We start from the raw sequence: 114,488 nt of genomic DNA on the forward strand, positions 1-114,488 counted from the left end.
GGCGACACCCGTATTCGGGTGTCGCCAGCCCTTTTGCGCGTCACGGAACTATTTGCGCGTCGCCGGGGCCGCAGCCGGCTTCAGGTGAGCTGCCGGCCGGCCATCCGCTCCAGCCGGCCGATCCGCTCGGCCATCGGCGGGTGGGTGGAGAACATCTTGGCCACGCCTCCGGCGCGGAACGGGTTGGCGATCATCATGTGGGAGGCGTTGACCAGCCGCTGGTCCTGCGGCAGTGGCGCCAGCTGCACACCCTGCTCGATCTTGCGCAAGGCGGAGGCGAGCGCCAGCGGGTCTCCGGTGAGCGCGGATCCGTCCTCGTCGGCGTCGTACTCCCGCGTCCGTGAGATGGCCATCTGGATCAGGGACGCGGCGAACGGGGCCAGCAGCGCCATGGCGATCGCGGCGAACGGGTTCGCGTTGCGGCGGTCCCCGCCGCCGAAGAGCAGCATCATCTGCGCCACCGAAGTGATGACGCCGGCGACGGCGGCGGCCACCGACGCCGTCAGGATGTCCCGGTTGTAGACGTGCATCAGTTCATGGCCTAGGACGCCGCGGAGCTCGCGGGCGTCCAGCAGCCTCAGGATGCCCTCGGTGCAGCACACGGCCGCGGTCTGCGGATTCCGGCCGGTGGCGAAGGCGTTCGGCGCCATGGTGGGCGAGATGTAGATCCGCGGCATCGGCTGGTTGGCCCGGCCGGACAGTTCCCGGACGATCTGGTACAGCTGGGGCGCCTCGGCCTCCGTGACGGGATAGGCCTGCATGGACCGGATGGCGAGCTTGTCGCTGTTCCAGTACCCGTAGGCGGTGGTGCCCACGCCGATCAGGGCCATGATCCAGATCGGCGCGGCACTGCGGGTCCCGGCGGCGATGAACGCCCCCAGACCAAGCAGGACCGCCCACAGGACTCCGAACAGGGCCGCGGTTTTCAGTCCGTTGTGATGCTGGTGCACTGGTCCTCCTGATGCCCTTGACCTCGATGGGTACCAATAAAAACGAACCGCTAGGGTACCGGGTTCCGCGCGTCGTACCGCAGGAATCCGCACTGCAGGTGGGCCAGCGTCCAGGCCACGGCAATGCACATCGTGCCGCCGATCAGCAGAACCCACCCCTCGTTCAAAATTCTAGTCGTGCCGCCTGCCAGCATGTCACCGATCCGGGGTCCGCCGGCCACCACCACCACAAACACGCCCTGCAGCCGCCCGCGCAGGTGGTCCGGGGTGGAGGCCTGCAGGATGGTGGTCCGGAAGACGGCGCTCACGGAATCCGCGATCCCGGCCAGCGCGCAGCACACCGCCGCGGGCAGCAGCCACACCGTCACGCCGGCCTCTCCCGAGTGGCCAGCCAGGACCACCACCAGGCCGAAGGCCGCCACCGAGGCGCCCCAGCCCATCACGGACCACACCACCGCGGCACCCTGCCGGCGGACGCCGCCCAGCGGGCCGGAGAACAGCCCGGCCAAAAACGCCCCGACGGCCATCGAGGCCAACAGGATCCCCACCGTGGCCTCGCCGCCGCCGATCATCACCGCACCGATCGCAGGCAGCAGCGCCCGGGGCTGGGCGAAGATCATGGCCACGAGGTCAATCACGAATGTCATGCGGAGGTTGGGGCGGGTGCCAAGGAAACGGAATCCCTCCAGCACGGAACGCAGCCCGGCCGGCCTGGCGTGCTCCCCGGGTGGCATGGGCGGCAGCTTCAGGAGCGCCCAGAACGCAAACGCAAAGCTGACGACGTCGATCGTGTAGGTCCAGCCGAACCCGATCCACGCCACCAGCACCCCGGCCAGCAGCGGCCCGGCGGTCATGGTCAGCCCGAAACTCATCATGCTGAGGGCGTTTGCGGCCGGCAGCAGCTCCTTGCGCACCAGGACGGGGATGATCGCGCTGCGGGCCGGCTGGTTGATGGCCTGGGCGCCGCTCTGCACGGCCACGAGTGCGTAGAGCAGCCACACGTTGCCCAGCTGCATCCACGCCTGCAGGGCCAGCGCGGCCGTGGTCAGCCAGAGGACGGACGAGGCCAGGAGGGCCACCGTGCGGCGGTCGTGGGCGTCGGCGATCGAACCGCCCAGGAGGCCGCCGAACACCAGCGGCACTAGGGCGAAGAGGCTCAGCAGACCCACATAGAGGCTGTCCTGGGTCAGCCGGTAGATCTCCAGGCTGACCGCCACGAGGGTCAGCTGGCTGCCCAGTGCGGAAACGGCGGACCCCAGCCACAGACGGCGGAAGGCCGGACTTTCACGCAACGGCGTGATGTCCGCCAGAAATTTCCCCACCGGGCAACTCTAGTGGCGAACCGCGGGCGCCCTGGACGCGGCCGGAAAGTTAGCCGCGCCTTATTGTGAGACAGTCATAATAAGTGCTTCAATGAGGGTATGACGGATTCCTCGGGCACCCACGATGCATGGGCAGCCGCCCTGCGTGCCCACGGCCGCCGGGTGACCAAGCAGCGCCTGGCAGTGCTGGCCGCCGTCGAACATCACCCGCACTCGCCGGCAGAGGCGATCCTTGCCGCCGCCCGGCAGGAATTGCCGGACCTGACCGCGCAGTCCGTCTATGTGGTCCTGGGGGATCTCACCGATCTGCACATGCTGCGCCGATTCGAACCCCCGCACTCCCCCGCGCTGTACGAGACGCGGGTGGGAGACAACCACCACCATGCCGTGTGCATCAGCTGCGGCCGCGTGGAGGACGTCGACTGCGCCGTGGGCCACGCGCCCTGCCTGACCCCGCACTGGGACGCGAACGCCAAGCCGATGACCATCCAGATCGCGGACGTGCTGTACCAGGGCATCTGCCAGGACTGCCAGCGCACCCAACAACTTCCCTCCGAAAACTAAGAAACCCAACCAAAGGAGAACGATGACTGAGATCATCTCTGCGCCCGCCGTGTCCACAACACAGTCCGGTGCCCCCGTCACTTCCGATGCGCACTCGAAGTCCGTCGGCGCCGACGGCGCGATCATCCTGACCGATCACTACCTGATCGAGAAGCTCGCGCAGTTTAACCGCGAGCGTGTCCCGGAGCGGGTGGTGCACGCCAAGGGCGGCGGCGCCTTCGGCAGCTTCACGACCACCGAGGACGTCTCGAAGTACACCAAGGCCGCGCTGTTCCAGCCCGGCGTTGAGACGGACATGCTCATCCGTTTCTCCTCCGTTGCCGGCGAGGCAGGCTCCCCCGACACCTGGCGCGACCCCCGCGGTTTCGCCGTGAAGTTCTACACCACCGAGGGCAACTACGACCTCGTGGGCAACAACACCCCGGTGTTCTTCATCCGCGACGGCATCAAGTTCCCGGACTTCATCCACTCCCAGAAGCGCCTCCCGGGCACCCACCTGCGCGACGCCGACATGCAGTGGGACTTCTGGACCCTCTCCCCCGAGTCCGCCCACCAGGTCACCTGGCTCATGGGCGACCGCGGCCTGCCGGCCTCCTGGCGTGAAATGCAGGGCTACGGCTCGCACACCTACCAGTGGATCAACGCCGAAGGCGAGCGGTTCTGGGTCAAGTACCACTTCAGGTCCAACCAGGGCGTCAAGTCCATGTCCGGCGAGGAGGCCGAGGCCCTGGCCGGCGCCGACGGCGACTTCTACATCCGCGACCTGCAGGAAAACATTGCCGCCGGCAACTTCCCGTCCTGGGACCTGCACGTCCAGGTCATGCCGTACGAGGACGCCAAGACCTACCGCTTCAACCCCTTCGATCTGACCAAGGTGTGGCCGCACGCGGACTACCCGCTGATCAAGGTCGGCACCATGGAACTGACCAGGAACCCGGAGAACTACTTCGCGCAGATCGAGCAGGCCACCTTCGCGCCGTCGAACTTCGTGCCCGGCATCGCCGCTTCCCCGGACAAGATGCTGCAGGCCCGCATCTTCTCCTACGCGGACGCGCACCGCTACCGCGTCGGCACCAACCACGCCCAGCTCCCGGTGAACGCGCCCCAGAACCAGGTCAACAACTACAGCCAGGACGGCGCCGGACGGTACCACTTCAACGCCCCCTCCGTCCCGGTGTACGCACCGAACTCCGTGGGCGGCCCGGCCGCGGTGGAGCCCGGCATTGCCGGCGGCGGCTGGGAGAACGACGGCGCGCTCACCCACTCCGCGCACTCCCTGCACCCCGAGGACAACGACTTCGGCCAGGCCGGCACGCTGTACCGCGAGGTGTTCAACGACGGCGAGAAGGCCCGCCTGCTGGAGACCGTCACCGGCGCCGTCAGCGGCGTCAAGAACGCCGGCATCAAGGAACGCGCCATCCAGTACTGGACCAACGTCGACGCCGAGTTCGGCGCCAAGCTGCGCGCCGGCCTCGGCGCCGGCCAGGTCGAGTCGGACGCCGAGGCCGCCAACAAGGTCTGATCGCCGCGTCGAAGGTTGCCTGAACGGCCAGCCGCTTCAAAGGCCGGCCGAACCGGTGACCGTATGAGCCACTAGAACGCCCCGCCACGGACCTCCGTGGCGGGGCGTTCTGCCGTTTTCCACATGGGCGCGCGTGCACCTCGCCACCGTGTACTGCGGCTCCGTAGGATTTGGGCATGACCGCATTTGCAGGCATTCCGGATGACGCCTTCCGGTTCTACGCCGATCTTGAACAGAACAACAACCGGGACTGGTGGCTGGAGCACAAGCCGGTCTACGACGCCGCGGTGAAGGGGCCGCTCACCGAGCTGCTGGCCGAGCTGGAGCCACGCTTCGGCCCGGCCAAGCTCTTTCGCCCCAACCGGGATGTCCGGTTCTCGCCGGACAAGTCGCCCTACAAGACCGCGCAGGGGGCCTTCGCGGCGCAGGACGAAGGAGTGGGCTTCTACATCCAGCTCAGCGCCGACGGCCTGCTGATCGGCGGCGGCTGCCACACCCACACCCCGGCCCAGCTGGCACGCTTCCGCAGTGCCGTGGATGCTCCCGCCAGCGGCGAGGCCTTGCAGGAGATCGTGCGCAAGGTCGAGGCAGCGGGGTTCGCGGTGGAGGGCGAACGCCTGAAGACGGTGCCGCGGGGCTTCGAGAAGGACCATCCCCGTGCGGAGCTGCTCAAGCACAAGTCGCTCACGGCCGGGGTCAATGTGGGCCAGCCCGGCTGGCTTGCCGGACCCGGGGCGGTGGAGGAAGTGGCACGGCGCTGGGAGGATTTGCGCCCCCTCGTGGAGTGGGAGGACCGCTACGCCGCTCCCTGAGCTTCAGCTCAGATGTGCTGTCCGTCGGTGGCCAGACGCCTGTCGAGGTTGTTGAAGAAGACCAGCATCATCAGCTCAAAGGCCTTGGTGGCTTCCTCGGGCTGGTTGTTGACGACGAAATCGAACTGGAGCCCATAGAACGCTGCGGTGAACAGGCGGGCGTCGGTGTCCGCGAACTCCGGCAGGATGCCCTGGATGATGAGCCAGTCCCGGGCCTTCTCGTTCAGCATCCGGAAGTGCTCCGGGGCGGTGCCGCGCGGTGCCGCGGCGACAACGTCCTGCGCAGTCGCCTCGAATTCAAGCCGGGCCAGGTGCCGGTTGCGCTGTGCCATGGTCCACTGCCAGGACTCGAGGAAGAAGGCCCGCCACGCATCCCTGTCGATGTCCCTGACGTCGGTGGCACGGACGCTGTCCAGCCGGGATTCGATGCCGCGGATGATCTCGTTGATCAGCTGCTCGCGGCTGCCGAAGTGGTACACCAGGACGTAGCTGCTGACGCCCAGCCCCTCGGCTAGGCTGCGCAACGTCAGCTCCGCCAGCGTCTTGTCCATGAGGTAGTCGAGAATCGCCGACAACAACTCTGATTTACGTTCCGGTCTTGCTGGGCGGGCCATGTGTCCATCTTAGGGAGCGGTTAAACGCCGAAGTCGCCGGAACGGTGCGAGCACGCCGGAAATTTCCAGCGAATTCGCACGGTTCCGGCGACTTCGATAACTGAGGGCCGACGGCTCCCCGTTCAGGAGCCGGTCAGGAGCGGGTCAGCGCGTCCTCGTCGTTCTCCGCGGCCGGTGCGGCCGTGTTGACGGCGCTTGCCATCTCGGGGCCGTTCACGGAGGCGCGGGCCTCCGCAAACTTTTCGTTCAGCCTGGAGTGGCGCTGGCCGTAGGCGAAGTAGATCGCGACGCCGATCACCAGCCAGATCGCAAAGAAGATCCACGTCTCCACGGCGAGGTTCGTCATGAGGTACAAGCACAGGACGGCAGAGACGATCGGGAGCACCTTGCCGAACGGGACGCGGAAGGCCGGCTTCAGGTCGGGACGCTTTTTGCGGAGCACCAGGATGCCGAGGCTGACCATCACGAAGGCGGACAGGGTCCCGATGTTGATCATTTCCTCCAGCAGGTCCACGTTGGTCAATCCGGCAACGAGGGCCACGCCGGCGCCGCAGATGATCTGGAGGCGGGCCGGTGTTCCCCGCGCGGCGCTGGTCTTGGACAGGGAGCGCGGAAGCAGGCCGTCGCGGCTCATCGCGAGGACCACGCGGGACAGGCCCATGAGCAGCACCATGATCACAGTGGTAAGGCCCACCAGGGAGCCGAAGGCGATGACCTTGGCGGCATCGGTGTTGCCAACGGCCTCGAAGGCGGTGGTGAGCGTCGGGTTCTTGGCCTCAGCCAGCTTCGTGTAGGACACCATGCCGGTCAGTGCCAGCGACACCAGGATGTAGAGCACCGTAACGATCGCCAGGCCACCGAAGATGCCGCGGGGCAGCGTCTTCTGCGGGTTCTTGACCTCTTCGGCCGAGGTGGCGACGACGTCGAAGCCGATGAAGGCAAAGAAGACCAGGGCCGCGCCGGCGAAGATTCCGAGGGTTCCGTACTGGGCGGGGGCCGCTCCAGTCAGGAAGCCGAAGAAGGACTGCTTGAGGACATCCGCGGTTCCGGTGCCTCCCGTCGGCTCGGACGCCGGGACGAACGGGGTGTAGTTCTCGAACTTCATGTACGTGAAGCCGACGACGATCACGAAGAGGACCACCGCGATCTTGATAAGCGTGAAGATGTTGCCGACGCGGGCAGAGAGCTTGGTCCCGAGGACCAGCAACACCGTGAAGATGGCAACAATCAAGAAGGCGCCCCAGTAGAGGTCGACGCCGCCCAGGGAGATCGACGGCGGAATGTCCACGCCCATGAGCGCAAAGACCTTGCTGAGGTAGATGCCCCAGTACTTCGCGATCACGGCGCCTGCGGTGAAGAGTTCGAGGATCAGGTTCCAGCCGATAATCCACGCGAGGATCTCACCCATGGTCGCGTACGTGAAGACGTAGGCGGAGCCGGCCACCGGGATGGCCGTGGCAAACTCGGCGTAGCACATGATGGCGAGCGCGCAGGTGACGGCGGCGATCGCGAAGGAAATGGTCACGGCGGGGCCGGCGAAGTTCGCCGCGGCCTTGGCGCCGACCGAGAAGATCCCGGCGCCCACGGCAACCGCGACCCCCATGATCATGAGGTCCCACGTGCTTAGCGAGCGCTTCAGCTTGCGTCCGGGTTCATCGGCGTCGGACATGGACTGCTCGATGGATTTGGTCCGGAAAAGGTTCATAGGAAAGTCCGCAATCTCGATAACTGGTTTGGAAACAGACCTATCTATCGTAGTGTCCATCCACTGGACGGCCCGATTTGTCCCACATAGTGAGACTCAAGGCCGGGTGGGGGCGGCCACGGACCAGCCTCAGAAGCCGCCAGGAGGGCCCAGGAACGGGCCGCGGATACCCGTCAGATGAGCCTCAGGCGGGCCAGTCCATCAGCGTCGAGCGGATCAGGAACCGTTTGCCTTCCGGCGCTTCGACCGAGAACCCGCTCCCCCGGCCCGGAACGACGTCGACAGTCAGGTGCGTGTGGCTCCAGTAGTTGAACTGCTCCCGGGACATCCAGAATTCCAGCGGCTGGGGCTGCAGCCCGTCAGAGACGTCGAACAGGCCCAGCAGGACGTCCGAGTCTCCCGTGATGAACTCCCCTGCCGGATAGCACATCGGTGAGGAACCGTCGCAGCAGCCCCCGGACTGGTGGAACATCAGCGGGCCGTGCTGGAGCCACAGCTTGCGCAGCAGGTCCACGGCCTCGGGAGTGAGCGCCACCCGGGAGAAGTCCTCGCCGGGGCGGGTCACGGCGGCGTCGAGCCTGGTTTGGGTCATCGGGGGTCTCCCTGGCTGGTCCGGAAAATGGTGCGGGCGGGACGGATCACTGCCGATCCGCCCCGCCCGGGTCAATGCGGCTTAGAAGAAGCCGAGCTTGTTTTCGTTGTAGCTGACCAGGAGGTTCTTGGTCTGCTGGTAGTGGTCCAGCATCATCGAGTGGTTCTCGCGGCCGATGCCGGAGGACTTGTACCCGCCAAACGCCGCACCGGCCGGGTAGGCGTGGTAGTTGTTGACCCACACGCGACCGGCCTGGATCTCGCGGCCGGCACGGTAGGCAACATTGCCGTTGCGGGACCAGACGCCGGCGCCGAGGCCGTAGAGGGTGTCGTTGGCGATCCCCATGGCGTCGCTGTAGTCACTGAAGCGCGTCACGGACACCACCGGGCCGAAGATCTCCTCCTGGAAGATCCGCATCTTGTTGTGGCCCTCGAAGACGGTGGGCTGCACGTAGTAGCCGCCTGCCAGGTCGCCGGCCAGCTCGGCGCGGGCGCCGCCGGTGAGCAGCTTGGCGCCCTCCTGCTTGCCGATGTCGATGTAGGAGAGGATCTTTTCCAGCTGGTCGTTGGAGGCCTGGGCGCCGAGCTGCGTTTCGGTGTCCAGCGGGTTGCCCTGGATGATTTTCTGCACCCGGGCGATGGCGTCGGCCATGAAGGAGTCGTAGATGCCGTCCTGGACCAGGGCCCGGGACGGGCAGGTGCAGACCTCGCCTTGGTTGAAGGCGAAGAGCGTGAAGCCCTCCTGGGCCTTGTCGTAGAAGGCGTCGTTGGACTCGGCGACGTCGTTGAAGAAGATGTTCGGGCTCTTGCCGCCGAGCTCCAGGGTGACCGGGATCAGGTTCTGGCTGGCGTACTGGCTGATGAGGCGGCCCGTGGTGGTCTCGCCGGTAAAGGCGATCTTGCGGATCCGGGGGCTGGAGGCAAGCGGCTTGCCGGCTTCGACGCCGAAGCCGTTGACCACGTTGACCACGCCGGCGGGCAGGATGTCGCTGATGAGTTCCATCAGGACCAGGATCGAGGACGGTGTCTGCTCGGCGGGCTTGAGCACCACGGCGTTGCCGGCGGCGAGCGCCGGGGCGAGCTTCCAGACGGCCATGAGGATCGGGAAGTTCCAGGGAATGATCTGGCCCACGACGCCGAGCGGCTCATGGTAGTGGTAGGCGGTGGTGTCGTCGTCGAGCTGGGACAGCCGGCCCTCCTGGGCGCGGACGGCGGAAGCAAAGTAGCGGAAGTGGTCCGCGGCCAGCGGAATGTCGGCGTTGAGGGTCTCGCGGATCGGCTTGCCGTTGTCCCAGGATTCGGCGACGGCGAGCATCTCGGTGTTCTCATCGATGCGGTCGGCGATCTTGTTCAGAATCGCGGCGCGCTCGGCCACGGAGGTCTTGCCCCAGGACGGCGCGATCTTGTGGGCGGCGTCCAGGGCCAGTTCGATGTCCTCGGCGGTGCCGCGGGCCACCTCGCAGAACGCCTTGCCGGTCACCGGGGTGATGTTCTCGAAGTACTGGCCCTTGACCGGGGCAACCCATTCGCCGCCGATCCAGTTTTCGTAGCGGTCCTTGAACGTGATCTTCGAGCCCTCGGTACCGGGCTGGGCGTAAACAGTCATTGCTAGCTCCTTTGCTGTGCAAGATGGGGGCAGCAAGGCGCTTCCGGCCCCCGTTGCACCCAGCGTAGGCGCGCGAAGGTTGCAGTCAGGTTGCAACCGTGTGAGCCCCGTCACTGACCGGGCGTTCCGGGCTTGCATGACGGGTCAGGCGCTCAGTTCCCGGTCCAGCCGTTCCAGATCGGCGACGACGGCGGCACGCTTGGGCGAGCGCGGTGCCAGCAGCTTCAGCGCGGCGGTGCGGACCTCGACGTCGTCCCTGGCCTCGGGCAGCGCGGCGTACTTCAGGAGCGATTCGGCGCTGCCGTCCGTCAGCAGGGCCTCCCGCAACAGCGCGGATACCCTGCCCCGCAGCTCCACGATGCCGGGTGCCTCGGAGCGGGGCAGCACGGCGCCGCGGTAGATTTCCAGCGCTATCCGGTGCGCACCGCGCTGCAGGCAGTCCAGCACCTGTCCGGCGTCGGGAACCAGGTCCAGCGGCAAGCGGTACGGGCGTGATTCGGGGACGGTGCCGGGATGGAGCTGTTGAAGTACCTTGCGCAGCCGCACCATCTCCGCGCGCAGTGTCATGGTGGAGGCCTCCCCGGGGTAGAGGAGGGCGGACAGTTCCTCGGCATTCAGCCCCGCGGGGTGGGTGCTGAGCAGCGCCAGGATCTCACTGTGCCGGGCGGACAGGGCCACGGTACGGCCGTCAATGCTGAGCAGGGCCTGATCGCGGCCGAGTAGCTGGAGGCTGTTGCGGTAGAGGCTGTTGGCGGCCGGCGCCGCGGGCGTTTTCGATGCGGGGCCCCGTCGCCGGGACGGGGAGGACTGTCCTGCCGCGGCCAGCTGCAGCCGTTCCACCCGCAGGTGCGCCTGGGCCGCGGCGACCGTCGCTTCAACCAGCGACAACGTATGCGGGGCCACAGCCGACTCCGTGCCGGTGATGTCCACGACCCCCAGCAGGGCGCCGGAATCAGGATCGTGGAACGGCACAGCCGTGCAGCTCCACGGATGCACCGAGCGCTTGTAGTGTTCGGCGCCGGAAATCTGGATACCCCGGCCGAGAGCCAGTGCGGTGCCGGGGGCGCTGGTGCCGACCGTCGCCTCCGACCAGTCGGCGCCGGGAACGAACATCATGCCCTCAGCCCGGCGCTGCAGGACGGCGTCGCCTTCCACCCAGAGCAGCCTGCCGACCTCGTCCCCCACAGCTACCAGCATTCCGCTGTCATGGCTCGGCAGGACCAGGAGCTTATGGATCACGGGCATGATGGCGGCCAGCGGGTGCTGGCGGCGGTATTCCTCGAGTTCCTCGCGGTCCATGGCCAGCGGCGCCTCGGGGTTGTCCGGATTGGCGTGCAGCTGTGCGGAACGCCGCCACGATTCCTGGATCAGGCTGCTGAGCCCAGGCAGTTGCAGGTTCCCGGGGAAAGCGAGTCCGCGCGAGTCCAGTTCCTCGTGCCCGGTGCTGGCGTGCTGCTGGCGCAGCTCGGCGGTGACCCCGCCTGCGGGCGGTAACAGAGCTGCCTGCTGGACCAGATTCCTCATTGAACTCCCACTGGACGGGCTCGACGGCGTACCGAAGGCCGCCACGTCCGGCCCAGTCTAGTGGGCGTTCCGGACCCCCGCCAGAGCACCCGCCAGAGGATGCGCCGTCCTGCGCACACGATGCCCCCAGTGCCCGCCCTGCCGCGGCCGACGGCTCCGCGACGCGCACTTGCCTCCCCGACGCGCCAAAGTGCCCCCGCGGCCGGAATACCCAGCGCGCCAGGCATTTTGCGCAGCGTGGAAGCATTTGCGCGGCGCGGCTACTCGCGGGAAATCTCGATCATGTCCTCGCGCGGCACAACCTTGATGCGCTCCCGGCCGATCCCGTCGGCGGACTGCGCCGCGGTCCATTCGGCGCCGAGGGCGAGCTCGTGGGCGTCGAGCTTGATCCACCCTTCCCACGTGGTGTACTCGATGCCGCGCTCCTGAAGCAGCTCGATGATGGCCTGCGGGTCCGGGTTCTGCGCCGGGGGCAGCGTCAGCCGGTCCTCCAGCAGGAAGCCGATGGTTTCCAGCGCGTCGCCCTTGGTGTGGCCGATCAGCCCGACGGGCCCGCGCTTGATCCAGCCCGTGGCGTAGATTCCGGGCACGGCGTTCCCCTCGGCGTCGAGCACGCGGCCGCCTTCGTTCGGGACAATGCCGCGGCGGGCGTCGTATTCCAGCTCGTCCAGCGGCGAGCCGTGGTAGCCGATCGCACGGTAGACGGCCTGGACCGGGTAGTCGAGGAACTCCCCGGTGCCCTTGACATTCCCGGTGCCGTCCAGCTCCATGCGTTCGAACTTGATCCCGGCGACCTTGCCGGGGTTCGCGGCGTCGTCATGGATCTCGACGGGGCTGTGCAGGAAGTGCAGGTGAAGCCGGCGCGAGGACGGTTCCTCGGCCTCGGCGTGCTCCTCGACCAGCCAGTTCGTCAGGGTGTTGACCATGGTCCGGATCTGGTTGTTGCTGCGGATGGCCTCGTCCGAGGCCTCGTCGAACTCGAAATCCTCCGGATACAGGACGATGTCCACATCCTTGGCGTGGCTGAGTTCGCGCAGCTCCAGAGGCGTGAACTTCACCTGGGCCGGGCCGCGGCGGCCGAAAACGTGGACGTCGGTGACCGGCGAATCCTTCAGTGCCCGGTAGACGTTGTCCGGGATTTCCGTGACCAGGAGTTCATCGGCGTGCTTGACCAGCATGCGGGCCACATCGAGGGCCACGTTGCCGTTGCCGATCACCGCAATCTCCTTGGCCTCCAGCGGCCAGTCCCGCGGCACATCCGGGTGGCCGTCGTACCAGGAGACAAAGTCTGCCCCGCCGAAGGAACCCTCCAGGCCGATCCCGGGAATATCCAAGTCCGCGTCCTTGATGGCGCCGGTGGAGAAGATGACGGCGTCATAGAACGCCCGGAAGTCATGCAGCGTCAGATCCCGGCCATAGGTGACGTTGCCGAGGAACCGAATGTCGCCGCGGTCCAGGACTTTGTGCAGCGCGTTGACGATCCCCTTGATCCGCGGATGGTCAGGGGCCACCCCGTACCTGATAAGGCCGTACGGTGCCGGATAGGCCTCGAAGAGATCGATGCTGACCTTGAGGTCGCCGCCTTTGACCTCATTGGACTTCGTCAGGATGTCCGCGGCGTAGACGCCGGCCGGACCGGCGCCAACAATCGCGACACGGAGGGGACGAGTGGATGTGGATTCGGCCGAGTTGGACACCGGGAGCCCTTCTGAGTCTTAGGGACAGCGCCAGTAGATACAGCGCGCAGGCCCCTATTCTAAATGTCGCCGGCTGGCTCGTGCTCCGATTGGCAGGAATAGGCGCCGCGCAGGTGGTGTTATTGATCTTGTGCCTAAGCCGAACGGATCCTTCTCCCCCGCCCCACTGACAGCGCCGAGCGCCGCAGCCGCAGGATCTGCGCCGGCCCGGCCGGCAGTACTGGCACCGGTAGACAAGGACACGACGGCGGGGATCCTGTTCGGCATCGGCGCTTACGGGCTCTGGGGGCTGCTGCCCCTGTACTTCTTTGTGCTGGCACCCGCCGGCGCCGTCGAGATCGTGGCTAACCGTGTGGTCTGGTCGCTGATTTTCTGCACTCTGCTGATCACCGTGACCCGTTCCTGGCGGGTGCTCGGCGCCGCGTTCCGGAACCGCACGGTGATCGGCCCGCTGTCCATCGCCGCCGCTCTGATTGCGGTGAACTGGCTGACTTATACCTACGGCGTGACCACCGGCCAGGCCGTGGAGGCCTCCTTGGGCTACTTCATTAACCCGCTGGTCTCGGTGTTGCTGGGAGTCTTTGTCCTGAAGGAGAAGCTGCGGCCGCTGCAGTGGGCCGCCGTCGGCATCGGTTTCGTTGCCGTCGGGGTGCTGACGGTCTCCTACGGCAAGCTCCCCTGGATCGCGCTGACGCTTGCGCTGAGCTTCGGGCTGTACGGATTCGTCAAGAAGCGCGTCGGCCCGCGGGCGGATGCGATCACCAGCCTCACCGTGGAGACGATCGTTCTGGCGCCCGTGGCTGCGGCCACGATGATCTTCCTCGCGGTCAGCGGGGCGGCAAGCCTGGCCTCAAACGGTGCCGGGCATTTTTGGCTGCTGGTGGCGTCGGGCGTCATCACCGCCGTGCCACTGCTGTTCTTCGGCGCCTCTGCCCGCCGGCTGCCGATGACCACGATCGGCCTGCTGCAGTACTTCGCACCTGTCCTGCAGTTCATCGTGGCGCTCGTCGTGTTCAAGGAAGCCATGACGCCGGACCGCTGGGTCGGTTTCGGCGTCGTCTGGCTGGCCCTGCTGGTGCTGACTGTGGACATGCTGCTCGCTGCCCGGAAGAACTCCGTGACCCGGAAACTGGCCCGCGCCGCCGCATAGCACTACTGCCCTGCGTTACTGCCTTGAGGGGCTACTGCCTGCGCACCACGGCCGCTGTGCATTAGTGTCATCATGAATGCACACGTCGGGGCGAAATTGAGGATTGCTGGTGCCAGAAGAGGATCGTGAAACTCAGGGCGGGCGCGACATCTCGTCCCTGGACTTCGACAGCAACGGCATCCTGCGCCTCGAGTGGGCCCGGGGCGTCGTGATTGACGCCCCCAACGCCCAGCTGGCCATGGACCGTGTCAACGAATTGTGCGGCGGCCGGCCCACGCCGCTGCTGATCGACATGGCCACCACGCAGTCCGTCAGCCGGGCCGCCCGGGCCGTGTTCGCCAAGCGCTGCGACGCCTCGGCAATTGCGCTCCTCGGCTCCTCCGCCGTGGACCGGGTTCTCGCCAATTTCTTCCTGGGCGTCAATTCGGCGCCGGTTCCGACACGCTTTTTCACCAATGGCGATGAGGCGGTCCGCTGGCTGACCGCGCAGGGTCATGACAGGGCCTGAGGATGACCGCCGCCTCGAGGAACTCGTGGACGGCATCGTCGTACTGTCCTCGGGCGATCTGTCGAACCGCCTGCCAGTCTCACCGGCACGGGACGGCATTGACGCCGTCACCACGGGCATCAACCTGCTGGCTGAAGAGCTCCAAAGCATGTACGAGGACCTGGAAGTCCGGGTCGCCGAGCGGACCGCGCTCCTGGAGGCGGCCAAAGCCGAACTCCGCCGCGTCATCAACACCGACGAGCTGACCGGCCTGGCCAGCCGCTCGCTGTTGCGGGAAAAAGTGGCCGACGCCGTTGCCGGGGCCGGTACCGGACACCAGCCGGCCCTCATCCTGCTGGACCTCGATTCCTTCCGGCTCATCAACGACAGCCTTGGCCATGCCGCGGGGGACGCCGTGCTGCGCGAGGCGGCCCTGCGGCTACGCGCGGCGGCCGGGGCCGGCCACCTGATCGCACGCCTCAGCGGCGATGAGTTCGCCGTACTCGTCGCGGACCAGGACGCGGAGACCGTGCTGCAGATCGCGGCCCGGCTCGGCGAATCGCTGAAGGACAGAATCGTCGCCGGCGGTGTGGCGGTGGCCCTCACGGCCGGAACCGGGGTCAGGCTGGGGGAACCTGGCCTGCGCGGCGAGGAACTCATCCGCGATGCCGACATCGCCATGCACGAGGCCAAGAAACGCGGCCGGGACACTCTCCTGGTCTTTTCCGCGGCCATGCACGAGGCCGCCAAGCAGCGCGTCCACCAGGTGGCGGAGCTGAGGACGGCGCTGGCGATGGACCAGCTCGAGCTCGAATACCAGCCCATCATGGACCTGCGCACAGGAGCCATTGCCGGCGCCGAGGCCCTGATCCGCTGGCGCCACCCCGCCTTGGGCCTGCTGGCGCCGGATACCTTCCTCGATGCCGCCGACGAGGCCGGGCTCACCGTGGAAATCGGCCACTGGGTCCTCCGGAACGCCATCGCGCAAACCGGCCGCTGGAAGTCCTATCCCGGGCTTCCGGCGGACTTCAGCACGCACATCAATCTCTCCCCTGCTGACCTGCACCACGTTGATCTGGCGCCCTATGTCGAAAGCCTGCTGGCCCGGCACGGCGTGGACCCCTGCCACGTCTCAATCGAGATCACCGAAACCGCGATCATGCGCGGCGGCCCGGAGGTGGCAGCCACCATGCAGTCGCTCAATGACCTCGGCGTACGGATCGAGATCGATGACTTCGGCACGGGCTATTCGTCCATCAGCTACCTGCGCACCCTCCCGGCCGCGCACGCGAAGATCGACAAGTCCCTGCTCGACGGACTGACCACAGACCGGCAACAGGAGACATTCGTCGCCGCCATCCTGCAACTGATCCATTCGGCCGGACTGGGCGCCGTCGCCGAGGGCATCGAGGACAGGGAGCAGGCGAACAGGCTGCGGCAGCTGAACTGCGAATTCGGTCAGGGGTACTTCTTCAGCCGTCCGCTGTCGGTGCCGGACATGACGGATCTGCTCGCGCACAAAGACGGTGCCGTCGCGTGAGCGGACCCGTTCCGGCGGGCACCGACAAGGCGGCGGGTACGGACAAGGCGAGTACGCACAAAACAGACACACGCAGCACGGGCGTGCGCATACTGGGCATGGATAAGGCGGCGGACACGCTCCGGCTGGTGGCCAAGGTTGCGGCATTGTCCCTGCACCGTCCCCGCCGTCCGGACCGGCGCTGGGACGCCTTCTGGCGCGGAGTCTCCCTTGGCTCCCTGAGCGAACCGATCATCTGGGATTCCGCCCCCGACGCCGGGAACGAAGAGATCCGGCACCACCTGCAGGCCATGGCCAACACGATGGATGCCAGCCTCCCCTTGATCGATCTCGGTTGCGGGCACGGCGCCATCACGGGGACGCTCACCACCATCTTCCCTTCGGTCCTGGGCGTCGACGTCTCACCCGAAGCCGTGGCAGCCGCGCAGTCCGCGCACCGGCACGTCCCGGGCCTCAGGTTCCGGAGCCTGGATGCCACGCAGCCGGCTGCGGCGGCCGGGCTCTGGCGCGAAATCGGCGACGCCAACGTCTTTGTCCGCGGCGTGTTCCACGTCCTCAGCCGGCGGCGGCAGGCTCGCCTCGCAGGCTCCGTCGAAGCCCTCCTCGGCACCCAGGGACGGATCTACCTCGTCGAGACGAACGTCCCGGGCGGCGCGCTCAGCTACCTGCGGAGCCTGGGCGCCACGGGCGAGAAGATCCCCGGACCGCTCCGCCAAGCCATTTCTGCCCTGCCGAAACCGGGGCATTTCGGCGCGAGGCAACGCTCGCGCGTGTTCCCCACGGACCGCTGGACCCTCATCGCGGAGGGTGCCACCGTCCTGAAGAAAGTGCCGATGGAAACCGGCGGACCGCCCGGCAGCATTCCTGCATACTGGGCGGTCCTGGCCCCGCGGCCCCAGACCTCCGTGCCTCACACCTCCGGGAAGGTATCCACCCGCTGATAGTCGCGCGGGACCACAACCATCGGGACCGGGAGCGCCCGCAGCACCTTGAAGGCCGTGCTGCCGATGAACAGCTTGTATTTCTCCGCCAAGCGGGAAGACCCGACGATCATGACCTCGCCGTCGTCCCATTCCAGATCGTCGATTGCTTCCTCGATCGTGCGGCCGTGCGCGACCTCCACACTGACGTGGTGGCCCTCCGGCAGTCGCTGCGCGGCGGCGGCCAGAACGGTGTTGGCGTGGATATGCGCAGCGTTGACGTTTTCCCCGCCGTCCCCCTCGACGTCCAGTTCCACGAGGGAGACCAGCCGAAGCGGCACCCCGCGGCGCTCGGCGGATTCGATCGCGACGTCGATCGCCGCCTCTGCGCCGACGCGCTGGCCCACGGCGAGGGTCAGACGCGTGATGGCTTCGGTCCGGCGGTAGCCGTGCGGCGCCAGTGCCACCGGAACCTGGGCGGCGTGCAGCAGGGCGTTGGCCACGTTGCCCACGGTATGGCGCTTAAACAGGCCATGGCTTGCGGCACCCACCACAATCAGGCCGGCCCTGTACTCCAGGGCGGCGTCGATCAGGCCGGCTGCGAACGATTCCGCCTGGCGGACATGGAAGTGCGCCTCCAGCCCCTCAGGGACCAGCTCCATTCCCTGGCGCTCCGCGGTGAGGACCTGCTGCTCGGCGGCGCTGACCCGGTTTCCTTCCGGGTTCATCGCTACATAAGGCGTGTGCCGGTCCACCACATAGACCAGGTCGAGATGCGCTCCCTGCGCGCGGGCCATGGCCGACGCCAAGGCGACGGCGTCCGCGCCGCGTTCGGTGGGTGTATAGCCGACTACGTATCGCATGTGTGAACCCCTTATGGGTCTGTGGCAGACGCCAGCTGCGTCCCGGGGGTTCCGGGCGACGTCGGCCGGTCTGCGCTCCTGCAGTGGATAGGAACGACTCTAGTCCAGCGGGCCGCGAAATATGGTGACTATTGGCCCTGAGCAGCACAAACTTCCGGGCCTACGCTGGGATGGTCGAGGGGAGCCCGTCATGAACGCCATCCGCAACCGCAGGACCGGGTCGCGGACCGCGGTGGTGGGAACCCTGACGCTCCTGATGGTCCTGACCGCCTGCGCCCCGCCAGCCGCGCCGCCCACCGCCGGCAGCCAGCCGACGTCGCAGTCCCCACCCGTCAGCGCGGCGGCCAGCCTGTCCCCGTCGGCAGCCGGAGATGCTGACGAAACGGCGCCCCCGCAACCAGGCGACAAAGTGATCTCCTCCACCGTCACCCACAACTGGTCGGTGCCGGGGCCGGCCACCCCGTTCCACACGGACCACGAGAACCCGGTGCCGATCGCGCCTCCGCCGGCGCCGCCGCTGCCGACGCTGCACGCGATCGGCGCGGGCGAGCACGCTTCCGACACTCTGCCGTATGACCAGCTGAGCTTCCGGTTCACCGGCGGCTTCCCCAGCTACGACGTCCAGACGGTCCCCGAACTCGTCAATGACGGCAGCGGCCTGCCCATCCCGATGCCCGGCACGGGAAGCATCGTGGAGGTGACGTTCCGCGGCGCCCAATCGCACACTGCGGACGGCACGGCCAGCACCGTGACCAGCGCGCCGGCACCGGCCATCCGGTACCAGGCGCTCGCCAGCTACGCCCCGGCCGGGGACTTCGAGGGCGTGCTGAGCTACGGCATTGGCGTCGGCCGTCCGATGAGTACGGTCCCGGAGACAAAGGTGCGCGTCACTGAAGTAGAGAGGATCGAGCAGGGCCAGCACCTGTATGTGGTGGCGATCCAGCTGGACGCGACCGCCTGGAGGTAGGAGCGGCGCAAGCCGATACAAGACGGAACGGCGGAGCGGCGAAAGAACGGGAACACGGAAAAACGCAGGAGCCGCGGACTGTGTGTCCGCGGCTCCTGCGTTATTTCGCCCGCTGTTCGGCAGGGCCGGTCTCCGGGAAGGGATTGCCTTCCCGGCAGCTCATTTGGCCGTGTGCCAGTCGCTTGGCTAAGCGTTGGCCTTGATGGCCGCGGCCAGGACCGCGAGGCCGTCCAGCAGCAGCTCGTCGCTGATCACGAGCGGCGGCAGCAGCCGGATGACGTTGCCGTAGGTGCCGCAGGTGAGGATGATGACACCCTCCTTGAGGCAGGCTGCGGCGACGGCCTTGGTCAGCTCCGGGTTCGGCTCTTTGGAACCGGCCTGGACGAGTTCGATGGCCAGCATGGCGCCGCGGCCGCGGACGTCACCGATCACGGGCTGCTCAGTGGCGAGTTCGCGCAGCTTACCGAGCGCGATCTCCTCGATGTGCCTGGCACGGCCGTTGAGGTCATACTGCTCCATCGAACCGATCGAGGCCAGCGCGGCAGCGCACGCCACCGGGTTGCCGCCGTAGGTGCCGCCGAGGCCGCCCGGGTGCACGGCGTCCAGGAGGTCGGCACGGCCGGTGATGGCCGAGAGCGGCATGCCGCCGGCGATGCCCTTGGCCATGGTGATGATGTCCGGGACAACACCTTCGTGGTTCACGGCGAACCATTCGCCGGTGCGGCAGAAGCCGGACTGGACCTCATCGGCGATGAAGACGATGCCCTTGTCCTTGGCCCAGTCCGCCAGCGCGGGCAGGAACCCGTCGGCGGGGACAATGAAGCCGCCCTCGCCCTGGATGGGTTCGATGATGATCGCGGCGACCTGCTCGCCGCCAATCTGCTTCTCGATCATGGTGATGGCGCGCTTGGCGGCCTCGGCACCGGTGATCGCCGGGTTCTCCTCGCGGAACGGGTAGCTCATCGGCATGCGGTAGACCTCGGGCGCGAACGGGCCGAAGTTGGTCTTGTACGGCATGGCCTTGGCCGTCAGCGCCATGGTCAGGTTGGTGCGGCCATGGTACGCGTGGTCGAACGCGACGACGGCGTCCCGGCCGGTGGCCAGGCGGGCCACCTTCACGGCGTTTTCGACAGCCTCGGCGCCGGAGTTGAACAGCACCGTGCGCTTTTCGTGGTCGCCCGGGGTCAGGCGGTTCAGCTGCTCGGCCACGGCGACATAGCCTTCGTACGGGGTGACCATGAAGCAGGTGTGGGTGAAGTGCTCCACGGCTTCCTTCACGGCGCCGACGACGGCGGGGTCCGAGGCGCCGACGCTCGTCACCGCGATGCCGGAGCCGAGGTCGATGAAGGAGTTGCCGTCGACGTCGTGGATGATGCCGCCGTCGGCGTCGGCCACGAAGACCGGGACGCTGGACGCGACGCCGGCGGCGACGACCGCCTTGCGGCGCTCGGTCAGGGCAACGGACTTGGGGCCCGGGAAGTCGGCCTGGACGCGGCGTTTCTGCTCGAGCCGGTAGGTGATGTCATGTGCGGTGGTGGTCATGGGAAAGCCTTTCTAAGCGTGCGGTTGGGGCGCGCGAGTTATGCGTCAGGGTGAGCTGGGCGGCTGCGTATGCGGCTGCGTTACGCAGCCGCGTTATGCGTCGAGCGCACTCATGACGTGCTTGATGCGGGTGTAGTCCTCGACGCCGTACATCGACAGGTCCTTGCCGTAGCCGGACTGTTTGAAGCCGCCGTGCGGCATTTCGGCCGTGAGAAGAATGTGGGTGTTGATCCAGACGGCGCCGAAGTCGAGGTCCCGGCTCAGGCGCATGGCGGTGCCGTGGTTGGTCGTCCAGACGCTGGAGGCCAGGGCGTACTCGACGTCGTTGGCCAGTTCCACTGCCTCGTCCTCGGTGCTGAACTTCTGCACCGTGATGACCGGGCCGAACGTTTCCTTCTGGACAATGTCATCGGTCTGCTTGGCGCCGGTGACAATCGTGGGCTCGAAGAAGAAGCCCTTCTCGCCCGCGCGGTGGCCGCCGGTCTCGATCTTGCAGTTCGCCGGCAGGTGCTCGACAACCGAGGTGACCGCGTTGAAGTGGTTGACGTTGTTCAGCGGGCCGAAGTAGTTGTCTTCGTCGTTCTGCGAGCCCGTGTGCAGGGTCTTGGTGTGCTCCACCATGGCGGCGACGACGTCGTCGTGCACCGAATCCTGGACCAGGACCCTGGTGATTGCCGTGCAGTCCTGGCCGGCGTTGAAGAAGGCGAACTCGGCGATCGCCGCGGCGCTCTTCTTGATGTCGGCGTCGGCGAAGACAATGGCCGGAGCCTTGCCGCCGAGTTCAAGGTGGGCGCGCTTGAGTCCCTTGGCGGCGCCCGAGGCGACGGCGATGCCGGCGCGGACGGAACCGGTGATGGAGACCAGGCCGGGGACCTTGTGCTCCACCATCATGGCGCCGGTCTCGCCCGTGCCCAGGACAACGTTCAGGACGCCGGCCGGGAAGATCTCGCCAGCGAGCCGGGCCAGCACCAGGGTGGATTCCGGGGTGGTGTCCGAGGGCTTGAGGACCACGGTGTTGCCGGCGGCCAGGGCGGGACCGATCTTCCAGATGGCCATGAGGAACGGGTAGTTCCAGGGGGCAACCTGGGCGACGACGCCGATCGGCTCGCGGCGGACGTAGGAGGTGTGGCCTTCGAAGTACTCGCCGGCGGACTTGCCTTCCATGATGCGGGCGGCGCCGGCGAAGAAGCGCAGCTGGTCAGCGCCCGCGGCCACTTCCTCGGAGGCGATCAGGGAGCGGACCTGGCCGGTGTTGCGGTGCTGGGCGTCCACGAGCTCGTCGCTGTTGGCCTCGACTGCATCCGCGAGCTTGAGCAGCATGAGCTGCCGCTGCCCGGGCGTGGTGTGCTTCCAGGTCTTGAACGCGTTCTTGGCTGCCGTCATGGCGGCGTCGACGTCGGCCTGCACCGAGATCGGCGCCTGCGCCACCACGTCGCCGTTGGTGGGGTTCACGATGGGCAGCAACCCGGTGCCGGCGGGGGTGACAAACTCGCCGTTGATGAAGTTCTGCAAGGTTTGAACCACGGTGTACAACCTCTTTCTTACTGCCAAGGACGGATGTGTGACTGGTCACGAGCCTATGCCAGCAGTGCAAGTCAGGGAATAGGCACCTGCACACCATGTCCGCCACCCTTTAGTGCGCTTGACCAGCACCCGGCTATCCTGAATCCATGGCCATTTCACTCGCCGCCCTGCTGGGAGTTCCGTCCCTGAATCTCACCAAGGCCGGACTCGCCGAAACCACCTGGCACCAGGACATTCTCTGGGTTGCGGTCACCGAACAGGAGGATCCGCAGCGCTTCCTCAACGGCGGCGAACTGATCCTGACGACGGGGATGCGGCTCAAGAGCGCCGCGGAGCAGCGCCGGTTCGTGCGTCAGGTCCAGCGGGCAGGCGCGGTGGGCATCGGGTTCGGGGTCGGCCTGACGCACGACGCCGTGCCGCCGGCCCTAATCGCCGAGGCCAACCGCTGGGGCCTGCCGGTGGTGGAAGTGCCGTACGAAACGCCTTTCATCGCGATCGGAAAGCTCGTGGCCGACGCCCAGTCCGCGGACCACCTGGTCAAGCTCGAGCGGCTCATCGCGGGGCACCAGATCCTGGCCCGCGCCCTGCTGACCGGCGGCGGTCTCGCCGAACTCCTGAAACACCTGGGCTCGATGCTGCGCACCGAGATCGTCCTGACCCAGTTCACCGCCCAGCTCTACAACAGCGTGTCCGGCCACCCGGCGCCGAAGGCCGAGGGCTGGGCGTCCTATCCCATCCCCACGGGCCGCCGCGACGCCTGCACCCTGTGGGTGAAGCAGCCCTTCGAGGACTCGGGCATTGTGGGCTACGCCCAAAACCTCATCAGTGTCGAGCTCAATAACATGGTCAAGCAGCGGCAGGCCCAGCGGGCGCTGGCCGGCCAGGTCCTCGACGACGTCATCCACGGGACGCTGGAGGCGTCCGAAGCCACCCGGCGCCTCGCCGGGGTCGGTATCAACAGCACCCGCAAAAACGTGGTCCTGCTTGCCGAATCGGCCGCCCACCAGAAACAGCTAGGGAGTTCTTCGCTGCCCCAGCCGCTCGAGGCGGCGGTCAGCGCCGTCGTCGGGAAGGACCTCGTGGTGGTGGTGCCCGACGACGGCAGCGGCGCCAGCGCCCTCGCCCGCAGCCTCAGCGACCACCTGGCCGAGGCCGGGATCCACGCGACGATCGGCATCGGCGGGGCCTACACCAAGCCCAACGGCCTGCGCTGGAGCTACTTCGAGGCACGCGACGCGGCCAGCCACGGCCTGCCGGTCAACGAGCCCGAGCGGCTGAGCCTGACCTCGCTGCTGCTGGCCAGCGAGGATGTTCCGCTGGCGGACATGGCCAACGAATCGCTGAACCCGCTGCGGGCCTTTGACGTGGCGCATGGGGCCGAACTCATGGCCACACTGGAAAGCTACCTCGGCAACAACGGCTCGGTGGCGGCCGTCGCCGAGGAACTCACCCTGCACCGCAATACGGTCCGCTACCGGTTGGCGCAGATCACCGAACTCACCGGATACGACCCCGCCCAGACGGCGGACCGGGTACAGCTGTGGCTCGCGCTGGCAGTTCATCGGCTCAGCGCCCGGCATCCGCGCTGACAACCACCGCGCCGGCACCTCACCTTCCAGAACCTGTCATCCGCCGAGATATTCGCCACTAAAGGCTGAGTCCCAAACATCAAACGTCTAACCTTTAGGTATGGCTAGCAGCACGGCGGTTCCCGCACTTTCCCAGACAGCTCCACCCGGTGCGGGCCGCCCGCGCGGCGTGATCGTGGCCGGCGTCGTGGCGCTCGTGCTCATCGGGCTCAACCTGCGAGCGGGGATCACCGGCGCCGCCGCGCTCTTCCACGACCTGCAGACTGTCCTCGGCTACGGCCCTCTGATCGCAGCCCTGATCCCCTCGATCCCCACGCTGTGTTTCGCGGTGGCCGGTGCTGCCACGTCCTGGCTCACCCGGCAACTGGGACTGGAAAAAGCCATCCTGCTCTCCCTCGTGATGCTGGCGGCGGGGCTGCTGCTCCGCGGAGTACCGTCCACCGGGATGCTGCTGGCCGGCACAGTGGCCGGGATGTCCGGGCTGGCCATCTGCAATGTGGCCATGCCCTCCTTCATCAGGGTGCACTTCGCGGACCGCACGTCCCTCATGACGGCCGTCTACACGTTGACCATGACCACAGGCGCCACCGTCACTGCCGTGCTGATCGTTCCGGTGGCGCATGCCCTTGGCTCTCCCTCGGCGGGCGTCGGCTCAATCGGCCTCCTGGCCTTGGGCGCCTGCCTCGGCTTCATTCCGATCGCCGTGCACGCCCACCGCAACGCGTCCGCCGGCAAGGCCGCCCGGGTTTCGCCCTGGCCCCTGCTGCGGACCCGCACCGGGGCGCTGATCACCCTCGGCTTCACCGTGCAGGCACTCCTGGCCTATGCCGTGCTCAGCTGGTTCCCCTACATGCTGGCCACGATGGGCCTGACCGCCTCCGACAGCGGGCTCATGTTCGGACTCATGCAGCTGGTCTCCGTCCCCGCCGGCATGGTGCTGGTCGCCATCGGCTCACGCCCCCGGATGCTGCGGACGGCGTTCTACCTTGCCACCGTGACCATGGCCCTCGGCGTCTTGGCCATGCTGGTCCTGCCAGCTGCCTTGGCGCCACTGACCGCGGTGCTGCTGGGCTTCGGTCTCGGCATCTTCCCGCTGGTCATGGTGATGATCAGCCGCAGCGGCCGCACCACCGCCGAGACCACCGCACTGTCCACCGTGGCCCAGTCCGCCGGGTATCTGCTCGCGACCCTCGGGCCGTTCGGCATGGGCTTGCTGCACAGCGCCACAAACTCCTGGACGCTGCCCCTGGCGCTCCTGCTGGCCGTGGCCGTCGGCCAGATCGCGGTAGGCCACCTCCTGTCGGCGGGACCGAAGGAGCTGCGCGCCAAGGAACTGCGCGCCAAGGAACTGCGGGCCAAGGAGCTGCGGGCCAAGGAGCTGCGGGCCGCAGCGCACCCTTCAGAAGGAACTGTGCACACTTCAGAAGGAACTGGGCACTCTTCAGAAGGAACTGTGCACACTTCAGAAGGAACCCGGCGATGACCCTCACTGCCTCGCACCGGCCGCCGTTGGCGGAGGAAATCACGGCCAAGCTGCGGGCCCTGATCCACTCGGGCGAGTGGCCGCTGCAGCAGCGCATTCCGGCCGAACCTGAGTTGATGGCCGCGTTCGGGGTCTCCCGCGGTACGCTGCGCGAGGCCATCAAAGCGCTCGCCCACAGCGGCATGCTCGAGGTCCGCCGCGGGGACGGCACGTACGTCCGCGCCACGAGCGAGATCGCAGGCGCCACGCAGCGGATGTATGAGGACCACTCCCAGGAGCACATCCTCGAGGTCCGGATCGGGCTGGACACCCAGGCTGCCCGCCTCGCTGCCCGTCACGCGACGGCCGACGACCTCACTGCCCTGCGCGGTTTGCTCACCGCACGCCGTGCCGCCTGGTTGGCCGAGGACTATCCCGCGTGGGCCCGCGCCGATTGGGATTTCCATGTGCGCGTGGCGCAGGCGTCCGCCAACCCGCTGCTGCATGAGCTGTATGTCAGCTTCGGCAGCGTTTTCCACAATGATCTGCTCCGCCAACAGCGGCGGGGAGGTTTCAACGGCCTGCCGCTCGAGGGCCACGACGAACTCGTGGCCGCGATTGCTGCCCGGGACGAGGCTGCCGCCGTCGGGAGCGTCACCCGGAACCTGAACTCCTGCGCGGAGTGGCTCCAAGAGTAGTCCCTAGGGTTTTCCCAAGGTGGCCAGAAGATGCTCTGTCTCAGTGGCGGCCGCCACTCGCGCACTGGCCTCGCGGCCAGGCTCGCGATCATGCGGATTCCCGTCATCATCGGCGTTTACGCCGACTCCAGACGGCCGGCCCCTGCGCCCAGCAGCAGGGGCCGGCTCGGCTGTGGGGCGCGGTTCCGCGGGCACGCCAATAGGGTCTTAGTGCCGTAGACCGGGCTCCGACCTCGGTCAACACTAAGAGTGGTAGGACGCTATACGAAGGTGCCCGCGACAGGGTGCCTGCACTTCAGGCCCAGTCCGGGACGAAGGTGCTGGCCTCATCGAATGACAGTCTCATCGGGTGCCAGTCTTGCCGGGGGTTGCCAATTGCCCCAGCAAGCACGCCGCGAGGAGGTCAATGGTGGGCAAGAAGAAGAAAAAGACCAAGGGCGCCGACGGGCAGGACGAGCAAGCCGGCAAGAAGATGCCTCGCAAGGAGTACGAAGCGGAGATGGCCGTCCTGCAGGGTGAACTGGTCGCCATGCAGGAGTGGGTGAAGGCCACCGGAGCCAAGGTCTGCATCGTCTTCGAGGGCCGCGACACGGCCGGCAAGGGCGGAACGATCAAGCGCATCGTCGAGCGGGTGAGCCCCCGGGTGTTCCGTGTGGTGGCCCTCCCCACCCCGACCGAGCGGGAGAAATCCCAGATGTACCTCCAGCGCTATATGGCGCACTTCCCGGCGGCCGGCGAGGTAGTCATCTTCGATCGCAGCTGGTACAACCGTGCGGGTGTGGAGCGTGTGATGAATTTCTGCACCCCGGAGGAGACCCAGAGGTTCCTCAACATGGCGCCGATGGTCGAGAAGGCGATGGTCGACGCCGGAATCATCCTGATCAAGTACTGGCTCGAGGTCAGCGCTGACGAGCAGACACGGCGGCTCAAGAGCCGCATGGATGATCCCCGCAAAACCTGGAAATTGTCCCCGATGGATCTCCGGTCCTACAAACGGTGGTACGACTACTCCCGGGCCAGGGACGCCATGTTCGAAGCGACCGACACCGCCTGGGCTCCGTGGTACGTGGCCAACAACGACGTGAAGAAGCGCGGCCGGCTCAACATCATCAGCCACTTGCTCAGCCAGGTGCCTTACGAGCCGTTCCCGGGGCTCGACGTCGAACTCCCCGAGCGGCAGAAGGCCGGCGACTACCGTGAACCCACGCTGCCAGTCCGGCACATCCCCACACCATTCTGAGCAGCGCCCCGGCGATGAGGAGGAAGTCATGACCGACAATCCCGGAGCAGCGGCAGAGTTGGCTGCGACCGACGCGGACGCGACGTGGTACGCGCTGGCCCCCGCGGAGGTGGCGGCCGAGCTGCAGGTGGACCCGGCCACAGGGTTGAGCGCGGCAGAGGCGGAGCAGCGACTGCAGGAGTACGGCCCAAACGCCCTGGCCGCCGCAAAGCCGGAACCGGTCTGGAAGCGGTTCTTCAAGCACTACCGGGATTACATGCAGATCGTGCTCGTGGTTGCTGCCGTGGTCAGCCTGTTGATCGAGGAGTACGGGACCGCCATCGGGCTGGCCCTGCTGACGCTGTTCAACGCGTGGCTGGGCTACCACCAGGAAGGCAAGGCCGAGGCGGCCGCCGCTTCCTTGGGGCAGATGATGAAGTCGATGGCCAAGGTGCGCCGCGACGGTGACATGGCGGAGATCCCCGCCGAGCAGCTTGTGCCCGGCGACATCGTGGTGGTGGATGCCGGTGACCGTGTCCCTGCCGACGGCAGGATCATCCTGGCGGCGACACTCCAGATCGAGGAGGGAGCACTGACCGGCGAAAGCGTCGCCGTCGAAAAGGACACCGCGGCCATCAGCCGGCACGAGGTGGGCATCGGAGACCGGCTGAACATGGCGTTCATGAACACCAACGTGACCCGGGGCCACGGCGAGATCCTCGTGACCACCAGCGGCATGGGGTCAGAGGTCGGCCATATCGCCCACATGCTGTCCGGCCAAAAGGAGGAGAAAACCCCCCTCACGAAACAGGTGGACCGGCTGACGATTTTCATCATCATCGCGGCGCTTTTCGCGTTCCTCGCGATCGTGGTGATGGGCCTGGCCCAGGGCGAAACGTTCGCGGTGCTCTTCGGGATCGGCGTGGCCCTGGCGGTCGGCTCGATCCCGGATGCGCTGCCCGCCGTCGTTACCACCATCCTGTCGGTGGGCTCGGTCAACATGGCCAAGAAGAACGCCATCATGAAGGTCCTGCCGGCGGTCGAGACGCTGGGCTCCACGTCGGCCATCAATTCGGACAAGACCGGCACCCTGACGCTGAACCAGATGACGGTGCGCGAATTCGTGACTGTGCAGCACCACTACACGGTCAGCGGCGAGGGCTACAGCTTCAATGGCCAGATTCAACGGACCACCGGCGACGCCGAACGCGACCTGGACTACGTGATGTTCCCGTGCGCGCTGTGCAACGACTCCGACATCGAGGACGGCGCAGTGATCGGGGACCCCACGGAGGCGGCGCTGTACGTGCTCGCGCAGAAGGGCGGCGTGGACGTCCGGGAGTTCCGCAGGAACAATCCGCGGGTGGCGTCGGTGCCCTTTGACTCCGACTACAAGTTCATGGCCACCTTCCACCGGATGCCCGGTGCCGACGGCAGGTCCGTGATCCGGGCCTACGTGAAGGGCGCCCCCGACGTCGTGCTCAACCGGTCCTCGTCGGGGCGGATGCCGGGCGGACGCACCGAGACCCTCACCGAGGAAATGCGGGCGAAGGTACTGGCCGCGAACGAAGGCATCGCCAGCCAAGGCCGGCGGGTGCTTGCCCTGGCGCAGCGCGAGTTCGACCCCGCGACCTTCCGGCCGGAGGGCGATCTCATGGCGCTGATGCAGGACCTGGAGATTTCGGCGCTGATTGGCGAGGTAGACCCGCCGCGGGCCGAGGCCGTGGCCGCCATCGCCAAGGCGAAACACGCCGGCATCCGGGTCCGGATGATCACCGGCGACCACGCCATCACCGCGGCGGCAATCGCGGACGAGCTGGGCATCCGCGGGCGAGCGGTCACCGGCGCCGAGTTCGCGGCCTTGAGCGACGCCGAGGCCGACAGCCAGGTGGACGGGATCGGGGTGATCGCCCGGGTGGCGCCGGAGCACAAGGTCCGGCTGGTCGAGGTGCTCAAGCGCAAGGGCAACGTGGTCGCGATGACCGGCGACGGCGTGAACGACGCACCGGCCATCGCGGCGGCGGACATCGGGATCGCGATGGGCATCACGGGCACCGACGTCGCCAAGGGAGCGGCGAAGATGATCCTCGCCGACGACAACTTCGCCACGATCGTGGCCGCGGTCGAGCAGGGCCGGCTTGTGTATGACAACCTGCAGAAGTTCATCCGCATCCAGGTGGCCAACCTGTTCATGTTCATCCTGGCCTTCATCGGCTCGTCGGCGTTCGCGATCGCCGGCACGGCGCTGCTCAGCCCGGCTCAGGTGCTGTGGATTCACATGGCGATCGTGGCCCCCATTGGGGCCGTGATGGGCCTGGACCTCGCGACGCCGGGCATCATGGACCGCAAGCCGCGGCCGTTCAACCAGCCCATCATCGTCCGGTCGATGATGGTGCGCCTGTTCGTCGTCGGGCTGTTCATGGCGGCCGCCACACTGCTTCTCGTGCAGATCGGCAAGGTCAGTTACGGTTCACTCGAGGTCGGGCAGACCATGGCCATAGTTGGCCTGGGTCTGATGAACATTGCGGTCGCGCTCAACCTGCGTTTCCCCGAGGAAAGCGCCTTCGGGCCTTCCACCCTGACCAACCCGAAGCTGCTCTGGGCTTTCGCTTGGGCATTTGTCGGCTCGATGCTGATCACCCAGGTACGCGTACTGCAGGAACTGTTCGGCACCCTCCCGCTCACCGGGGCGCAATGGTTGATCTGCCTAGTGCCGGCCGTGGTGCTGCTGCTCCTGGGCGAACTGTTCAAGCTGATCCTGCGGGCCGTGCACGCGGGCGAACAGGCCAAACTCCAGGCTGCGCCCGTAGCCGCCTGAGCCCGTCTGCAGCATTGAGGGCCGGAAACAGCTGAGGGCCGGAACGCGACGTTCCGGCCCTCAACGCTATGTGGTGGTTCTGGGTGCGCTAGCGGATGAGGCCCATGAGGACGTTCTTGGGGCGCTGCATTTCGCCGTGCTTGGCGCCGAGAACAATCACCCAGCCGGCGAACACGGGGATGGTCCACTGCAGGATCTTCAACTGCTGCTGCGCGGAACGGAGTTCCTCTGAGGCGTCCGGCTTCGGCTCGGTGGCACCCTTGGCGCCCTCGGCGGCCAGCTTCTCCACCTTGGCTCCCTGCAGGCCGGCGTACAGGGTCACAGCGGCACCGGCGAGGGTGACGACGGACTTGTAGATGCTCAGCCGCGTGACGCCGTCCTGCCTGGCCATTCGCCCCTTGTTTTCCCAGATGATGGCCAGTCCCGAAAGAATGTGAGCACCGAAGGCCGCCGTCTGGTACGGCGCCCATTTCTTCCAGCCCAGGCTTGCGAGACGGGTACGTTCTGCCGGGTCTTTGGCCTCAGCCGTGGCACCGTTAAGTCCGATGGCACCCATCAGTGAACCGCCGAACCAGGCGGCTGCCGTCAGGTCGTGAATGGATCGGGCAACAAGATTACCTGCCATGTTGAGCTTCCTATCGTCTGTCTTCGAATCCGAATCGCGGGAACAGCGAGGCTGCCGGCCCGCGGCATGTCCACGAGCAGGACCATGACTCGGCTATGGTAAGCACACTTACCAACAACGTGATAGTCCGGGCAGTTGCCGCTTCGCACCGCGTAGAATCGGCGCAGCAGGCACGACACCCCGGGCTACGCCATGGGCACAAAACTGCTCACCGCGACCGGAGAAGGACTAACAGCATCGACATGGCAAAAGAAGACTTCGGGATCGAAGCCGCCCTCGGCGATGCGGCCGACGCCGCCGAGGCGGCGTCGGACAGCATCTGGCTCGACGTCGTCGCACGTTCGGGGTTCGCCGTGATGGCACTGCTTCATATCGTGATCGGGGCCATCGCCGTCGCGCTGGTCCTGGGCGCGCCCGGCCAGGCCGAACCTACCGGCGCCATCGAACAGCTCGCAGCCAACCCCTGGGGCCCGGCCGTGATGTGGGCGGCCTGCATCGCCTGTGCAGGGCTGGCGCTCTGGCAGCTAAGCGAAGCTACCCTCCGGGGCCGCCACCTGCCGCGCAAGGAACAGCTGGGAAAACTTATTTCCTCCGGCTTCCTCGCCATAGCGTACGGGAGCGTGGGGCTGAGCTTCGCGGGCTTCGCGCTCGGCCAGCGCGGCGATTCGGGCGACTCGACGCGGGACTTCAGCACGGCGCTGGTCCAGTCCCCGTTCGGGGCGCCGGCCCTGGTGGGCCTCGGGCTGACCATCATCGGGATCGGCGTGTACTTCATCGTCAAGGGCTTCGGCAAGAAGTTCAAGGAGGAACTGCACCACTTCGAGGGGACCCACCGCGGCAGGCTGATCAGCGTGCTCGGAGTCACCGGCCACGCCGCGAAAGGGCTGGCGCTGATCCTGACCGGGCTGTTGTTCGTCATCGCCGCGGCGACCAACAACCCCGGTTCTTCCACCGGGCTGGACGGCAGCCTCAAGGCACTCCGGGACCACCCCTTCGGCCCGTACCTGCTCCTGGCGATCGGGGCGGGGTTCATCGCCTACGGCGTGTTCGCCTTGGTCCGGGCGCGCTTCGGCCGGATGTAGCGGCGCAGGCGTAGCGGCCACCGATATGGCGGCGCGCGGAACGGGCGTGCTAGCCTGCGGCCTTCCGCAGCGGAACCACATCGCCTTCCTGGTACAGCAGGGCGCGGATCTCGGACTCGGCGGAATCCGGCCGCTTCGGGTCGATCGTCTCCCCCGCCGCGAAGTGGTCCAGCAACCGCGGATCCACATAGCTTTTCCGGGCGATCGACGGCGTGTTGCCCAGCACCGCGGCCGCGTCCTGCATGGCGCGGCTCACCGCGCTCTTGCGGGCCGAGACTTTCGGCTGCGGGCCGCTCTGCGCCAGGCTGACGGCTGCCGCCGCCGTCCCCCGCAGGGTTCGGAAGTCCTTGGCAGTGAAGTCCTCCCCTGTGCGCTCCTTGACGTACTCGTTGATGTCAGCGCTGGACACCGGATGCCAGCTGCGGCCGTCCTTGTACGCCAGCAGCCGGGCCTTGCCGCCGCGCCGCTTGAGCTGGCGCACGACGGCGGCGAGGTCGGCGTCGTCGATCCGCGACTCCCAGGTCTTGCCGCTCTTGGCCGGGAAACTGAGCCGGAGTTCGTCCTTGCGCACCTTGACGTGGGCACAGAGCAGGGTGGCGAGGCCGTGGCTGCCGTTTTCGTTCGTGTAGCGCTCCGAGCCGACCCGCAGCGACCCGCTGTCGAGCATCCGGAAGGCGGCAGCCAGCACCCGTTCCCGGGTCAGCCCCTCGGAGCGCAGGTCCATGGTCACCAGACGGCGAGCGGCCGGCAGGGTCTCGGCCAGCTGGAGCGAACGGTCGAACTTCAGCCGGTCCTTCCGCTCCCGCCAGCTCGGATGGTAGATGTACTGCCGCCGGCCCACCGCGTCGACTCCCGTGGCCTGGATGTGCCCGTTGTCGTACGGGGCAATCCACACGTCCGTCCAGGCCGGCGGGATCCCAATGCCTTCCAGCCGCTCCCGGACGGGGCCGGGCGGCAGGGTGGACCCGTCCAGGTCCTTGTAGCTGAACCCGGTCCCGGCGGGGACCCGGCGGTATCCGCGGCCGGAGGCGTTGCTGTGACGGAGCCTCATTGGCCGGCCCCGGGCGAATCGTGCTCATCCATGACGGTAAGCCTACTGACTACCGCCCGGGTTTCCACGCACAGCCCACAAAAACGGGGCCACTTCGCGCCCATGATCCCTCCGGCGGGGATGGGCGCGAGGTGACCCCGCGTTGATCTGCGCGCGGAGGCTAGACCTCGACGGCGGCGCCGCGGGAGATCTCCACCATGTCCTCGCGGGGCACCACCTTGATGCGCTCACGCTGGACGGTGACACCGTGCGATTCGCCGGCCGCGGTGGCCTTCTCGCCGAGGGCGCGCTCGTGCTCGTCCAGGGCAAGCCAGCCTTCCCAGCTGGTGTATTCGACGCCGCGGCCCGCCAGCAGTTCGACGATCGCCTCGGGGGCGGGTGTGGCGGCCTGCGGCAGGTTTTCGCGGTCCTCGAGCAGGTAGGTCACGGTTTCGAGGGCGTCGCCCTTGGTGTGGCCGATCAGTCCCACCGGCCCGCGCTTGATCCAGCCGGTCGCGTAGATTCCCGGCACGTGGGTGCCGGCGGCGTCAAGGACGCGGCCGCCGTCGTTCGGGACGACACCCTTGCTGTGGTCGAACTCGACCTCGGGGAGGGCGGAACCAAAGTAGCCGATGGCGCGGTACACGGCCTGGACCGGGTAGTCGACAAACTCGCCGGTGCCGCGGGCGTTGCCGGTGCCGTCCAGTTCGGTGCGCTCGAATTTGATCCCGGCGACGCGGCCGGGAGCCTCGGCGCCGTCGTACACCTCCACCGGGCTGTGCAGGAAGTGCAGGTGCAGGCGGCGGGACGCAGTGAGCTCGGAGAGGTCCTCGGGCTGTTCGGCGATCCAGTTGGTGAGCGTGCCCACCATGGTCTTGGTCTGGTTGTTGCTCTGGATCTGCCGGTCGGACTCGGCGTCGAACTCGAAGTCCTCGGCGTAGAGGATGATGTCGACGTCCTTGGAGTGCGAGAGTTCGCGCAGCTCCAGGGGCGTGAACTTGACCTGGGCCGGGCCGCGGCGGCCGAACACGTGCACGTCCGTGACGGGCGAGGACTTCAGCCCGGCGTAGACGTTGTCCGGGATTTCGGAGACCAGGAGGTCGTCGGCGTGCTTGGAGAGCATGCGGGCCACGTCCAGGGCCACGTTGCCGTTGCCGATCACGGCGATTTCCTTGGCCTCCAGCGGCCAGTCGCGGGACACGTCGGGGTGGCCGTCGTACCAGGACACGAAGTCGGCGCCGCCGTAGGAACCCTCGAGCTCGATGCCGGGGATGTTGAGGTCCGCGTCCTTGATGGCGCCGGTGGCGAAGATGACGGCGTCGTAGTGGGTGCGGAGGTCATCGATGGACAGGTCCGTGCCGTAGTCCACGTTGCCGAAGAACCGGATGTCGCCGCGGTCCAGGACCTTGTGCAGGGCGTTGACGATGCCCTTGATGCGGGGGTGGTCGGGGGCCACGCCGTAGCGGATCAGTCCGTAGGGCGCCGGATAGCGGTCGAAGAGGTCGATGCTGACGGTGAGCTCGCCACTCTTGACGGCCTCGCTCTTGGTCAGGATGTCCGCGGCGTAGACGCCGGCGGGACCGGAGCCGACGACGGCGACGCGCAGCGGGCGGGCGGCGGTTCCTACAGGGGTGTTCGTTGACACGGCTGTGTTCCTTTTTCTTCTGCATCCGTTGCTCCACAACCGCCCTTTTGAGGCTTGATAACGGCAGTTATGGAGCAATCGACGGGCTTTACGGGGTCAGTACGCGGGTCTTGGTGATGCGCGGAGCGTTCGGGGTGGTGGTGCTGTAGTCCGCGGTCTTGAAGTGCGACGGCGCGAACGGGCTGACGCGGACCACGTCGCCGATCACGATCACGGCGGGGTTCGCGACGCCGACGGCCTCCGATTGGTCCGCGATGGTCCCGAGGGTTCCGATGGTCACCCGCTGGTTCGGCAGGTAGCCATTCTCTACGATGCCAACAGGCGTCCCCAGAGGCAAACCGGCGCGGGCCAGGGAGGCTGCGGAATCGCGCAGCTGGCCCACGCCCATGAGCAGGATCACAGTGTGGTCCGCACGGGCGGGGACCTCGGAGAGTTCCTCGTGGCCGGTGACCACGCTGAAGCCCTTGGCGAGCCCGCGGTGTGTGACCGGGATGCCGGCGGCGGCCGGGACGGAAATGGCCGACGTGACGCCGGGAACCACTTCGACCTCGACGCCGTGCTGGCGGCAGAATTCGGCTTCCTCGCCGCCGCGGCCCAGGACGTACGGGTCGCCGCCCTTGAGCCGGACCACTCGCTGGCCCTGCAGGGCTTCGTCGACCAGGATTTGGTTGATCTCGGCCTGCGGCACCGGATGCTGGCCGGGCGTCTTGCCGACCTCGATCACGCGGACGTCGGGGGCCAGTTCGGCCAGAAGTTCACGGGGGCCGAGCCGGTCCGCCACCACCACGTCGGCCTGGCCCAGGAGCCGGCGGCCGCGGACGGTGATGAGTCCGGTGTCGCCGGGACCGCCGCCTACGAGGGCCACCGATCCGGCGGTTGCGCCTGTGCCGGAAACACGGTGCCGGCGCAGCGGCAGGTCTCCGGTGTCCAGGGCGGTGGCGACGGCGTCGCGCAGGGCCATGGCGCGGCGCGGGTCTCCGCCGGCGTTGACGGCGATCTTGACGTCGTCCACCACGGCGACGGCGGGGGTCCAGGCGGCGGAGGCTTCGTGGTCGGAGGCATTGACGCACCAGATGCGCTGCGCCTCGGCGTCGGCCGAGACCTGCGCGTCCACGGCGGCGTCGCCGGTGGCGGTCTGGACGAACCAGACGCCGTCGACGTCGGAGGGAAGGTACGGGCGGGGCTCCCAGTTCAGGAGTCCTGCGGTGGCAAGTTCAGCCAGCGCCGGGCAGGCGAGCGGTGCCACGACGGTGACGCGGGCTCCGGCGTCGAGCAGCCCCTTGGTGCGCCGGGCGGCCACCGGTCCGCCGCCAACCACCAGCACGGGACGGCCGAGGAGGCGCAGCGCCGTGGGGTAAATGTCCTGAATTGCCATGCATCGACGATAGGGCGGCGTCACAGAGCGGAACAACGGTGCGGAAACACCAGTTCACGCAAGGTAACGCCACGTCACATTATTGGCGGGCTCATGTGGGCACACCCGGAAGCGGTCCGGGGGCACCTTGACGGCCGGAGCAGTCATCTCGGGCCAGAATGACGGTGTATCCGTGTCAATGTCCCCGCTCCGCAGGAGCAGAGGCCGCGGTCTACTTCACGGCGATGAGTTCAATCGGCCGGATGTCGGGATCCTTGGCGAGCAGGGACGGACCGTGTTGGCCGAGGGCGGCAGGAATGGCCCCGTTGAGGTGGGCCTGCCGGTCCTCCTCGGTGTCAAAAGTGTCGAAAATGCCGAAGGTGTTCTCGTTGACCCGGAACGCGTACCAGGTCCTCGTGCCCGGCTCGGTGAGCACTATCTCGCGGCCCCCGTTGAGGAAGTCCCAAACTTCCTGTTCCTTCCCGGGCTTGGCCTCGACCAGTGCCAGCAAGCCAAATTTCGGTGCCACGGCTACCTCCTGAACAGTTGCGGGATGGGGCCGGACCCCGGCCTTGTGGTGAGTCTAGGCATGCGGTTTCGGCGGAACAAGGGGCGTCGTAGCCAACTGCTCTGGCACGCTGACGCGGCGGGCAAGCGGGCAGCAGGAAGCCCGACGGCGAAGATCGCCGTCGGGCTTCCTTTTTTAGGTATAGCCGGGGTGCTTTAGCGGGTGCTGCCGGCCAGCAGGCCCCGGCGGCGCAGCAGCCGCTTTTCAATCGGCGCGAACACGAGCAGTTCGATCAGGATGCCGACGGCAAGGATCAGCAGGATGGCGGACATGACGATGGTCATGTCGGACAGGACGCGGCCCTGGTCCAGCATGGAGCCCAGGCCAAAGCCGATCGTGCCGCCGACGGCGATGATTTCCGCGGCCATGAGTGAGCGCCAGGAGAAGGCCCAGCCCTGTTTGAGGCCGCCGAGGTACCCGGGCAGGGCCGCCGGCAGGATGATCTGCAGGGCCAACTGGAGCCGGGACGCACCCAGGACCTTTCCCACGCTGCGGTACTGCGGCGGAATCTGGTCCACCCCGGAGATCAGGCCGTTGATGATGGAGGGAATGGCGCCCATGAAGACAACGAAATACACCGTGGCGTCGGTGAGGCCGAACCACAGAATGGCGGCCGGCACCCAGGCCACGGACGGCAGGACCTGCAGCCCGGAGATCAGCGGGCCGAACGCGCGGCGCAGGGGTGCCACCTGTGCCAGCAGGAGCCCCACCGGAGTCGCGATGACCACGCTGATCAGGAAGCCCACGACGCCGCGCTGCAGCGAGGTCCACACGGCCTCCTGCAGTTTGCCTTCGCTCCACAGGGTTCCGATCTGGCCCACGACATCCAGCGGGCCGGGCACGACGTCACGCCGCTTGAATCCGAGGGACACGTACAGCTGCCAGAGGATGACCAGCACAGCGAGCGCAGCCACCGGCAGCAGGATCCGGCTCCAGTCGATGCGGACCTTGCGGATGGAGTCGGACTGCAGGGAATCGAGGCCCGCCTCGAGTTCGCGCAGGTCTTCCTTGCCGGTGGAGGACCGGGTCAAGGCAGCGTGGATCTTGCGGGTCTCGGCCGGGGCTTCCGCAACGGGAAGTTGGTTACTTGGCATGGCGGCGGATCTCCTCGCGTAGCCGGGTGGTGATTTCGCCGGTGAGCTGGCCGGCCAGTCCGGCGTCGGTGCGGTGTTCTTCGCTGACGTGCCATTCCCGCACCACGCGGCCGGGCCGGGAGGAGAGCAGCAGCACGCGCTGGCCAAGCCGGACGGCCTCACGGACGTTGTGGGTGACGAAGACGATGGTCCGGCCGGTTTCCTTCCAGATCCGTTCGAGCTCGTCATGGAGCAGGTCCCGGGTGATCGCGTCCAGGGCCGCGAACGGCTCGTCCATGAGGAGCAGCTGCCGGTCCTGGGCCAGGGACCGGGCAAGGGACACACGCTGGCGCATCCCACCGGAGAGTTCGTGGGGCCGCTTATCCCCCGCACCGCCCAGGTGCACGAGGTCCAGCAGCTCCCCCGCCCGGATCTTGCGGTCGGCTTTGCCGACACCGCGCAACTTCAGGGCCAGCTCGATGTTCTCCCGCGCGTTCAGCCAGGGAAACAGTGCCGCGTCCTGGAACATGAAGGCGGCGCCGTCGCTGGGCACTTCGAGGGCGCCCGACGTCGGGGCCTCCAGTCCCGCCATGATGTTGAGCAGGGTGGACTTGCCGCAGCCGGACGCACCGAGCAGCGCGACGAACTCGCCCTGCTCGATGGTGGCGTTGACGTCGTCCAGTACCGGGGCGTCGTCGCCGAAGCGCTTGCCCAGGTTTTCCAGTACGACTGGCATGGTCTGGTCCTTACTGTTGTGGCGGATGACTGGAGGCCCGGGGGCTACTCCTTGCCGAGTCCTTCGGCGGAGATCTTCTTGCCAGCCGCAGTCTCGGCGAGGACACTGTTGAGCGCTGTGAGGTCGAAGATGCCGTTGATGTCGGCCTGCTTGGTGGTGCCGGCGTCGACACCGTCCTGGAGGAGCTTCTTGTACGTCCCGGCGAGCGGGTCCGTGGTGAAGACGATGTTCTTCAGGGACCGGTCGATGACGTCGGTCGGCAACGCCTTGCCTGCGGCTGCTTTGAGTGCGTCGTTGAGGACGGTGGCTTTGCCGGCGGCGGGCGCCGCGTTGAGCCAGTCGACGGATTCAACATGGCCCTTGAGGAGCGCCTGCACGGTGGCAGGGTGCTCGGCCGCGAACTGCTTGTTGACGATCAGGACGGTAGTGACGAACTCGCCCTTCTCCCACAGGTCCTTCTCATCGACCAGGACCTTCGCGCCGGCCTGGAGCACCAGTCGCGAGGCCCAGGGCTCCGGCAGCCACGCGCCGTCGAGCTTGCCGTCCTGGAACAGCTTGAGGGTCTGGGCGTTCTCGGTCGGGTTGATCGCGACGTCGCCGCTGCCGTCCGTGGAGACCTTGAATCCCTGCTTGCCCAGCCATGCCCGGAGGGCCACGTCCTGGGTGCCGCCGAGCTGCGGCGACGCGAGCGTCTTGCCCTTGAGGTCGGCAGCCGAGTTGATACCGGGCTTGACCACCAGCTGCGCTCCGCCAGAGGTTGCTCCGGCGATGATGCTAATGGATTGGCCGTTGCTCTTGACGAAGGAGTTGATGGCCGGGTTGGGGCCGATGTAGGTGGCGTCGATGGCGCCGGCGTTCAGGGCCTCGATCGCGGCCGGGCCGGCGTTGAAGACCTGTGTGCTGAGCTTGGTCTGGCCGAGTTCCTTGGCGATGAACCCCTTGTTGACACCTACCAGGGCCGGGGCGTGGGTGATGTTTCCAAAGTAGCCCAGCCTGAGTTCCGTGGCCGGGCCCTGGTCCGCCGTGGCCGCTGCCGGGGCGGTTTCCTGGCTGCGGGACAGCGAGGATGCCACCGCTGCGCCGGCGCCGATCAGGAGCACAAGCCCCACGACCAGGGCGATCTCCAGGGTGCGCTTGCGTTTGGGTTTGCCGGTCTCGCCGGCGACGATCCGGGTGGTGCCGGGCTGTGTGCCCGGCTCGGGGTTTTCGGGGGTGCGTGACATGGGTGAAGTCCTGTTCTGGGGTGTGTGCGGAAGGGCCGGGCGGGGTGGTCAGCGCCGGCGACATCGCCCCTGGAAGCCCCTGCGGGGGAGGCCGGGAAACCGTTCCGTTGTCTTCATTCATTCACCATAGGGAGTGGCATATTGGCGGTTCAACGGTCCGGAAACCCGGGGTCACGCGGGTTCACGCAGCGTCACATTCGGCACAGGACAGCCTGGACCGCCATCCGGGCTCTTGAGCTCATCAATTGCCCTTGACGTTGACCAGCTGCCGCAGCTTGTGCCGGATCTTGACGAGGTCGGCGGAGTCACGCATCACCTGGTCGATGGGTTTGTACGCCGCCGGGATCTCGTCGATGAATGCCTCGCTGGGGCGGAATTCGATGCCCCGCATGGCGGCCTTCAGCTCGGCCAGCGAAAACGTTCTCTTCGCGGCCGTCCTCGAGTATTCCCTCCCGGCCCCGTGCGGCGATGAGTTCAGGGACACTGGGTTCCCCAGTCCGACAACGACGTAGGACGCCGTGCCCATGGAGCCGGGGATGAGCCCGGCGTCCCCCGCTTCGGCCCGGATCGCCCCCTTGCGCGAGACCCAAACGGATTTGCCGTAGTGCTTCTCCTGCGCGGTGAAGTTGTGGTGGCAGTTGATCCGTTCGGTCTCCCGGACACGACCGCCTGTCCACGATTCAAACTGACGGACCACACGGTCCATCATCTCCTCGCGATTCAGCAGTGCGAAGTGCTGGGCCCAGTGGAGTTCCCTGATGTACCGCTCGAATTCGGGAGTGCCCTCCTCGAGGTAGGCCAGGGCAGGATTTGGCAGCACGGCAGTCCTCATCCGGTTCCCGCTCCGGGCCCGGGCGATGTGCCGTTGCGCGATGTTGTTGCCCACGCCGCGGGAACCTGAGTGCAGGAACAGCCACACGGCGTCCGTCTCGTCCGCGCACACCTCGATGAAATGGTTGCCCGATCCCAGCGATCCCAGCTGCAGCTCCCAGTTCGCGGCGTAGTGGGCGGGCTCGAAGCCCGCTGTCGCTGCCATCCGCCTCAGCTCAGCCAGCCGAGGTTCGGCGGTGGCGGTGATCCTGCGGTTGCGCTTCCCGGAGGACAGGGGAATGGCGTGCTCAATACCCTCACGCAGGCGTTTCCGGTCCTTGGGCAGGTCCTTGAGGGCGTACTGCGTGCGGACGGCAATCATGCCGCAGCCGATGTCGACGCCCACGGCGGCCGGGATAACAGCACCCAGAGTGGGTATGACGGATCCCACTGTGGCGCCCAGGCCCAGGTGGGCGTCCGGCATCAACGCCAGATGCGGGTAGATGATGGGCAGCTGAGCCGTGGCCAGGGCCTGCTCGCGGGTCTTGTCGTCCAGGATCGACGCCCAGCTGATGAGCCGGCTGTTGATGACTTCCACGGCACCCCTCCATGACGATGATCATGGTCCGCCGCCCAAGTGGCAAGGGCTTAAGCGGCGAATTCGCCGGAAACGCGCGAGGTCGCGGGAAGTTTACGGCGACCCCGCGCGTTTCCGGCGACTCGGAAGCAGTCGGGGTGCCTTCAGCCGGTTCGAGCAGGCCTAAATCGAGTAGCGCTCGTCCTCGTGGTCACCCGGGTGGTCGTTGACAAGGCCCGCGGCGAGGGTGTTGCCGTCCAGCGGGTCGATCACCAGGAAAGCCCCGGTGCGGCGGTGGTGCAGGTAGTTCTCCAGCGGCAGCGGAGCCGCGAGACGAAGCTGCGCGTGTCCGATGTCGTTGAGTTCCAGGGTGGATGTCGGCTCCAGCTGGAAGCTGGCGAGGTCCAGCTTGCCCGTCACATTCCGGACTAGGGCCTGGACCGTGCGGGTACCGTGCTTGACCAGGACCTTGGCTCCCTCCCGGAGCGGCTTGGGCGAGAGCCAGCAGAGCGCAGCGTAGAGGTCTGCCGATGCTTCGCGCACCGTCCCCGCCGCCGCGATCGTGTCACCGCGGGCGACGTCGAATTCATCCGCCAGGCGCAGGGCCACGGACTGCGGTGCGGCCGCCTCGGCGAGCTCGCGGCCGGCGAAGTCGATCCCGGTGACGGTGGTGCTGCGCGGGTCCTGACCCGGGGTCAGGATGCTGACCCGGTCCCCCACCTTGACCGAGCCTTCGGTGATCTGGCCGGCGTAGGCCCGGTAGTCGCGGTAGGCCTCCGGATCAAGCCCGCCGGCGATGGCATCCGGAGCCAGTGCGCCCTGCGGCCGGACCACCAGCTGGACCGGGAAACGGAAGCTCTCCAGGTGGCTTTCGAGTTCGTCGGCCGCCGGCAGCGTCTCGAGGACCTCCAGCAGCGCCGGGCCGTCGTACCAGGGGGTGCGCTCCGAGGCATCGACCACGTTGTCGCCGTCGAGGGCGGACACGGGGATGACGCGGAGGTCGGCGACACCGTCGGATCCGAGCCCGAGCTCGCGCCCGACCCGCTGGACGTCCGCCTCGATCTCGCGGAACACGTCCTCGCTGAAGTCCACGAGGTCGATCTTGTTCACGGCCACGATCACATGCGCAACCCGCAGCAGCTGCAGCACGGACAGGTGCCGGCGGGTCTGCTCCAGGACACCCTTGCGGGCGTCGATGAGCACGACGACGGCATCCGCGGTGGACGCACCGGTCACCGTGTTCTTGGTGTACTGCACGTGGCCGGGGCAGTCCGCGAGGATGAAGCTGCGGCGGTCCGTTGCGAAGTAGCGGTAGGCGACGTCGATGGTGATGCCCTGCTCGCGCTCCGCGCGCAGGCCGTCAGTCAGCAGGGCGAGGTCGATCGCCTTTGTGCCGGTGGCCCCTTCGCCGCCGAACCCGCGGTCCGCGGAGGTGCGAGCGACGGCGTCGAGCTGGTCGGCGAGGATCGCCTTCGAGTCGTGCAGGAGCCGGCCCACCAGCGTGGACTTGCCGTCATCGACGGAGCCTGCGGTGGCGAAGCGGAACAGCGTGGTGGGCAGCGCCGCGGCAACGAGGTCCGCGCCCGGGAGAAACGTTTCCGTGCTCATTAGAAATAGCCGTCCTTCTTGCGGTCTTCCATAGCGGCCTCGGAGATGCGGTCATCGGCCCGGGTGGCGCCACGTTCGGTGATGGTCGAGGCGGCAACCTCAATGACGACGTCGCGCACGGTCGCGGCGGCCGATTCCACGGCGCCGGTGCAGGACATGTCGCCCACGGTCCGGTAGCGGACGGTCTTGGTGATGACTTCCTCATGGTCGCGGGGCTGGGAGACTTCGCCGACGGCGCGCCACATGCCGTCGCGGGCGAAGACTTCGCGGTCGTGGGCGTAGTACAGGCCCGGCAACTCGATGTTCTCGCGCTCGATGTAGCGCCACACATCCAGTTCGGTCCAGTTGCTGATCGGGAACGCGCGGACGTGCTGGCCCACGGTGTGCCGGCCGTTGTACAGGTTCCACAGCTCGGGGCGCTGGTTGCGGGGATCCCACTGGCCGAACTCGTCGCGCAGGCTCAGGATCCGTTCCTTGGCCCGGGCCTTGTCCTCGTCCCGGCGGCCGCCGCCGAAGACGGCGTCGAACTTGTTGCGCTGGATCGCGTCCAGCAGCGGGACGGTCTGCAGGGGGTTGCGGGTGCCGTCGGCACGCTCGGCCAGCTCGCCGGAGTCGATGAAGTCCTGGACGGAGCCGACAACGAGCTTCAGGCCCAGCCGTTCCACGGTCCGGTCTCGGAACTCGATGACCTCGGGAAAGTTGTGCCCGGTGTCCACGTGCAGCACCGGGAAGGGCACCTTGCCGGGCCAGAAGGCCTTGGTGGCCAGGTGCAGCATCACCACGGAATCCTTGCCGCCGGAGAACAGCAGCGCAGGCTTCTCGAACTCGGCGACGACCTCGCGGATGATGTGGATGGCTTCGGACTCCAATGTGTCCAAGGACGACAGGCGGGCCTGGGCCGTCGGCCCCGATGCCGCCCAGGGAGTGGCATCGGGCCTGTCGGAGCGGGACGCGATGCTGCTTGCAGCATCGACGTCCCGCGAAGGGGCGGGGGCGGCATCGGGGTCGACGGCCACGAAAGTCTCAACATTGCTCATACGTGTAGTCCGCATTCTGTCTTGTCGGTTCCTGCCCAGCGTCCGGCGCGGGGGTCATCGCCGGGCGCCACCTTGCGGGTGCAGGGCTGGCAGCCAATGGACGGGTAGCCCTGTGAAAGCAGCGGGTTGACGGGAAGAAAGTTGTCGTCGGAGTACTGCACCAGTTGGTCGAAGGTCCAGGCCGCCACCGGGTTGACCTTGACCAGGCCGTTGGCCTCGTCCCAGGTGACCAGCGGCGTGTTGGTGCGGGTGGGGGCCTCGTCGCGGCGGACTCCGGTGAACCAGAGTTCGTAGCCGGCCAGGGTGCGGCGCAGCGGCGCCACCTTGCGCAGGGCGCAGCACTGCGCTGGGTCCCGGGCGAAGAGGTCCTTGCCCAGGAGCCGGTCCTGCTGCTCCACGGTGTTCTCCGGCAGCACGTCCACGACGTTGACGCGCAGATTCGCAGCTACTTCGTCGCGGGTCGCGTGGGTCTCCGGGAAGTGGTAGCCGGTCTCCAGGAACAGGACGTCGACGCCGGGAAGCTGGTCCGCGACCAGTGCCGGCAGCACGGCGTCGGCCATGGAGCAGGCGACGGCGACGGCGGGCAGCTCGAAGTTGCGGGCCACCCAGGCGATGACATCGCGGGCCGGGGCGTCCCAGCCGAGCTCGGCGGCGCCGGCCTCGGCGAGGGCCTTGAGCTCGTCGTGGGAGCGGAGTGCACCGGGGCCGTTGGCAGGCGATGCCGCCCCCGCCCCTTCGCCGCGCTGCTGATCTTCGATCAGCTCAGCGCGCGGCTCCGACAGCGGGTCCGGACTTCCCAACGCTCGCAAGCTCGCATCGGGGCCCTCGTCGAGCCCCTTAGATGCCACTCCCTGGGCGGCACCGCCTGCCAGCGGCTGAACGTTTGTCACTGGAGATCACCCTCCTCCGCGGCGAACGCCCATTCGGCGAAGCTTTGGCCCTCGGAGCGGTCGGCGACGAACTTCCGGACCACGCGTTCGACGTAATCGGGCAGCTCCCCGGCCGTGACCTTGAGGCCGCGGACGGTGCGGCCGAGGCCTGCCTCTTCGCGGCTGTCGGAGGCCAGTCCGCCGCCGAGGTGGACCTGGAAGCCCGGGGTGGGGTCGCCGTCGGGCGTTGGCAGCATCATGCCCTTGAGGCCGATGTCCGCCGTCTGGATCCGGGCGCAGGAGTTGGGGCAGCCGTTGATGTGCAGGGACAGCGCCTGGGGCAGCTGCTTGCTCTCGGCGAGGTCGGCCAGGCGGCGCTCCAGCTCGGCAACCGCCGTCGCGGCAGTAACTTTCGTTTCCACGATGGCGAGCTTGCAGAACTCGATGCCGGTGCAGGCGATGGTGCCGCGCCGGAACACGGACGGGCGGGCGGACAGGCCCAGCGCGTCGAGCTCGGCCACGAGCGGGTCCACCTCGTCCTTGGGCACGTCGAGGACCACGAGCTTCTGGTGCGGGGTGGTGCGCAGGCGCCGTGAGCCGCGGGCTTCCAGGGTGTCCGCGAGCCTGACCAGCTGGCTGCCGGAGAGGCGGCCGGCCAGCGGGGTGGCGCCGATGAAGAACTTGCCGTCCTTTTGTTCGTGCACGCCGATATGGTCGCCGGGCGTGGAGGGCTTGGGCGCGGCGGGGCCGTCGGAGAGCTTGTAGCCGAGGTATTCGTCCTCGAGGACCTGGCGGAACTTCACCGGTCCCCAGTCGGCCAGCAGGAACTTCAGGCGGGCCTTGGTGCGCATGCGCCGGTAGCCGTAGTCGCGGAAGATGCTGGTGACGCCGAGCCACACGTCGGCGGCCTGGTCCGGGCGGACGAAGGCGCCGAGGCGCTTGCCCAGCATGGGGTTGGTGGAGAGCGCGCCGCCTACCCAGAGGTCGTAGCCGATGCCGAGTTCGGGGTGGACCAGGCCCACCAGGGCGACGTCGTTGATCTCGTGCACCACGTCCTGGCTGGGGTGGCCGGTGATGGCGGTTTTGAACTTGCGCGGCAGGTTGGCCAGTTCCGGGTCGCCGATGAACCGTTCGGCGAGTTCCTGGATCAGCGGCGTGGGGTCGATGATCTCGTCTTTGGCGATGCCCGCAACCGGGGAGCCGAGGATCACGCGCGGAACGTCGCCGCAGGCTTCCGTGGTGGACAGCCCGACGCCCTCAAGCCGGCGCCAGATCTCGGGCATGTCCTCCACCCGGATCCAGTGCAGCTGGATGTTCTGGCGGTCCGTGAGGTCGGCCGAGTCGCGGGCGAAGTCCACGGAGATCTGGCCGATGACTCGCAGCTGCTCGGTGGTGAGCGCACCGCCGTCGATCCGCACGCGCAGCATGAAGTATTTGTCTTCGAGTTCGTGCGGCTCAAGCGTGGCGGTCTTGCCGCCGTCGATCCCGGGTTTGCGCTGGGTGTACAGGCCCCACCAGCGGAAGCGGCCGTGCAGGTCGGTGCCGTCGATCGAGTCGAAGCCGTGCTTGGAATAGACGGACTCGATACGCTCGCGGACGTTGAGGCCGTTGTCTTCCTGTTTCCAGGTCTCGTTGGCGTTCAGCGGCGCGGTGCCGTCCACTTTCCACTGCCCGTGCGGCTTTGCGGCCGGACGGGAGGGGCGTTTGGTGCGGCCGGCGGCAGCCTCGTCCGTGGACGCTCCGGCTAGAGCTGTATCAGTCATGCATCGACTGTAGGGGTGGCTGTAATCCCGTCACAAAGGGTCAGAAATGGGAGGTCACCTAGGGAAACATTTCGTCACGAACCGCCGGAAACCCTTGAAGTAGCCCTGCGGCTGTGCATCTGGAGGGACCCATGCGGCGGCCGTCAGGGCCGGGGTTGTGGTGCTGCGGCCAGCGCTGCGTCGTAGCGTTCCAGCGCAATTTCGGCGAGGACGGGCGAGGGCAGCAGGGGCGCCGTCACCAGGTCCGCGCCGGCCTTGGCCAACTGGTCATGGAAGAAGCCGGGCGCCAGGAGATAGGAGGCGATGACCACGCGTCCGCCCAGGTCCACGGCACCGGCCGACTCCCCCGCGCCGGCACCGCCGGCGGCCTCCTCACGGAGCATGGCGACGGCGTCGGGAACCGAGGGCTTGGCGGAGGCGCCGTAGCCGGCCACGATCCGGTTGGAACGCAGCGCACGGAGCTGGTCCGCGAGTTCCTCGACATTTCGTGCCGCGCTGGGATCGGAGGAACCGGCGGCGGCGAGGACCACGGCGTCGTTGTCCGTCACCCCGGCCTCGCGCAGCCGCTGGTCCAGCAGCGCTGCGAGCCGCGGATCCGGCCCCAGCGGCGCCGCGGCAAGAGTGTCCGGCCGGCTCTTCACGGCCCGGGCGATGTCCACCTTGACGTGGTACCCCACGCTCAGCAGCAGCGGCACCACAACGGCGGCCTCCCCCTCCGGGAGGCCCGCCACGACGCCCGGCAGGTCCGGGTCCTGCACGTCGACGTAGGCCTCGCGGACGTCCAGCCCGGGCCGGAGCCCGGCGATGCCGTCCCGGAGCGCGTTGACCTCCGCGGCTCCCTGCGGGCTCGACGTGCCGTGGGCGCAGGCGATCAGGATGGGGCTATTCATAGCCGTTAGCGTAACCTTGGAGCCGCCCTATCCGCCCCCTTGTTATCGACCGGGACGCTTCATGACCTTCTACTTCAGTGTTGTCCTGGTCTGGCTTGACCTCGCCGGTGTCTTCTTCTTCGCGGTCTCCGGCTCGCTGCTCGCTGCGCGGAAGCAGTTCGACATCATCGGCTCGCTGCTCCTGGCCTCTGTGGTGAGCCTTGGCGGCGGTGTCATCCGCGACATCATCATCAACGCAGGCCCGCCCGCCGCGTTCACCAACCCGGCGTATCTGGCGCCTCCCCTGCTCGCCACGGTGCTGGTCTATTTCCTGTTCTCCAGCGTCCAGCGCTTCACTTCGCTGCTGATCCTGTTCGACGCCGGCGGGCTGGCCCTGTTCTGCATCACCGGCACCCTGAAGGCCTTGGCCGCCGGGATGAATCCCGTAGCTGCCGTCCTGCTGGGTGTCACGACGGCGGTGGGCGGCGGCCTGCTCCGGGACATCACCGCCAACGAGGTGCCGCAGCTGTTCGACCCCAAGGATCTGTACGCGCTGCCGGCCTTCGCCGGGGCAGTGTCCACCGTGGTCCTTTCCCTCACGGGGACCTTCACCGCGGTGAGCGCCTGCGCTGTCGCAGCGGTCGTCTTCGCCTTCCGGGTCACGGCCTGGCGGCGCCACTGGTACGTTCCGCTGGCGGTGCGCGGGTGGCACCGGCTGGGCCTGGACACGGCGGAAAACGACCGCTAGGGATTAGCTAGGATAAGACCATGACTGACATGTTCCTCGAGAAATTCCGCGCGCTTGTTCCGAAGTATCTCGAAGACGAATGGCAGGAAGAAGATGGCCTCCCGGCCGACGAGCTCGACGCCGCCCTGGCCGAACACCAGTTCCAGGTCCCACTGGTCCTGCGCGAGTTCTACCTGGCCGTCGGCGGCTGCGAGGACATCATGGAGGCCTACCACTACTTCTGGGATCCCGAAGAGCTCGAAGTCGACGACGAGGGTTTCCTCATGTTCCTCGAGGACGAGGAAGAGCAGTTCACCTGGGGCTTCCGCATCGGGGACCTCAGCATCCCGGATCCCATCGTGTACCGCCGCAACAATGCCCGCGGCCAGTGGAAGAGCGAAGAGGGGACATTCTCCGAGTTTGTCTTCGACATGTTCGAGTGGGCCTTCAACGACGAGGACGAAGACTAGGCGCGGCCTCCTCCTCCTGCGGCGTTCTCCCCCGCAACGCCCTCCCTTCTCGCCCGCCCCCGGCGGCCGGCCCCGCCGATTCTCCCCATGTTTGGCGTCCCTCACCGGAGTGTCCGGCGGAACCGCCGGTAATCTGCGGCGTCGGAAGTTCATACCTGGGGAATTTCAGCGGATGACACGGCCGCGCAGCACCTGCCACCCCTCATCGATCATCTTCTGCGGGTTGTAGACGACGTCGTGATACCCGTACCGGAGGACGGCGTAGCCGGCCAGGGTGCTGGCGTTGTTCCGCCGCCGGTCCTTCTTGACCTGCGTGCGCTCAAGATGGGTGCTCCCATCGATCTCCACGATCAGGAATCCTTCGAGCAGGAAGTCCACGCAGCCGATCCCCGGAAGGTTCACCTGCGTCTGGGTGTAGATTCCCTGGCTCCTGAAGATCAGTCTGGCAACGACCTCGATCGCCGAATCAGCGGTGCCCTCGACCAGGTCCAGGACTGCGCGGGCGGCCCCATTCCGGTTTCCCGGCAGCCGCTGCCTGAGGTAATCAAGCGTGGTGCGGCCCTGCAGCAGGGCGCTTTCCACCATAACTGCGGCATCCACTGGGGGCAGGCAGCGCAGCGCATGGAGCAGGGTGTCCGTCAGGCTGGCCACGGGCTGCGGAAAATCCGGCGGGACCAGGCTTGCGCGGTGGACGACAGCTCCGGGGGCTGATCCGTGTGCGCACAGCAGGTGCAGCCGTTCGGGCTCATGGAGGCGCCATATGCCGTGGAACGGCGCGGCGGAGGCGCAGGTGAGCGTGCCGTTCGCGAGCACGGCAGCCACGAAGTCCGCCCGCGCCCCCGGCAGCGCCACCACCCCATGGCGGAGGCGACGAATTTCCCCTGCAGCCACGGAAGTGCGGATACCGTTCGGCGTAAAACCGGCCTGCAGCAACGTGGCCGTGCGGGCAACCGAGCCGACGGATCCCAAGTAACTCGCGAGGTCCATGGGACAAGCACACTCGTGGGATGACAACCCGGGCACCCACAACGTGGGCTATGTGGACAAGTCCGCACCACTCGCACCGCTGATTTTGTGCGGTTTTGAGGACGTCCGACGGCGTGTCCCGCCACCGGCCCGCGCGTCCAGCCGCTGCCCCGGCAAAGGGTGGGGAAAATCGGCGCGACAACGTTCGGCATCTGATCGAAATCCTATGACAATAAATTTACAGAAAAGTCTGGACTCCATGACATTCCTGTCATATGCTCTTTCTTGGGTTCACCAAATGCCTCCGGTGGATCTGATGCGAACGGAGAAATGGCCCCGGTTCGGCACAACGGAAGACTCGAACGTTGTGAGGAACCGGGGCCATTCCGTTTAAGCAGGAGGCCGGCCACGCGGTAAGCCGGACACGCCCAGAAAGCGGCAGCCCGGACGCGCCCAGTCGCAGGGAACGGACGGGGACAGGCAGGTGGAGGCTAAGCGGCAGGCCGGCTAAGCGCCAAGCCGGACAGCTAACTGCTGCGGTCCACCACCGCGTGGGCGAAGCTGGTCAGCGAGGCCTTCACGACGCCTTCCGGCAGCGGGGCAAGGGCGGCGATGGCCTCATCGGCCCAGGCACGCGCCACCACCCAGGACTGTGCGGTGACGGGGTGCTCCCGGAGCCCGGCCACGGCGGCGGCCAGGGCCTCGTCCGAGCTGAGGTCGCCGTCGATCAGCGTCAGCAGCTCGACCGCGGTCTGGTCCCCGTCCCGGGCGGCGTTGCGCAGCAGCAGCACCGGCAGGGTGGGGATGCCTTCGCGCAGGTCGGTCCCCGGGGACTTGCCTGACTTGACCTTGATCCCGGTGACGTCGATGACGTCGTCGGCAAGTTGGAAGGCCACGCCCACCTTCTCGCCGTATTCGACCAGGAAGGGCTCGTAGGACTCGTCGGCACCGGAGAAGATTGCGCCAAGCTGGCCGGACGCGGCGACCAGGGAGCCCGTTTTGTCCGCGATGACGGACAGGTAGTGCGCCAGGGGGTCCTCGTCCGGACGCGGCCCCACGGTCTCGTGCAGCTGGCCCAGGCACAGCCGCTCAAAGGTGCGCGCCTGGATGCCAAGCGCACGGGAGCCGAGCTCCGAAACCAGGATGGAGGCGCGCGCAAAGATGAGGTCGCCGGTGAGGACGGCGACGGAGTTGCCCCAGACCTCGTGGGCCGTCGGCGCCCCACGGCGGAACGGCGCGGAGTCCATGACGTCGTCGTGGTACAGGGTGGCCAGGTGCGTCAGTTCGACGACGACGGCGGCCTGCACCACCGCGGGCAGGGAGGCATCGCCAAGGTGGGCGCACAGCAGGGTCAACAGCGGACGGATGCGCTTGCCGCCGGCTTCCACGAGGTGACGCGACGTTGCGTCAGCCAGGGGATCGGAATTGGCAATGGCCTCGCGCAGCTTCTTCTCGACGCGCGCCAGGTTGGTGGTGATCGCGGGGCCCAGCTCGGGGTCACCCGCAATGGCCGCGAAGCCCGCCGGCAGTTGGAGGCCGGTGGCGATCGCGGTGGTGTTGAGGTCGGGTTCAGAGCTCGGCAGGCCGTGTCCGGCGTGCGTCCAGCTTTGGTCTGCAGAGTTGGTCACGGGTTAACCCTAACTTTTGTTGCGGAAACCGCGGAGTTGGTGTCGGAGTGCGGAACACTGTCCGTGGCGGGTGCGGCCTGGTTGGACGTGGCCTGGTTGGACGAGGCTTGATTGCGTGCGGCCTGGTTCGATGTGGCTGGAACCAGGGATTCCAGGACCCGGATGACGCGGTCCTCGAAACCCTTGGCGGCAGGATCGGTCAGGTTGGCCAGCAGCCGCACCACAAAACGCATGAGCACGGGGACGGGCATGCCGGTCCGCAGGGCCAGTTTCATGACCGCCGGCTTGCCGATCAGGGCGGCGAACGCACGGCCCAGCGTGAAGTGCGAGCCCCACTGCTGCCGCACGTAGTCGGCGTACCGGGCCAGGTGCGCGTCAGCAGCTGTGGAAGCTTCCGCCCCCGACCTCCAGCCTGCCGACGCGGCCCGGGCGGCGCCGTCGATGATGAATTCGGCCGCAAAGCGGGCGGACTCCATGGCGTAGGAGATGCCCTCGCCGTTGAACGGGGAGACCATGCCGCCGGCGTCGCCGAGCAGCAGCAGGCCGGGAGAGTAGTGCGGGGTGCGGTTGAAGCCCATGGGCAGCGCGGCGCCGCGGATCTCGCCCACCTGGTTATCCGGGGTGAAGCCCCAGTCGGCGGGCATGCCGGCGGTCCATTCGCGCAGCACCTGCTTGTAGTCCAGCTTGCCGAAGTCCTTCGAGGAGTTCAGGATGCCTAGGCCCACGTTGGAGGTGCCGTCGCCGACGCCAAAGACCCAGCCGTAGCCAGGCAGGAGTTTGCCGTCGCGGCCGGGAAGCTCCAGCCAGCCTTCCATCCAGTCGTCCTCGTGCCGCGGCGAGGTGAAGTACGTCCGCACGGCCACGCCGAGCGGACGGTCGTCGCGCTTGCCGATGCCCAGCGACACGGCAGTGCGCGTCGAGTTACCGTCCGCCGCGAGAACGACGTCGGCGGTGAAGTCGCGCGTTTCGCCGGTCTTGCGCCCGGAGTTGTCCAGCAGGGCGGCACGGACACCCGTCACCCGGCCGTCCTCGGAGTGCAGCGCCTCGGTCACGCTGTGGCGTTCATGCACGACGGCGCCCGCGGACTGGGCGTGGCGGGCCAGCTGTTCGTCGAAGCCGAGCCGGGTCCGGATCAACCCGTACTGCGGAAAGTCGGCGACCTCCGGCCAGGGCAGTTCGATCGTGCGGCCGCCGGCGATCAGGCGCAGGCCCTTGTTCCGCCGCCAGCCGTCGGATTCGGGATGTGCAAGGCCCAGCTTCTGGATCTCGCGGACTGCGCGTGGAGTCAGGCCGTCGCCGCAGACCTTCTCGCGGGGAAAGCTGGTTTTCTCCAGCACCGTGACGTCAATGCCGGCTTTGGCAAGGTAGAAGGCGGCGGTGGATCCGGCCGGGCCCGCTCCGACGATCAGTACTTTCACGACGCGTAGCGGCTAACGCCCGGGCCGGGCGATGTTGCGACGCAGCTTCGCCACCGGTCCGGTGTGGGCTGCCATTGCCGCTGCGCCCGCGGCGGGGCCAGTTGAGGGGCCGGCCAGCGGTTTCTGGGCCCGGTGCACAGCCACAATGCCGCCACTGAGGTTGCGGTAGGTGACGGATTCCCAGCCAGCCTCCTGCAACCAGGCCGCGAGGTGGTCCTGGTCCGGCCAGGCACGGATGGACTCGGCGAGGTAGACGTAGGCGTCGGGGTTGGAGGAGACCTTGACGGCGATGGCCGGCAGGGCCCGCATGAGGTATTCGGTGTACATGGTGCGCCACAGCGGAACCACGGGCTGGGAGAATTCCGCGATAACCAGCCGGCCGCCGGGCTTGGTGACCCGGAGCATCTCGGCCAAGGCCTTCTTCGGCTCGTTGACGTTGCGCAGGCCGAAGGAGATCGTGCTGGCATCAAAGGTGTCGTCAGCGAACGGCAGCCGGGTGGCATCCCCGGCGATGAAGTCAATGTCCGGGCGGCGGCGCTTGCCCACCTTGAGCATGCCGAGGGAGAAATCACAGGCGATGACGTTGATGCCTGCGTCGGCATACGGCTCGCTGGAAGTACCGGTGCCGGCGGCGAGGTCCAGGACGCGCTGGCCGGGCGATACGCCCACGGCTTCCACCACCACCTTGCGCCAACGCCGCGTCTGCCCCATGGACAAGACATCGTTGACGACGTCGTATTTGGGGGCGACGTCGTCAAACATCGTGGCTACTTCGTCCGGACGCTTATCCAAGGATGCTCGGTTCACCCTGCCATTGTCTCAAATGATCGGCTCCCCCACGAACGGGGTGCCAATCAACGCGGCTTTCACCTGCGGGAACGGCTGCTTCGGCCTCGTTCAGCCGCGGCCGGACCCTGTTTATCCACGGCACGGGCGATCACGGGCTAGTGTTGTGCCATCATGACGAGCACGTTCCGCACCTTGACAGTCCCCCTCGATGCCGAAACTTTCCCCGGGGGCCTGCCGTCGTTTCTGGTCCGGGACGATGTCCTCTGCTGGACCCGCCGCGAGGCCGGGCTCGTGGGCTTCGGCGAGATCGCCCGGTTCACCGCCACGGGCCCCGAGCGGTTCCTGGAGGCGGACATCTGGTGGCGCCATCTGGTTCTGGAGGCGGACATCGAGGACGCGGTGGACTGCCCCGGCACCGGTCCGGTGGCCTTTGGCTCCTTCGCCTTCTCCAAAGTCTCCGCGCACGAGTCCCGGCTGCTGGTTCCCGAAATCGTCGTGGGACTCCGCGACGGCCAGGCTTGGCTGACCCAGCTCACGCTCGACGACGGCGAACTCACCGAGGCGGGCGCCCGCGCCGCGCTGGACCGCTGGCTTGGCAGCGCCAGCGCCGATACGGACCGCGCCGTGATGGACGATCCGGTGGCGGGGACCGCACAGGCCGGTGGCGCCGTCGTCGTCCGTCCTTTGCCGTTGGCTGCAGGGGCAACTCTGCACACCGGCTCGCTCAGCGAGGAAGACTGGATGGCCGCGGTTGCCGCGGGCGTCGAGGAGATCCGGACCGGGGCCCTGGAGAAGCTGGTGCTGGCCCGCGACGTCGTGGCCACCGTCCCCACCGGCGTCAATGCCGCCCAGGTGCTCCGCGAGCTGTCGGCCCGGTACCGCGAATGCTGGACGTACGGGGTGGACGGGCTGGTGGGCGCCACGCCGGAAATGCTGATCCAGGTGGAGGGCCGCACCGCGCAGGCCCGCGTCCTGGCCGGCACGCTGGACCGCCGTGACGCGGACGGCATGGACGGCTCCCCGCTGGAATTCGCCGAACGCGTCCTCGCCGGCTCCGAGAAGCAGCGGCACGAACACGACATTGCGATCCAGTCCCTCACCACGCAGCTTGCCCCGTTTTCCGAGGCCATGAACGCGCATAGCGAGCCGTTCATCCTGGAACTGCCCAACGTGTGGCACCTGGCCTCGGATGTGAAGGCCGAGCTCGCCGAGGTGGAGGGCCACGTCCCCACCTGCCTGGCCCTGATCAACGCTCTGCATCCCACCGCCGCCGTCTGCGGCACCCCCACCACCGTGGCCGGGGCACTGATCCGCAAGCTGGAGCATCTGGACCGCGGCCCGTACGCCGGCCCGGTCGGCTGGCTCGACGCGGCCGGCAACGGCGAGTGGGGCATCGCACTGCGCGGCGCCGTCATCGAATCTCCGCAGACGGTCCGGCTCTACGCCGGCTGCGGCGTGGTGGACGGGTCCGTCCCCGAGACCGAGCTCGCCGAGACGTGGGCGAAGTTCCGCCCCATGCTGGAGTCGCTCGGCATCAACAGCTAGCGTGCGGGGTGGCCGGCGGGGCGGCGCGCCGCCGGGTTGGCGCCGGGTTGGCGACGCCTGCGGGCGCCGGGTTGGCGACGCCTGCGGGCGCCGGGTTGGCGACGCCGCGGGGACGCGAATCGGCAGGAATCCGGGATTACAGACAGATCGGGCATTGGAGATATTGCATTCGGGTCTGGTTTAGTTATCCAATAGTGAAACTAAGTTTTCTGTGACGTACATCTCTTTGTCGGCGATACACTATAAATCGACTTGAATACGCATCCCTCCTGCAACAAAAGGTAAGAAAATGCAGATCTCCCGTTCGCTCCTGAGCAACCCCGCACTCAAGGCCGCCACGGTGCTCGCCGTGAGCGCATTGGCCCTCACGGCCTGCACGAACGCCTCCGAGACCGGGACCGGCGGCGCAGCCACCCCTTCCGGCAGCGCGGCGGCCAGCTTTGACCCCAGCACAGTACAGAAGGACGATGCGCTGGCGGCCATGCTGCCCGAGGCGATCAAGACTAAAGGCACGCTGACCGTGGGTTCGGATACCTCCTACGCACCCGCGGAATTCCTCGGTACCGACGGCCAGACCGCCGTGGGCTACGACGTCGACATCGCCAAGGCGATCGGCGCCGCGCTGGGCCTGAAGGTCCAGGTCCAGACTGCCGAATTCACCGGCATTCTTCCGGCCCTAGGCCCGAAATACGACCTCGGGATCTCCTCCTTCACCATCAACCCGGAGCGGCTCGCCGCGGTGAACATGGTCAGCTACTATAAGGCCGGCACCGGCTGGGCAGTCCAGAAGGGCAACCCGAAGAAGGTCTCCCTTGATGACCTGTGCGGCAAGTCCGTCGGCGTGCAGACCGGCACCATCCAGGAGGATCCGGACCTCTCCGGCCGCAACAAGAAGTGCCTGGCCGAGGGCAAACAGCCCATCAACATCGTGACGCTCAAGACCCAGACGGACATCACCACCCGCCTCGTCAACGGCAGCATCGATGCGATGGCGGCCGACTCCCCCATCATCGGCTACGCGCTGACTCAGACCGGCGGTCAGCTTGAAAAGCTCGGCGAGGTCTACGACGCCGCACCCCAGGGCATCGCCGTCGCCAAGTCCGACAAGGCCCTGGCGGACGTCATCCAGAAGACCGTCACCAAACTGATGGAAGACGGCTCCTACAAGAAGATCCTGGAAGGCTGGGGTGCCGCTGACGGTGCCATCACCACGTCCGAGGTCAACCCGGCGGTCTCGTCTTGAGCCTTCCCACAACCCCACCTACGGCAGGGACACCGATGGACAGCCATCAGGACGCTCACGCCGCACCGGTACTGAACAACGCAGTACCGGTGCGGCACCCCGGCCGCTGGATCAGCGCCATCATCATCGTCGGCGTCCTTGTCGCCTTCCTGCAGAGCCTGTTCACGAACCCTAACTTCCGCTGGGATGTCGTGGGCACCTACATCTTGGACACCAAAGTGGTCCAGGGCGTCATGTGGACCCTGTTCCTGACGTTTGCCTCCATGGTCTTGGCGATCGTCCTGGCCATCCTTCTGGCCTTCATGCGACAGTCCGACAACCCTGTGTTCCGCTGGTCCAGCTGGACGTGGGTCTGGTTCTTCCGCGGCACCCCGGTGTACACCCAGCTGCTCTTCTGGGGACTGGCCACTGTTCTCTATCCGACCATCGTCCTCGGGATCCCGTTTGGTCCTGCAGCCATTACCTGGGTGACCTCGGATCCCACCCACGGCCTGATCCCGGCCATCCTTGGCCTGGGGCTCAATGAGTCCGCGTATCTCGCCGAGATCTTCCGGGCGGGCCTGAAGTCCGTCGACAAGGGCCAGCATGAGGCTGCCGAGGCACTCGGTATGACGAAGGGCAAGATCATGCGGCGGATCATCCTGCCGCAGGCGATGCGCGTCATCGTTCCGCCTACCGGCAACGAGACCATCGGCATGCTGAAGACCACCTCCCTGGTCCTGGCCGTGCCGTTCACGCTGGACCTGACCTTTGCCACCAACGCCCTGGCAAACCGCATTTACCTTCCGATTCCGCTCCTGATTGTCGCCGCATTCTGGTACCTGCTGGTCACCAGCCTGCTGATGGTGGGCCAGCACTTCATTGAGGCGCACTACGGCAAGGGCGTGGACAACCGGGTTCCGGCCGCGATCAACCCCGCGGCAGCCAAGGCCTCCGCGGCAGGGGCCCCCAGCGCCGAGGCCGAGCCGGACTTGAAGATGGACTTCCCCGAGGAGGAGGCGAAATGACGATCACCACTGAGAAACCGCTGGTACAGATCGAGGGCCTTCACAAGTACTACGGCCACCACCACGTGCTGCGCGGGATCGACCTGACCGTCAACCAGGGCGAGGTGTCGGTGGTGATCGGCCCGTCCGGTTCCGGAAAGTCCACCATGCTCCGCTGCGTGAACCTGCTCGAGACCATCAGCGCGGGACGCATTTCCGTGGGCGGAGAGCTGATCGGCTACCGCGAGGTCAAGGGCCGGCTCCATGACCTGAAGACCAAGGAAATCGCGGCCCAGCGGCGCGAGATCGGCATGGTGTTCCAGCGCTTCAACCTCTTCCCGCACAAGACTGCGATGCAGAACATCATGGAAGCCCCGGTCCAGGTCAAGGGCCAGTCGAAGGCAGTGGCGCGGAAGCGGGCCCTGGAGCTGCTGGACCGCGTCGGGCTCGGCGACCGTGCCGGCCACTACCCATCCCAGCTCTCCGGCGGCCAGCAGCAGCGCGTTGCGATTGCCCGGGCGCTGGCCATGGATCCCGAGCTCATGCTGTTCGATGAGCCCACGTCCGCGCTCGACCCGGAACTCGTGGGCGATGTCCTGAACGTGATGAAGGACCTCGCCAAGTCCGGCATGACCATGATCGTGGTGACCCACGAGATCGGCTTCGCCCGCGAGGTCGGTGACCGCCTGACGTTCATGGACGGCGGCGTCGTAGTGGAGTCCGGCGACCCGCGCGAGGTCCTGGCCAACCCGCAGCACCCCCGCACCAAGGAGTTCCTGAGCCGGGTGCTGTAACGCGACGCGGACGTTTCCTGTCGATGCGCAAATGCCCTGTCGCCACCGCTATTCCGGTGGCGACAGGGCATTTGCGCGTCGCGGGATGGGTTGCGTGTCATGGCCACGCTGCGGAACGGGCTCGACGGCGTGGGACACCGAACGCGGCCAGCTTCTGTTCCAGCCGGGCCGGCTCCATGAGGTCCGCCCAGACCCACCGCACTACCCGGAGCCCCGCGGCCCGGATCCGGTCTTCGCGCTCTTTCTCGTCCACGACGGCCTGCGATGCCGTCCTGCCCTGAAGGTATTCGGGTTTCAGATACTTCTCGACGCCATCGAACTCGCCAACCAACCGTGCATTCTTCCAGTAGTAGTCCGCATAGCCCACCAGACCGGAGCCGTCCCGGATTTCGTGCTGAAGTTCCGGCGGCTGGAATCCGGCTACGCACATGAGTCCGCGGCTGTAGGACTCCCCCGGGGACCCGGACCGCGGATCCGCGAACTCCACGGCAGTTCTGATCCGCCGCGCAGCCGCAGCGGCGTAATTGCCGTCAACACCCGCCAGCAGTATTTCCTTGGAGAGCGCGGGCAACCCATGCGCGGCGTCCGGCTTAAGCACGTGGTCCAAAGGAACAATGGCTTGAGCAAACGGCGTGAAGGCAGCCAGATCCAGCACCGTACGGACCCTCCCCGTGACCAGGAGACCTTCGCGCCGGAACACCTTGAGACCGTCCGGGTCTGCGTAGTGTCGCCGCACTCCCGCACGCGAGCGTCCGCCGCGGCTCTGAAGCGTCAGCGCATGGACCGGATGACGCTGGCCAATGGTTGGAACTCCCCACACGGACGCTGCAGAGTGCCTGGCAAAAACCGTCCGGGCCGTGAACGTCTCTGCCGCGGCGCTAACTCGGATCCGGTACTGTTCCCAAGGCTGCAGCGCCCTCCATGCCTCCCCGTCGACGTAGACGCCGTGGCGCACGCGAACGAGCCCGCCTGCCCGGCAGCGTTTGACTAGCTCTTTCGGCGTGAGCCCCTGCTGGATGTGCTCGCGGGCCAGGATCAGTCTCGGTAATTCGCTCATGGAACGAAGATCGCAGCACGGGAGCCGCGGCGCCATGGCCGGCTGCCCGTGTGTGGACAACCCGCCGCGCATTCCGTCCGACGACGCAGATTCCGACCGGCGATGCGCACCCCGGCCTGCGACGCGCAAGCTACCTGACGTGGCGGGTATTCGGGTGTCGGTTGGTATTTTGCGCAGCCCCGGGCAGATTGCACAGCGCCGGGCACGAAGCGCAGCCCTTGGCGCGGAGCGCAGCGCCGGGCACGAAGCGCGTCTCCGCTCGCGACGCAGATTCCCGCCGGCGACGCAGATTCCGGCGTGCGACGCGCAAATCACCTGACGTGGCGGGTATTCGGGTGTCGGTTGGTATTTTGCGCAGCGCCGGGCAGATTGCACAGCGCCGGGCACGGAGCGCGTCTCCGCGTGCGACGCACATTCCGTCCCCCGACGCAGATTCCCGCCGGGGACGCACATCCCGGCCTGCGACGCGCAAGCTACCTGACGTGGCGGGTATTCGGGTGTCGGTTGGTATTTTGCGCAGCGCCGGGCACGGAACGCGTCGTCGGCGCCCGGCGCAGGGCGCCCGTAGCAAGCGGCTACGTCTGCGGGAGGCCTTCCACGGCGGTGGCCACCGCAGCCCGGATGGCGCGGTGCAACTCCCCCAGCCGGTGCCGGTCCGTGCGCACTTCGATGATGCTGCGGCCCTGCAGCGGGCCGGTCAGCGCCTCTGCGAGTTCCGCCGTCGTGCCGACCTGGCGGTGCGCGACGCCGTAGGCCGCGGCCAGCGCGGCGAGGTCCACCCGCTGGGGGGTGGCGAAGAGGCGTTCGACGGCGTTGCCGTAGCGCCCCGCCGCGGCGACTGCGCCGTGCTCCAAGAGCCCGAAGATGGCACCGCCGGCGTCGTTGAGCACCACGATCCGCAGCTGTGGTTCGGCCTCCCCGGCGCCGAGCAGGAGTCCCCCGGCGTCGTGCAGGAACGTCACGTCCCCCATGAGCACGGTGGTTTCCTGGCCCCCGCCCAGCGCGATCCCCGTGGCGGTGGACGTGGTGCCATCGATCCCGGCCAGGCCCCGGTTGGCGAACATGATGGCCTGTGGTTCCGCGGGCGGCGACCCGGCGAGGTCGACGTCGCGGATCCCGTTCGAGGAGCCCAGGACCAGCTGCCCGCGGGCGTGCTTCCAGACCTCGGCGCCGACCGACGGGCCGGTCGCGGCAGGGGATGCGGCGAGGATCAGGTCCACGGCGTGCTGCGCGGCGGCTCCTGCCAGCAGCCAGGCATCGAGCCACGCGGCTGCCCCGCGGCCGGCGAATTCCGCCAGGTCCGCCAGGGATTCCAGCGGCAGTTCGGTGCGGCGGCCCGGTTCATACCAGGCCACCGGAACGGGCTGGTAAAGGGCCGAGGGGACATCGGCCCGCTCCAGCAGCGCACTCACCGGCCGGGAGAGCGTCGTCCGGCCGAAGAGCACCACCCGTTCGATCGGCTGGGCCGAGTCCGCGCCGAAGTGGTCGATCAGCAGCCGGTAGGGCCCCACGGCGTTGGGGCCGAAGCGAGCATTGGAGGACGGCTCTGCCAGCAGCGGCAGGCCGTGCGCGCGGGCGAAGGCCTCGGCGACCGGACCGGCGTCGTGCCCCGCCAGCACCACGGTGCGCCGCTCCGGCAGTGCCGTTGAGGCGGCCGGAAAGTCCAGCGCCAGAGGGCTCCGGGCGGCCCGGTACAGCCCGCGTCCGGCCGCGGGCAGCCCGTCGCCGACAGCGGGGACCAGCGGGTCGCGGAAGGCAAGGTTCAGCTGCACCGGCCCGGGAGGGGCGTCCTCGAAGGCTCCGGTGGCGGCGCTGAGGGCGGTGTCCACGGCGCGCTGGGGATCGCTGCCCGCGGGCACGTCGACGGCGAAGCGGACGTGCTCGCCAAAGAGGTCCAGCTGCACGGTGGTCTGGTTCGCACCGGTCCCCCGCAGTTCCTCGGGCCGGTCGGCGGAAATGACCACGAGCGGCACCGCGGCGTGGTTGGCCTCCATGACGGCCGGGAGGAGGTTGCCGACGGCGGTCCCGGACGTGGTGAGGACGGCGGCGGGGGCACCGGCGGACAAGGCAAGGCCGAGGGCCGTGAAGCCGGCCGTCCGCTCATCGATCCGGACCAGCAGCTCCACGCGTCCGGCGGCTTCGGCCTCGGCCAAGGCGTAGGCCATGGGCGCCGAGCGCGAACCCGGGGACACCACCACCTGGCGTACACCGGCGGCGAGCAAAGTGTCGACGGCGATGCGCGCCGCCTCCACCGCGGTCAGGCCGCCCGAGGTGGACGAGGCGGCCGCGGAATCCGCCGGATTCACATGTTCTCCGGCGTTTCGATGCCCAGCAGTTCCAGGCCGCCAGAGAGGCGGCGCAGCGTCAGCGCGCACAGGGCCAGCCGCGAATCCCGGACAGATTCCTCGGCCTTGAGCACCGGGCACTGGTCGTAGAAGGTGGTGAACAGCTGCGCGAGCTCGAAGAGGTAGCCGCAGAGCCGGTGCGGCTCCAGCGCGTCCCGGACCTTGTTCAGCGTCGCGTCGAACTCCAGCAGGTGCAAAGCCAGCGCGCGTTCTGCCGGTTCGACGACGGCGATCGCCGTGGCGGGCCCGCCCTCCCCGGCTGCCGCGATGCCAGTTGCTTGGGTGCCGGCCGGCGTGCCGCCGTCGCCGCCGGTGTCGCCGCCGCTGTCGCCGCCGGTGACCTGCTCCAGCACGCCGGCTTTGCGCAGGATGGAGCGGATCCGTGCGGCGGCGTACTGCACGTAAGGTCCGGTGTTGCCGCTAAGGGCGAGCATGCGGTCGAAGTCGAAGACGTACTCGGTGTCGTGTCCGGTGGAGAGGTCGGCGTACTTGACGGCGCCGATGCCCACCTGGCGGGCGGTCACGGCGCGCTCGTCCTCGCTGAGCTCGGGCCGGCTCGCGTCAATGACGGCACGGGCACGGTCCACGGCCTCCTCGAGCAGGGCCATGAGCTTCACCGGGGCACCGGAGCGGGACTTGAGGATCTTCCCGTCCTCGCCGAGCACGTTGCCGATCTGCACATGCACGGCCTGGACCGTGTCCGGCATCCAGCCGGCGTCGCGGGCGGTGGCCATGACCATGCGCAGGTGGACGTTCTGCGGGGCGCCCACGACGTAGAGGATCCGGTTGGCCGCCAGGTCGCGGACCCGGTAGCGGATGGTGGCGAGGTCCGTGGTGCCGTAGCCGTAGCCGCCGTCGGACTTGCGGATGATCAGCGGCAGCGGCTCCCCGTCGCGGCCGGTAAAGCCTGCGGGAAAGGTGCACAGGGCGCCGTCGCTGATCCGGGCCAGGCCGCGTTCCTCCAGTTCCTGGCACAGCTGTGCCAGATGCGCGTCGTAAGAGCTTTCGCCGGCGATGTGGTCATCGGTGAGGCTGATGCCCAGCGCGGAGTAGATGGCGTTGAAGTAGCGCTTGGACTGCGCGACGAGCCGCTGCCACACGGCGAAAGTCTCGGCGTCGCCGCTCTGCAGTGCCACGACGCGGAGCCGGGCGCGCGTGGCGAAGCCGTCCTCGTCGGTGGCGGAGGCATCGAACTTGGCCCGGGCGGCCTGGTAGAACGCGCTGGGGTCCTCCACCAGCAGCGCCGCGTCCGGGGAGTCCTCACCGATCTCCAGCCAGTGTTCGATCAGCATGCCGAACGGGGTGCCCCAGTCGCCGATGTGGTTCTGCCGGATCACGGTGTCGCCGAGGGCTTCGAGCACCTTGACCAGGCTGTCCCCCACCACGGTGGTGCGCAGGTGGCCGACGTGCATTTCCTTGGCGACGTTCGGGGAGGAGTAGTCGACGACGACGCGCTGCGGTGTCGCGGCCGGCGTCACCGCAGTGGCCTTGGACGCGGCCTGGACCGACTCTGCATTGAGCAGTTCCTCGATCCAGGTGCCGTCAAAGCTCAGATTGATGAAGCCAGGCCCGGAAATTTCCACGCTGGTGCAGATGCCGTCCAGGTTCAGGGCGTCCACGATCTTGGCGGCGGCGTCCCGCGGCGGCAGACCGGCTTTCTTCGCCAGGGCCATGGCGGCGTTGATCTGGATGTCGGCGAACTGGGAGGGCCTGACCACCGGGTCCGTGTGCCGGAACTCTTCGCCGAACGCGGTGGCAATTGCAGCCTGGACTCTGGGGACAACCAATTCGGCCGGATTATTCACAGTCCCAAATTATCAGTTCGGGCCTGCCCGGGTTTCTTCCCTCCCACTGCCCGAAGAAAGGCGGGTCAGATCGCGCCCATCCAGGGCCCAGAATGGGTGCGATCTGATCCCGCGTTGCCGTGCCGTTGTTTGCCGTTCTGTTGTTTTGAAGTGCCGTTGTTTGCCGTTCTGTTGTTTTGCCGTTCCGGCAGGCTAGACGTCGGTGCGGAACACCTGGACCACGGACGGGCGCGGGGCACGCACCTGGCCGGGCTTCGGCGTCGCGCCGGCGGCAACGTAGTCCGGGAAGTAGGAGTGCTGCTCGGCGAAGGTCCCTTCCTCGCCCGGGTGCTGAACGGCAACGAATACGGTGCGTTCGTCGTCGTGGATGACCGGGCCGCAGGTCTCGGCGTCGCGCGGGACGGCCAGGAACTGCTCCACCTTGCCTCGTTCGGCACCGTCCAGGGTCACCTTGAAGAGCCCGTCGGCGTAGCCGATGCTGGAGGGCGCGCCGTCGGTGGAGATCCACAGGTTGCCCACGGAATCGAAGGCCACGTTGTCCGGGCAGGAGATGGGTGAGACCTGGCTGGCGGGGAAGCCGGCGAAGTAGGTGGTGGAGTTCTTGGCCGGGTCGCCGCAGACCATCAGCAGGTTCCAGCCAAACGTGGTTGAAGTCTGGTCCCCGGTCTCGGTGATTTCGACGATGTGGCCGTCCCTGTTGAGGGTGCGGGGGTTGACCTCGGTGGCGCCTTCCTTGCCGGGCTTGCCGCGGTCCGCGTTGTTCGTGCAGACGACGTAGACCTTGCCGGTGTGCAGGCTGGGCTGGACGTCTTCGCAGCGGTCCATCTTGGTGGGGCCCACTTTGTCGGCGGCGAGGCGGGTGTACACGAGCACCTCTTCCACGGACATCCCGGCCACCTTGGACTGTCCGCCCACCACGAGGGGCAGCCAAACACCTGATCCGTCGAACGCTCCGTCGGCCGGAAGCTTGCCTGTGCCGTCGAAGTCGGCCGGCGAATTGCCTGTGAACTTGGCGACATACAGGTCGCCCTCGGAGAGCAGGGTGAGGTTGTTCCTGCGGTCCTCCGCCGTTTTCCCGGGCCGGTATGTGCCGGCCGAGACGAACTTGTACAGGTAGTCGAAGCGCTCATCGTCGCCCATGTAGGCCACCACGTGGCCGGACTTGGCAACGATCACGTTGGCGCCTTCATGCTTGAAGCGGCCCATTGCGGAGTGCTTGCGGGGCGTGGAGGAGGGATCGAACGGGTCCACTTCCACGATCCAGCCGAAGCGGTTGGCCTCGTACTGGTAGCCGGGGTTGCGGGTGTCGAAGCGCGGGTCATCCAGTTCCCACTGGCGGGCGGTGGGCTTGCTGGTCAGGCCGTAGCGTTTGTCCGCGTCAGAGGTTCCAGGCGTGGCGAAATAGCCGTTGAAGTTTTCCTCGCCGGACAGGATGGTGCCCCATGGCGTGGTGCCGCCGGAGCAGTTGCCCAGCGTGCCCTGGATGGACCGGCCGGAAGGATCGGCTGCGGTCTTCAGAAGCGCGGATCCGGCAGCCGGGCCGTCGAGCTCGTAGGTGGTGTCGGTCAGGAAGCGGCGGTTCAGGCCGGCGCCCCGGACGTAGTTCCAGGGCCTGTTCTTGTTCTTGCGCTCCAACTCGACCACCGTGAGGCCGTGGGCGGCGCGGCCGATCGCGCGGGCTTCGGCGGCGTCGAATCCGGCCGGCAGCATGATGGACTCGTTGGTGTATTCGTGGTTGGTGAAGAGCACGGCCCGGCGGTCCTTGGAGCCGTCGACTGGCAGGATGTCCGTGTAGTCGTTGTTGTAGCCGAACTGGCGGGCCTGCGCCGCCGCGCTCTGCCGATCGAGGTCGAAGGCCGGCGAGTCCTTGAAGAGCGGGTCGCCCCAGCGGATGACCGGCTGCCAGGTGAACCCGGTCGGGACGGTGAGCTGGTCTACCGCGGCGTCCACCGGGGCGATGGCGGTGAACTGGAGCTTGGATTTTCCAAACCCCTCCTTGGCGGCGGCGGCGAGGCCCGGGCCGCCGTCGGCGGCAGCGGGTCCGGCGGACGTCACAGCGTTGCCGAAGGCGACGGCGAGTGCGCCGGCAGCGCCGAAGCCCAGGGCGGCGCGGCGGGACATCGTGGCGGAGGCGATGTCGCGGAAGTAGCTGTTGGTGCTGGTGTTGCAGACCTCGCCGGAGCAGGCGTTGTCGCACTTCAGCGCGCAGGTGACGGGGCTTCGCTTGCCTTTGGTGTGGCCAAGCATGGGGAGCAGGGAGAATGTGCGTCCGGAGGAGACAGACATGGAGAGACCTTCCATGGGGTGAGTTGCGGTCGCGCCCACCCTTCCAGCCGCTGGCTACCGAGAGGCGTCTCCCAGATGAAGCTGCGGTGAATGCTCGGCGTGCCCGCCGAACCCGTCGGTTGCTCCGTAAACGCCGTTTTCAGGGTCCTGAGGGGCCGTTACGGAGCAGTCGATGCGGCCAGCACCGCGTGCACGCGCCGCAGCCGGTCCAGCCACCAGTCCCGGCGTTCCGGTGCCGCGGCGTGTGCGTCCAGCAGTTCCGGCGCCGGGAGGACATCGCGGAGGGTGATCGCGCCGTCGTCGGGAACCAGGGAATCCTGCGTGACATCGGCGGCGAGCAGGGAGACTGTCCCCAGGCCGCAGGCGTACGGCAGCTCGGGCAGGGCGGCGGCCAGTGCCAGGCCGGCCCGGATGCCCACCGAGGTGTCCAACGCCGAACTCACGACGGCGGGCAGCCCCGCCTGCGCCACGATCTGCAGGGCGCGCCGCACTCCCCCGAGCGGGGCGACCTTGACCACGATCAGGTCCGCGGCGCCGGCGCGTGCCACTTTGAGGGGGTCCTCTTCCTTGCGCACGCTCTCATCCGCCGCAATCAGCAGGGGGACGCCGGCGGCCCGGAGCTGCCGCCGGACCTCGGCCAGGCCCGCGATCTCCGGCACCGGCTGCTCGGCATATTCGAGCCCGACGGCGGCGAGCCGCCTGAGTGCCGTGACGGCCTCCGGCACGTTCCAGCCGCCGTTCGCGTCCACTCGGATCGCGGCGTCCGGCAGCGCCTCCCGGACGGCCGCCACCCGGGCGGCGTCATCGGCGAGGCTCTGGCCGCGTTCTGCGACCTTGACTTTGACTGCGTCCACGCGGCCAAAGCGAGCCAGGATCTCGGGCACCTGGCGGGCCGGTACGGCAGGGACAGTGGCGTTGACCGGGATGCTTTCCCGCACGGGCGCCGGGAACCCGGCCCAGCCTGCCTCGATCGCGGCCGCAAGCCAGCGGGAGGCCTCGGCGTCGTCGTACTCGGGGAAGGGAGCGAATTCCCCCCAGCCCAACGGGCCGCGGAGCAGCAGGGCCTCGCGCTGCAGGATGCCCCGGAACTTCACGCGCATCGGCAGGCTCACAACATGGGCCCCGGCCAGGAGCTCGTCAAGGCCGGGCAGGGGTTCGGCGGGAGGTGCCGGGGGGTCCTTGGGGAGGGCAGGCATGGTGCCACTGTACTGGTATGAGTCCCCTGCGATGCCGCACGGGGGCGCCGCACCGGGGACACGAGTGCTGGGGACATGAGCGCTGGGGACGCAGCGCAGGGAGGCTGATGAGGTCCTTGATGGGCCGGCGATGACTGGGGGTGAGTCCCTGGTCCAGGAAACTCGTCTCCGCCGGCCCCGCTCAAGGAGCGTAGTGCCGGGGGACAATCCGCGCCGGCACAAACGACTCTACGAGTCCCGGTCCGGCGGGACACGAGTAGCGAGTACTCGATTATTGGCGGGCGCTACACTCGGCGCGCGCCGGACCTCCAGCTGGCGCGCAGGGTTCTGTGGGACTCTTAATGGCATGACTTTTCGGCAGGAACGCACCCCTTGGGACCCGTCTGCCCGAGTCCAGATAACACCGCTCCCGGAAACAGAGCTCGCGGAAACGCAGCTGCTCACCGCCCGGCCGCCCGAACCTCCGGAGCGCCGACCTCGAGCCCGCCGAACATCGGATCCGCAGGCCCAGCGGCCCCCCGGCAAGGCCACGGCTGCCTTGTTCGTGCTGGCCACGGTTGCCTGCGTCGCCGGGCTGGCCGCCACCTACTTCTTCTTTGTCCGCACCACCACCGGACAGTTCATTGACGAATCGGCCCTCGTCGAAGCCGTTGAGCTCAGCGGTACCGTAGGCAAGGCCGCCACGAAACTCTTGGACTGGCTGCCGGCGCTCTCTGTGGTGATTGCGTCAATCGTGGTGGTCTTCGTCACCATCCTTCGGCGCCGCTGGTCTGCGGCCGGGATCGCGATTGCTGCTTGCGTGGGCGCCAATGTGGCAACGCAAATCCTGAAGGACCTGCTCCCGGTCCGGCCATACCGCGGCGTCGAGACGCTGGAGCTGAATTCGCTGCCCTCGGGCCACACCACGCTGGCAGCCTCGGCCGCCGCCGCCGTGTTCCTGCTGGTCTCGCCGCGCTGGCGGCCGCTGGCCGGCTATCTGGGCGGCACCTTCGCGGTCGCCACGGGCGTGTCTACCCTGATCAACCAGTGGCACAGGCCCGCCGACGTCGTAGCGGCCTTCCTGCTGGTGGGCGCCTTCATGATCCCGGCTGGCTGGCTGATCATCCGCCGGGGCCCGCGCTGGAACGTCTGGGACGGCTACGGCGGTCACTGGGCCTCGGCCAGGGTGTGGGTACTGCTTCCGGTTCTCACAGGCCTTGCCGCGGCAGGGGTGGCGGCCTATGCCTTGCTGAGCATCGGCCCGAGCGGGCAGATCAGCACCATCAGTTACTTCTGGGCCGGAACGTCGCTGATCATCATTGCTGGCTACCTCGCCACCGTGACCGGCGTGTGGTTGTTCGGCCTGGCCGCCGGGCAGGTCAGTAGCTCAGGCGGTCAGTAGTTCCGGCGGTGTTTAAGGCGCGGAATGGTCACGGCGAACACCGCGGCGGCGGCGAAGCCGATCACACCGGTCGCAGCCACGCCGGCCCCCAGGGCCGCGACGGCTGTGACGGCTGAGAGCAGCACGGGACCGCCGGTGGCGCCGGCGTCGGCCATGAAGCGCCAGATGCCCAGGAACTGGCCGCGGCCGTTGTCCGGCGAGAAATCGGCCCCGAGCGTCATGTTCAGGCCAGAGCTGATGCCGTTGCCGAAGCCGATCAGGAGCGCGGCCAGCATGAGCGAGACGAATCCCGTGCTGAGCGGGATCAGCAGCATGGCAGTGCCCATGATGAGCGTGGACGGGACGGCCACCCATTGCCGGCCCTTGCGGTCCATCAGCTTTCCGGCCGGATAGAAGACCAGCATGTCGATCGCCCCGGAGATCCCGTAGATCAGGGAGGCCTCGGTGGGGTCCAGGCCCAGGTGATCGGCCCACAGCGGGATGACCACCTGGCGCGAGGCACGCAACGCGCTCAGCAGCAGAACCCCGGCCCCGACGCTCAGGAAGACGCCGGCGTGGGACACCGCGATGCTGCGCATAGTGGGCTGTTTCGCCGGGACGCCGTCGGCCGGAAGCGGCTTCGCCTCGAGGTCGGGGATGGTGACGGACACTGCCGCCGCCGCGGCCATGGCCACGACGCCGGCCCAGTAGGCCCCGCTGATCCCGGCAAACTGCATGACGGCGGCGCCGATAAAGGGGCCGATGAAGATGCCGATCCTGTTGACGCCGCCGAGCGTGGACAGGGCCCGCGCCCGGACCATGACCGGCACAGCCTCGGTCAGGTATTTCTGCCGCGCCAGGCTGAAGACGCTCGCGGCCATGCCGACCACCACCATCGCCGCCGCCAGCACCCAGAGGCCACCCGGAAACAGCGGAGCGACCGCTGCCGCGGCGAGTGCGACAGCGCTGGCGGTCGCGGCCCCCACGATCGTCCAGCGTTCCCCGAATTTCAGCGTGATCAGTGACGCCGGCAGGTTGAAGAACCAGGACCCGAGGCCAATCAGCGTGACAATCAGCGCAGCCCCCGGCACGGAGGCGCCAAGATCGCGGGCGGACAGGGCCACCACGGGAAGGATCGCGCCCTCGCCCAGGCTGAACATGAGGGCCGGTCCGAACGCGGGAACGGCGATGCTGCGGAGGCTGAAGGGGGCGAGGCGTGTGGTGGTCATCCCCTTCATCCTAGGCATCCGCCGGGGTCCTCCCTGACTTAGGCGTCGAAGTGGGTCCGGACTTCGGCGCTGGTGAGGTTCCGGAGCACGTCCGCGGCGACTTCCCGGAGCTTCTGGTTCCGGTTGCTGGATACCCGGGTCAGGATGGCCATGGCGTCGTCCTGCGAGCAGCGGTTCTGAGCCATGACCACACCACAGGCGAGATCTATGGAAGTGCGGTGTTCCATGGCGGCCTGCATGTCCTCGGCCCGCGACTGGGCGGTTCCGATGCGTACGGCCAGGCGCAGGGCACGCCCGGCCAGGTCCGCGAATCCGGCGGCTTCGGCGATGGTCGCCTCGGTGAAGAGTCCAGTCTCCGCCGCGAAGAAGTTCAGTGCGGCGGCGGCGTCCTCTCCGATTTCCAGGGGAACGCCCAAAGTGCTGCGGCACCCGTTGGCAGCAAGCTGGAGCTGGTATTCGGGCCAGCGGGGGTCGGTGTCTACGTCCGCCAGCAGGACCACGGCCTTGGTGCGCAGGGCCTCGACGCAGGGGCCGGCACGGAGGCTTTGCTCAATGCGGTCCAGGACCACGGCGTGAGGGCTGCTGCCCGCGACCGTCATGGTCCGTTTACGGCGCTGCAGCGTCACGCCGCACTCAATCTCGGCCCCGGTCATGTGGCTCAGCGAGGCGGCCGAAAACTCTGCGAGACGATTCAGGAAGTCGTCGACGTTCTCGGTCCCCAGTAGCAAGTCCTGGAGATGCCGGGCGGCGTCGTCCCCGACGTAGTTGTTGGCCATGCTCAAATGTACCGCGGAGCCCTGCATGGGCGCGCTTAGCTGTAGCCGTCGACGATTGCCGCGGCGATCTCCCGGTAGGCGCGCCGCGTTTCGGGGCGAAGCACATCGAGGGTGACGAGGTCGCCGTCGGCCACGCCGCGGTCGTGCGGAACCGCGATCAGCTGGCGGCAGATGCCGGACAGGTGTTCTTCGATAGCGTCCTTGTCCACCCGGGTGGACACCTCGTCCTTGTCGGTGATGACCACGACGGCGTTTCGGGCCAGCTCTTCGTAGCCGTGGCTGGCCAGCCAGTGAAGGGTGCTGCGGGCCCGCTTGGCGCCGCTGACGGCATAGCCGGCGGCGATGATCAGGTTGTCCGCCGACTGCAGGATCCCGCTCATAGCATTGTGCGTCACGCCCGTGCCGCAGTCGATCAGCGCCACTGAATAGTAGGCGGAGATGAGCTTGCGGATCCGCAGGTATTCCTCGGCCGTCAGCGAATCCGATACCTCGGGATCCTGTTCACCGGCAATGAGGTGCAACCTGCCGGCATGGTGCATGTAGCGGGCCAGGGCCGTGAGGGAATCGACGGACTCGATGTTCCTGAGCAGGTCCGTGATGGTCCGCGGGCTCTGCTGCTGGTAAATGCCCTCGCCGAGGGCGCGTTCGACGAGGTCGCCGGAATCGGGGTTGGCGTCGATCGCGCACGGGGGATCGCCCCGGAACTCCGCAAGGGTCAGTCCGACGCCAACCGTGGTGGAGGTCTTGCCGATGCCGCCCTTCAGGCTCAGGACGGCCGTGTTGTAGCTGCCCTGGAGCTGGCGGGAGATGCGCCGGGCCAGTTCGTCTTCCTCACGCTGCCTGGCACTCGGGCCCAGGTTCAGCCCGCCGCCGGTCATGTCGTAGAGCGCCCCGCGGAAACCGCCGACGGGCCGGGGCTTCTGCTCGCGGACAAAAAGACCCGGGGAACTAATGAAGTCGGGCACCGGGGCGTCGGCCAGGGCCGCCGCCCTGCTCGCCGAACGCGTGGAACGGGTGGGCTGGGCGGGCACGGCAGGAGCGGCCTCGGGGGCAGGCGGCTTCAGCACAGGATCCTTGGACGGTTTTTGGGGCTGAGGGCGTGCGGGCGCGTCGGCGGCAGCGGCGGCCTCCGCCCAGGAACTGCTGGGGGCGCTCGGGCGCTGTTCGGCCTGGTTGCTGGAAATAATAGGCATGGTTCCTGTCCAGGCGTCGGAGTCGTCGCCACGACGGCGGTCCCTCCGACGCGGGAGTTGGGCCTGCTCTGCAGCTGCTTCAGCTTCAGCGAGGGCGTTGGCGGTCTTGTTTTCGACCGGTTCTGGCATGTTCGTTCCCCCCAGGGATCACAGCGCAGACCGCTGCAGTGCTCGATTGACATCGTTCAAGGAACAAGTCTAGGGGCAGTAATGAGCACACTTACCATTACTGCCAAGATCCTGGCCCCTAGCGGTGGGCCCCTGTGTCTTGCAGGCGCTTGATAAACCAGCGCGACTGCTCGGGGCCGTACGGCAGGATCGGGATGGCCTTGGTTGCGTCGTCCGGGGTTTCCCGGGTGGCCTGGATTGCCTGCCGGACCGCGGTGGTCATCGTGTTGGCCATGGTCTTGACGAACTGGTCCGAGCACGGTTCGCCGTGGCCGGGAATCAGGAATTCGTAGCGGTGCCGCAGCGCGGAGAGGTGCCGGAGGGCATCGGCCCAGTCTTCCGGGAATGAGTCCTCGAAGGAAGGGTGGGAACCCTGTTCCACGAGGTCGCCGGCGAAGAGGGTGCTCGCCGTGCCGACCAGGAGGTCACCGTCGGTGTGGCCGCGGCCCAGATAGAACAAGGTGGCGGTCTGCCCGCCAAGATCCACGAGGACGGGCTGGTCCTTCACGATGGCGTTCGGAACCACCAGCTCGGCGTCGGGGCCCTGCCCGGCCGCCATTTCCGGTTCCGCCGAGGCCACGAACCGGCGCTGCTCATCACCGTTCTCCTCGATTTCCGCAGCGCAGTTCTCGTGCGCCCAGAATTCCGTGACGCCGTCGTCGGCGAAGACGGCGTTGCCGAAGAAGTGGTCGTAGTGGGCGTGCGTGTTGACCACCACCAGTGGCAGTCCGGTCTTTTCCCGCACGGCCGCCAGGATCTCACGGCCCTGCCGGGGGCCGCCGCCAGTGTCGATCACCATGGCGCGCCCGGTGCCGACCACCAGACCCGTGTTGAGCAGGGAACCTTGAGTTGTCAGTACGTAGTTGTCTGGACCGACTTCGAGCCATCGTGACATTGCATCTCCGTAATTCCGACGCTTTTCCGGCGTTGTTTGTGCGGTCTTGTTGGTGCGGTGTTGGTGCGCTGCACAGGCCTCGATTCTACCCGTGTCGGCTGGCAATTCCCTTCAGGGCATGCCCGTCCCGCCCCTGTGGCGGCTCTGCCCGGAGGCTCTCGTCTTGGCCCGCGCGGCGGAGTAGCCTGTGGCCTACTTCCGTCGATGAGCCCGGCGCTCACCCGAACGATTGGGGGTGGCTCCCGTTGAATGCCGGTACTTCCCTGGAGCGGATGGTGTTCTTCAGCGATGCCGTCTTCGCCATCGCCCTAACGCTCTTGGCCCTGGACCTGAAACTGCCCGAGGGCATCCCAGCGGAGCAGCTGGACAGCGCCCTGATCGCCGCCTGGCCGCAGTTGCTGGCGTACGCCCTGTCCTTTGCCATCATCGCCAAGACCTGGATGTCCCACCACTCCGATTTTGCCCTCATCCGCCGCTTCAACGCGAACCTGGCCTGGCTGAATCTGGCCCTCTTGTTCTTCATTGCCATGCTGCCCGCTCCGACGTCGATCCTCAGCGACTACGGGGACGACCCCACGCCGTGGCCCAGCGTTTTGTACGCCGCCAACATTGCCGCGGTCTATCTGATGCTGGCGGCCATTTGGGGCTACGCCAAGCACGCCGGGCTGATGGACCGCGAGATGGCCGCCCACGTGCACCGCCGCATCTTTTACGCGCGCCTGGCCGTGGCCGTGGTCTTCCTCTTCTCGATTCCGGCAGCGTTCGCCCTCAATGCCTACACGCCGTTTTTGTGGCTGATGCTCCTGCCGGCGTCGTGGCTGGCGCGGTGGCTTTCCGCCCGGGCGGAGTCGCGCGCGGGTCCCGCACAGAACTAACCGCACAGAACTGACCGTGCGGCCCCGCCCCACCCGGGAATCCCCGGCCAGCGAAGCCTCTATGGGCCACGCCCTCACATGTCAGCGAGCGCCGACCCCGGGTTCTCGATCGCGTCCGCGACATAGCGCAGGAAGCCGCCCGCCGTGCCGCCGTCGCACACCCGGTGGTCGAACGTGAGGGTCAGTTCGGTGACCTTGCGGACCGCGAGCTCGCCGTTGACCACCCAAGGCTTGTCGATGATCCGCCCAACGCCCAGGATCCCCACTTCGGGGTGGTTGATGATCGCGGCGGAACCGTCAACCCCGAACACGCCGTAGTTGTTCAGCGTGAAGGTGCCGCTGCCCAGCTCCGCCGGGGTCGCCTTGCCCTCGCGCACGACGGCGGTGAGGCGGCGGATCTCGGCGTCCAGTTCGCGGGCGCTGAGCTTGTCCGCGTTGCGCACCGACGGCACCATCAGTCCGCGGTCGGTCTGCGCCGCGAAACCGAGGTTGACGCCGTCGAAGGCCACAATCTCCTGCATCATGCCGCCCGCAGCATCCTCAGTGGTCACGATCCGGGTGTTCAGCTCCGGGAACTTCTTCAGCCCGGCGGTGACGAACCGGGCGATGAAAGCCAGCAGGCCCGGGGTGTTGTGCGGGTCCGCCTTCTTCAGCGCCGCACGCATCTCCACGAGCGCCGTGGCGTCCACGTCCACCCACACCGTGGCTTCCGGGATCTCGGACCGGCTGCGCGTCATGTTCGCCGCGACCGCCTTGCGCACTCCACGGACCGCTGTGCGTCCGGAAATGCCCAGCCCGGTACGCGCATCGGTGCCCGACGCCACGGCCTGCTCCACGGCCGGGCGCTCAGCCACCGCTGACGGCTTGATCACGGCTTCCACGTCGCGACGCATGATGAGCCCGCTGGCCCCCGACCCCTGGAGTTCCCCCAAATCAACCCCATGATCGCGCGCCATCCGGCGAACCAGCGGAGAAATAACCGCCCCAAGCTTCCCAGGCACCCGGGTCCGCAGCAGCACCAGGTCATCGGCAGCCTTCTCGGCAGCAGACACCCCGCCGGCAGGCTCGGCGACCGAAGTAGCGGCGGCCCCCTTAGGTGCCCGGCTCCGCCGGGCAACCCCATGCCCGCCCGAAGTCCCATAACCGATGAGGACATTCCCAGACCCAGCCTTCTCCTCCTCGCGGTAAGCCTCAGCCGCAACAGCTGCGGGCGAAGAATCAGCAGCGGAGTCAGGTGAGTCGGCAACAGCGCCCGGCGAGTCAGCAACAACACCAGCCGACGCAGGCAATGCCGCCCCGGGAGTGGCATCGGGCCTGTCGGAGCCGGCAGCATCGTCCGCAGGACGAATGCTGTCCGGCGAAGGGGCGGGGGCGGCATTGCCTGTGGCGGCGCCCCCCGCAGCGTAACCACCGGGGGCAGCATTATTCGCGCCGGCCCCACCCGAAACAGGGGCAGACACGGAAGCACCAACCGGCATCACCGAGATCAGCGGCTTGCCGACGTCGAGCGTCTGGCCGGGCTCGCCGTGCAGCACGGCCACGGTGCCGGCATACGGGGAGGGCACCTCCACCATAGACTTGGCCGTCTCCACCTCGGCGATCGGCTGGTCAACGCGGATCTCGTCGCCCACGGCCACGAGCCAGTTCACGAGTTCGGCTTCGGTGAGGCCCTCGCCCAGGTCAGGCAGGAGGAATACTTTCGGTTCGCTCATGGTCAGTCTTCCCACTGGAGGTCGTCAACGGCGTCGAGGATGCGGTCCACGCCGGGCAGGTAGTAGTGCTCAAGCTTGGGCGCCGGGTAGGGCACGTCGAAGCCGGTGACGCGGCGGATCGGCGCGACCAGGTGGTGGAAACAGCGTTCCTGGACCCGGGCGACGATTTCCGAGGCCACGGACGCGAAACCGTGGGCCTCGGCGATCACCACGGCGCGGCCGGTCTTGCGGACCGAGGCGCAGACGGTCTCGTCGTCGAACGGCACGATCGAGCGGACGTCGATCACTTCTAACGAGCGGCCCTCCTCGGCGGCGGCGGCCGCGGCGGCGAGCGCCGTGGGGACGGACGGTCCGTAGGCGATCAGCGTGGCGTCGGTGCCGGGCCGGGCGACGGCGGCCTGGCCCTCGGAGGAGGTGCCGCGCTCGGTGTTCGCGGCGTGCTCGGCGCGCAGCGCGTCCAGGTCCACCTGGTCCTTGGACCAGTACAGCTTCTTGGGCTCCATGAACATGACGGGATCGTCGGAGTCGATGGCTTCGCGGAGCATCCGGTAGCCGTCCGCCACGGTGGCCGGCGTGAACACCTTCAAGCCGGCGGTGTGGGCGTAGTAGGCCTCGGAGGAGTCGCAGTGATGCTCCACTCCCCCGATGCCGCCGGCGTACGGGACCCGGATGACCATGGGCAGCTTCACGGCGCCCTTGGTGCGGTTGTGCATCTTGGCGACGTGGCTGACGATCTGTTCGAAGGCCGGGTAGGCGAAGGCGTCGAACTGCATCTCGATGACCGGGCGCATGCCGTTCATCGCCATGCCCACAGCCATGCCCACGATTCCAGATTCGGCCAGCGGGGTGTCGAAGCATCGGCTGGTGCCGAAGGTCTTGGTGAGCCCGTCCGTGATACGGAAGACGCCGCCGAGCATGCCGACATCCTCGCCGAAGACCAGGACCGAGGAGTCCGCGTGCATGGCGTCGGCCATCGCGGTGTTGAGCGCTTTGGCCAGCGTGATGGTCTGCGGGCCGGTCAGTGCCGCTTTCTGCTCAGCTGCGGTTGCCGCTTTCGCGGCCGCCCGGGCGGTCGCGGCGCTGACGTTGCCGTTCGCCTCGGAGGACGTGGTGATACTGGGGCTCATTTGCCGGCCTCCTTTGCGGTGGATGCGGCTGCAGTGGATGCGGCGTCGCGGGCCAGTTCGTCGGCGAGCATGGCTGACTGTTCCAACAGCAGTGGCGTGGGGGTGGAGAAGACGTACTTGAAGAGGTCCTGCGGTTCCACCGGGACCCCTTCGCTGAGGCCTTCGCGCAGCTGCGTGGCAACTGCTTCGGCCTTGTCGGCGATCGTGGCGGCGCGGTCATCGTCGAGCAGTCCGCGGTCCGTCAGGTACGTCTGCATCCGGCTCAGCGGGTCCTTGGCCACCCATTCGGCGACTTCACTGTCCTGCCGGTAGCGGGTGGCGTCGTCGGCGTTGGTGTGTGCCTGCATCCTGTAGGTGTGGGCCTCCACGAGCAACGGCCCGGAACCTTCCCGGGCGAGCTTGACGGCCCGGCCCAGGACGGCGAGCAGGGCCACGACGTCGTTGCCGTCGACGCGTTCGCCGGCCATGCCGTAGCCCACGGCCTTGTGGGCCAGCGAGGGCGCAACCGACTGGTGCGCGAGCGGCACGGAGATCGCGTACTGGTTGTTCTGGACGAAGAAGACCACAGGGAGGTGGAAGACGGCGGCGAAGTTCAGGGCCTCGTGGAAGTCGCCTTCGCTGGTGGCGCCGTCGCCGCACATGGCCAGGACCACGGTGTCCTCGCCGCGCAGCTTGGCGGCGTGGGCAACACCGACGCCGTGCAGCAGCTGGGTGGTCAGCGGAGTGCACTGGATGCCGACCTTGTTCTTGGCGGGGTCGTAGCCGCCGTGCCAGTCGCCGCGGAAGAGCGTCATCGTCTGCACAGGGTCCACGCCGCGGGCCATGACGGCCACGGAGTCCCGGTAGGTGGGGAACAGCCAGTCACCCTCGGCAAGGCACAGTGCGGCGGCAACCTGGCACGCTTCCTGCCCGTGGCTGGAGGGGTAAACGGCCATGCGGCCCTGCCGGACCAGCGCGGAGTTCTGGTCATTGACGCGGCGGCCGACGACGAGCTGCTCGTAGGCGGCCAGCAGTTCGGCCTCGCTGGGCAGGCTGTATTCGTGCCCGGGCTGGGTACCCTGCTCCGTGTGCGGATTCAGGGTGCCGTCGGGGCCGACCATCTGGATCTGGTGGCGGGCCGGGAGCATGTAGTCCTCAACCGTGATGCCGAACTTGCTCACGGCATCACTGGCTGGATTTTGCTGCGCGGCCTGCTGCGCGGGTTGCTGCGCAGCATGGTCTGCGGAGATCGTCATTGGTCCGTCCTTCTGTAGCCACTAATCTTTCCCAGTATGCTGCCAGCCGCTGTTTCGTATCCACCTCCGCGGCAAACCGTGGAGAAGTCCATAAATTTGCCCTAGTCTGGAAGACGAATCGTAAGTGTGAGCTGGATTACCGGCGGGGGTTGTGGACGAATGGCAGAGCTTGAGGCGGAGCAGGTGGCGGTGCCGCTGGACGATGTGGACCGGAACATCATTGCGGAGCTGACCCGGGACGGCCGCATGTCCGTGACCCAGGTGGCCGAGAACGTCCACATTTCCCGCGCCCACGCGTACACCCGGATCGCCCGGCTCACCGGCGAAGGCGTCCTGACCAAATTCACCGCCCTGGTGGATCCCATCAAGGCCGGCTTGAAGTCGTCGGCCTACGTCACGCTGAAGGTGCGCCAGCATTCCTGGCGCGAGCTGCGCGAACTCCTGCGCGCCATCCCGGAGGTCCATCACATCGCGCTGGTAGGCGGGGACTTTGATGTCATCCTGCTGGTGCGTGCCGTGGACAACATTGACCTTCGCCGGGTGATCTTCGACCAGCTGCAGTCCATGCCGGGCGTCCTGGACACCCAGACCTTCCTGGTGTTCGAAGACGTGGACACGCGCTAGCTCACAAACGCTTTCATCCAGGCACGGAGCTCCTCGCCAAACTCCACCCGCTCGGCCGCGATCGAGATGACCGCCTTGAGGTAGCTGAGCTTGTCTCCGGTGTCGTACCGGCGGCCCCGGAAGACCACGCCGTAGACGCCGGCGCCCTCGCTGTCGGACACGGCCAGGGTCTGCAGCGCATCGGTGAGCTGGATTTCGCCGCCGCGGCCGGGCGGAGTGTCCTCCAGGACATCGAAAATCTCCGGATGCAGGACGTACCGGCCGATCACGGCCAGGTTCGACGGGGCATCGGCGACGGCGGGTTTCTCCACGAGCCGGTTGACCCGCACGTGGCCGTGGCCCGGCACCACCGAAATGTCGGCGCAGCCGTAGGCACTGATTTCCACGGGATCCACCTCGATCAGCGCCACGACGGAGCCGCCGGTCCGGGCCTGGACGTCCATCATGGTGGTCAGCAGCTCGTCCCGCTCGTCGATCAGGTCATCGCCCAGCAGGACGGCGAAGGGTTCATAGCCCACGTGTTGGCGGGCGCAGAGGACCGCATGGCCCAGCCCTTTGGGGTCGCCCTGGCGCACATAGTGCAGCGGGCCCAGGCGGGAAGCGTGGCGGACGGCCTCCAGCTTGTCGAAATCACCCTTGAGTTCAAGCGCGTGCTCCAGCGACGGCTCGCGGTCGAAGTGGTCCTCCAGCGCACGCTTCTGGCGCCCGGTAACCATCAGCAGATCCGTCAGCCCGGCCCGGACGGCTTCTTCCACAACGTATTGGATGGCCGGCTGGTCGACCACCGGCAGCATTTCCTTGGGCATTGCCTTGGTGGCCGGCAGGAAGCGCGTTCCCAGCCCCGCCGCGGGTATGACAGCTTTAGTTACAGATCTCCCCAGACTCATAACCGAACATTACAAGCGGGTTACGGAAATGAGAATGCTTCGGGGCAAAGACGAGTACCCGGGAATCGAGTTTCCGCTGACCCCGACGTGCCGCCTGTCAGCCCTTGAAAACCGGGCTTCGCTTCTCCTGGAAGGCGCGGAAACCCTCGGCGTAGTCCTCGCTCTTGCACAGCCGTGCCTGCTCTGCGTTTTCCTCTTCCATGGCCTCCCACAGCCCCAGCCGCTGGTCCCGGATGTGTGCCACGAGCTCCTTGCTGGCCCTGAACGCACCGGTGGCGCCGGTGGCAACACCGGCCACGATGGCCCGGGTGTTCCCCAGCAGCTCCGCCGCGGGCATGGCCCGGCTGAACAGGCCCTGCGCCACGGCGTCGGCGCCGCTCATGAGCTCCGCCGTGTAGATCAGGTCCAGGGTCCGGTGCATGCCCAGGCGCTCGGTGAAATACCAGTGCCCGCCGGAATCGAGGGTGGCGCCGAGCTTGGCGAACGGTGAGCCGAACTTGGCATTCTCCGCCACGTAGACCACATCCGTGGCCAGCAGCAGGCCGAGTCCCACGCCGAGGCAGGCGCCCTGCGCCGCGGCGAACGTGGGCGCGGGGAAAGCGCTCATTTTCTTGAGCAGCGGCTGGACGAGCCCGCCCAGGTACGCCTGCGCGTCGTCGCTCTCCGGGGTCACGCCGGCAATGTCCCGGCCGGCGCAGAAAGCGCGGCCCTCGCCGCGGAGCAGCAGTGCGCGGACTTCCCCGCGGGCGGCGGCGTCAGCGGCGTCGTCGTACGCCCGGGACAGATCCGCGAGTGCCTGCTCGTCGAGGGAGTTCAGCTTGTGCGGGGCATCGAGTACGACCTCGGCGACGCCGCCGGCGATGGACAGGGAAATCATGGGGCTCCTTGGATTCGAAAAGGCGGGCGTCGAAAAACCTAGACGTCGAAGTCGACCGTGACTTCCGGGGTGGTGGGGTGGGACTGGCAGGTCAGGACGTAGCCCTTGTCGAGCTCGTCCTGCTCGAGGGCGTAGTTCTCGTCCATAGACACATTGCCGCTGACCAGCTTGGCCCGGCAGGTGCCGCAGACGCCGCCAGCGCAGGCAAACGGCACGTCGGGGCGGACGCGGAGGGCGGCGTTGAGGATGGATTCGCGGGCGTGGGTAGGGCTCGCCACCTCGCCCTGGAGTCCGTCCAGCTTGAACGTGATCTTGTAAGTTTCCTTGGATTCGTCCTCGATCACAGGCCGGCCAATGTTGCCCTCGGGGCGGTCCGGCTTGCCGGAGGTGAACAGTTCGAAGCGGACGTGCTCCGGAGCGACGCCGCGCGCGGCGAGGGTGTCCCGGCACAGCTGCACGAGTTCGAACGGACCGCAGAGGAACCATTCGTCGACGTCGTCAGCGTGAATGGCGGTGCCCAGCAGCGCCTGCAGCTTCTCGGCGTCGATCCTGCCGCTGAGCAGCGGCGCGATCCGCTGTTCACGCGAGAGCACGTGGTGCAGCGCCAGCCGGGCCGGGTATTTGTCCTTCAGGTCCGCGAGTTCTTCGAGGAACATCACGTCCATGGCGGCCTTGTTGGCGTAGATGAGGTCGAAGCGCGTCTCCGGGTGGGCCGCCAGCAAGGTGCGGGCGATGGCGATCACCGGGGTGATGCCGGAGCCTGCGGCGATCGCCACGAACGAGCCGGGCTCCCCGGCCAACTCTTCGGGATGGTTCATGGAGTTCATGACGTTCTGCTCCACGGGCTTGCCGTCGCGGCCGTGCTTGGAGACGAAGGCCCCCATGGGACTCATGACGTCAAGGGCGTCGCCGGCCTTGAGTTCGGCGTTGGCCCAAGTGGAGAACAGGCCGCCGAGGTCCTTCTTGATCGCCACGCGGATTTCACTGCTGCCGTCCGCGAAGCTGCGCGGTTCGGCGCAGATCGAGTAGCTGCGGCGGATCTCGTGCGGCTGGCCGTCGGCATCGGGCAGGGTGGTGCGCAGCGCGACGTACTGGCCCGGCAGGTAGTCGAACTGTCCCGCGAGCTCGGCCGGGACGCCGAACGTCACCTCGATGGCGTCGTCGGTGAGCCGGCGGACCTCGTCCACCGTCAGGGTGTGGAAGGACGCGCGACGGCGGCCGGTGGCTGTGGCCGACTCCGCGGCGGTCTGGCGGACAACCTTCATGGAGGCACCTGTTCCTTACAAAACTTTGAAGTAGTCGAACGGTTCCTTGCAGTCCTGGCACACGTAGAGGGCCTTGCAGGAGGTGGAACCGAAGCGGGTGAGTTCTTTGGTGTTCAGCGATGAGCACTGGGGACACTTGACGGCGAGCGCGAGCCGGACCGGGCCCGCGTGCCGGACTGCCGAGTGGCCGGACGGCGGGGCGATCCCGTACTGCTCCAGCTTGGCCTTGCCGTCCTCGCTCATCCAGTCGGTGGTCCAGGCCGGGGAGAGGACAAGTTCGACCCGGACGCTCGGGTACCCCGCGCGGCGGAAAGCCGCGGTGAGGTCATCCCGGATGGCGTCCATTGCCGGGCAGCCGGAGTAGGTCGGGGTGATGGTGACCTGGACGGCGGGAACCATCCCGCCGTCGGCAGCGCTTGGTTCCTTCGAAACCTGGACATCGCGCAGGATGCCGAGATCCGCAATGGTAAGGACTGGGATTTCCGGGTCGCACACAGTGGCAGCGACCGCCCACGCCTTCTCCTGGGCGGTGTTGCCCTTGGCGGCGTTGCGGCGCTCCGCGGTTTCCGGATCGGAGACAAACATTTCCATGGTGCCTACCAGCTGGCTCCGGGGTACTCGCGGGCGAGCACCTGCATCTCGGCGAGGATGTAGCCGAGGTGTTCGGAGTGCAGGCCGCGGCGGCCCCCGCCCGGCGTTGGCTGCACATTGGGGACCTCGAGCTCGGCTTCGGCCAGGACCTCGCCGGTGAGCCGGTCGAAGTCCACGCGGAGGCTCGAGGGCTGGGGCGCGGCGCCGGCTTCGCTGAGGCGTCCAGTGAGCTCGTCGTCGCGGAACAGCTCATCCACGTAGGGCCAGATGACTTTGAACGCGTGGATCATGCGCTGGCGCGATTCGTCCGTGCCGAGGGCCAGGCGCAGGACCCACTGGGCGCTGTGGTCCCGGTGGTAGTCCACTTCCTTGACCGCCTTGGCGGCGATGCCGGCCAGGGTGGAGTCGGTGGAGGACGTCAGCCGGCGGTAGAGCTCGAACTGGTAGTAGCTGACCACGAACTGCCGGGCAATGGTGACGGCGAAGTCCCCGTTCGGCTGTTCGAAGAGCGCCGCCGAGCGGAACTCGTGCTCGCGGCGGAGGTAGGCGAGGTCGTCCTCGCTGCGCCCGTCCAGTCCGCCGGCGTAGCTGAGGAAGGACCGGGCGTGGCCGAGTTCGTCCAGCGCGATGTTGCCGAGGGCCACGTCCTCTTCGAGCTCCGGCGCGCGGGAGATCCAGTGGGCCAGGCGCTGGGCCAGGATCAGGGCGTCGTCGCCCAGGCGCAAGGCGAACTCGGCGATGTCTTCGCTCGGCTTAGCGGCGCCGCGGCTGACGGCCAGCGCGATGTCTTCCGGGCGGAGGGCGTTTCCGGGGGTGATCCGGGTGGCGCTGGCTCCGCTGTCCCCGGCGGCGCCGGATACGCCGACGGAAATGTCGCCGTGGCCGGTTGTTTCCTCTGAGTTCAGGGCTGTTTCGGGAGTGGTGCTCACAGGTGCTTCACTCCCTCACTCTTGGTGTAGTACGTGGCGTGGCGGTAGTCCTTGCCCTGGGGGGATTCAAAGAAGGAACCTTTGGCATCGGGGTCGCTGGAGGCGATGGCCTCGGCCGGGACCACCCAGATGGACACCCCTTCGTTGCGGCGGGTGTAGAGGTCCCGGGCGTTGCGCAGGGCCATGGCCGCGTCGGGCGCGTGCAGGGATCCTGCGTGGACGTGGGACAGGCCGCGGCTGGAGCGGACAAATACTTCCCAGATGGGCCAGACGTTGCCGGTTACGCCGGCCGGGCGGGTCTCGGCGGCTGCGGCCACGTTGGCCCGGTCTGCTGACCGATCTTCCGCCTTGTCAATGGAGCGGGAGCCGCTGTCTGCGGTACTTGCCGGGAACTCCGGGTTGCCATGGGGGCTCATGCTGCAAATTCCTTCTCTGCTTGCTTCTTGGCCTGCTTTTCCGCGTATGCGGCCGCGGCTTCGCGCACCCAGGCGCCGTTCTGGTGTGCCTCGCGGCGCCGTTCCAGGCGCTGGGCGTTGCAGGGGCCGCGGCCGGCCAGGACTTCATGGAATTCGGCCCAGTCCAGCGGGCCGTGCTCCCATTTCTTGGTTTCCTCGTTGAACCGGATGTCCTTGTCAGGCAGCGTCAGGCCGAGGACCTTGACCTGCTCCATCATCATGCCGACGAACCGGTTGCGGAGTTCGTCATTGCTGAATCGCTTGATGTTCCAGGCCATGGACTGCTTGGAGTTGGGCGAGTCGTCATCCGGGGGGCCAAACATCATCAGGGCCGGGGCGTACCAGCGGTTCACCGCGTCCTGCGCCATCTGCTTCTGTTCGGGGGTGCCGTGGGAGAGTTCCAGCAGAATCTCAAAGCCCTGGCGCTGGTGGAAGGACTCTTCCTTGCACACCCGGACCATGGCCCGGCCGTAGGGGCCGAAGGATGCGCGGCAGAGCGGCACCTGGTTGGCGATCGCGGCGCCGTCGACCATCCAGCCGATAGCACCCATGTCGGCCCAGGTGCGGGCCGGGTAGTTGAAGATGGAGGAGTACTTGGCCTTGCCGTCCATCAGGTCCTGCATCATCTGGTCACGCGGCTGGCCGAGAGTTTCGGCGGCGGAGTAGAGATAGAGCCCGTGGCCGGCCTCGTCCTGGACCTTGGCCATGAGGATGGCCTTGCGCTTCAGGCTCGGGGCGCGGGAGATCCAATTGGCCTCGGGCTGCATGCCAATGATCTCCGAGTGTGCATGCTGGGAGATCTGGCGCAGGAGCGTTTTGCGGTAGGCCGGGGGCATCCAGTCGCGCGGCTCGATCCGGGAATCCTCCGCCATGACCTTGTCGAAGTAGGCCTGGCCCTCGGCGTCGCGCCGGGCCGCGTCCTCGGGGCTCGGTCCATGCCGTTCCGGCGATGGCTCGGCGGGCACTGACTGCAGGGTCTGCGATGCCATGGTTGCTCCTAGTGAATTTCCGATAAATAATTACCGACCGTTCGTTCAGGATATGCGGAAGGCGCGAGATGCGTCAAGGACAAAGGTTTGCGGCTAAGCCACCCCGCCAGGACGCCCTATACCTAGAGCTGCTATGTTTGATACCTTTCAGTCCTAGGTATCAGTCCTAGGTAGATTAGGAGGCGCAGTGCGTATTGATAAAGACCTGGTCGCCGCTTCGGCCACGCCCCTTGTGCTGGGCATCTTGGCGGACGGCGACCTGTACGGCTACGCCATCCTCAAGCGGGTGAGCGAGCTCTCGGGCGGCGGCATGCAGTGGACCGACGGAATGCTCTATCCGCTTCTGCACCGGCTCGAGCGGCTCGGTTACGTGTCCTCTCTATGGGGTACGTCCGACGCCGGGCGCCGGCGCAAGCACTACACCATCACGCCGGCGGGCCGGGACGCCCTCGCCGACCGCCAGGAGCAGTGGACCGTCGTCGCAGACGCGCTGCGCCAGGTGTGGCAGACTACCCAAGGCCCGGCTGCCGCGGCTGGGGGGTGGGCGTGATGACGCCGCACGCTGAGCTGGAGGCCCAGATCGACCGGTGGCGCGGCTACGTTCAGCGGAACCGGGCGATCTCCCCCTCCGACGTCGACGAGCTGGAGGACCATCTGCGCGAGCAAATCGCCGACCGGCAGGCGACCGGCCTCGACGACGAGGAGGCCTTTCTCGTCGCCATCAAGCGGCTGGGCAACCTGGACGCCGTCTCACGCGAATTTGCCCGTGAGCACTCCGACCGGCTGTGGAAGCAGCTGGTCCTGGTACCGGCCGGCGCCGACGACGCCAGCGCGTCCCCGTGGCGCGAGCTGGCCGTCGTCCTCGCGCTCGCCGTCGGGGCGGGCTTGGCGGTCAAGGCCGGCTTTACCTGGTTCGACGACAGTGCAGCCCTGATGCGCAACCTGGGCCTGTTCGTCTTCCCCTTCCTGGCCGCGTACTTCGCGTGGAAGCGGCGCATCACCGGTGCGGTGGCAGCGACACTGATCGTCCCGTTTGCCGCCCTGGCGGCCGTCCTCAATCTCTACCCGTTCGTCCCCGCCGGATCCACCGGGATGCTCGCCGCCCTGCACGCCCCGGTCATCCTGTGGCTGCTGACCGGCGTGGCCTACGTCGGCGGGAGATGGCGGTCCGACAAGCGGCGCATGGACTTCGTCCGGTTCACCGGCGAGCTCGCGGTCTACTACACGCTGCTGGCGCTGGGCGGCGCAGTCCTGATCGCCCTCACACTCGCGACCCTCCGGGGTATTGGTGTCGATTTCCAGCCGGTCCTGGAGGACTGGGTCCTGCCGTTCGCCGTGCCCGGCGCTCTCGTGGTCGCGGCCTGGCTCGTCGAGGCCAAGCAGCAGGTGGTGGAAAATATCGCCCCCGTCCTCACCCGCGTTTTCACACCGCTGGCCGTTGCCATGTTGCTGGTCCTTCTGGCCGTGCTGGCCACCGCGGGCGGTTTCGTCGACATCGACCGAAACCTGCTTATCCTCATGGACGCAATCCTGGTGCTGGTCCTCTGCCTGCTGCTCTATTCGATTTCCGCCCGCGACCCGCTCTCCCGTCCCGGACTGTTCGATGCACTGCAGCTGGCCCTCGTCATTGCTGCCCTTGCGGTCGATGCCGTGATGCTGACTGCGATGCTGGCTCGCATCGCCGAGTTCGGCTACAGCCCCAACAAGATCGCCGCGCTCGGCCTGAACCTGCTGCTGCTGGTGCACCTGTTGCGCGCGGCCTGGCTCGCCGTCGGATTCCTGCGCGGCCGCCTCCCGTTTGCTGCCGTGGAGCGCTGGCAAACCCGCTACCTTCCGGTCTATGGCGCCTGGGCAGCAGTCGTGGTGGCGGTCTTCCCGCCCGTCTTCGGCTTCATCTAGTCCTGTCTCTGCCCCGGGCCGGGTACGCGGTCGCCACCGTCAGCGCCGGCCCCGAAGTCAATAACGTCAACGTCGAGCGGGATCTCAGAGCTGCGCGGGCTCGGGCTCGGGAGAAGGCCCTCGTTCCATGTACCCTCCAGCGTTGTGGCAGTCGCCCACCGCTGCGCGTCCATCCGGCCCTGGAGCCTGAAGCGGTCGACGACGAACGGCAGTCCGGCCGAGCCGAGGACTGAGCTCCCATCCGTGATCTGAAAGTGCAGGTGCGGCGCGGAAGTGTTCCCGGTGTTGCCGATGCGTCCGACCCGCCGGAGTGTCGCCCGCCTGGCCTGAGCAGCATCTTTCGTCTTTCGTGAAGCGCAGACGGTGCGCCGCCTGGTGCTCCGCCGGCACGCTTGAGCCTGCCCTGTTTGGGCCTGCGCCAGAATTGGTGCTTTGATCGCACCCGTATCGTGCAAGGCTAGTGGCATGGACCTGGAGGTGTCGCCCGCGCTTACGATTCCCGCCGCAGAACTCGGCTGGCGGTTTTCGCGTTCGTCCGGGCCCGGCGGTCAACACGTCAACACCTCGGACAGCCGCGTCGAACTCTCGTGGAGCATCGCCGGTTCGGCGGCGCTTTCGGATGGCCAACGGCTGATGCTCCTCTCGCGTCTCGGCCAACGCCTCATCGCCGGGGTGATCACCGTGACCGCTTCGGAGCGGCGCTCCCAGCTGCGCAACCGCGAGATCGCCCTGGCCAAGCTCTCCGCCCTCGTGGCAGAGGGGCTTGCTCCCGAAGGTGCCCGACGCCGCGCCACCAGACCCACCCGCGGCTCGAACCGTCGGCGCCTCGCGGCAAAGGGACAACGGGCAGAGACGAAACGTCAACGACAGCGGCCGTCGGCCGACTAGCGCCATCCCGCTAAAAATTTTCAGCCACGGGAGGGTGCGGCCGAGGCTCCAAACCTGCCAAGCAACTGGTCCGCGGCCCCCTGTATGCCCATCCTCGGCGGCTGCCGGAAGCAGGGCGGACCCGGCGATTGACTGGGCTTAGGCCGCCGCCGCCAGCCTTCGGGCCCGGGGAACAGCGGCCGCTTCCACCGGCGCTACGATGCTGAGCTGGCAGTCGGACTGAAGCGGGTCAATGGCAGTCGGCAGGTGGTGGGAGGCTGAGCATTCGCGCAGCTGCTCCATGGCCGCCGGTTCCACCACGGCGTGGCTGACATCCAACACGAGGTGGAGTCCTTCTTTCAGGTGGTTTGCCCGCTTGACCACCACGTACAGGGCCTGGAGGCTCTGCGCCGTCACATGTCCCTGCGCTGCTACTTCTGCCTGACCGCAATCGAGGTCGAGCCTGACAAGAACCCGGAGTTTGTGGTTCAAAACGATTCCCCTGTTCGTGCATGTACCGCTTGGCCGCGACGCTGCGACCGCTTTGGCCGCGACGCTGCGACCGCAACCCAGCCTAGACAGGGAGTGTGACGCAGGCAACAGGGCGCTTCATATCGGGGAAACCTGGCGTTATGTGCCGGTTGTTGGCCAAAAAGTGTTGATCGGCGGGCCCGGTGTATTGTAAAGGAGGCCCCACGACGGCCATCCGGCACTTGGCACTAGTTCAGGACGCAACGGAGAGCGACGTCGTGGCCTCTTACCGCCTCGGCGAGGTCACTGCATTCACCGGATGCAGGACGAGCCAGCGCGGCCAGCTAGTGCACTCTGCGTTTCGCGCCCCGCAATACTCCGGCGTGGCCCGCCTGAGTACTGACAGCCAGAATCCGGGCGCCAGGCCCGGCCGACTTAGAGGAACTCATGACACACCCCTTCGACAGCCCAGACGACGTCCGCGGGGCGGAAACCCGCGAACGGCGGCCCGTGAAGAAACGCCGAGGCCGCAAGGTGCTGATCGCCGTCGCGGTCGTGGTGGCGCTCGTGGCGGTGGTGGCTGGCGGCTACCTCTTCAACCTCGCACGGACCTTCGACTCCGGTACGAGCAAGATTGACCAGGCCTTCCCGGAGGAGTCCACGCGCCCGCAGAAGACGAATACCGCGATGAACATCCTGGTGATGGGCAGCGACAGCCGCGGCGCCACCGAGTCTGATGCCGCGGGCGGAACGCCCACGAACCAGCGCGCGGACACACTGATGCTCATGCACATCCCGGCGGACCGCAAGAACATCTACACCGTGTCCATCATGCGCGACCTCTGGGTGGACATCCCCGGTCACGGCGAGGCGAAGATCAACTCCGCGCTGGCCCTCGGCGGCACGCCCCTGATGGTGCAGACCATCGAGTCGATCTTCCAGCAGCGCATCGATCACGTGGCGATGATCGACTTCGAGGGCTTCAAGGGACTCACAGACGCGCTGGGTGGGGTGAGCGTGAATATCAAGGTGCCGTTCACCTCGACCGCACTCCCGGGCCAGTCGTTCGCCCCGGGCCAGCACACCTTCAACGGAACACAAGCCCTGGCCTTCGTGCGCGAACGCCACGCCTATGCGGACGGCGACTACCAGCGGGTCCGCAACCAGCAGGAGTTCCTGCGGGCCATCATCAAGAAGTCGATCGCCGGCCAGACACTGAGCAACCCGATCACGATCAACAACATGGTGGGCGCCGTCTCGCCGTTCGTCACGGTCGACAAGACCCTGGACTCGGGCGCCGTGGCAGGGCTGGGGCTTGAACTCAAGGACATCCGGGCGCAGAACACAGTCATGTTCACGCTGCCAACCGGCGGCATCGGAACGTCCGCGGACGGCCAGTCGATCGTGCTGACAGACCCGAACGCCATCCACGACATTTCCGCGGCGATGGCCTCGGATTCCCTGGGCGAGTACGTCGCCGCGAACAAGTTCGAAAACGGGAACTGAGTCCCGCCAAGTGAGGCGCCAGGAGAGGCCCTTGGACCCTTAGTCCGCGGCGGGCAGCGGTGGTAACGTCCGTTCATGGGGAACGATCCGGAGCCAGCAGACGCGGCTTCCGCGGCGTCCCCGCCCCCTCCCACGTCCCCCACGGCGGGCCGCCGTCCTCCGATTGTTCTGCTCCTGGGGGCGCTGCTCGCGGTGGTCGTGGCCGTCGGGGCGTACGTCCTCACCGGGCAGAGGCCTTGGGGCCCCGCTCCTGCCGGAGGCACGGTGCCGACCGCCACCCCGGCTGCCGCAACGGCGAGCGCACCGCGCCCCACGCCCTCCCCGCCACCTAGCCCCACGCCCGCGCCGGAACCACCTGCCGTCGCCCTCAACATCTTGCTGATCGGGAGCGACAGCCGGGTCAATGAACGCGCGGTGGCCGCCGGCGGCGCCGCCTCCGACCAGCGCGGGGACGCCCTTGTGCTGATCCACCTCCCGGCGGACCGGAAGAGCGTCTACGGCATCTCGATCATGCGCGACCTCTGGGTGAAAATCCCCGGCCACGGAACCGGGAAAGTGAACGCCGGACTCGAACTGGGCGGCCTGCCGCTGATGACGCGGACGGTGGAGGCGCTGCTGGGCCAGCACATCGACCACACCGTGATGTTGGACTTTCAGGGTTTTGCGGCCCTGACAGACGCGCTCGGCGGCGTCGACGTCAACGTCAAGCAGGCATTCACCAGCACCGCAGATGACAAGGTGTATTTTCGGGCGGGCGTGAACCGGCTCAACGGGCTGCAGGCCCTGGCCTTTGTCCGCGAGCGCCACGCCTTCACCGACGGCGACTACCAGCGGGTCCGGAACCAGCAAACTTTCCTGAAAGCCGTCATGGCCAAGATGGCCTCCGAACGCAGGCTGGCGGACCGCGACACCGTCCGCAAACTCATCAAGACCGTGCTGCCGCACGTGACCTTGGACGCAAGCTTCACCCTCAAGTCGCTGGAGAACCTCGCGTTCACCCTCCGCAACACAGCGCCGGGACGTGGCGTGTTCTTCACGCTGCCGACCGCCGGCACCGGAACCAGCCCGGACGGCCAGTCGATTGTTGTACAGGACCCGTCCGCGACGGCCGGGCTCTCCGCCGCGCTGGGCTCGGGAAAGCTTGCCGGGTACGTGGCGGCCCGCAATCTGCAGAACGGCAATTGAGGCGCCGCTCTTCGGTACATTGGGTCCATGACCCAGACTCCCGCCCAGCCGTCCCATCAGCCCCCTGTCGCCCGAAAAGTTCCCTCGGTGCGCACCCACCACGGCGACGCGTTCGAGGACAATTACGAGTGGCTGCGGGACAAGGAATCCGCCGAGGTGGTGGATCTGCTCAAGGCCGAAAACACCTACCAGGAGGCGTTGACCGCGCACCAGGAGCCGCTGCGCGAGGCCATCTTCCAGGAGATCAAGGGCCGCACCCAGGAAACGGACCTCTCCGTCCCGAACCGCAAGGACGGCTGGTGGTACTACACCCGCTCGGTCGAGGGCAGGGAGTACGGCATCCACTGCCGCGTGCGCGGCCAGGACACCGGGGACCGCGTCGCGGACTGGACTCCCCCGGCCGTCGAGGCCGGCGTGGTCATCCCCGGCGAGGAAGTCCTCCTCGATGGCAACCTCGAGGCCGAGGGCAAGCCGTTCTTCGCCGTGGGCGGGGCCGCCACCACGATCGATGGCACGCTCTACGCCTATGCCGTGGACAACGCAGGCGACGAGCGCTTCACGCTGCGCATCAAGGACCTGCGCACCGGTGTGCTGCTGCCGGACGTGATCGAGAACGTCTTCTACGGCATCTCCTTCTCCCCCGACGGCAGCCGGATCTTCTATACCGTGGTTGACGATTCCTGGCGGCCGTACCAGGTGAAGTCCCACGTGCTCGGCACGCCCGTCAGCGAGGACGCGGTCATCTATCAGGAGGACGACGTCGCCATGTGGCTTGGCTTCGAACTCTCGGCAGACCGGCGCCACCTTGTGCTCAGCATTGGCTGCTCCGAGTTCAGCGAGACCCGCCTGCTGCGCTTTGATGACTTCGACGCCGGACTGCGCACCGTGATCTCCCGCGACGAGCGCATCCTGTACGAGGCCGAGCCGTTCCTGCTGGCGGACGCGTCCGGCCGGAGCCAGGAGCGGATTCTGCTTACCCACAACAAGGACGCCATCAATTCCATGGTCTCGCTGGTCGACCCGGGTGAGCTGACCAAACCTCTCGCCGAGCAGCACTGGGACACCGTCGTCGCCCATTCCGACCAGGTCCGCGTCAACGGCGCCGGGGTCACCTCCACCCACGCGGTGGTCTCCATCCGCAAGGACACCATCGAACGGGTCCAGGTCCTGCCCCTGGCCGGTCTGGGCACCGCGGAGCAGGGCACCGCGGTGGAACCTGCGTTCGACGAGGAGCTGTACACCGCCGGCGTTGCGGGCTCGGACTACGAGGCCCCCGTCATCCGGATGGGCTACACCTCCTACTTCACCCCGTCCCGGGTCTACGACTTCGTGCTGCCCACCCCGGAGCGACCGGGCGGTGAGCTCCTGTTGCGCAAGGAGAGCCCGGTGCTGGGCGGCTACTCGCCGTCGGACTACGTCGCCACCCGGGAGTGGGCCACCGCCGCGGACGGGACGAAGGTTCCGCTCTCGGTGCTCCGCCACGCCTCCGTGCGGCGGGATTCGACGGCGGCCGGCCTGGTGTACGGCTACGGCTCGTACGAATTGAGCATGGATCCGGGCTTCGGGATCCCCCGGCTGTCCCTGCTGGACCGGGGCATCGTGTTCGTGATTGCCCACATCCGTGGCGGCGGCGAGCTGGGCAGGCACTGGTACGACGACGGCAAGAAGCTGCGCAAGAAGAACACGTTCACGGACTTCATCGCGGCCACGGACTGGCTCGCCGGATCCGGCTGGGTGGACCCGGGCCGGATCGCCGCGATGGGAGGCTCCGCCGGTGGCCTGCTGATGGGCGCGGTCGCCAACCTGGCGCCGGAAAAGTATGCGGCGATTGTTGCCGCCGTCCCGTTCGTGGACGCGCTGACCACCATCCTGGACCCCGAGCTGCCGCTCTCGGCACTGGAGTGGGAGGAATGGGGCAACCCGATCACGGATCCGGACGTGTACGCGTACATGAAGTCGTACACGCCGTACGAGAACGTCCGCGCCGTGGCATACCCGAAGATCGCCGCCGTCACCAGCTTCAACGACACCCGTGTGCTCTACGTGGAGCCGGCCAAATGGGTGCAGCGGCTGCGCGAAGTGAACACCGGCAGCGAGCCGGTTGTCCTGAAGATCGAGATGGAGGGCGGCCACGGCGGCGCCTCGGGCCGGTACGTGCAGTGGCGCGAGCGGGCCTGGGACTACGCGTTCGTCGCTGATTCCCTGGGCGCCACCGAACTGCTGCCGGGAGCCGGGCTGAAGTAAAACCCCCATCGGTTGCTCCGCAACGGCCCTTTTGGACGCCCATAAGGGCCGTTGCGGAGCAATCGACGGGGCTTCCGGTACCCATCTAATGATCATCATGCTTACTATTGACCGTTGTGAGGCGCTTCGACGTGGAACCCGTCCGCTGGGGGCGGGGCGTCTGAGGGCTTTGACCGGGCACAGGGTGCCGGAGATGGAGTTTGTTATGAGCTTTGAGCAGGGAATGACCCCGTTGACTGATGATGAGCTGATGGCACAGGGCGGTACCGCCCTGCCGGACAAGGAGGTCGCCTCCGTCCTGGACCTGAACGCCGACCTGAACCTGGGGATCAGCGCCGCAGCCCCAATCGACCTCGGCATCGCGGCCAACGCCAACGTTGCCGCGCCGATTGATGCGGCCGCCTCGGCAAACGTGCTCTCCTTCGGGTCTGAGTCCCAGGCTCTCGCCGACCAGGGCAGCATCATCAACCAGGGTGTCACCGGCAATGCCACCGCAGACTCCACCCAGGACAGCGTCATCGATCAGGGCAGCGGCACGGATGCCGGGACCGCGGCGGATCCTGCTGCAGCGCCTGCCGCCTCGGATCCGGGCACGGCCGAACTTGGCGGTGCCGTACCTGCCGGTACTGTTCCTGGCGGTACTGTTCCCGCTGGTGCCACCGGCGTCCTGCCAGATGGCACGGCCCCGGACCTGGGCGGCGCGGCGACGGATGTGGCCGGAGCCGCCGGCACCGCGGGCGCCCTCAGCGGCAACCTGCTCAACGTTGACGTGAACCTGGACGCCAACGCCGGCATCGCAGCACCGATCAATGGCGCGGTGGCCGCGAACGCCAACGTGGCCGCGCCGATCGACGCGGCCGTCGGCGCCAACATCGGCTCAATCGACAGCAACGCCTTCGCCGTCGCCCAACAGGATGCCATCATCAACCAGGACATCCATGGCGACGCCACTGCGTCGGCTGACCAGCAGTCCGACCTGAAGCAGTAGCACCTAGATGAGCACTGTGCACGGAGGGCCGTCCGGGCAGGACGGCCCTCCGGTCGCGCCCGCCCCCGGCGGCGTCGGCTCTGCGACCGATTCTGCAGCCGGTCCTGCCGCAGTCAATTCCGCCGGATCCGACGCCGGAACGGCCGGCGCCGGTACTGAGGGCGCAGGGTCGTCCGTGGCGGTCGGCCTGCAGCCGGTGCCGGTGCGGGCCGCCGGCGTGCAGCTGATCGGCGAGGCGAAGGGGTCCGGCTACAAGGAAGCCCCGTCGCTGGTGCGCCGCTCCGACGGCCAGACCATCCAGCTCACCCGCCTGCTGTACCTGGTGCTTGAGGCGATCGACGGCGAGCGGGGCCCCGAGGAAATCGCCGAGCACGCCAGTAACAGTTTCGGACGGCTCGTAAGCGCCGAGAACGTCCGCACCCTGATCACCTCCCAGCTCCTCCCGCTCGGCCTCCTCCGGCTGGCGGACGGTTCCGAGCCCGCTGTGAAGAAAGCGAACCCTCTGCTGGGCATGCGCTTCCGGTATTCGGTGACCGATCCGGACCGCACCCGGAAGATCACGGCGCCGTTCGCTACACTGTTCAACCCCTTGATCGTGGTGGCCGTGACCGCTGCCTTCCTGGTCACGTGCTGGTGGGTGCTGATGGTCAAGGGGCTGGCATCGGCCACTCACGAAGCCTTCGCCAACCCCGGCCTGGTGCTCCTGATCCTGGTGGTCACGGTGCTCTCGGCCGGTTTCCATGAGTTCGGCCATGCCGCCGCCGCCCGCCGCGGCGGCGCCACCCCCGGCGCCATGGGCACGGGCCTGTACCTCATGTGGCCGGCCTTCTACACCGACGTCACCGATTCCTACCGGCTGGGGCGCGGCGGCCGCCTGCGCACGGACCTCGGCGGACTCTACTTCAACGCAATCGTGGCCGTGGCAATCATGGGCATCTGGTGGGCCACCGGCTTCGATGCGCTTTTGCTGGTGGTGGTCACGCAGATCCTGCAGATGGTCCGGCAGCTGATGCCGCTGGTCCGATTCGACGGCTATCACATCTTGGCCGACGCTACCGGCGTCCCGGACCTGTTCCAGCGCATCAAACCCACCCTGCTGGCCCTGGTGCCGTGGCGCAGGACAGATCCCGAAGCCAGGCTCCTGAAGCCCTGGGCGCGGGCCGTGGTCACCATCTGGGTGCTGGTCACGGTTCCGCTGCTGCTCTTCAGCATGGCCACCATGGTGCTGACCCTGCCGCGCGTCCTCGGCACCGCCTGGGACAACGGACTCAAGCAGCAGGCCATGCTTGCCCACAGCCTCTCCGCCGGGGACTTCGCCGACGCCGCCGTGCGGATGCTCGCGATGGCGTGCCTGGCCCTGCCGGTGCTGGGCATCCTGTACATCCTGCTGCGCCTGGTCCGCCAACTGGCCACCGGGCTGTGGCAGAAGACCCGCGGCAAGGCCCTCCAGCGCGCCACCGCCATCGTTGCCATCGCGGCTGTGGCCGCGGGCCTCGTCTGGGCCTGGTGGCCCGGCGCGGACACCTACCGCCCCGTCCAGCCCTACGAGCGCGGCACCCTGGCCGACGCCACCACGGCAGTTTTCCCGGCCGCCGTCACCAGCCGGATGGCAGAGGGCCAGTCGGGCAAGACTGTTGCCCTGTGGCCGGAGGGCGCCCGGAAGCCCACACGCGACGAGCCCGCGCTGAGCATGGTCCTGGTGCCCCGGCAGGCCGCCACGGCCGGCTCGGCGGGCACGGCCGGCGCCGCGGCGCCGGCTGCCCCTTCTTGGGTCTTCCCCTTCGACCGGCCGACCGCTCCGGAGGACGACGGCAACCAGTCCCTCGCGGTCAACACCACTGACGGTTCCGTGGTCTACGACGTCGCCTTTGCCCTCGTCTGGGCGGACGACGGCGACACCGTGGACACCAAGAATGAGGCCTACGCCTTTGCCAGCTGCGCGGACTGCGCCGCAGTGGCCGTGGGCTTCCAGGTGGTGCTGATTGTGGGCCAGACCGATGTGATCGTCCCGGAAAACCTCTCGGCTGCGGCCAACTACAACTGCCTCCGGTGCCTGACCTACGCCCTGGCGAGCCAACTGGTGCTCACCCTCGATGGGCCCCTGAGCAGCGACGGCATGGCCAGGCTCAACGCGCTGTGGCAGGAGATCGCTGCCTACGGCAAGGACCTGCGGAACCGGCCGCTCTCCGAGATCCAGGGCCGGCTCAGCGCGTATAAGGAACAGATCATGGCGGTCATCAAGGCCGATCCCAGTGCCACCCCGGCCGGGTCTGCCGGTACGGCCACGACGCCGGGGGCAACATCCGGCGCGACGCCGGGCACCACGTCCGGCGCCTCTCCCGGCAGCACGCAGGCCCCGTCAGGCGCCAGCGGCACCGGGACCACGGCCCCGGCCGGCGGTGCTGCACCCACTGGCGGTACCGCGACGTCCGCTCCCGGCTCGGGCTCGGGCTCGGGTTCCGGTTCGGGTGCCGGGGCCACAGTGCCCGCGGAGCAGCAACCCACGGAGCCCGCAGCACCGGCGCCGGCCGGTTCCACCGCGCCTGCAGCGGGGACGGCCACGCCCGTGCCGACAGGAACCGCCCCGCCGGCGCCCTAAGGCGGGGACCCGAACGGCACCCGGGCCGGGTTCGGCCAGCCCGGGGCCGCGTGTTGCCCGGATGACGGCGCTCCATCCCAGTTGCTGGCCGCCGGGACCGATTCAGGTCCCGTGGAACCCCGGGATTCCACGGGACCGGGGTGGTCCGGGCAGAAGCAACTGGGAGAGAGCGCCGCTCTGGATTTCAATCCGTTAAGCGCTTCGCGGGCCAGCGGGCCTTCCCTTCATCCGCGAGGAGGGTGTACACCGTTTCCGTGGCCCATCTGCCCTGGTATTGCCACTTTGTCCTGCCACTTTTCATCTGCCATGATTCCAGGCGCATGCCGGGCCGTTGAACCCCGATAGGCCAACACCGCGACAATCAACACGACGGCATCCAACGCGGCACCCAACTGGAAAGGCAACACGATGAGACTGACGCTGACAGAATTCCTCACATTGGACGGCGTGGCCCAGGGTCCTGGATCGCCCGAGGAGGATACCAGCGACGGCTTTACCCAGGGAGGCTGGTTCGTCCCCTATCTGGACGAGGATTTCATCCAGCGGGCGGCGAACTGGCTCGCTGAGGCGGATGCGTTACTGTTCGGGCGCCGGACCTACGTCAACTTTGCGAGGGACTGGCCGAACATCACGGACCCTGATGATCCGTTCTCCGAAAAGATGAATGGGTTGCCGAAGTACGTGGCCTCGCACAGCCTGGCACAGGCTGGTTGGGTACCGACCACCATCCTGTCCGGGGACGTCCCCGCACAGGTCGCTGAGCTGAAGAGGCAGCCCGGCCGGGAGCTGCAGATCCACGGGAGTGCCCGGCTGGCCCAGTCGCTGCTGGGCGCGGGGTTGATCGACGAACTGAGACTGGTGATCGCCCCGGTGCTGGTAGGCAACGGCAGGCGGCTGTTTCCGCCCGGAGGCGCCCCGGCGGGCCTGCGTCTGGTCCGCAATGAGACGACGCCGGGCGGACTGACCATTCTTATCTTTGAGTCGGCAGGGCTACCGACGTACGGGACCTATGAGCCTGGTTCGTCGCGTGGATGAGGCAGGCTGAGCCTGTCCCTACGCGGTGCTCTCCTTCGTCGCGGCATTCGTCTCCACAGCATCCCTGCCGAGCCAGAGGCCCAGGCCGATCATCGCGACGCCAAGAATCAGATGCAGCCAGTTGTCGGCAGAGTTGAACGGAACGAAGTTGGCGTTTGCGCTCATGTCGACCACCAGGCCGTAGATCCACAGAAGCAGGTATACAGCGCCGCCGCCGAGCAGGAACAGTCGGGCCATCCGGTCTGTCCGGGCCATGGCAATGCCTGCCACGCCGAACAGCAAGTGGACGATGTTGTGCAGCACGGACACCTGGAAGACTCCAAGCAGCATGGCCCCTGATTCGTGTCCCGCAAAAGTCATGGCGCCGTAATTTGTGGTGATTCCCGGAATGAACCCGAGGACTCCAACCAGGAGGAAAACCGCACCAATACCCATGGCGGTGTTGTGAAGGGTCAACCCCATCATGTGGTGGTGCTGGGCAGGGTGTGAAGCGGTAGTCATGGCCTTCCCTTTCACGCAAAATACTGGCTTCAGGTCGAAAACCGGCCTCGCGGCAGGGGGTCGCAGGAATCCTGCCGACGCCCACATTTTACTCCCGAAAACAGCGCCCGTGCAGGGAAACCAGGACCAAAGAGCACTCGGCGAACCCGCCCGAGTGCACCCGCTGGGGCGGGTTAGCGGGCCTTCCATTCATCCGCGAGGAGGGCATACACCACTTCGGTGGCCCATTCGCCCTTGTAGTGCCATTTGTCCACCTGGCGTGATTCAAGGCGCATGCCGAGCCGTTCACAGAGCGCCGCCGAGTCCGTGTTCAGGGCATCGAGCTTGGCGTCGATGCGGTGGAAGCCCAGGTCCTCAAAGCCGAGCTTGAGCAGCGCCCGGGCGGCCTCGCTTGCGATACCCCGCCCCCGCGCCTCCGGGGCCAGGCTCCAGCCGATCTCGGCCTGCCCGCACCCCTCCAGCCATTTCAGCACCACCTCGCCGAGCAGCCCGGGCGAGTCCGCGGACTCGATGGCCAGGGCCACCCAGTCGCCCTCCTTCTCGAACTCGAAGTTGGCGTACCGTCCCACCGTTTCCATCGACTGGGTGTAGGTCTTGGCCTCGCGGGGCAGGAACCGGGCGGTTTCCGGGAGCGAGTGGTAGGCGTGGAAGGCATCGAGATCGGAGGCTTCAAAGCGCCGCAGCACGAGCCGTTCGGTGCGGATGGGCAGCGGAGGGAGGGGCTTGGGTTCGGTCATGCCTCCAACGCTACCCATCGACTGCTCCATAAGCGCCGTTTTGAGCCGCCACAAGGGCGGTTACGGAGCAACCGATGCCTGGGCGACGACGGCGGCCGTTGCCTCGGCGATCGCCCGCTCCTCGTCGGTGGGGACCACCAGGACAGGCAGGGCCGACGTCGGGGTGGAAATGACCCGGGGTTCCTTGGACCGCTCCCGGTTCAGCCCGGCGTCGAGCTCGACGCCGAGGGCACTGAGCCGCTGCGTCACGAGGTCCCGGAACTGGTGCGAGTTCTCGCCGATCCCGGCCGTGAACACCAGGGCCTTCGCACCGCCGACGGCCACGTGATACCCGCCGATGTACTTCGCCAGCCGGTAGGACGCGACCGCCAGGGCCATGGCCGCCTTGGCATCGCCGGCCTCCGCGGCCTCAACCACCGAGCGCATGTCGTTGTTTCCGGCCAGGCCTTTGAGTCCGGACTGGCGGTTCAGCATCGAATCCAGGTCCTCGGGAGACCAGCCGGTCCGGGCCAGGAAGACCAGGATGGACGGATCGAGGTCGCCGGAGCGGGTTCCCATGACCAGTCCCTCGAGGGGCGTGAATCCCATGGAAGTGTCGATGGACTGGCCGCCGCGGATCGCCGTGACCGAGGCGCCGTTCCCCAGGTGGGCGATGACGGCGTCGAACTCCTCGACCGGAACATCCAGCAGCGCGGCCGCCCGGTGCGCAACGTATTCGTGTGAGGTGCCGTGGAACCCGTAGCGGCGGATCCCGTGGTTCGTGTAGAGCTCGTCCGGCACCGCGTAACGCCAGGCGTGCTCGGGCAGGGTGCGGTGGAAGGCGGTGTCGAACACGGCCACCTGCGGCAGCTCGGGCCACTTCTTCGAGATCGCGCGGATGCCAAGGACGTTGGCGGGGTTGTGCAGCGGCGCGAGCGGGTTCAGCCGTTCAATGGCCCGGGTGATCTCGTTGTTGACCAGGACCGGCTCGGCGAAGCGCTCCCCGCCGTGCACCACGCGGTGGCCCACGGCATCGAGCACGCGGTCCCCCAGGGCTGCGTGGATGGCCGCGTCCACCTGTTCGAGCGCCTCGGCGTGGTCGCGGGGGCCTTCGATCTGGCCGTCGCCCTCGCCGCCGGCGCCCATGCCGATCTTCTCGACCAGGCCTTCGGTGAGCACGGTGCCGGCCTCGACGTCGCGCACCTGGTACTTGAGCGAGGACGAGCCGGAGTTGATGACGAGCACGAGCATGGGGCCTCCTAAGCCTCGGCTTCGACGCTACCCGAGGGTGCGTCGGGACTGGCATCACGCCGGAGCCTGGCGGAGCGCTCCGTGGGATCCACTATAAATTGCCGGACCGGCAAGGGCGCCAATCCGTTGCGAAAGCCGGGCGGGGCGCCTAGAGTCGGCGGACCAACTAGACAACTCACGAAGGGATCTCCATGACTAACGACGCGACCGAGCCCGAGACCGCCCAGCCAGAGAGCACCAAGCCGGCCAGCGGTTCCGGAAAGCCGGACCCGACCGGCGTCGTAGGTGCGAACCCCGCGCTGGACGACACGGGAAACCCGAAGGCAGCCGAGGTCGGAGAAGCCGCTGAGGCCCCCGAGAATCTGGAAAATCTGGATCTCACACCGGCCGGGCTGGCCGATGAGCCCGCCAAGCAGGAAGACCCCGAAAGTCCGGCGAAGCCGGAAAACAGCTGACCGGAAAACAGCTGACTATACACGGGCAGCCGCGGGTGCCGGCTCGGCAGCGGGCTCCACGGACTGCGCCTGGACGGCGGTGATGGCCACCGTGTTCACGATGTCCTCCACGGTGCACCCGCGGGAGAGGTCGTTGACCGGCTTCCGGAGCCCCTGTAGCACGGGCCCGACGGCGACTGCACCCGAGGACTGCTGGACCGCCTTGTAGGTGTTGTTACCGGTGTTGAGGTCCGGAAAGATGAACACGGTGGCCTGCCCGGCGACGGACGAGCCGGGCATCTTGGACTGCGCGATCGCTGCGTCCACGGCGGCATCGTACTGGATCGGGCCTTCGACGGCGAGATCCGGGCGGCGTCCCTTCACGACCTCGGTGGCCTGCCGGACTTTGTCCACTGCCTCCCCGGTCCCGGACCCGCCGGTGGAATAGGAGAGCATCGCCACCCGCGGCTCCACGCCGAACTGGGCGGCGGTCTCGGCTGAGGCTAATGCGATGTCCGCCAACTGCTCCGCGTTCGGGTCGGGATTGACCGCGCAGTCGCCGTAGACCAGCACCCGGTCCGGCATCAGCATCAGGAACACCGAGGAGACGATCTTCACGCCCTCCCGCGTCTTCACGAACTCCAGCGCGGGACGGATGGTGTGGGCGGTGGTGTGCGCGGCGCCGGACACCATGCCGTCCACCGCGCCCAGCTGCACCATCATGGTGCCGAAGTAGCTGCCGTCCAGCATGACTTCCAGGGCCCGGGCGAGGTCCACGCCCTTGTGCGCGCGCAGCTCCGCATACTTCTGGGCAAACTGCTGGCGGAGCTCCGACGTCGCCGGATCCACGATTTTAATGCCCGCCAGCTCGATGCCCCGGGTGGACGCCAGCTCCCGGACCGCGGACTCGTTGCCCAGGACGGTGAGGTCGCAGACGTCCCGCCGGTGCAGAATCTCGGCGGCACGCAGGACCCGCACGTCGTTCCCCTCCGGGAGGACGATGTGGCGGCGCTGGAGCCGGGCCCGCTCAATGAGGTCGTGCAGGAACCGCAGCGGCGTCATCCGTTCCGGCCGCGGCAGGTGCAGCCGCTCCAGCAGCTCCGCTTCATCCACCCGCTTGGCCCACAGGCCGAGGGCGGAGGCCACTTTGCGGCGGTGCCCGGACCAGATCTCGCTGCGTACCTCGGAAACCCGCTTGGCGGTGGTGTACGTGTCGTCCGGGGCCGCGAACACGGGGAAGGGCGCCTGCGCCAGCAGCGAATAGATATTGGGATCCGGGGCCAGGCCGCCGGTGAGAATGAGCGCCGAGGGCACCGGGAACTCAGGAGAGAACGACGACGCGAGGCACCCCACCATGACGTCCGCACGGTCCCCGGGTACGATCACCAGGGCGCCGTCGTCGAGCACGTGCAGGAAGTTGGCAACATTCATCGCCGCCACCTTGATGGAATGGACGTCGCGTTCCATGTCCGGCCGGCCGGCCACCTGGCCGATCCCGAGGGCCGAGGCCACCTCGCCGGTGGTGGGCCGGGCGATGTCTTCCAGTTCCGGGAAGACGTACACGGGTCGGCCGGACGCACCGGGCTTCACGGCCGCGGCGATCCCGTCCACGTCCTCCGGGTCGGCGCGGTTCACCATGATGGCCAGGAGGCTGCAGCGTTCCGCCGCCAGTTCCTTGCGGGCAACCTCGACGGCGTCGGCGGCCTCCGCCACCGTCCGCCCCTTCGCGCCCACCACGGCCACCACGGAGGCGGCCAGGTTGTTCGCGAGGCGTGCGTTGAGGTCGAATTCGACGGCGGCATCCTGGCCGGTGAGGTCCGTCCCCTCCACAATCACCACGTCGCAGTGCCGGGACATTTCGGCGAAGATCTCCACGCAGCGGGCGTCGATCTCGGCCCGGTTTCCCTCCGCCAGCAGCCCGCGGACCTCGGCAAACGTCAGGCCGCCGCGGCAGCGCTGGTCGTCAAGATCAAACCGGGCCTTCATCAGCGCCACCATCGGGTCCGCCGCGGCGTCGTTGCCGTGGACCACAGGCTTGAAGAAGCCGATGCGGTCCGCGTGCCGGTGCAGCGTGTCCGCCAGCCCCAGCGCTATGAGGGACTTGCCGGAGCCCGGGGTGGTCGCGCTGACGTAGATTCCTTTGGCCATGTGTCCCAGCATACTTACACCCCTTGACAGCGGGCACCCAGATGGGATTACCTAATGAACATTCGGTAAATAAAGCTGGAGGCAACGACGCATGGCTGAACTGACGATTTCCGGTGGTACCCACTCCATCCTGAAAGACGACTATGCCTCCGAATGGATGGGCATTGAAGTTCTCGCACTGGACGACGGGCATGCCACGATCCGGATGACGCTCCGGCAGGAAATGCTCAATGGATTCGGCATGGCCCACGGCGGAATGATCTTCGCCTTCGGCGACACAGCCTTCGCGCTGGCCTGCAACCCGGCCAGGCCGAGCCCGGCCGAGGAGGGCAGCATCACCGTGGCCTCCGGCGTCGACATCAACTTTCTCAAGCCGGCGTTCCGCGGTCAGGTCCTGACCGCCGTCGCCAACCGGCGTGCCAGCACCGGGCGAAGCGGGCTCTACGACATCCAGATCTACGCCGCCGATCCCGGCGCGGGCGCGCCCGCGCCGCCGCAGACGGCACCCGCCCGCTCGGTTCCGGCCGCCACGGTCCCGGGCGAACTCCCCGCCGACATCGCCGCTGCGGGGGAACTCATCGCCGAGTTCCGCGGCCGCAGCCGCACCATCTCCAAGAAATAGAAACAGGGAACCACAGATGACCCAAGAAACCGCCGCCGCCACCACTGACGCTGTCCTGGACCGTGAGGAAACCATTTCCCGCGACGAACTCGAGGCGCTCCAGCTCAGCCGCCTGCAGCACACGGTGGCCTACGCCTATGACCGCGTCCCCCTGTACAAGCGCAAGTTCGACGAAGCCGGCGTCCACCCGACGGACCTGCGTGAGCTCTCCGACCTCGCCAAGTTCCCCTTCACCACCAAGGAAGACCTCCGGCTCGAGTACCCCTTCGGCATGTTCGCCGTGCCGCAGAGCGAGGTGGCCCGGATCCACGCCAGCTCCGGCACCACGGGCCGCGCCACCGTGGTGGGCTACACCAAGAAGGACCTCGCCGACTGGGCCAAGCTCGTGGCCCGCTCGCTGCGCGCCTCCGGCGTCCGGCCGGGCATGAAGGTGCACAACGCCTACGGCTACGGCCTGTTCACCGGCGGCATGGGCGCCCACGCCGGCGCCGAGGCCCTCGGCTGCACCGTCATCCCGATCTCCGGCGGGCAGACCGAACGCCAGATCACGCTCATCCAGGACTTCAAGCCCGACGCCATCCTGGCCACCCCCACGTACCTGCTGACCATTGCCGACGCGATGATCAAGCAGGGCATCGACCCGGCTTCCACGTCACTGAAGTACGCGGTCCTGGGCGCCGAGCCGTGGACCGAAGAAATGCGCCACGAGCTCGAGACCACCATGAACCTCAAGGCCTGCGACATCTACGGCCTCTCCGAGGTCATGGGCCCGGGCGTCGCCGGCGAAGCCGTGGAAACGCAGGACGGCAGCCACATCTGGGAGGACCACTTCCGGCCCGAGATCATCGACGCCTTCGACCCCACCGTGGTGCTGGGCGACGGTGAACCGGGCGAACTCGTCTTCACCTCGCTCACTAAGGAAGCGCTGCCGATCATCCGGTACCGCACCAAGGACCTCACCCGGCTGCTCCCGGGCACCGCCCGCCCGGCGCACCGCCGCATGGGCCGCATCACCGGCCGCAGCGACGACATGATCATCCTGCGCGGCGTGAACCTGTTCCCGTCGCAGATCGAAGAGATCGCCCTGCGGATCCCCGAGCTCAGCCCGCACTTCCAGCTGGAACTCACCCGACCCGAGGGCACGCGGATGGACCAGCTGACCGTCAAGATCGAGCGCCGCGACGCCGTCACCATCGACGGTGCTGCCTCCGCCGCCAGGGTCCTGCAGCAGCAGATCAAGATCCATGTCGGCTCCTCCTGCACGGTCGACGTCGTCGAGCCCGGCTCGCTGGAGCGGTCCAACGGCAAGCTGCGGCGGATCTACGACATGCGCCCCAAGGGCTGAGCGAGCACCCGATCGTGAGAAACTAGCCACTATGCCCAGCACAGCAACCACCACCAAGCGCGGCCGCCCCGGCTATGACCAGCAGTCGGTGCTGGTGATCGCCGTCGACGTCTTCAACCGCCACGGCTACGACGCCACCTCGATGGGCATCCTGGCCGAGAACCTGGGCATCTCCAAGTCCGCGATCTACCACCACGTGCCCTCCAAGGGCGACCTGCTCAAGCTCGCCCTGGACCATGCCCTGGGCGGGCTCGAGGCGATCCTGGACCAGCCCGGGGCCACCACCGGCTCGGCCGACGCCCGGCTGGAGTTCGTGGTCCGCCAGACCATCTCGGTGCTGGTGGAGCGGCTGCCCTTCGTGACGCTGCTGCTGCGCCTGCGCGGGAACACGGAGATCGAGCGGGACGCGCTGGAACGGCGCCGCACCTTCGACCACAAGGTGGCCGCCCTGATTTCCGAGGCCCGGGATGAGGGCTCGCTCCGCCAGGACATCGACCCCCGCACCGTGACCCGCTTGCTGTTCGGCACCATCAACTCGATTGTCGAGTGGTACAAGCCTGGCGGATCGCTGTCCCCGGAGAAGCTGGCCGACGACGTCATCACCATGGCGTTCCACGGCCTCCACGTCCCCCGCTAGGCCAGGGACCTTCCGCTCCGCCGCCCTCATAGACGGCGCGGAATCCCTCATAGACGGCGCGGAATCTCTCATTGACTGCGCGGGGCGCCGGGTCCACGCTGTGAAGATGGCCACCAGATTATCGAAGGTGCTCACGGGCGCTTTCCCCCAGCTGCGTTACGAACCCACCGCCAAAAGGGTCCGTGCGAGCCTCGGCGGCAACGTCGTGGTGGACACAGTGCAGGCCTGGCTGGTGTGGGAACCCCGGCGGGTCACCCCCATTTTTGCCGTGCCGGAGCAGGAACTGCTGGCGGAGCTGGCACCACCGGCCCTGCCGGCATCTGCCGTCGAGGAACACGCCTTCGCCCTTCGGAAGGGCGAGGCTCCGACCTCACTCGACCCCGGAACAAAGTTTGGCAGACACACATGCGCCGGCGAGGAACTCGACGTCGTGACGGCGGGGGCAACGGCTCCCCGTGCAGCCTTCCGGCCCGAAGACCCGGACCTGGCCGGATACGTGGTGCTGGATTTCACGGCCTTCGACTGGCTCGAGGACGATGAGGAGATCATCGGCCATCCACGTGATCCCTTTCACCGCGTTGATATCCGCGCGTCGTCCGCGGACGTGGAGGTGGCGCTCGACGGCGTGACGCTCGCCAAGACGAACGGGGCGCAGTTCCTCTACGAGACGTTGCTTCCGGTGCGGTACTACATCCCGCCGTCGGATGTGCGGCTGGGCCTGATGCAGGATAGCCCCAAGCGGACCGTCTGCCCGTACAAGGGCCAGGCGAGCTACTGGAGCTACCCGGAGTCCGCGCAGGGCAGGAATATCGCGTGGAGCTATGACCGGCGCTACCGCGACGCCGCCCAGATCCACGGCCTCATCAGCTTCTTCAACGAAAGAGTGGACCTGAGCGTCAACGGCGTACTCCAGATCCGCCCCGTGTCGCCGTGGTCCGGTCCGGCCGGACCGGGGGCACCTCAGGGGTGAGCAGGCCTCGACGACAGAAGGACCCGACAACAGAAGGGGCGCCCCGCTAAGCCGGAGCGCCGCGCTTCTCTCCACCCTGATCTTGTCCCCCCGACTTTCCAGGGCTGGACCGGACCTCAGAGCTGGTAATCAGCTGCCGTGGTGATGTTCTCGTGCACGCAGAGAATATTGTGCTCGGAGTCCATGAACCAGGCGCACTTCTCTGAATCAGTTGTACAAATGTGGTTTTCGGTCTTGAGATCCGGGCGATCGTAGTCCTGGAACATGACGCCCTTGGCTTCCATTTCCTGGACTGTGCGTTCGATCTCGCTGACTTCGAAACTCAGGGTGGTGTGCTCTGAATGCTTTCCATCCTTGACTGGCATCAACTGCAGCATCGGGCCGTCGCCGCTGCCAAATAGTTCACTTCCGTCGTCTGCCACTCCCCTGTGCGGGAGACCGAGCGTCTCGGCATAGAAACGCCGGGCGCGTTCTGCATCATCGACTGGCAGGACTGTTGTGGCTTTGTTGAGTACTAGGGTCATTTCGCCACCTCCTACGAGCAAGATTTTACGCCGGAGCGTGGTGGAAAGAGCCTACAATTTGCCCCCTGAACAGGCGACACTCCACGGGATGCACACCCTTCTTCAGCGGGCGGCGTCGGAGCGCGGAACCGGGCGATAGTAGTCAGTCAGAAATCCGGCGAGGAGACCGCCCAGAACCAGCGCCAGCGCCGGCCAAAGTCTTACAGGGCCAACGACGTCGCGGATATCGATCCTCAGGAATGGCAGAAGAAGCAGCGAGACGGCTCCATATATGATTGCCACCGCCAGCCCGATCTTGATGATGGTTGCCCCCAGTGATCGCATCTTCTTCTTGGGAAACTGCTTCGCGTACTCCTGCGCATTACCGAAGTCGTCCTCAGCCGGAGTCCCGGCGGCGCTCTCGTGAGCGCGGACTTCGTCCAGGGTCTCAGCGATCTCATCTTCCGAGAACCCGCGGATGCGCAAGTTGAAAGTCAGGTCTCGTGCGTAGCTCATGATTGTTCCTGTCGGGTTGCTCGGATCTCGGCGAGGGCTTCGTTCATGCGCTGCCAGGCTGCCGCCGACCGCTGCAGCTCGCTGATAGTGTCACGACTTAGCCTGCGGAACAATCCACCTTCATAGGCCAGAACCTAGGTGGTGTTTTCCTCCGTTGAACACGACACGGTCGCTGCAACTCCCATAATTCTGGGGTTGCAGCGACCGCTGGAGCCTTAGGAACGTAGAGCGTCCAGAGGGGCTACTTCTCGACGAGGGTCAGGACGTCGTAGGTCGCCACGATTTCGTCGTTCTGGTTGGTCAGGACGGCGTCCCAGGCCACCTCGCCGTACTCGTCGGTCTCGCGCGGGGTGATCTTCTTGGCCGTCAGCGTGACCCGAATGGAGTCGCCGGCGGCCACCGGGGTGATGAACCGCAGGTTCTCCAGGCCGTAGTTGGCCAGCACCGGGCCTGGTGCGGGCTCCACGAACAGGCCGGCGGCCCAGCTGAGCAGGAGGTAGCCGTGCGCCACGATGCCCGGGAAGAACGGGTTGGCCGCCGCGGCTTCCTGGTTGGTGTGGGCGTAGAAGGTGTCGCCGGTGGAGTTCGCGAACTTGGTGATTTCCTCCAGCGAGACCTCACGCAGCTCCGAGCGGATGGCGTCGCCAATGTGCAGCGTGGCCAGGGATTTCCGGAACGGGTGCCGGCCCTCCGTCTCGAGCGTGAAGTTGCGGTCCGCCCCGGTGTGCCAGACGCCGGTGACGGCGGTCAGCATGTTGGGCGAACCCTGGATGGCGGTCCGCTGCATGTGGTGCATCACGGAGCGGATGCCGCCAAGCTCTTCGCCACCGCCGGCGCGGCCGGGGCCGCCGTGGACCAGGTGCGGGACCGGGGAACCGTGCCCGGTGGAGCTGCGGGCGTCCTCGCGGTTGAGCATGAGCACGCGGCCGTGGTGGGCCGCGATGCCGGTGACGAGTTCGCGGGCAACCTCGGGATCGTTCGTGCAGACCGAGGCGACCAGCGAGCCGCCACCGCGGGCGGCGAGGCGGACGGCGTCGGGCAGGTCCGTGTAGCCGATCACCGAGGACACCGGCCCGAAGGCCTCGAGCGAGTGGACCTCCTCGGTCTCCGGGTTGGCCCAGCTCAGCAGGACCGGGGACATGAAGGCGCCGCCGTCGACGACGCCGACGCTTCCGTCCGCGCTGGTGACCTTCGGCGCGTCGAGCGTGCCGTAGGCAAACTCCCCGCCGGCGTCGAGCATGGACTGCACGGCGGCGCGCACGTCGGCGAGCTGCTCGAGGGAGGCCAGGGCGCCCATGGTGACGCCCTCGGCGCGGGGGTCACCGAGCACGACACGTTCGCGGATGCGGTCCCCTACCGCGGCGGTGACATCGGCGACGAGTTGCTGCGGCACGATCGCGCGGCGGATCGAGGTGCATTTCTGGCCGGCCTTGGCGGTCATCTCGGTGACGAGGGACTTGATGAAGGCGTCGAATTCCGGCGTGCCTTTGACGGCATCCGGGCCCAGGATCGCGGCGTTGAGGGAGTCGGTCTCGGACGTGAAGCGGACCCCGCCCTTGACCACGTTGGGGTGGGACTTGAGCGTGTTGGCGGTCGAGGCCGAACCCGTGAAGGCCACGAGGTCGCGGTAGTCCAGGTGGTCCAGCAGGGTGCGGACGGAACCGGAAATCAGCTGCAGCGAGCCGGTGGGCAGGATGCCGGATTCGTCGATCGCCTTGACCACGGCGGCGGCCACATATCCGGTGGGCGTGGCCGGCTTGACGATGGTGGGCACGCCGGCGAGGAAGGCCGGGGCGAGCTTCTCCAGCATGCCCCACACGGGGAAGTTGAAGGCATTGATCTGCACGGCGACGCCGGGGATGCGGGTGTAGATGTGTTCACCGGCGAACGAGCCGTCCCGGGATAGCACCTCCATGGGGCCGTCCACCACCACCTGGGCGTTGGGTAGCTCGCGCCGGCCCTTGGACCCGAACGTGAACAGGACGCCGATCCCGCCGTCGATGTCGATCATCGAGTCGATCTTGGTGGCGCCGGTCTGCGCCGAAAGGGCGTAGAACTCCTCGCGGCGGCCGTTGAGGTACTGCGCCAGCTCCTTGAGCTTGAGCGCGCGCTGGTGGAAGGTCAGCGTGCCAAGTTCCGCCTGGCCGGTGGTGCGGCCGTAGTCCACGACGGCGGCGAGGTCGAGCCCCTCGGTGCTCACCTTGGCCAGGAGCTCGCCGGTGCTGGCGTCCAGGACCGGCGCTGCGCCGGTGGCAGAGGCGGCGTCGGGAGTCCACCAGGAGCCCCGGATGAAGCTGGGAACGATCTCGACAGTGTCTACTGTGGGTGCGGCTGTGGTGGTCATCGTTGACGGGTCCTTCCAACGGGGGAGCAAGATCAACACGGCCGGAACATTACTGACCGTCCGTTCGGTAATATGATCTAGAGTACATGAATGAGGCCTGCCGCACACTAACCGCGGCGGCACCGACCGTCCGGGCCCACGGCCGGCCGGCAACAAAGGAGACGCTATGACGCCCGAGACTGGCAGCACCGAGTTGTGGAAGATCACCCTCGGGGAACTCGACGAGAAGATGGGCGTGAAGATCGTCGAGGAATCCGTGGACCGCGTGGTGGCGACCATGCCGGTGGAGGGCAACCGGCAGTCGTTCGGCCTCCTGCACGGCGGCGCCTCGCTGGCCGTGGGCGAAGCCGTGGGGTCCTGGGCCGCCGTGATCCACGCCAGCACCCTGGGCAAGACGGCGGTGGGCGTCGACGTTTCGGCCACGCACCACAGATCGGCCCGCGAGGGGCTGATCACCATCACGGCGACTCCCATCCATCTCGGCGGCACCCTGGCCACGCACGAGGTGCTGATCACCAACGAGGCCGGCCAGCGGCTCTGCACGCTGCGGATCACCAACCTGCTGCTGGACCGCAAGGCCTGACAAGCCGGCTTCGCGGGCACGGTTCGCGGGGTCGTCCCGCGCCGCCCGAACCCTCGGGGTCGCCGGAACCGTGCGGAATCGCCGGAACATTCCGGCGACCCCGCAGCTCTCCGGCGAGCTCGGGCGTGGACGTGGCTTAGAACTGGAGCTGGGCTTGGACCGGGAGCCGCGTACACCGGTCTACCCCAGTGATGTAGAGCCGATCGACCCGGAAGGCCCGCAGCCCCGGCTGTTAGCTTGGAAGGGCTGAGTCACCCGGCACCGCCGGGTATCACCGGTCCCACCGGAAGGATCCACCATGCTCTCGGATACCTCGCTGCCTGTCATCAAGGCGACGCTTCCCGTAGTCGGCGAGCACGTCGGGGAAATCGCCAAGCGTTTCTACAAACACATGTTCGAGGCACGGCCGGACCTCCTGGACGGACTCTTCAACCGGGGAAACCAGGCGGACGGCCGCCAGCAGCAGGCACTCGCCGGATCCATCGCTGCGTTCGCCACCATGCTGGTGGAGAAGCCGGACCAAATGCCGGACCATCTGCTGTCCCGGGTGGCCCACAAACACGTCTCGCTGGGTCTGAGCCCGGACCAGTACCAGATTGTCCACGACCACCTCATGTGGGCGATCGTGGATGTACTCGGGGATGCCGTCACTCCCGAGGTCGCCGCTGCCTGGGACGAGGTCTATTGGCTAATGGCGAACCTGCTCATCAACAAAGAGCGCGGGCTGTACAACGCCGTGCACCTCTCTCCCGAGACCATCTGGCGGACGTGGCGGGTGGCGCAGCGGATCCAGGAGACAGCCGACGTCGTCTCGTTCGTCGTCGAGCGGACCGACGAGCGCGACGTCAAGCCGTCCCTGCCGGGGCAGTACGTGACCATCAAGATGACCATGCCCGACGGCGTGCAGCAGCCGCGGCAATACAGCCTAACCAAGGCCGACGACGGGCAACACCGGCAGTTTGCCGTCAAGAGGGTCCACGGACATCAGACGCCCGACGGCGAGATGTCCACACTGCTCCACAACGACATCCAGGTGGGCGACGAGGTGGTGCTCTCAGCGCCGTTCGGCGACGTTGTGCTGGAGTACACGGACCGGCCCTTGGTTATGGCCAGCGCCGGAATCGGCATCACCCCCATGGCCGGGATGCTCTCGCACCTCGTGCAGTCCGGTTCCCAGCGCCAGGTGATGCTCCTGCATGCCGATGACAGCGAGGCATCCTTCCCGCTCCGCGCGCAGGTCGGGGAGGATCTCGCGAAATTGGCGGACGGGACCCTGAAGACGTGGTTCCTGGCTCCGGCCGAGGCCGGCGGGACCTCCGGGTCCGCGTTCACCGGTTTCATGGATGTCAGCGACGTGGAACTCCCCGACGATGCCGAGTACTACCTCTGCGGTCCCCTGCCGTTCCTGAAGTCGGTTCGGAGCGCCTTGATTGTCGGCGGCGTACCGGCCAAGGACATTCAATACGAGGTTTTCGGCCCGGACCTCTGGCTGGCTGACTTCCAGTAGCCGCGGCCCGCGGTTCTGCCCAGACCCCGCGGGCGAACCCGGGCCCGGAGGCGCCGGCTAACGTACCGCCCGAAGCCGGCCGAACGCCACGAAGGCGGCCCCGAGCAGCAGGGCCGCGGCGCCCAGACCGGCGGCGGGCAGGAGCCCACCGGCGCCCGTGCTGGCCAGCAGGCCTGCGTCGCCTGGCGAATTTCCGTCCGGTGCTGTGCCGCCCACAATTATGGAGGTGTCCGACGGCGGGACGGGAGCTCCGGCGGGTTTGGCCGGTTGCGCGGGCACTCCCGGCGGCTCGGCAGCAGGCGGCTCGGCAGCAGGCGGCTGGGCGGCCGGCGGCTGGGCGGCAGGCGGCTGGGCGGCAGGCGGTTCGGCCGGGGTCTCGCCGGAAACGGCAGGGGGGTCGATGACGAAGGTTACCTTGGCCGGGCGCGAGGCGATTGCATCAACGGACTGCGTGACCGACAGCGTGTGCGCTCCGGCCGCCAGTCCCGCAGGGAACGGGACGCTCCACCGGGCGTCGCCGGCGGAGTTCCGCGTCATCCGGGGCTGAAGCGCCGCCTCGGCTCCTGCCCCGCCGGCTTCGGCCTGCATGGATCCAACAGTCACCCCGTCCACGGCAACCCGCACATCGGCACCATCAACGGCGGTGCCGGAGATGTCCGTGGGCAAAGCGTCCAGGCGGAGGTGTTTGCCGTCCCGAATGCTCGACACCGCCGGCGCAGGCGGAGCGACGACATAAGTGCTGGTCGCGGAGGGGCCGTCCGCCTCTCCGGGAGACGTGAGCACCGCCGTGACCGAGACCTTCCCGAAGACCGGCTGATCTGCCACGTTGATGCTCCAGCGGCCGTCCAGACCGACCTTGCCCGAACCGTCGACATCGCCCGACAGCACCACGGTCGCGCCGGGCATGCCGGTGCCGGCGACGCTGTTCAGGGCAGGCAGGGCGGTACCTGTCGGCGTCGTCAATCCGGGCGCCGGAAGTGGGGCTGGGGCGACGGTAGCCGTAAAGGACGCCGGTCCAGAATGGCTGAAGCCGTTCACGGTCTCTGCTGAGAAGGCCAGCTGCCCGCTCGGTAGCGGGGCCCGGAACGTCCAGTTCCCGGTAGCGTCCACCGGCACTTCGAGTTTTTGCGTCCCAACGGTGATGCGGACCTTGGATTTCGCCGCCACCACGGTGGCCGCGCCGGCCCCCACATGCCCGCTGATTGGCTCCCCTGCTGCGACGGTTCCGTTGGCGGCCGCGGTGAGCGTTGGCTTGGTCAGGAACAGCTGCAGCTGGACACCGCCGGGGACCCTGCCAGCTGCGTCCTCGAGGGTGGTTGCGATGGCCCGGGTCTGGACACCGCCCTCGCTTTCGGCCCCGGTGTGCATGCCGACGGCGAAGTTCCCGCTGATCCACGGGCCGCCGGAGTCTCCGGGGCGGGACTTGACGGTGCTGGAGTCGAAGCCGTTCAGTGCCCGGAGATCGTTGTCGTAGTTCGGTGGCAGGGAGTTCGGTCCGGCGATCACCCAGGTGCCCACCGAGTCCACGGTCCCGCACGACCAACCCAGGCTCCGGCCGGAGCGGCACACGGGCTGGCCCTGGAACGGGGCCACTGTGCCGACGATCTTCACGGACGTCGGCCCCGGATCGGCGGGGTTGTCCCAGCGCGTGACGGCGGGCTGGAGGTCCAAGCCGCTCCTGATGCCTTGGAGGACAGCGATGTCCGTACCGACGTTGGTGCCGTCCGTAGCCACCACGGAATTGCCCGGACCCCCGAACTGGCTGAATCCGAACGTCCCCAGGGTCCCGGCTGCCGCGCCCGTACCGGCAGCCCCGGCCGCCGGCGCTCCTGCCGGAATCTCGATCAAGGCCTGCTTCGCGGCGCCGTCGGCGGCACAGTGTCCGGCCGTCAGGACAAGGGGTTTGCCCGCGGGGCTGAAGGCTCCGAACCCGGCCGAGCACACGGAGTGGCCGTCAACGACGTATCCCTGGCCGCCGAAGAAATCCTCTTCCGTCGAGATCCACGATCCTTGTTCCAACGCCACATTGGCGTAGCGGGCCACGAAATCCGCCGCGTACATCTTCGGCTCCGCGCCCGGCGCTGGCGCCGGCTGCGGTTCCAAACCCGAAGCGGGAGCGGCGCCGGAGGCCATATCGCCGTCGGACGCAACAGCGGCGCCCGCGGCGGGAGCGGACTGCGCCGTGTTGGTGCCGCCGGTACGGATGACGAAGTGGCCGTCGGTGTAGGTGACGGCCTGCAGCCCGGCGGCCCCGACCTCGCGGACGTAGGCCTCGAACAGTTGCTGGGTACTGGAGGCCAGAAGCTCCGCGGACGAGGGTGCAATGGCGGCGGTTTTGGGTGCCGCAACCACGAAGGTGGCCGGCCCGGTCTGGTTCAGTTCGGCCACGCGGGCCAGGAGCTCGGGGCCGCCGCCTTCAACGGCGATCTTGCCGCCGGCGAGGCTGATCCCCACGTAGCCGGGCAGGACCCGCAGGGAGGGCGCGGCGTCGGCCGCGCGGCGGGCCAGTGCACCGGCGGCGTTAAATTCCGCCAGGGTCATGCCAAGGTCCCGCTGCACGGCCCCGGCGAGGCCGGCGTCGCTGATCGGAGCCGCTGCCGTCTCGCCAGCCGCCGCAGTCGTTGTCGTCGTATCAACCGGGGCCGCCGGGCTCGCGCTTGCCGACGCGGCCAATGGCGATACTGTTGGCGCGGGTTCCGTTCCCCGGGCGTCGGCGAAAGCAGGAACGGAGTAGAACGATCCCGCAAGCGCGATGCCGGCAGCCGCCACCGCCCGCACTGTCAGCTGATACCTCGGAGTCTTCACCCGGTTACTCTAGCGTCCCAATTTGGCCAGAATGGCAGTCATCACCCGGTCCGCTATGCCATTGTGGCGTCTGAAATCTCCTGTCTTCGCGTGGCGGGCGAAGCGCAGCAGCCTTTTCAGCCGCGTTTCGAGCAGCGGAGCGGGCACTCTTCCTCCGGCAAACAGGCGCTCGCGCGGATGCGGGACCCCGAGAACCACTGGTGGCTCTGATGCGGAACAGCCTTGCGTTGGTGGGCGGAGTCGGGCCTCCCCGTTCCCCGGCAGGAGCGGCAGCTTGGACCCCGCTCCCGTGCCAGCATGCCAGCGGCCCCCGGATGGCCGGTAAAGACCATCCTGGGGCCGCCGACAGAGCGTCCCGTTCCCGCTATTTCACGGGCCGGTGGTGAAGCTCCAGGTCGTAGCCGGGATGGGGTTTCCCCCGGCGTCGGCGATGCCGGTGGTCAGCCCGGCTATAAAGCGTGTGTTGGCCGCCAGCGTCGCGCTCGGATTGAGGGTCACCACCCGAGTGAGGGGGTTGTATGACACGACTGCCGGGATCAAGGCGTTGGTCGTGGCGTTCCTCAACGTGACGGTCGTGGTGCTGGTACCGGCGACCGCTTCGCTAAAGGTTGCCGTGACGTTGGCCGTCCGGCTGACAGCCACAGCGTTCGGAACAATATTGCGTGCCGTTACCGTCGGGGCTGGGCCGGTGGTGAAGGACCAGGTGGTCGAGGCCAGTGCGTTATTTGCCGCATCCCTGATGGCGGTCGCGCCGCCGGTCAAGGTGGCGGTGTAGCGGGTGTCCGAGACGAGGTTCGCCGTCGGGTTCAAGGTAGCGACCCGCGTCGTGGCGTTGTAGGCAACGGTTCCCGCAACTGCCGTCCCGGCCGCGTTCCGCAGAGTGAACGTCGTCCCGCTGACACCGGTCACGGCCTCACTGAACGTCGCGGTGACATCCACCGCGGCATTTACTCCGGTGGCATTCGCCGCAGCGCTGCGGGCCGTCACCGTCGGGGCTGGGCCGGTGGTGAAGGACCAGGTGGTCGAGGCCAGCGTATTGCCGCCCACGTCCCTGATGGCGGTCGCGCCGCCGGTCAGGGTGGCGGTGTAGCGGGTGTCCGAGACGAGGTTCGCCGTCGGGTTCAACGTAGCGACCCGCGTCGTGGCGTTGTAGGCAACGGTTCCGGCAACAGCCGTCCCGGCCGCGTTCCGCAGAGTGAACGTCGTCCCGCTGACACCGGTCACCGCTTCACTGAAGGTCGCGGTGACATCGGCCGCGGCATTTACACCGGTGGCATTCGCCGCAGCGCTGCGGGACGTCACCGTCGGAGCCGGACCGGTCGTGAAGGACCAGGCGGTCGAGGCCAGTGCGTTATTTGCCGCATCCCTGATGGCGGTCGCGCCGCCGGTCAGGGTTGCGGTGTAGCGGGTGTCAGAGAGGAGGTTCGCCGTCGGGTTCAACGTAGCGACCCGCGTCGTGGCGTTGTAGGCAACGGTTCCGGCAACTGCCGTCCCGGCCGCGTTCCGCAGTGTGAACGTCGTCCCGCTGACACCGGTCACGGCTTCACTGAAGGTCGCGGTGACATCCACCGCGGCATTTACTCCGGTGGCATTCGCCGCAGCGCTGCGGGCCGTCACCGTCGGGGCTGGGCCGGTGGTGAAGGTCCAGGTGGTCGAGGCCAGTGCGTTATTTGCCGCATCCCTGATGGCGGTCGCGCCGCCGGTCAGGGTTGCGGTGTAGCGGGTGTCAGAGACGAGGTTCGCCGTCGGGTTCAAGGTAGCGACCCGCGTCGTGGCGTTGTAGGCAACGGTTCCGGCAACAGCCGTTCCGGCCGC

Annotated in this window: 97 protein-coding genes (1 of these 97 running past the window's edge); 39 read left to right on the forward strand and 58 right to left on the reverse strand. The window is 67.6% G+C overall.

Annotated elements, in window-relative coordinates; translation table 11 throughout:
- Positions 1-80 precede the first annotated feature (80 nt).
- Both htpX and ACFRJ8_RS17110 read right to left on the reverse strand, forming a co-directional pair.
- Positions 81-950, reverse strand: a complete 870-nt coding sequence (gene htpX / locus ACFRJ8_RS17105; RefSeq protein ID WP_377987347.1) for a zinc metalloprotease HtpX — start codon at positions 948-950, stop codon at positions 81-83.
- Between the two features lie 50 nt (positions 951-1,000).
- Positions 1,001-2,272: an MFS transporter gene (locus ACFRJ8_RS17110; protein ID WP_377987348.1), complete on the reverse strand. Its 1,272-nt coding sequence runs from the start codon at positions 2,270-2,272 to the stop codon at positions 1,001-1,003.
- 99 nt (positions 2,273-2,371) lie between these two features.
- Between ACFRJ8_RS17110 and ACFRJ8_RS17115 the strand changes: the two genes are divergently transcribed.
- From ACFRJ8_RS17115 to ACFRJ8_RS17125, 3 genes are all read left to right on the forward strand, one after another.
- Positions 2,372-2,836, forward strand: a complete 465-nt coding sequence (locus tag ACFRJ8_RS17115; protein WP_377987349.1) for a Fur family transcriptional regulator — start codon at positions 2,372-2,374, stop codon at positions 2,834-2,836.
- A gap of 22 nt (positions 2,837-2,858) precedes the next feature.
- On the forward strand, positions 2,859-4,358 hold the full coding sequence (locus tag ACFRJ8_RS17120; RefSeq protein ID WP_377987350.1) for a catalase: 1,500 nt from the start codon (positions 2,859-2,861) through the stop codon (positions 4,356-4,358).
- A gap of 176 nt (positions 4,359-4,534) precedes the next feature.
- Positions 4,535-5,170: a DUF2461 domain-containing protein gene (locus tag ACFRJ8_RS17125; protein WP_377987351.1), complete on the forward strand. Its 636-nt coding sequence runs from the start codon at positions 4,535-4,537 to the stop codon at positions 5,168-5,170.
- Positions 5,171-5,178: 8 nt separating this feature from the next.
- On the opposite strand, the gene ACFRJ8_RS17130 is transcribed toward ACFRJ8_RS17125, so the two are convergent.
- The 6 genes from ACFRJ8_RS17130 to ACFRJ8_RS17155 form a co-directional block, all read right to left on the reverse strand.
- Positions 5,179-5,784, reverse strand: a complete 606-nt coding sequence (locus tag ACFRJ8_RS17130) for a TetR family transcriptional regulator (RefSeq protein WP_377987352.1) — start codon at positions 5,782-5,784, stop codon at positions 5,179-5,181.
- Positions 5,785-5,917: 133 nt separating this feature from the next.
- A complete protein-coding gene (locus ACFRJ8_RS17135) occupies positions 5,918-7,489 on the reverse strand; it encodes an amino acid permease (protein ID WP_377987354.1) in 1,572 nt (523 codons plus the stop codon).
- Positions 7,490-7,673: 184 nt separating this feature from the next.
- Positions 7,674-8,081 (reverse strand): DUF779 domain-containing protein, encoded by a 408-nt coding sequence (locus ACFRJ8_RS17140; protein ID WP_377987355.1) that lies wholly within the window; start codon positions 8,079-8,081, stop codon positions 7,674-7,676.
- Positions 8,082-8,162: 81 nt separating this feature from the next.
- Complete coding sequence (locus ACFRJ8_RS17145; protein ID WP_377987356.1) at positions 8,163-9,686, reverse strand: aldehyde dehydrogenase family protein; 1,524 nt, start codon at positions 9,684-9,686, stop codon at positions 8,163-8,165.
- A gap of 144 nt (positions 9,687-9,830) precedes the next feature.
- Positions 9,831-11,210, reverse strand: coding sequence for a GAF domain-containing protein (locus ACFRJ8_RS17150; protein ID WP_377987357.1), 1,380 nt, complete (start codon positions 11,208-11,210; stop codon positions 9,831-9,833).
- Positions 11,211-11,470: 260 nt separating this feature from the next.
- Positions 11,471-12,907, reverse strand: coding sequence for an FAD-dependent oxidoreductase (locus tag ACFRJ8_RS17155; protein ID WP_377987359.1), 1,437 nt, complete (start codon positions 12,905-12,907; stop codon positions 11,471-11,473).
- Positions 12,908-13,037: 130 nt separating this feature from the next.
- Between ACFRJ8_RS17155 and rarD the strand changes: the two genes are divergently transcribed.
- The 4 genes from rarD to ACFRJ8_RS17175 all read left to right on the forward strand — a co-directional run bounded on the left by rarD (position 13,038) and on the right by ACFRJ8_RS17175 (position 17,025).
- The gene (gene rarD, locus ACFRJ8_RS17160; RefSeq protein ID WP_377987361.1) at positions 13,038-14,057 is read left to right on the forward strand and encodes an EamA family transporter RarD; all 1,020 of its coding nucleotides are present in this window, start codon (positions 13,038-13,040) and stop codon (positions 14,055-14,057) included.
- A 103-nt stretch (positions 14,058-14,160) separates the two neighbouring features.
- On the forward strand, positions 14,161-14,565 hold the full coding sequence (locus ACFRJ8_RS17165; RefSeq protein ID WP_377987362.1) for an STAS/SEC14 domain-containing protein: 405 nt from the start codon (positions 14,161-14,163) through the stop codon (positions 14,563-14,565).
- Positions 14,552-16,084, forward strand: a complete 1,533-nt coding sequence (locus tag ACFRJ8_RS17170) for a putative bifunctional diguanylate cyclase/phosphodiesterase (protein WP_377987364.1) — start codon at positions 14,552-14,554, stop codon at positions 16,082-16,084. Before ACFRJ8_RS17165 ends, ACFRJ8_RS17170 begins: the two co-directional genes overlap by 14 nt.
- On the forward strand, positions 16,081-17,025 hold the full coding sequence (locus ACFRJ8_RS17175) for a class I SAM-dependent methyltransferase (RefSeq protein ID WP_377987365.1): 945 nt from the start codon (positions 16,081-16,083) through the stop codon (positions 17,023-17,025). Before ACFRJ8_RS17170 ends, ACFRJ8_RS17175 begins: the two co-directional genes overlap by 4 nt.
- On the opposite strand, the gene ACFRJ8_RS17180 is transcribed toward ACFRJ8_RS17175, so the two are convergent.
- Positions 16,995-17,867 (reverse strand): universal stress protein, encoded by an 873-nt coding sequence (locus tag ACFRJ8_RS17180; RefSeq protein WP_377987367.1) that lies wholly within the window; start codon positions 17,865-17,867, stop codon positions 16,995-16,997. The genes ACFRJ8_RS17175 and ACFRJ8_RS17180 overlap by 31 nt on opposite strands.
- Before the next feature lie 190 nt (positions 17,868-18,057).
- Between ACFRJ8_RS17180 and ACFRJ8_RS17185 the strand changes: the two genes are divergently transcribed.
- Positions 18,058-18,834, forward strand: coding sequence for a hypothetical protein (locus tag ACFRJ8_RS17185; protein WP_377987368.1), 777 nt, complete (start codon positions 18,058-18,060; stop codon positions 18,832-18,834).
- 186 nt (positions 18,835-19,020) lie between these two features.
- On the opposite strand, the gene gabT is transcribed toward ACFRJ8_RS17185, so the two are convergent.
- Together gabT and ACFRJ8_RS17195 are read right to left on the reverse strand one after the other, a co-directional pair.
- The gene (gene gabT / locus ACFRJ8_RS17190) at positions 19,021-20,376 is read right to left on the reverse strand and encodes a 4-aminobutyrate--2-oxoglutarate transaminase (protein WP_377987369.1); all 1,356 of its coding nucleotides are present in this window, start codon (positions 20,374-20,376) and stop codon (positions 19,021-19,023) included.
- 93 nt (positions 20,377-20,469) lie between these two features.
- Positions 20,470-21,900 (reverse strand): gamma-aminobutyraldehyde dehydrogenase, encoded by a 1,431-nt coding sequence (locus tag ACFRJ8_RS17195; protein WP_377987370.1) that lies wholly within the window; start codon positions 21,898-21,900, stop codon positions 20,470-20,472.
- A gap of 146 nt (positions 21,901-22,046) precedes the next feature.
- Between ACFRJ8_RS17195 and ACFRJ8_RS17200 the strand changes: the two genes are divergently transcribed.
- From ACFRJ8_RS17200 to ACFRJ8_RS17220, 5 genes are all read left to right on the forward strand, one after another.
- Positions 22,047-23,489, forward strand: coding sequence for a PucR family transcriptional regulator (locus ACFRJ8_RS17200; RefSeq protein ID WP_377987371.1), 1,443 nt, complete (start codon positions 22,047-22,049; stop codon positions 23,487-23,489).
- A 100-nt stretch (positions 23,490-23,589) separates the two neighbouring features.
- A complete protein-coding gene (locus tag ACFRJ8_RS17205; RefSeq protein WP_377987373.1) occupies positions 23,590-24,972 on the forward strand; it encodes an MFS transporter in 1,383 nt (460 codons plus the stop codon).
- Complete coding sequence (locus ACFRJ8_RS17210; protein WP_377987374.1) at positions 24,969-25,649, forward strand: FadR/GntR family transcriptional regulator; 681 nt, start codon at positions 24,969-24,971, stop codon at positions 25,647-25,649. The genes ACFRJ8_RS17205 and ACFRJ8_RS17210 overlap by 4 nt, the downstream gene beginning before the upstream one ends.
- A gap of 406 nt (positions 25,650-26,055) precedes the next feature.
- The gene (gene ppk2 / locus ACFRJ8_RS17215; RefSeq protein WP_377987376.1) at positions 26,056-26,889 is read left to right on the forward strand and encodes a polyphosphate kinase 2; all 834 of its coding nucleotides are present in this window, start codon (positions 26,056-26,058) and stop codon (positions 26,887-26,889) included.
- A gap of 28 nt (positions 26,890-26,917) precedes the next feature.
- Positions 26,918-29,686, forward strand: coding sequence for a cation-translocating P-type ATPase (locus ACFRJ8_RS17220; RefSeq protein WP_377987377.1), 2,769 nt, complete (start codon positions 26,918-26,920; stop codon positions 29,684-29,686).
- Positions 29,687-29,774: 88 nt separating this feature from the next.
- Here ACFRJ8_RS17220 and ACFRJ8_RS17225 read toward each other — a convergent pair whose 3' ends face one another.
- Positions 29,775-30,311 (reverse strand): hypothetical protein, encoded by a 537-nt coding sequence (locus ACFRJ8_RS17225; RefSeq protein WP_377987378.1) that lies wholly within the window; start codon positions 30,309-30,311, stop codon positions 29,775-29,777.
- A 242-nt stretch (positions 30,312-30,553) separates the two neighbouring features.
- Here ACFRJ8_RS17225 and ACFRJ8_RS17230 point away from each other — a divergent pair, with 242 nt between their 5' ends.
- Entirely contained in the window at positions 30,554-31,393 is an 840-nt protein-coding gene (locus tag ACFRJ8_RS17230) for a DUF1206 domain-containing protein (protein ID WP_377987379.1), read from the forward strand.
- A gap of 49 nt (positions 31,394-31,442) precedes the next feature.
- On the opposite strand, the gene ACFRJ8_RS17235 is transcribed toward ACFRJ8_RS17230, so the two are convergent.
- The 13 genes from ACFRJ8_RS17235 to ACFRJ8_RS17295 form a co-directional block, all read right to left on the reverse strand.
- The gene (locus tag ACFRJ8_RS17235; protein ID WP_277526382.1) at positions 31,443-32,444 is read right to left on the reverse strand and encodes a DNA topoisomerase IB; all 1,002 of its coding nucleotides are present in this window, start codon (positions 32,442-32,444) and stop codon (positions 31,443-31,445) included.
- A 160-nt stretch (positions 32,445-32,604) separates the two neighbouring features.
- Positions 32,605-34,068, reverse strand: a complete 1,464-nt coding sequence (locus tag ACFRJ8_RS17240) for an FAD-dependent oxidoreductase (protein WP_377987381.1) — start codon at positions 34,066-34,068, stop codon at positions 32,605-32,607.
- Between the two features lie 88 nt (positions 34,069-34,156).
- Positions 34,157-35,443: a uroporphyrinogen-III C-methyltransferase gene (gene cobA, locus ACFRJ8_RS17245; RefSeq protein WP_377987383.1), complete on the reverse strand. Its 1,287-nt coding sequence runs from the start codon at positions 35,441-35,443 to the stop codon at positions 34,157-34,159.
- Positions 35,444-35,654: 211 nt separating this feature from the next.
- On the reverse strand, positions 35,655-35,951 hold the full coding sequence (locus ACFRJ8_RS17250; RefSeq protein ID WP_090574983.1) for a putative quinol monooxygenase: 297 nt from the start codon (positions 35,949-35,951) through the stop codon (positions 35,655-35,657).
- A gap of 194 nt (positions 35,952-36,145) precedes the next feature.
- Positions 36,146-37,084: an ABC transporter permease gene (locus tag ACFRJ8_RS17255; protein ID WP_377987384.1), complete on the reverse strand. Its 939-nt coding sequence runs from the start codon at positions 37,082-37,084 to the stop codon at positions 36,146-36,148.
- Positions 37,074-37,799, reverse strand: coding sequence for an ABC transporter ATP-binding protein (locus ACFRJ8_RS17260; RefSeq protein WP_377987385.1), 726 nt, complete (start codon positions 37,797-37,799; stop codon positions 37,074-37,076). The genes ACFRJ8_RS17255 and ACFRJ8_RS17260 overlap by 11 nt, the downstream gene beginning before the upstream one ends.
- Before the next feature lie 44 nt (positions 37,800-37,843).
- Positions 37,844-39,022, reverse strand: coding sequence for an aliphatic sulfonate ABC transporter substrate-binding protein (locus ACFRJ8_RS17265; protein ID WP_377987386.1), 1,179 nt, complete (start codon positions 39,020-39,022; stop codon positions 37,844-37,846).
- 241 nt (positions 39,023-39,263) lie between these two features.
- Complete coding sequence (locus ACFRJ8_RS17270) at positions 39,264-40,430, reverse strand: RtcB family protein (protein WP_377987387.1); 1,167 nt, start codon at positions 40,428-40,430, stop codon at positions 39,264-39,266.
- Between the two features lie 162 nt (positions 40,431-40,592).
- On the reverse strand, positions 40,593-42,017 hold the full coding sequence (locus tag ACFRJ8_RS17275; protein ID WP_377987388.1) for a sulfate adenylyltransferase subunit 1: 1,425 nt from the start codon (positions 42,015-42,017) through the stop codon (positions 40,593-40,595).
- Complete coding sequence (gene cysD / locus ACFRJ8_RS17280) at positions 42,017-43,054, reverse strand: sulfate adenylyltransferase subunit CysD (RefSeq protein ID WP_377987389.1); 1,038 nt, start codon at positions 43,052-43,054, stop codon at positions 42,017-42,019. The genes ACFRJ8_RS17275 and cysD overlap by 1 nt, the downstream gene beginning before the upstream one ends.
- Entirely contained in the window at positions 43,051-43,812 is a 762-nt protein-coding gene (locus ACFRJ8_RS17285; protein ID WP_377987634.1) for a phosphoadenylyl-sulfate reductase, read from the reverse strand. Before ACFRJ8_RS17285 ends, cysD begins: the two co-directional genes overlap by 4 nt.
- Positions 43,813-43,940: 128 nt before the next feature.
- A complete protein-coding gene (locus tag ACFRJ8_RS17290) occupies positions 43,941-45,686 on the reverse strand; it encodes a nitrite/sulfite reductase (protein WP_277526393.1) in 1,746 nt (581 codons plus the stop codon).
- Positions 45,687-45,829: 143 nt separating this feature from the next.
- Positions 45,830-46,576: a sirohydrochlorin chelatase gene (locus ACFRJ8_RS17295; protein WP_377987392.1), complete on the reverse strand. Its 747-nt coding sequence runs from the start codon at positions 46,574-46,576 to the stop codon at positions 45,830-45,832.
- 61 nt (positions 46,577-46,637) lie between these two features.
- On the opposite strand from ACFRJ8_RS17295, the gene ACFRJ8_RS17300 reads away from it, so the two are divergent.
- Positions 46,638-47,303 carry a trimeric intracellular cation channel family protein gene (locus ACFRJ8_RS17300; protein WP_377987393.1) on the forward strand — a complete coding sequence of 222 codons (666 nt, stop codon included), beginning with the start codon at positions 46,638-46,640 and terminating at the stop codon, positions 47,301-47,303.
- A gap of 20 nt (positions 47,304-47,323) precedes the next feature.
- Positions 47,324-47,752, forward strand: coding sequence for a hypothetical protein (locus ACFRJ8_RS17305; protein ID WP_377987394.1), 429 nt, complete (start codon positions 47,324-47,326; stop codon positions 47,750-47,752).
- A 165-nt stretch (positions 47,753-47,917) separates the two neighbouring features.
- On the opposite strand, the gene ACFRJ8_RS17310 is transcribed toward ACFRJ8_RS17305, so the two are convergent.
- The 4 genes from ACFRJ8_RS17310 to ACFRJ8_RS17325 form a co-directional block, all read right to left on the reverse strand.
- Positions 47,918-48,739 (reverse strand): endonuclease domain-containing protein, encoded by an 822-nt coding sequence (locus ACFRJ8_RS17310; RefSeq protein WP_377987395.1) that lies wholly within the window; start codon positions 48,737-48,739, stop codon positions 47,918-47,920.
- Positions 48,740-49,245: 506 nt separating this feature from the next.
- The gene (locus tag ACFRJ8_RS17315) at positions 49,246-50,346 is read right to left on the reverse strand and encodes a polyprenyl synthetase family protein (protein ID WP_277526398.1); all 1,101 of its coding nucleotides are present in this window, start codon (positions 50,344-50,346) and stop codon (positions 49,246-49,248) included.
- Positions 50,343-51,764, reverse strand: coding sequence for a geranylgeranyl reductase family protein (locus tag ACFRJ8_RS17320; protein WP_377987397.1), 1,422 nt, complete (start codon positions 51,762-51,764; stop codon positions 50,343-50,345). Before ACFRJ8_RS17320 ends, ACFRJ8_RS17315 begins: the two co-directional genes overlap by 4 nt.
- A gap of 12 nt (positions 51,765-51,776) precedes the next feature.
- A complete protein-coding gene (locus tag ACFRJ8_RS17325; RefSeq protein WP_377987398.1) occupies positions 51,777-52,571 on the reverse strand; it encodes a demethylmenaquinone methyltransferase in 795 nt (264 codons plus the stop codon).
- Positions 52,572-52,724: 153 nt separating this feature from the next.
- Between ACFRJ8_RS17325 and ACFRJ8_RS17330 the strand changes: the two genes are divergently transcribed.
- From ACFRJ8_RS17330 to ACFRJ8_RS17345, 4 genes are all read left to right on the forward strand, one after another.
- Entirely contained in the window at positions 52,725-54,098 is a 1,374-nt protein-coding gene (locus ACFRJ8_RS17330) for an isochorismate synthase MenF (RefSeq protein WP_377987399.1), read from the forward strand.
- Positions 54,099-54,387: 289 nt separating this feature from the next.
- On the forward strand, positions 54,388-55,341 hold the full coding sequence (locus ACFRJ8_RS17335) for an ABC transporter substrate-binding protein (RefSeq protein WP_377987400.1): 954 nt from the start codon (positions 54,388-54,390) through the stop codon (positions 55,339-55,341).
- 35 nt (positions 55,342-55,376) lie between these two features.
- Entirely contained in the window at positions 55,377-56,348 is a 972-nt protein-coding gene (locus ACFRJ8_RS17340) for an amino acid ABC transporter permease (protein WP_377987401.1), read from the forward strand.
- Positions 56,345-57,121 (forward strand): amino acid ABC transporter ATP-binding protein, encoded by a 777-nt coding sequence (locus tag ACFRJ8_RS17345; RefSeq protein ID WP_377987402.1) that lies wholly within the window; start codon positions 56,345-56,347, stop codon positions 57,119-57,121. The genes ACFRJ8_RS17340 and ACFRJ8_RS17345 overlap by 4 nt, the downstream gene beginning before the upstream one ends.
- Before the next feature lie 97 nt (positions 57,122-57,218).
- Here ACFRJ8_RS17345 and ACFRJ8_RS17350 read toward each other — a convergent pair whose 3' ends face one another.
- The 5 genes from ACFRJ8_RS17350 to ACFRJ8_RS17370 form a co-directional block, all read right to left on the reverse strand.
- Positions 57,219-58,178 carry a hypothetical protein gene (locus ACFRJ8_RS17350; RefSeq protein WP_377987403.1) on the reverse strand — a complete coding sequence of 320 codons (960 nt, stop codon included), beginning with the start codon at positions 58,176-58,178 and terminating at the stop codon, positions 57,219-57,221.
- Positions 58,179-58,753: 575 nt separating this feature from the next.
- Positions 58,754-60,484 carry a 2-succinyl-5-enolpyruvyl-6-hydroxy-3-cyclohexene-1-carboxylic-acid synthase gene (menD, locus tag ACFRJ8_RS17355; protein WP_377987405.1) on the reverse strand — a complete coding sequence of 577 codons (1,731 nt, stop codon included), beginning with the start codon at positions 60,482-60,484 and terminating at the stop codon, positions 58,754-58,756.
- The gene (gene argS, locus ACFRJ8_RS17360) at positions 60,481-62,328 is read right to left on the reverse strand and encodes an arginine--tRNA ligase (RefSeq protein WP_377987406.1); all 1,848 of its coding nucleotides are present in this window, start codon (positions 62,326-62,328) and stop codon (positions 60,481-60,483) included. The genes menD and argS overlap by 4 nt, the downstream gene beginning before the upstream one ends.
- 192 nt (positions 62,329-62,520) lie before the next feature.
- Positions 62,521-64,614: a PhoX family protein gene (locus tag ACFRJ8_RS17365; protein ID WP_377987407.1), complete on the reverse strand. Its 2,094-nt coding sequence runs from the start codon at positions 64,612-64,614 to the stop codon at positions 62,521-62,523.
- Between the two features lie 158 nt (positions 64,615-64,772).
- Positions 64,773-65,810, reverse strand: coding sequence for an o-succinylbenzoate synthase (locus ACFRJ8_RS17370; RefSeq protein WP_377987408.1), 1,038 nt, complete (start codon positions 65,808-65,810; stop codon positions 64,773-64,775).
- Positions 65,811-66,156: 346 nt separating this feature from the next.
- Between ACFRJ8_RS17370 and ACFRJ8_RS17375 the strand changes: the two genes are divergently transcribed.
- Complete coding sequence (locus ACFRJ8_RS17375; protein WP_377987410.1) at positions 66,157-67,191, forward strand: phosphatase PAP2 family protein; 1,035 nt, start codon at positions 66,157-66,159, stop codon at positions 67,189-67,191.
- Here the strand turns inward: ACFRJ8_RS17375 and ACFRJ8_RS17380 are convergent.
- From ACFRJ8_RS17380 to ACFRJ8_RS17395, 4 genes are all read right to left on the reverse strand, one after another.
- Positions 67,185-68,399: an MFS transporter gene (locus tag ACFRJ8_RS17380; RefSeq protein ID WP_377987412.1), complete on the reverse strand. Its 1,215-nt coding sequence runs from the start codon at positions 68,397-68,399 to the stop codon at positions 67,185-67,187. The genes ACFRJ8_RS17375 and ACFRJ8_RS17380 overlap by 7 nt on opposite strands.
- 38 nt (positions 68,400-68,437) lie before the next feature.
- Complete coding sequence (locus tag ACFRJ8_RS17385; RefSeq protein WP_377987413.1) at positions 68,438-69,175, reverse strand: GAF and ANTAR domain-containing protein; 738 nt, start codon at positions 69,173-69,175, stop codon at positions 68,438-68,440.
- 35 nt (positions 69,176-69,210) lie between these two features.
- Positions 69,211-70,497 (reverse strand): MinD/ParA family protein, encoded by a 1,287-nt coding sequence (locus tag ACFRJ8_RS17390; RefSeq protein ID WP_377987414.1) that lies wholly within the window; start codon positions 70,495-70,497, stop codon positions 69,211-69,213.
- 118 nt (positions 70,498-70,615) lie between these two features.
- Positions 70,616-71,431 carry an MBL fold metallo-hydrolase gene (locus tag ACFRJ8_RS17395; protein WP_377987416.1) on the reverse strand — a complete coding sequence of 272 codons (816 nt, stop codon included), beginning with the start codon at positions 71,429-71,431 and terminating at the stop codon, positions 70,616-70,618.
- 245 nt (positions 71,432-71,676) lie between these two features.
- Between ACFRJ8_RS17395 and ACFRJ8_RS17400 the strand changes: the two genes are divergently transcribed.
- On the forward strand, positions 71,677-72,306 hold the full coding sequence (locus tag ACFRJ8_RS17400; RefSeq protein WP_377987417.1) for a TMEM175 family protein: 630 nt from the start codon (positions 71,677-71,679) through the stop codon (positions 72,304-72,306).
- A gap of 74 nt (positions 72,307-72,380) precedes the next feature.
- On the opposite strand, the gene ACFRJ8_RS17405 is transcribed toward ACFRJ8_RS17400, so the two are convergent.
- Genes ACFRJ8_RS17405 through ACFRJ8_RS17415 form a run of 3 tightly spaced genes read right to left on the reverse strand, consistent with a single transcriptional unit; the run spans position 72,381 to position 76,380 of the window.
- The gene (locus tag ACFRJ8_RS17405) at positions 72,381-74,018 is read right to left on the reverse strand and encodes a dihydrolipoamide acetyltransferase family protein (protein WP_377987418.1); all 1,638 of its coding nucleotides are present in this window, start codon (positions 74,016-74,018) and stop codon (positions 72,381-72,383) included.
- A gap of 2 nt (positions 74,019-74,020) precedes the next feature.
- On the reverse strand, positions 74,021-75,145 hold the full coding sequence (locus ACFRJ8_RS17410) for an alpha-ketoacid dehydrogenase subunit beta (protein ID WP_377987420.1): 1,125 nt from the start codon (positions 75,143-75,145) through the stop codon (positions 74,021-74,023).
- Positions 75,142-76,380 carry a thiamine pyrophosphate-dependent dehydrogenase E1 component subunit alpha gene (locus tag ACFRJ8_RS17415; protein ID WP_377987421.1) on the reverse strand — a complete coding sequence of 413 codons (1,239 nt, stop codon included), beginning with the start codon at positions 76,378-76,380 and terminating at the stop codon, positions 75,142-75,144. The genes ACFRJ8_RS17410 and ACFRJ8_RS17415 overlap by 4 nt, the downstream gene beginning before the upstream one ends.
- A 159-nt stretch (positions 76,381-76,539) precedes the next feature.
- On the opposite strand from ACFRJ8_RS17415, the gene ACFRJ8_RS17420 reads away from it, so the two are divergent.
- On the forward strand, positions 76,540-77,004 hold the full coding sequence (locus ACFRJ8_RS17420) for an Lrp/AsnC family transcriptional regulator (protein WP_090574884.1): 465 nt from the start codon (positions 76,540-76,542) through the stop codon (positions 77,002-77,004).
- On the opposite strand, the gene galU is transcribed toward ACFRJ8_RS17420, so the two are convergent.
- From galU to paaA, 7 genes are all read right to left on the reverse strand, one after another.
- A complete protein-coding gene (gene galU / locus ACFRJ8_RS17425) occupies positions 77,001-77,891 on the reverse strand; it encodes a UTP--glucose-1-phosphate uridylyltransferase GalU (protein WP_377987423.1) in 891 nt (296 codons plus the stop codon). The genes ACFRJ8_RS17420 and galU overlap by 4 nt on opposite strands.
- Positions 77,892-77,988: 97 nt before the next feature.
- A complete protein-coding gene (locus ACFRJ8_RS17430) occupies positions 77,989-78,768 on the reverse strand; it encodes an enoyl-CoA hydratase/isomerase family protein (protein WP_377987425.1) in 780 nt (259 codons plus the stop codon).
- 38 nt (positions 78,769-78,806) lie between these two features.
- Positions 78,807-80,033, reverse strand: a complete 1,227-nt coding sequence (gene paaE / locus ACFRJ8_RS17435) for a 1,2-phenylacetyl-CoA epoxidase subunit PaaE (RefSeq protein WP_377987426.1) — start codon at positions 80,031-80,033, stop codon at positions 78,807-78,809.
- 15 nt (positions 80,034-80,048) lie between these two features.
- Positions 80,049-80,618 carry a 1,2-phenylacetyl-CoA epoxidase subunit PaaD gene (gene paaD, locus ACFRJ8_RS17440; protein WP_377987636.1) on the reverse strand — a complete coding sequence of 190 codons (570 nt, stop codon included), beginning with the start codon at positions 80,616-80,618 and terminating at the stop codon, positions 80,049-80,051.
- Between the two features lie 11 nt (positions 80,619-80,629).
- Positions 80,630-81,553, reverse strand: a complete 924-nt coding sequence (gene paaC, locus ACFRJ8_RS17445; RefSeq protein WP_377987427.1) for a 1,2-phenylacetyl-CoA epoxidase subunit PaaC — start codon at positions 81,551-81,553, stop codon at positions 80,630-80,632.
- A complete protein-coding gene (gene paaB, locus ACFRJ8_RS17450; RefSeq protein WP_377987428.1) occupies positions 81,550-81,969 on the reverse strand; it encodes a 1,2-phenylacetyl-CoA epoxidase subunit PaaB in 420 nt (139 codons plus the stop codon). The genes paaC and paaB overlap by 4 nt, the downstream gene beginning before the upstream one ends.
- Entirely contained in the window at positions 81,966-82,997 is a 1,032-nt protein-coding gene (paaA, locus tag ACFRJ8_RS17455) for a 1,2-phenylacetyl-CoA epoxidase subunit PaaA (protein ID WP_377987429.1), read from the reverse strand. The genes paaB and paaA overlap by 4 nt, the downstream gene beginning before the upstream one ends.
- A 187-nt stretch (positions 82,998-83,184) precedes the next feature.
- On the opposite strand from paaA, the gene ACFRJ8_RS17460 reads away from it, so the two are divergent.
- The 3 genes from ACFRJ8_RS17460 to arfB all read left to right on the forward strand — a co-directional run bounded on the left by ACFRJ8_RS17460 (position 83,185) and on the right by arfB (position 85,784).
- The gene (locus ACFRJ8_RS17460; RefSeq protein WP_377987430.1) at positions 83,185-83,547 is read left to right on the forward strand and encodes a PadR family transcriptional regulator; all 363 of its coding nucleotides are present in this window, start codon (positions 83,185-83,187) and stop codon (positions 83,545-83,547) included.
- On the forward strand, positions 83,547-84,896 hold the full coding sequence (locus ACFRJ8_RS17465; protein ID WP_377987432.1) for a permease prefix domain 1-containing protein: 1,350 nt from the start codon (positions 83,547-83,549) through the stop codon (positions 84,894-84,896). The genes ACFRJ8_RS17460 and ACFRJ8_RS17465 overlap by 1 nt, the downstream gene beginning before the upstream one ends.
- A gap of 465 nt (positions 84,897-85,361) precedes the next feature.
- Positions 85,362-85,784, forward strand: a complete 423-nt coding sequence (gene arfB / locus ACFRJ8_RS17470; RefSeq protein ID WP_377987637.1) for an alternative ribosome rescue aminoacyl-tRNA hydrolase ArfB — start codon at positions 85,362-85,364, stop codon at positions 85,782-85,784.
- A 138-nt stretch (positions 85,785-85,922) separates the two neighbouring features.
- Here the strand turns inward: arfB and ACFRJ8_RS17475 are convergent, their stop codons facing one another.
- Positions 85,923-86,255 (reverse strand): hypothetical protein, encoded by a 333-nt coding sequence (locus ACFRJ8_RS17475; RefSeq protein WP_377987433.1) that lies wholly within the window; start codon positions 86,253-86,255, stop codon positions 85,923-85,925.
- Positions 86,256-86,681: 426 nt separating this feature from the next.
- On the opposite strand from ACFRJ8_RS17475, the gene ACFRJ8_RS17480 reads away from it, so the two are divergent.
- The 6 genes from ACFRJ8_RS17480 (at position 86,682) to ACFRJ8_RS17505 (ending at position 95,791) form a co-directional block, all read left to right on the forward strand.
- Positions 86,682-87,740 (forward strand): LCP family protein, encoded by a 1,059-nt coding sequence (locus ACFRJ8_RS17480; RefSeq protein ID WP_377987435.1) that lies wholly within the window; start codon positions 86,682-86,684, stop codon positions 87,738-87,740.
- A gap of 75 nt (positions 87,741-87,815) precedes the next feature.
- Complete coding sequence (locus ACFRJ8_RS17485; RefSeq protein WP_377987436.1) at positions 87,816-88,925, forward strand: LCP family protein; 1,110 nt, start codon at positions 87,816-87,818, stop codon at positions 88,923-88,925.
- Between the two features lie 27 nt (positions 88,926-88,952).
- Positions 88,953-91,169, forward strand: a complete 2,217-nt coding sequence (locus ACFRJ8_RS17490; RefSeq protein ID WP_377987438.1) for a S9 family peptidase — start codon at positions 88,953-88,955, stop codon at positions 91,167-91,169.
- A 205-nt stretch (positions 91,170-91,374) separates the two neighbouring features.
- Positions 91,375-92,157, forward strand: a complete 783-nt coding sequence (locus ACFRJ8_RS17495; RefSeq protein ID WP_377987439.1) for a peptidoglycan-binding protein — start codon at positions 91,375-91,377, stop codon at positions 92,155-92,157.
- A 7-nt stretch (positions 92,158-92,164) separates the two neighbouring features.
- Positions 92,165-94,756 (forward strand): hypothetical protein, encoded by a 2,592-nt coding sequence (locus ACFRJ8_RS17500; protein WP_377987441.1) that lies wholly within the window; start codon positions 92,165-92,167, stop codon positions 94,754-94,756.
- A gap of 408 nt (positions 94,757-95,164) precedes the next feature.
- Positions 95,165-95,791, forward strand: coding sequence for a dihydrofolate reductase family protein (locus tag ACFRJ8_RS17505; RefSeq protein ID WP_377987443.1), 627 nt, complete (start codon positions 95,165-95,167; stop codon positions 95,789-95,791).
- 18 nt (positions 95,792-95,809) lie between these two features.
- Here the strand turns inward: ACFRJ8_RS17505 and ACFRJ8_RS17510 are convergent, their stop codons facing one another.
- From ACFRJ8_RS17510 to ACFRJ8_RS17520, 3 genes are all read right to left on the reverse strand, one after another.
- Complete coding sequence (locus tag ACFRJ8_RS17510; protein WP_377987444.1) at positions 95,810-96,292, reverse strand: DUF4383 domain-containing protein; 483 nt, start codon at positions 96,290-96,292, stop codon at positions 95,810-95,812.
- 173 nt (positions 96,293-96,465) lie between these two features.
- Positions 96,466-97,029, reverse strand: a complete 564-nt coding sequence (locus tag ACFRJ8_RS17515) for a GNAT family N-acetyltransferase (RefSeq protein ID WP_377987445.1) — start codon at positions 97,027-97,029, stop codon at positions 96,466-96,468.
- A 60-nt stretch (positions 97,030-97,089) separates the two neighbouring features.
- Positions 97,090-98,259 carry an acetate kinase gene (locus tag ACFRJ8_RS17520; RefSeq protein ID WP_377987447.1) on the reverse strand — a complete coding sequence of 390 codons (1,170 nt, stop codon included), beginning with the start codon at positions 98,257-98,259 and terminating at the stop codon, positions 97,090-97,092.
- A 191-nt stretch (positions 98,260-98,450) separates the two neighbouring features.
- On the opposite strand from ACFRJ8_RS17520, the gene ACFRJ8_RS17525 reads away from it, so the two are divergent.
- A complete protein-coding gene (locus ACFRJ8_RS17525; RefSeq protein ID WP_377987449.1) occupies positions 98,451-98,714 on the forward strand; it encodes a hypothetical protein in 264 nt (87 codons plus the stop codon).
- A 15-nt stretch (positions 98,715-98,729) separates the two neighbouring features.
- Here the strand turns inward: ACFRJ8_RS17525 and pta are convergent, their stop codons facing one another.
- On the reverse strand, positions 98,730-100,841 hold the full coding sequence (gene pta, locus ACFRJ8_RS17530; protein WP_377987450.1) for a phosphate acetyltransferase: 2,112 nt from the start codon (positions 100,839-100,841) through the stop codon (positions 98,730-98,732).
- 91 nt (positions 100,842-100,932) lie between these two features.
- On the opposite strand from pta, the gene ACFRJ8_RS17535 reads away from it, so the two are divergent.
- The 4 genes from ACFRJ8_RS17535 (at position 100,933) to ACFRJ8_RS17550 (ending at position 104,415) form a co-directional block, all read left to right on the forward strand.
- A complete protein-coding gene (locus ACFRJ8_RS17535; RefSeq protein ID WP_377987451.1) occupies positions 100,933-101,463 on the forward strand; it encodes a hotdog fold thioesterase in 531 nt (176 codons plus the stop codon).
- 16 nt (positions 101,464-101,479) lie between these two features.
- Positions 101,480-102,808 (forward strand): phenylacetate--CoA ligase PaaK, encoded by a 1,329-nt coding sequence (gene paaK, locus ACFRJ8_RS17540; protein WP_377987452.1) that lies wholly within the window; start codon positions 101,480-101,482, stop codon positions 102,806-102,808.
- Between the two features lie 31 nt (positions 102,809-102,839).
- Positions 102,840-103,445 (forward strand): TetR/AcrR family transcriptional regulator, encoded by a 606-nt coding sequence (locus ACFRJ8_RS17545; RefSeq protein ID WP_377987453.1) that lies wholly within the window; start codon positions 102,840-102,842, stop codon positions 103,443-103,445.
- A gap of 106 nt (positions 103,446-103,551) precedes the next feature.
- A complete protein-coding gene (locus tag ACFRJ8_RS17550; protein ID WP_377987454.1) occupies positions 103,552-104,415 on the forward strand; it encodes a DUF427 domain-containing protein in 864 nt (287 codons plus the stop codon).
- 116 nt (positions 104,416-104,531) lie between these two features.
- Here the strand turns inward: ACFRJ8_RS17550 and ACFRJ8_RS17555 are convergent, their stop codons facing one another.
- From ACFRJ8_RS17555 to paaZ, 3 genes are all read right to left on the reverse strand, one after another.
- On the reverse strand, positions 104,532-104,939 hold the full coding sequence (locus tag ACFRJ8_RS17555; protein ID WP_351385438.1) for a VOC family protein: 408 nt from the start codon (positions 104,937-104,939) through the stop codon (positions 104,532-104,534).
- Positions 104,940-105,041: 102 nt separating this feature from the next.
- Positions 105,042-105,434, reverse strand: coding sequence for a hypothetical protein (locus ACFRJ8_RS17560; RefSeq protein ID WP_377987455.1), 393 nt, complete (start codon positions 105,432-105,434; stop codon positions 105,042-105,044).
- Positions 105,435-105,675: 241 nt separating this feature from the next.
- Positions 105,676-107,778: a phenylacetic acid degradation bifunctional protein PaaZ gene (gene paaZ, locus ACFRJ8_RS17565; RefSeq protein WP_377987456.1), complete on the reverse strand. Its 2,103-nt coding sequence runs from the start codon at positions 107,776-107,778 to the stop codon at positions 105,676-105,678.
- 166 nt (positions 107,779-107,944) lie between these two features.
- On the opposite strand from paaZ, the gene ACFRJ8_RS17570 reads away from it, so the two are divergent.
- On the forward strand, positions 107,945-108,361 hold the full coding sequence (locus ACFRJ8_RS17570; protein WP_377987457.1) for a PaaI family thioesterase: 417 nt from the start codon (positions 107,945-107,947) through the stop codon (positions 108,359-108,361).
- Positions 108,362-108,659: 298 nt separating this feature from the next.
- Positions 108,660-109,868: a globin domain-containing protein gene (locus ACFRJ8_RS17575; protein WP_377987458.1), complete on the forward strand. Its 1,209-nt coding sequence runs from the start codon at positions 108,660-108,662 to the stop codon at positions 109,866-109,868.
- A gap of 57 nt (positions 109,869-109,925) precedes the next feature.
- Here the strand turns inward: ACFRJ8_RS17575 and ACFRJ8_RS17580 are convergent, their stop codons facing one another.
- Positions 109,926-112,673, reverse strand: a complete 2,748-nt coding sequence (locus tag ACFRJ8_RS17580; RefSeq protein WP_377987460.1) for a S1 family peptidase — start codon at positions 112,671-112,673, stop codon at positions 109,926-109,928.
- A gap of 369 nt (positions 112,674-113,042) precedes the next feature.
- A protein-coding gene (locus ACFRJ8_RS17585) for a beta strand repeat-containing protein (protein ID WP_377987462.1) crosses the window boundary here: on the reverse strand, positions 113,043-114,488 show its end. Its footprint extends 2,907 nt past the window's final position; only the last 1,446 of its 4,353 coding nucleotides appear in the window; its start codon lies beyond the right edge, outside the window; it ends in the stop codon at positions 113,043-113,045.

Source organism: Arthrobacter sp. NPDC056886 (genome assembly GCF_042788715.1).
GTDB lineage: Bacteria > Actinomycetota > Actinomycetes > Actinomycetales > Micrococcaceae > Arthrobacter.

Excerpts from the sequence above, each read along its gene's own strand:
- ACFRJ8_RS17115 (WP_377987349.1), top strand. The coding sequence starts at position 2,372 with ATGACGGATTCCTCGGGCACCCACGATGCATGGGCAGCCGCCCTGCGT.
- ACFRJ8_RS17120 (WP_377987350.1), top strand. The coding sequence starts at position 2,859 with ATGACTGAGATCATCTCTGCGCCCGCCGTGTCCACAACACAGTCCGGT.
- ACFRJ8_RS17125 (WP_377987351.1), top strand. The coding sequence starts at position 4,535 with ATGACCGCATTTGCAGGCATTCCGGATGACGCCTTCCGGTTCTACGCC.
- ACFRJ8_RS17130 (WP_377987352.1), bottom strand. The coding sequence starts at position 5,784 with ATGGCCCGCCCAGCAAGACCGGAACGTAAATCAGAGTTGTTGTCGGCG.
- ACFRJ8_RS17135 (WP_377987354.1), bottom strand. The coding sequence starts at position 7,489 with ATGAACCTTTTCCGGACCAAATCCATCGAGCAGTCCATGTCCGACGCC.
- ACFRJ8_RS17140 (WP_377987355.1), bottom strand. The coding sequence starts at position 8,081 with ATGACCCAAACCAGGCTCGACGCCGCCGTGACCCGCCCCGGCGAGGAC.
- ACFRJ8_RS17145 (WP_377987356.1), bottom strand. The coding sequence starts at position 9,686 with ATGACTGTTTACGCCCAGCCCGGTACCGAGGGCTCGAAGATCACGTTC.
- ACFRJ8_RS17150 (WP_377987357.1), bottom strand. The coding sequence starts at position 11,210 with ATGAGGAATCTGGTCCAGCAGGCAGCTCTGTTACCGCCCGCAGGCGGG.
- ACFRJ8_RS17170 (WP_377987364.1), top strand. The coding sequence starts at position 14,552 with ATGACAGGGCCTGAGGATGACCGCCGCCTCGAGGAACTCGTGGACGGC.
- ACFRJ8_RS17180 (WP_377987367.1), bottom strand. The coding sequence starts at position 17,867 with ATGCGATACGTAGTCGGCTATACACCCACCGAACGCGGCGCGGACGCC.
- ACFRJ8_RS17185 (WP_377987368.1), top strand. The coding sequence starts at position 18,058 with ATGAACGCCATCCGCAACCGCAGGACCGGGTCGCGGACCGCGGTGGTG.
- gabT (WP_377987369.1), bottom strand. The coding sequence starts at position 20,376 with ATGACCACCACCGCACATGACATCACCTACCGGCTCGAGCAGAAACGC.
- ACFRJ8_RS17200 (WP_377987371.1), top strand. The coding sequence starts at position 22,047 with ATGGCCATTTCACTCGCCGCCCTGCTGGGAGTTCCGTCCCTGAATCTC.
- ACFRJ8_RS17205 (WP_377987373.1), top strand. The coding sequence starts at position 23,590 with ATGGCTAGCAGCACGGCGGTTCCCGCACTTTCCCAGACAGCTCCACCC.
- ACFRJ8_RS17210 (WP_377987374.1), top strand. The coding sequence starts at position 24,969 with ATGACCCTCACTGCCTCGCACCGGCCGCCGTTGGCGGAGGAAATCACG.
- ppk2 (WP_377987376.1), top strand. The coding sequence starts at position 26,056 with ATGGTGGGCAAGAAGAAGAAAAAGACCAAGGGCGCCGACGGGCAGGAC.
- ACFRJ8_RS17220 (WP_377987377.1), top strand. The coding sequence starts at position 26,918 with ATGACCGACAATCCCGGAGCAGCGGCAGAGTTGGCTGCGACCGACGCG.
- ACFRJ8_RS17225 (WP_377987378.1), bottom strand. The coding sequence starts at position 30,311 with ATGGCAGGTAATCTTGTTGCCCGATCCATTCACGACCTGACGGCAGCC.
- ACFRJ8_RS17230 (WP_377987379.1), top strand. The coding sequence starts at position 30,554 with ATGGCAAAAGAAGACTTCGGGATCGAAGCCGCCCTCGGCGATGCGGCC.
- ACFRJ8_RS17235 (WP_277526382.1), bottom strand. The coding sequence starts at position 32,444 with ATGAGGCTCCGTCACAGCAACGCCTCCGGCCGCGGATACCGCCGGGTC.
- cobA (WP_377987383.1), bottom strand. The coding sequence starts at position 35,443 with ATGGCAATTCAGGACATTTACCCCACGGCGCTGCGCCTCCTCGGCCGT.
- ACFRJ8_RS17255 (WP_377987384.1), bottom strand. The coding sequence starts at position 37,084 with ATGCCAAGTAACCAACTTCCCGTTGCGGAAGCCCCGGCCGAGACCCGC.
- ACFRJ8_RS17260 (WP_377987385.1), bottom strand. The coding sequence starts at position 37,799 with ATGCCAGTCGTACTGGAAAACCTGGGCAAGCGCTTCGGCGACGACGCC.
- ACFRJ8_RS17265 (WP_377987386.1), bottom strand. The coding sequence starts at position 39,022 with ATGTCACGCACCCCCGAAAACCCCGAGCCGGGCACACAGCCCGGCACC.
- ACFRJ8_RS17275 (WP_377987388.1), bottom strand. The coding sequence starts at position 42,017 with ATGAGCACGGAAACGTTTCTCCCGGGCGCGGACCTCGTTGCCGCGGCG.
- cysD (WP_377987389.1), bottom strand. The coding sequence starts at position 43,054 with ATGAGCAATGTTGAGACTTTCGTGGCCGTCGACCCCGATGCCGCCCCC.
- ACFRJ8_RS17290 (WP_277526393.1), bottom strand. The coding sequence starts at position 45,686 with ATGACTGATACAGCTCTAGCCGGAGCGTCCACGGACGAGGCTGCCGCC.
- ACFRJ8_RS17295 (WP_377987392.1), bottom strand. The coding sequence starts at position 46,576 with ATGAATAGCCCCATCCTGATCGCCTGCGCCCACGGCACGTCGAGCCCG.
- ACFRJ8_RS17300 (WP_377987393.1), top strand. The coding sequence starts at position 46,638 with ATGACCTTCTACTTCAGTGTTGTCCTGGTCTGGCTTGACCTCGCCGGT.
- ACFRJ8_RS17305 (WP_377987394.1), top strand. The coding sequence starts at position 47,324 with ATGACTGACATGTTCCTCGAGAAATTCCGCGCGCTTGTTCCGAAGTAT.
- ACFRJ8_RS17310 (WP_377987395.1), bottom strand. The coding sequence starts at position 48,739 with ATGGACCTCGCGAGTTACTTGGGATCCGTCGGCTCGGTTGCCCGCACG.
- ACFRJ8_RS17330 (WP_377987399.1), top strand. The coding sequence starts at position 52,725 with ATGACGAGCACGTTCCGCACCTTGACAGTCCCCCTCGATGCCGAAACT.
- ACFRJ8_RS17335 (WP_377987400.1), top strand. The coding sequence starts at position 54,388 with ATGCAGATCTCCCGTTCGCTCCTGAGCAACCCCGCACTCAAGGCCGCC.
- ACFRJ8_RS17340 (WP_377987401.1), top strand. The coding sequence starts at position 55,377 with ATGGACAGCCATCAGGACGCTCACGCCGCACCGGTACTGAACAACGCA.
- ACFRJ8_RS17345 (WP_377987402.1), top strand. The coding sequence starts at position 56,345 with ATGACGATCACCACTGAGAAACCGCTGGTACAGATCGAGGGCCTTCAC.
- ACFRJ8_RS17350 (WP_377987403.1), bottom strand. The coding sequence starts at position 58,178 with ATGAGCGAATTACCGAGACTGATCCTGGCCCGCGAGCACATCCAGCAG.
- ACFRJ8_RS17365 (WP_377987407.1), bottom strand. The coding sequence starts at position 64,614 with ATGTCTGTCTCCTCCGGACGCACATTCTCCCTGCTCCCCATGCTTGGC.
- ACFRJ8_RS17370 (WP_377987408.1), bottom strand. The coding sequence starts at position 65,810 with ATGCCTGCCCTCCCCAAGGACCCCCCGGCACCTCCCGCCGAACCCCTG.
- ACFRJ8_RS17375 (WP_377987410.1), top strand. The coding sequence starts at position 66,157 with ATGACTTTTCGGCAGGAACGCACCCCTTGGGACCCGTCTGCCCGAGTC.
- ACFRJ8_RS17380 (WP_377987412.1), bottom strand. The coding sequence starts at position 68,399 with ATGACCACCACACGCCTCGCCCCCTTCAGCCTCCGCAGCATCGCCGTT.
- ACFRJ8_RS17385 (WP_377987413.1), bottom strand. The coding sequence starts at position 69,175 with ATGGCCAACAACTACGTCGGGGACGACGCCGCCCGGCATCTCCAGGAC.
- ACFRJ8_RS17390 (WP_377987414.1), bottom strand. The coding sequence starts at position 70,497 with ATGCCAGAACCGGTCGAAAACAAGACCGCCAACGCCCTCGCTGAAGCT.
- ACFRJ8_RS17395 (WP_377987416.1), bottom strand. The coding sequence starts at position 71,431 with ATGTCACGATGGCTCGAAGTCGGTCCAGACAACTACGTACTGACAACT.
- ACFRJ8_RS17405 (WP_377987418.1), bottom strand. The coding sequence starts at position 74,018 with ATGAGCGAACCGAAAGTATTCCTCCTGCCTGACCTGGGCGAGGGCCTC.
- ACFRJ8_RS17410 (WP_377987420.1), bottom strand. The coding sequence starts at position 75,145 with ATGAGCCCCAGTATCACCACGTCCTCCGAGGCGAACGGCAACGTCAGC.
- ACFRJ8_RS17415 (WP_377987421.1), bottom strand. The coding sequence starts at position 76,380 with ATGACGATCTCCGCAGACCATGCTGCGCAGCAACCCGCGCAGCAGGCC.
- ACFRJ8_RS17420 (WP_090574884.1), top strand. The coding sequence starts at position 76,540 with ATGGCAGAGCTTGAGGCGGAGCAGGTGGCGGTGCCGCTGGACGATGTG.
- galU (WP_377987423.1), bottom strand. The coding sequence starts at position 77,891 with ATGAGTCTGGGGAGATCTGTAACTAAAGCTGTCATACCCGCGGCGGGG.
- ACFRJ8_RS17430 (WP_377987425.1), bottom strand. The coding sequence starts at position 78,768 with ATGATTTCCCTGTCCATCGCCGGCGGCGTCGCCGAGGTCGTACTCGAT.
- paaE (WP_377987426.1), bottom strand. The coding sequence starts at position 80,033 with ATGAAGGTTGTCCGCCAGACCGCCGCGGAGTCGGCCACAGCCACCGGC.
- paaD (WP_377987636.1), bottom strand. The coding sequence starts at position 80,618 with ATGTTTGTCTCCGATCCGGAAACCGCGGAGCGCCGCAACGCCGCCAAG.
- paaB (WP_377987428.1), bottom strand. The coding sequence starts at position 81,969 with ATGAGCCCCCATGGCAACCCGGAGTTCCCGGCAAGTACCGCAGACAGC.
- paaA (WP_377987429.1), bottom strand. The coding sequence starts at position 82,997 with ATGGCATCGCAGACCCTGCAGTCAGTGCCCGCCGAGCCATCGCCGGAA.
- ACFRJ8_RS17465 (WP_377987432.1), top strand. The coding sequence starts at position 83,547 with ATGACGCCGCACGCTGAGCTGGAGGCCCAGATCGACCGGTGGCGCGGC.
- arfB (WP_377987637.1), top strand. The coding sequence starts at position 85,362 with ATGGACCTGGAGGTGTCGCCCGCGCTTACGATTCCCGCCGCAGAACTC.
- ACFRJ8_RS17480 (WP_377987435.1), top strand. The coding sequence starts at position 86,682 with ATGACACACCCCTTCGACAGCCCAGACGACGTCCGCGGGGCGGAAACC.
- ACFRJ8_RS17485 (WP_377987436.1), top strand. The coding sequence starts at position 87,816 with ATGGGGAACGATCCGGAGCCAGCAGACGCGGCTTCCGCGGCGTCCCCG.
- ACFRJ8_RS17490 (WP_377987438.1), top strand. The coding sequence starts at position 88,953 with ATGACCCAGACTCCCGCCCAGCCGTCCCATCAGCCCCCTGTCGCCCGA.
- ACFRJ8_RS17495 (WP_377987439.1), top strand. The coding sequence starts at position 91,375 with ATGAGCTTTGAGCAGGGAATGACCCCGTTGACTGATGATGAGCTGATG.
- ACFRJ8_RS17500 (WP_377987441.1), top strand. The coding sequence starts at position 92,165 with ATGAGCACTGTGCACGGAGGGCCGTCCGGGCAGGACGGCCCTCCGGTC.
- ACFRJ8_RS17505 (WP_377987443.1), top strand. The coding sequence starts at position 95,165 with ATGAGACTGACGCTGACAGAATTCCTCACATTGGACGGCGTGGCCCAG.
- ACFRJ8_RS17510 (WP_377987444.1), bottom strand. The coding sequence starts at position 96,292 with ATGACTACCGCTTCACACCCTGCCCAGCACCACCACATGATGGGGTTG.
- ACFRJ8_RS17515 (WP_377987445.1), bottom strand. The coding sequence starts at position 97,029 with ATGACCGAACCCAAGCCCCTCCCTCCGCTGCCCATCCGCACCGAACGG.
- ACFRJ8_RS17520 (WP_377987447.1), bottom strand. The coding sequence starts at position 98,259 with ATGCTCGTGCTCGTCATCAACTCCGGCTCGTCCTCGCTCAAGTACCAG.
- ACFRJ8_RS17525 (WP_377987449.1), top strand. The coding sequence starts at position 98,451 with ATGACTAACGACGCGACCGAGCCCGAGACCGCCCAGCCAGAGAGCACC.
- pta (WP_377987450.1), bottom strand. The coding sequence starts at position 100,841 with ATGGCCAAAGGAATCTACGTCAGCGCGACCACCCCGGGCTCCGGCAAG.
- ACFRJ8_RS17535 (WP_377987451.1), top strand. The coding sequence starts at position 100,933 with ATGGCTGAACTGACGATTTCCGGTGGTACCCACTCCATCCTGAAAGAC.
- paaK (WP_377987452.1), top strand. The coding sequence starts at position 101,480 with ATGACCCAAGAAACCGCCGCCGCCACCACTGACGCTGTCCTGGACCGT.
- ACFRJ8_RS17545 (WP_377987453.1), top strand. The coding sequence starts at position 102,840 with ATGCCCAGCACAGCAACCACCACCAAGCGCGGCCGCCCCGGCTATGAC.
- ACFRJ8_RS17550 (WP_377987454.1), top strand. The coding sequence starts at position 103,552 with ATGGCCACCAGATTATCGAAGGTGCTCACGGGCGCTTTCCCCCAGCTG.
- ACFRJ8_RS17555 (WP_351385438.1), bottom strand. The coding sequence starts at position 104,939 with ATGACCCTAGTACTCAACAAAGCCACAACAGTCCTGCCAGTCGATGAT.
- ACFRJ8_RS17560 (WP_377987455.1), bottom strand. The coding sequence starts at position 105,434 with ATGAGCTACGCACGAGACCTGACTTTCAACTTGCGCATCCGCGGGTTC.
- paaZ (WP_377987456.1), bottom strand. The coding sequence starts at position 107,778 with ATGACCACCACAGCCGCACCCACAGTAGACACTGTCGAGATCGTTCCC.
- ACFRJ8_RS17570 (WP_377987457.1), top strand. The coding sequence starts at position 107,945 with ATGACGCCCGAGACTGGCAGCACCGAGTTGTGGAAGATCACCCTCGGG.
- ACFRJ8_RS17575 (WP_377987458.1), top strand. The coding sequence starts at position 108,660 with ATGCTCTCGGATACCTCGCTGCCTGTCATCAAGGCGACGCTTCCCGTA.